The following is a 115,343-nucleotide window of genomic DNA, read 5'->3' on the forward strand; positions in this document are numbered from 1 at the left end:
TGCAGATAAGGCAAAAACCGAGCAGCAACTGAAAGATCAGGTTTCTGCTGAGAAAAAAGCAATACAGATCCAAAGGGATAGTGCGGCGCTTCAAACACCTCCGCCTGCAGCCACTTTCAAAATTCAAAGATAATTTGTAAATTTGCCATCTTAAAATAAAATAAATTTCTCAAAATGAGCGTAAAAGATACAAAAGCAGAAGTAAATACGATTACTTACGATAAAGATAAGATTGAAGAAAAAGTAGGTTCAATCTATGAAGCTATTGTTATCATGGGAAAAAGAGCAGAGCAAATCAATGCAGAAATTCGTACAGAATTGCACAACAAACTGGATGAATTTGCTGTTCACAACTCTACATTGGAAGAAGTTTTTGAAAACAGAGAGCAGATTGAAATCTCTAAACACTATGAAAAACTTCCAAAACCAACTTCTATTGCAATTGAAGAATGGTTAAATGATGATGTATACTTCAGAAAAACAGAAGATAGAAAATAATCCTCTGTCTTTTAAATATACAAAGGTCATAGAGAAATTCGTTTCTTTATGACCTTTGCTATTTTATATAATGGCCGTTATGGGAAAAATAAGTAAATTAGTGATTCAAAAAAATAAAACTCAATGAGTGTTTCCGGCAAAAAGATATTGATCGCCGTTTCTGGAGGAATTGCAGCTTACAAAATTCATTTCTTGATAAGAGATTTTGTGAAAAAAGGAGCGGAAGTTCAGGTCATCATGACTCCCGATGCAGAAAATTTCGTTACAAAACTGAGCCTGTCTACCTTATCAAAGAAACCTGTTTACACAGATTTTTATGGAGATAACGGAACCTGGAATAGCCATGTAGAATTGGCATTGTGGGCAGATGTAATAATTGTTGCTCCCTGTACCTCCAATACATTGTCGAAAATGGTTCACGGAACCTGCGATAATTTGCTGATTGCAACTTATATGTCGGCAAAATGTCCTGTATTTATTGCCCCTGCAATGGATTTGGATATGTATCAACATCCTTCTACCAGAAAAAATCTCGAATTGGCGGAAAGTTATGGTCATTATATTATTCCTGCTGAAAGCGGTGAATTAGCGAGTGGCTTGATCGGACAGGGAAGGATGGCAGAACCTGAAACCATCGTAAAAAATATTGAAGAATTTTTTCATTCAGATCAAAATAAATCCCTGGAAGGAAAAACGGTTCTTATCACTGCAGGGCCTACCTATGAAGCAATCGATCCCGTTCGCTTTATCGGAAACCATTCTTCAGGAAAGATGGGATTTTCTCTGGCGGAAGAAGCGGCAAAAAGAGGAGCAAAAGTGATTTTGATTTCCGGACCGAGCGCTGAAAAAACAACTATTCATAATATCGAAACCCATAGAGTAACATCCGCAAAAGAAATGTTTGAAAAAGTGTTTCAGTTCTATGAAAACGTAGATATTGCAATTGCAAGTGCGGCTGTAGCGGACTATGCACCGAAAGAAGTAGCAAAAGAAAAAATTAAGAAAAATGATGATAACTTAACCATAGAACTTATTAAGAATCCTGATATTCTTAAGACTATGGGAGAGAGAAAAAATCGTCAGTTTCTGGTTGGATTTGCCTTGGAAACCCAAAATGAAGAAGAAAATGCCAAAGGAAAATTAGAAAAGAAGAACCTGGATATGATTGTCCTGAATTCTTTGAGAGATGAAGGTGCCGGTTTTAAAAATGATACCAATAAAATAAAAATCTTTACGAAAACCGAGAAAACGGAGTTTGATCTGAAATCTAAAGATGAAGTGGCCAAAGATATTTTCGACTTTATTGAAAATCAGCTATTAAAATAATTTTTATAAATTTCCGTTCTCAATTTTTATATAAACAATGAAAAGAATTTTAAGCATATTTTTTATATTTTTCCTATTTAACTTTAGCTTTTCCCAGGAACTGCTTTCTACGGTTCAGATCAATGCTCAGCAGATGGGGGGGAGTAATCAGCAGGTGTATAAAACGCTGGAGAAAAGTCTTAGGGATTTTATCAACAACACGAGCTGGACAGGGAAAAAATTACAAAACTTTGAAAAAATTAAATCAAATTTTGCGATTATTATCAGCGAGAAAGACGGAAATAACTACAAAGGGAGTATCGTTGTGCAGGCTGTTCGCCCTGTATTCAACACCAACTACGAATCTCCATTGCTTAATATTCAGGATACGAAATTCGGATTCGAATATGTGGAAAATGAAAATCTGATTTTTAATGAGCGACAATTTTCAGGCAAAAACTTGATTGATGTGATCAGCTTTTATGTGTATTTGATTTTGGGATATGATGCGGATAGCTTTCAGGCAATGGGAGGAACGCAGTGGTTTACAAAAGCACAGCAGATTGCCCAGAACTCTCAGAACAGAAATTATGAAGGTTGGGCTCAATTGGGAACAGAAGGCCCAAGAACGAGAGGGAATCTGATCAGTACCTTGCTGAATTCAAATACTAATCAGCTGAGAAATACTTTCTATACTTACCACAGAATCGGGTTGGACGGGCTTTACAATCAGGATCAGACTCCTTCCAAAAAGGCTATTTTCGACGGCTTGATGCAGTTAAAAGTATATGAAAATAATTTTCAGCAGAACTATGCTTTCAATCTTTTTATTGAAGCAAAGAGTGATGAGATTTTCAATATTTTCAATTCCGGAAATAACGGAGGAATCATATTGGGAGATTTAAAACAGCTTATGATTATTTTTGCTCCGAAACATACTGACTCCAAGTGGAATAAATGGAAGTAGGAAAATCTATTCTTAAATCTTAATTGGAAATTTTATATTTGCAGGAACAATCGTTATCTGCTATTGATTTATGCTTTCGAGAATCTATATAAAAAACTTTGCACTTATTGATGCCCTTGATGTATCCTTGCATAAGGGGCTACAGGTAATTACCGGGGAAACCGGGGCTGGAAAATCAATTATTTTAGGTGCACTTCGTCTAATCTTAGGAGAAAGAGCAGATGTAAAGTCGATTTCCAATGCAGAAGAAAAAAGTATTGTGGAAACCGAGTTTTCATTGAATAACCGCTTCAAGAAATTTTTTATAGAAAATGATCTTGATTACGATCAGCACACGATTATAAGAAGAGAAATTCTTCCATCGGGAAAATCCAGAGCTTTTATCAATGACGTTCCGGTAACTTTGGATGTTCTGAAAGAGCTGTCTTCCCAGCTTATTGATATTCATTCCCAGTTTGAAACTTCCAATCTTTTTACGGCAGAATACCAGTTTAAGATTATTGACGGACTTTCCGAGAATAAGAAAATCGTGGAGGAATATCAGCTTGAGTTTTCGGATTTCCAAAGTTTAAAAATTCAACTTAAGAGGCTTCAGACACAGCTCGCTGAAACCAACAAAGAAAGTGATTATAAAGAATTTTTACTGAACGAACTTGAAGAGCTTAAGTTGGATGAGGTAGATTATGAAGAGCTGCAAAACCAGCTCTCTATTCAGGAAAATGCAGAGATGATTTCTGAGAATCTCGCACAGATTTTATCGAGATTTCATCAGGAGGAAGTAGGGATTCTTTCATTCTTTAATGAAGCCAAAAATAAGCTTTCCAAGATATCAGAGGTTTCCAATAGTTTTTCGGATCTGGATGAAAGACTTGAAACATCTTTTGTGGAAATCAAAGATATTATTTCCGAACTCGAGGATGAAGCCGAAAAAATTGAAATAAATCCTGAAAATTTGGTGTTGCTTTCTGAGCTTAACAATAAAATAAATTCATTATTTCTAAAGCATAGTGTTTCTGGAATTGATGAACTGAAAGAAATAAGAGATCAGCTATCGGGGGATCAGCAGGGAGCTTCTGAACTGGAAGCTAATATTGCGGCTATAGAGGAAAATATTATTAAAAAAGAAAAAACACTTCAAAACCTCGCAGAAAAGCTTTCCAAAAACAGAAAGAAAAGTATTCCTGTCTTCATTAAAAAAGCCGAAGATCTGCTTAAAAAATTAGGATTGGAAAAAGCGAAAGTGGATATCCAATTGCAGGATTCTCCGGATTTTAATCAATTCGGAAAAGAAAATATTCAGTTATTATTTCAGGCAAATTCAGGTTTTCCTTTAAAGCCTATTCAAACGGCTATTTCAGGAGGTGAAAGATCACGTGTAATGTTGGCTGTAAAGAAAATTATTGCGGAAAGCAATGAGCTACCAACGTTAATTTTAGACGAAATTGATACTGGAGTTTCAGGGAAAGTAGCCGAGGAAATTGGAAATCTGATGCGTGAAATGTCTTCGGACATGCAGCTTATTGTTATTTCCCACTTGGCGCAGGTTGCAGCAAAAGGAAACAACAACTATAAAGTGGTAAAACAGGATGTCTCTGGGAAAACACAGTCTACCATTGTGCCTTTAAATGATGAGGAGAAACTGAATGAAATTGCCCAGTTGCTTTCCGGAAGTAAAATTACGGAAGCTGCTATGGCACAGGCAAAAGAACTGATAGGGTAACTTAATTCAATTAAAAATGTAATAAGGCTTCTGGTAATTTGGAAGTCTTTTTTATTGGTATTAAAGTAAACACATAATTATAGTCTTTCCTGCTGAAGCAAAAACTAACGTAATAAAATAGCCTATATCCGTTAATCTTATTAAAAATCTGTAACATTTTTAGCCTTATATTTACTAATGTAAAAAAGATAACTATGTTTTTTAAATTTCTGAGATTAGAATTCAAAAGCTTTTTTCGAGGTTCTTCTTTGGGGATCAATTTGGCGATGAAAATTCTCCGCCTTATTGCAATTCTTTATTTTATGGTCTGTTTGCTTGCAGGAGCTTTCCTAGTATTTTTCTATATTCAGGAAGACTTGCATGGAAATCCTATAAAGATAGTTTCTAAATTTTTAATTGCAGTTTGGGCAGTTGATTTGATTGTGAAATATCTGTGGCAGGAAATGCCAACACAAAACATAAAGCCTTTCCTGACCTTAAATATTCCGAAGAAAACACTGGTCAACTATATGGTAAGTAAGACCTTTCTGTCTGCTTTCAGCTGGCTGAACTCCCTGTTTTTTATTACTTTTTCGGGTATCGCCATTTTTCACGGATATGATGTAATAGGTGTTTTGGCCTGGTTGGTTGGAGTTTCCCTGTTGTTTTATCTGAATAACTTTATCAACATCATTTTTAACGATAAAGAGACTGTAGCAATTATTGTAGGATGTATTTTTGCCGCAGTAGCCGGTCTTACCTATTATAATATTATTCCTGTACTGGAATATTCTGAGAAATTTTTCTTTAATTTTTATGAAAGGCCTTATTTCGTGGTTATTTCAATTGTATTATTTGCTGGTTTGTGGAAGATTTGCTTTAATTATATTCATAAAGTCTTCTATCTGGATCAGGGATTGGAAGTGAAAAAAACTGTCGGTAAGACAGAGAATATCGCTTTCCTGAATAAATACGGAGCTATAGGAACATTTATCAATAATGATATTAAAATGCTGAAGCGGAACAAGGTTACCAAAGGAATTTTACTGGGAAGTGTTCTGTTTCTGTTTTATGGAATGCTGATGTTTTCTTCACCTATCTATAAAACTCCGGCGATGACCATGTTTATGGGATTGTTTGTGACGGGAGGCTTTCAGTTTTTATTCGGGCAGAGAGTTCCTGCATTCGATAGCTCGTATTATCCGCTTATGATGACCCTGAATGTTCCTTACAAAGAATATTTAAAGGCAAAATGGTGGCTGATGAATATTGTAACGGCAGCTTCTATGGTGTTGGCGGTTTGCTATGCCTATTTCGGCTGGGAAATGTATGTGACGTTCTTTGCTGCCGGGATTTATAATATTGGGGTGAATTCTCAGTTTACTCTTTGGTCAGGCGCATTTAATAAAACTCAGATCGATCTGAATTCAAAAGAAAAAAGATTTGGTCAGAAAAATAGTTTTAATATCAAGGCTTTACTTTTATTAATTCCGAAAATGTTTTTACCAATGGTTGTATTTGGTATTGTGCAGCGTTTCTTTGGAATTACAGCAGGAGTTATCAGTGTGGCAATCATGGGATTGATCGGATTTGTTTTGAGGGAAAAAATCTTTGATATCATCGTGAAACATTATAAAGTAGAAAAATACAGTACATTAGAAGCATTCAAAAACAAAGATTAATATGATCACTATTAATAATTTATCAAAAACTTACGGTAAAGCAACCGTTTTAAATATAGAACATCTTGAAATTCCCAATGGTGAAACTTTTGGTTTAGTAGGAAATAACGGAGCAGGAAAAACAACACTCTTCAGCTTAATGCTGGATTTAATTCAGGCAACAACGGGTTTTGTAAGTATCGACGGAATAAAAGTAAATGAATCCGAAGCATGGAAAAATAAAGTTTCAGCCTTCGTAGACGACTCTTTTTTGATAGGCTATCTTACACCGGAAGAATATTTTTATTTCATCGGAGAATTGAGAGGGCAGAATAAAGCTTCTGTAGATGAATTCTTAAAACAGTTTCATGATCTTTTTAATGGTGAAATCCTAAACTCTGGAAAATACGTTCGTGATCTTTCAAAGGGAAACCAGAAAAAGGTAGGAATTGTTGGCGCAATTATCGGAAATCCTGAAATCATTATTCTGGATGAGCCTTTTGCCAATCTTGATCCTTCTACGCAAATTAAACTTAAAAATTTAATTAAAGAATTATCTAAGCAGGATGGGGTGACTTTTCTTATTTCCAGCCATGATCTTTCGCATACAACAGAAGTCTGTAACAGAATTGTGGTGGTGAATAAAGGACAACTGGTAAAAGACATTCAGACGAATCCTGAAACACTGAAAGATCTTGAGCAGTATTTTGCTGACCAGGTGTCTAAGCCGGTTGAAGAAATTATATAATTCAATTAAAATAGTAAAAATGGCAGGTGCTGAATCCCAAAATGTGACCGATTATCCAAACAGCAATACGATTTTTATGGTTTGGAAATTGGTTGATGATCCCAGACTGAAAGAAGTTTTTCAACAATTGTGTGCGTTGGTGCTCAATCTTAATAATTCTGTTTTCAACAGGTTTCCGGACAGCAGAGCAAGCTGTGTATTCGGAATTGGATATAATGCATGGAGTATGCTTAGGCTTCCGACTCCGCTACCTAAAGAACTTGTCAGCTTTGAAGAGATAAAAGGAGAAAAACATACTGCAGTCTCTACACCGGGAGATTTACATTTTCATCTGAGAGCAGATAATAAAAGTATTATTTTCGATATGGCAATTGAAATTTCAAAATTACTGTCATCTATTGCGGAAAGCATTTTGGAAATTCATGGATTTAAATATTGGGACGACCGTTCAATTCTTGGTTTTGTAGACGGAACCGAAAACCCACACAATGAAGATCGTGATTTTTTTGCTAAAATCGGAGATGAAGATCCACAGTATAAAGGTGGAAGTTATCTTTTCACTCAGAAATATCTTCATAATATGAATGCATGGAGAAGTCTTTCTACAGAAGAGCAGGAAAAAGTAATAGGAAGATCAAAAGAAAATGATATTGAAATGTCGGATGATGTGAAGCCTGCAAACTCTCACATTGCATTAGCTAATATTGAAGGTGAAAACGGAGAGGAACTGAAAATTGTTAGAGATAATATGCCATTCGGAAGCCCTTCAACAGGTGAGTTTGGGACCTATTTTATTTCTTACGCCAATACATTCTCAACAACCAAAAAAATGCTGACGAATATGTTTATTGGGAATCCTCCGGGAAATTACGACAGGATCTTAGATTTCAGTACAGCCGTGACTGGAACGCTTTTCTTTGTTCCGACCAGAGATATGCTGGATGAATTTTCGGGATAAAATAATGAGACAGATTTTTTCTGTCTTTTTTAATTAAATAGTATGGCTTGTCATTCTGAATGTAACGTCACGAAGAATCTGTTGATCTATAGAGATTCTTCCTTCGTCAGAATGACAGAAAAGTATAAATTTTTCAAAAAAAATATTTTTTTGTGTAACCTTTTCAAAACTTTGTTGTCTTTAAGATAGAAACAGATAATTCATGAAGCTTTTATTTGGAAATAAAAAAGAAGATTTGCTCGGCCGCCTCAAGAAGCAGGACCCGGCTGCACAAAAAGTTTTTTATGAGCAGAACGTCAAAAAGTTTCTGAGTGTGGCTAAAAGCTACGTCAGCGATTTGTACCAGGCGGAAGACTGTGTCATTAAAGCTTTTTGCAAAATTTTTAAGCATATTGAAAGCTTCCGTGGAGAAGGAAATCTGGAAGGATGGGCAAGGCGCATTGTGGTAAACGAGTGTCTTAATTTTATAAAAAGCCATAAAACCGTTTTTTATATTGATGATATCAACCCGTCATTTATGATTGAAGTTCCGGAAGAGGAAGTGATTTTTGACTTCAGTGCTCAGGACCTTTTAGACCAGCTTCCGGATGCTTACAGAATGGTTTTCAACCTGTATGTATTGGAAGGCTATTCGCATCAGGAAATTGCCGATACCTTGAAAATTTCCACTGCAGTGAGCAAGACCCAGCTGTTTCGGGCAAAAGAGAAGCTGAGAGTACTTTATCTTCAACAACAAAAAACAATGAAAAATGAACACATTCAGAGATAATTTGGAACACCAGATAAAAAAACAGATCGAGGAAAGAGAAATTGCTCCTTCAAGAGATCTCTGGTCTGAAATAGAATTGCAGAAAGAAAAACCTCATTCTAAATTCCCAATGAACTGGGTGTTGATGGCAGCATGTATTATACTTGTTTTCGGTTTGGGTTTTGTGCTTTTCTCAAATTCTTCAGAAAAAAATAATATCCAGAATAGTCAGATCACCAAAGTAAAAGAGGTTTTTCCACAGGAAAAAACAACTGAAAAGATAAATGAAAGTACAGTTGCTGAACCTGTATATGCAGAGGAAGTTATTCGGGAAAGTAAAGAGCCTTTAGCTAAAACGATCAATGAAGTTCAACAATCACCTAAAGTTTTAGTAGAACAAATACAAAAGGAGAATCCAAAAGATGAAGCTCAAGTGATCGTTCCTGAAGTTTCTAAGATTTCTGCTCCTGCAGATAAGACTGTGGCTCAAGCTGAAGATGCTAAGAAAACTCCGGTAAAAAGGAAAAAATACGTAGATCCGGCTACTTTGCTTTTCTCAGTAGAGCATAAGGATGTGATCGAAAAAACAAAAGAAAGCAATGTCGCAGCCGTTGATCTGAACGGTAGATAATACTAAATTTTAACAATTAAAAATTAATAATATGATTAAAAAAATGATCATGATGGGATTCGTATGTCTTGTTTCCACATCATTATATGCACAGAGAAAACCATTGCTCAATCTTCAGCCGAAAGAAGATACAGAAGTAAGTCCTATTGTAAAGGAAAAAGTGGATGAATATGCCAGAAAGATTGATGCGATTATTAAGGAAGAAAAGAAAATGATGGAAGCGGAATTACTCACTCTTCAGGCAAAAAATCTTGATAAAGTGGAATTTGATAAGCAAAAATCTGTATTAGCAGATCGTTTTTCAGAAAAAATAGACCAGAGAATCGAAGAGTTGGGATTTGATTTGGATGGAGTCATTCAGAAGCAGGTAAGATATTCATTGCTGAATTCGGATGTAACTTCCAATGAAGAATTAAAAGAAAAGCTGTTGAAGAAATTCAGGCCTACAAAAAACTTTACAGGATATATTTCCTATGGAATCATGAACCTTACCAACAGCGAAGCGGACAATGCTTTAGATAAAAATTTAGGATATGCCGGAAATTTTGAATTTGGATTGAAATTTAATTACCAGTTCAGCAGAACGAGTCCATGGGGATTGATTTCTGGTATCGGTTTCTCATGGAGAACATTGAGTCTTGATAATAATATGTTTGTTGCCAAAGATGCTAACTCCAATATTTATCTGGCCAATTATGAAAAAGGGCTGAGCAAGAGTAAACTGAGAACAGGATATATTATGGTTCCGCTGGGAATTCAGTATAATTTCTCTAAGTTAAAAAATGCAGGAATGGACATTCAGTACAGGGATTACCAGAAAGGATTTAAAGTGGGAGCCAATGTTTATGGAGGGGTGAGAATGTCAACCAATAACATTATGAAAGGAGAAGGAATCAGTGACAGAGACAGAAGCAATTATCAGGTAAGTCCTTTTATTTACGGAGGACAGTTTACTGTCTCTTATAATGATTTCAGTATTTTCGTTAAAAAAGATTTCGGAAACTTCTTTAAAAACGGAAACTTTGAAAATGATAAAGCGTTAGTTTTCGGAGCGGCACTTTGGTGGTAAAAGGTTCAAAAATGTCGTCACCACATATTGTAAATTAGTAATTGATAGCTCAAGTACAAAATAAATACAAATTATTAATCTTTGGTATGAGAATTGAATAATAAATAATAACATTCATATTAACAAACAAAGGCACTCTGCAATTTTCTGCGGAGTGCTTTTGTTTATGATGAGTTCTTACTTTAGGCTACCTACCATATCTTCTGGCTTTACCCATTCATCGAATTGTTCGGCAGTTAAAAGTCCTAAATTAATGGCCTCTTCTTTTAAGGTCGTACCGTTCTTATGAGCTGTCTTTGCAATTTTTGCAGCATTTTCATAGCCAATATGGGTGTTCAAAGCCGTAACTAGCATCAAAGATTTATCTACCAGTTCTTTGATTCTTTCGTGATTAGGCTCAATTCCCACTGCGCAATGATCATTAAATGAAATACATGCATCAGCAATTAGCTGTGCAGATTGTAAGAAATTGAAGGCCATTACCGGTTTGAAAACATTCAGTTCGTAATTTCCCTGAGTTCCTGCAAAAGAAATGGTTGTGTCATTTCCTAAAACTTGTGCACAAACCATTGTCATCGCTTCATTCTGGGTTGGATTTACTTTTCCAGGCATGATTGATGAGCCCGGTTCGTTTTCAGGGATGTGAATCTCTCCTATTCCCGAACGTGGTCCGGAAGCCAGTAATCTGATGTCCTGAGCAATTTTATATAAAGAAACCGCCAATTGTTTTAATGCGCCATGAGACTCTACAATGGCATCATGAGCAGCTAAAGCTTCAAATTTATTTTCAGCCGTTACAAAAGGAAGATTTGTGAACTTTGAAATATATTCGGCAACTTTTACATCATAACCTTGAGGTGTATTTAATCCTGTTCCCACTGCAGTTCCACCCAAAGCGAGCTCAGAAAGATGAGGTAAGGTGTTTTTTAATGCTTTGATTCCGAAATTTAACTGAGCAACATATCCTGAAAATTCCTGTCCTAGAGTTAAAGGGGTTGCATCCATCAAATGTGTTCTTCCGATTTTAACCACATCTTTAAAAGCTTCCGATTTTTGAGCTAAAGTATCTCTTAATTTTTCAACTGCCGGAATTGTTGTTTCAATTACTTTTTTATAAGCTGCGATATGCATGGCTGTCGGGTAAGTATCATTAGAAGACTGAGACTTATTAACATCATCATTGGGATGAATTTCCGATTTTTCTCCTAAGGTTCCCCCATTGTTTACATGAGCTCTGTTAGAGATCACTTCATTTACATTCATATTAGACTGTGTTCCTGATCCTGTTTGCCAGATCACCAGTGGGAACTGATCATTCAATGTTCCTTCCAGGATTTCTTCGCAAACTTTAGCAATCATATCTCTTTTTTCTGCAGGTAGAACTCCTAAATCGGTGTTGGCATATGCTGCTGCTTTTTTTAAATAGGCAAAAGCTTCAATAATTTCGTGGGGCATAGAGCCTTCGGGTCCTATTTTGAAATTATTTCTTGATCTTTCGGTTTGTGCACCCCAAAACTTATCTGCAGGAACCTGCACTTCACCCATGGTGTCTTTTTCTATTCTGTAATTCATTGTGATTGAAATTTTTATTTAGTTTGAAATTTTGTGATTTTTAGGCTAGAATAACATTGTATAAAGTTACTTAATAATGAAAAACCGTGCAATTTATAATCATTATAAATATCAATCTAAGTCGCTGATTTTACTCATGTTTTTTTGTGTATGCCGTATTTTTGTATCCATAAAAAATTGAAATGGAATTTAGATATCAGGATCCGTATCCGATTCAGAAAGATGATACGGTGTACAAGAAGCTTACTTCAGACTATGTAAAAGTTGAAAAATTAGGAGACAGAGAAATTTTGACGGTAGATCCAAAGGGTCTTGAACTATTGGCTGAGGAAGCTATGGCAGACGTTTCTTTCATGCTTCGTTCTTCACATTTAGAAAGTTTGAGAAGAATTATTGATGATCCTGAAGCTACAGATAACGACAGATTCGTTGCTTATAATTTATTACAAAATGCTGCGGTTGCGGTAGAAGGTGCTTTACCGTCTTGCCAGGATACAGGAACGGCAATTGTAATGGGTAAAAAAGGAGAAAATGTATATACGGGAGTTGATGACGGAGAATATTTAAGCAAAGGAATTTACAATACCTATCAAAAAAGAAACTTAAGATATTCTCAGGTTGTTCCTTTAACGATGTTTGATGAGAAAAATTCAGGTTCCAATCTTCCTGCGCAGATTGATATCTATGCTAAAAAAGGAGATTATTACGAGTTTTTATTCTTAACAAAAGGAGGTGGTTCTGCCAACAAAACGTTCCTTTATCAAAAGACAAAATCTTTATTGAACGAAAAGTCTCTTGAAGAATTTATCAAAGAAAAAATTTCAGATTTGGGAACAGCAGCTTGCCCGCCTTATCACTTGGCTTTGGTGATCGGTGGAACTTCTGCCGAAGCGAATTTGGCTGCAGTGAAAAAAGCATCTGCAAAATATTATGATAATCTTCCGACAGAAGGAAATGAAGCAGGTCAGGCTTTCAGAGACCTGGAGTGGGAAGCGAAAGTTCAGAAGATCTGCCAGGAAAGTGCTATTGGAGCACAGTTTGGGGGGAAATATCTTACTCACGATGTAAGAGTGATCAGACTTCCTCGTCACGCGGCTTCTTGCCCTGTAGGAATGGGGGTTTCTTGTTCAGCGGACAGAAATATTAAAGGAAAAATTACCAAAGAAGGAATTTTCTTGGAACAATTGGAACAAGATCCGAAAAGATTTTTGCCGGATACCCCACCACACCTGGAAGAAGCAGTGGAGATTAATTTAAATAAACCAATGCCTGAAATTTTAGCAGAGCTTTCAAAATATCCGATCAAGACAAGATTAAAATTAAACGGGACTTTAATTGTAGCGAGAGATATTGCTCATGCAAAAATCAAAGAGATTATTGACAGTGGTAAGCCGATGCCTGAATATTTCAAAAATCACCCGATTTATTACGCAGGACCGGCAAAAACTCCGGAAGGAATGGCTTCAGGAAGTTTCGGACCTACAACTGCAGGAAGAATGGATGTGTATGTGGATGAATTCCAAAGCCATGGCGGAAGTATGATCATGTTGGCAAAAGGAAACAGAAGCAAAGATGTAACCGATGCCTGTGGTAAATATGGAGGTTTCTATTTAGGATCGATCGGAGGTCCGGCTGCAATTTTGGCAAAAGACAATATTCTGTCTGTTGAGGTTGTAGATTTCCCTGAATTAGGAATGGAAGCGGTAAGAAAAATTGAAGTAAAAGACTTCCCAGCATTCATTATTACAGATGATAAAGGAAATGATTTCTTTGCGGCATTAGCCCATTAAAAATTATTTAAAAGATATTTATAAAACTAATGCTACTTTGTATTGCATAGTACTTTTATAAAGAGTATTTTTGCAATACAAAATAGCATTATGAAAAATATTTTACTTGCATTTCTTCTTAGCTTAACTGTCTTTGATTTGTCCTTTGCTCAAAATAACACAAAGATTGACAGCATAATACAAACAGAATTTAAAGATCAAAATGCTCCGGGCGGAGTTTTCCTTGTTTCCCGGAAGGGGAAAATTATTTACGAGAAAGCTTTTGGAAAAGCTAATTTGGAATTGAATGTTGACATGAGGCCAAATAATGTTTTCCAGATTGGCTCTATGACTAAACAGTTTACAGCAGTTTCTATCTTAATTCTTGAATCTCAGGGAAAATTAAGCGTAAATGACCCCGTTGCTAAATATATTCCTGATTATCCTTCGGGAAATTCTATTACTATTCATCATTTATTGACGCACACCTCAGGAATTAAGGATTTTACAAAAATGAAATCAATTTCCGATATTGCCCAAAAAGAAATGTCTCCCAAAATGATGGTGGACTTCTTTAAAAATGAACCTGTTGATTTTAAGCCGGGAGAAAAGTTCGATTATAATAATTCAGGATATGTTTTGCTTGGATATTTAATTGAATTGATTTCTGGTGAAAAATATGAAGATTTTATCAAAAAAAATATCTTTGATAAAGCTGGAATGAACAATTCGTTTTATGCTTCCGATAGAAAAATAATAAAAAACAGAGCTTTTGGGTATCACCAAAAAAGCGATGGTTATGTGAATAAAACAATAATTAATTTCAGCGTTCCTTTTGCTTCAGGATCTTTAATGTCTACAGTTCAGGATATGCTGAAATGGCAAGACGCAATCAATAGAAATCTTATTCTTGATGCTGAATACACTAAAAAAGCTTTTACAAAATATAAACTTAACAACGGGGATGAATTCAATTATGGGTATGGATGGCATTTGAAAGATATTGATGGAATTGCCACGCGAGAGCATGGTGGAAGTATTTTTGGCTTCAAATCTATGGGAGTTTATATTCCAAGTGAAGATATTTATGTTATAGGCTTCAGCAATTGTGATTGCCATTCGCCGACACAGATAACGAGAGATATTGCAAGATTTGTTTTAAATAGTTCAAAAGTAAACAGAGATATACTAAAGACTAGTTTAAAATTAAAATAAATAATAAAATAGGACACATATCTTTTGTGTGAAAAGGAAAAAAGTTCTATTTTTGCCTAAAATATTAAGTAAAATGATGTTATCAGCATTTTGGCCGTTTTATCAGTTCCTTTGGACAATCTACTTCGTTACAATGTTCCTTGTAGGATTCTGGTGTATTTTTATGTTTTTCGGATTGGTGATTCCAATGTGGTTGACTGAAGGTTTGAAAGAATACTTTGGTAAAGTAGCTCCTTTTGATCCGGAAGAAATTAGAAGCAAAATGGTTTACGAGCAAGAAGGAGTAGAAGTTATTTATAACTCTCCTAAAGGTCACGGTCCTTTTATTCACGATAGTCACGGACATCATTAATTTGTATGTCATTGCTTTTTCACCTGAATTCTGAAAAAGCAATATCAAAGCAAAACAACATATATTAAAACCACTAATTTATTAGTGGTTTTTCTGTTTTATCCATTTCTGAGTTTTTCTGGAGATATCCCAAACTTCTTTTTAAACGCTCTGGAGAAATTCTGTACATAATCATATCCGCAGTCTATTGCTATTTCTTTGATCATAATGTTTTTATCAATGATAAGCTTTTTTGCCTTCAGCATTCTAAGCTCGCAAACATAATCTATAATGGTTGAATGATAATGCTCTTTAAACTCTTTCCTGATTTTATTTTCATTAATTCCAAGTTCCTGGCTTAGTTTATTTATCTTCAGACTTTTATGGTAATTCTCATCAATATATTTTTTTATGCGGATGTGAAGCTTAGACGAATTTTCAGTATCATCTTTTTCAGTAAACTGCTCAAAAATTAAAATCAAAAGTTTAATAATTTTTGCCTCTATAAATAGTTTCTGTATCATTCCTTTTTTTGAATATTCAATGATCTCTTTAAGAATAATATGCATTTCTACCGTCATTAATGGAGGAGTCTGCTTATGTAGGAAAATGAAATTATTTTTTGTCATTTGTTCAAGTACATCTGAACTTTCTTTACTTTTTTGAGGGTTGAAAAGATTAAAAATATACTGATATGTGATTTGAATCTGCAAGTACTTTAAAAGTTCCTGGTTCTCTGTCCAAAGCTTTGCTTTACTCTCTTGTGAAGAATAGTGCAGAATGTATTGATTTTCTTTGAATGAAAATTGAGTTCCGCAGTCCTGAGCCTCTAAATTAATATTTGGACTCAGCATAAAAAGAAGATTAAAACTCGACTTTCCTTCCACAAAACTAGATTTAAGGCACTTTTCCTTATTTGAATTGGTATAAAGGAGAATAGAGATTTCCTCTGAATAATATATTTGCCCCTCCTTAATAGTATTCTTCATATGGCGGTTTTTCAATTTATTATTTGAAAATGACTCTTTTGTTTTTATACATTGTATGATTATCAATAGTTTGGAAATGATAACAATACTAAATCCGATACAAGTATTTTTGCGCAAATTTAATATAATTAATTTAGAATAAATAAAAATAAATATTCAAATGTTTAAAAATTTATACCTTGTAGTGACCAGGATTAGGTTGGGATTGGGAATGTTATCCATTGCAGCAGGAGTTTTATCTGCACAGCAATGGCAGGATGTAGGAACACCGGGAAATCTTTCTTCCGGTACATCAGGCTACAATAATTTGACAATTGATGCACAGGGGAATTATTATGTTTCCTATTATGACGTGGCGCTGGGAAAAGGCTCTGTTCAAAAATTTAATGGAACATCCTGGTCTTATGTTGGAGGTTCTGCGGGAATCACGGCAGGAAGTGCAACATTCAGTTCATTATCTGTAGATACTTCGGGAAGGTTATATTACACCAATCAATGGGCCTATCCGAATTCGGGAATGGAGGTTCGAAAATTTGACGGGACTTCATGGAGTCAGCTGCCTAATGCATTTGGTGCCACAACAAATTATCAGGCATCCGCAGTTGCCCCAAACGGGGATCTTTTTGTGTATGGTTCTGTAGATTCCGGAACGGTGAAACGATATGTAAACGGTACCTGGGAACAGGTGGGGCCAACAGGAATTGCAGGTGGAGTCCCTTATAATGCTGAAATGGTGATCGGAACTAACGGAAAAGTATATGTCTGCCAAAATTCATCAGGAGTAAAAGTATTTGAAAATTCTTTAACGGCTTCCTCAGCGGATGCTTGGACTTTAGTTGGAGGTACTTCAGTTGGAACTACCTTTACAGAAGGGGTGAATGCAACTTCGGATATTGCTATAGGAGCAGATAACAAACTCTATGTAGTCTATTCTTCCAATGCTGCAAATAACAGAAAGCTTAATGTGAAAAAATTCAATGGTACTGATTGGGAACAAGTAGGAGATGCGAATTTTGGAATTTCTAATGACCTTTATAATGTAGCAATTGCAGTAACACCTGCCGGAAAAATATATGTTGTAGCAAGTGGTTGGGCGATTAATGGTGGAAAAAATACCGTGTATGAATATAATGCTGCTACGAATACCTGGGCAACTTTTGGAGGTGATTTTATATCTGATGGTACCGCAACGTACAATGACTTGCAATATGATACGGTAAGTAATTCTTTAGTGGTTACTTATTCGCAAAGTGGTGTGAGAGTAAAGAGAATTTCTCTGACTCCGGCTTGTAACAATACAGATCCGGGAGCAAACCCGGGAGATACAGGTTGTGTAAGCTTCACCTACAAAGGACAACAGGTTTCTTATACCACGGTGAGAGGACAGGATGGAAAAGTCTGGCTTCAGCAGAATTTAGGAAGTACTCAGGTGGCTGCTTCAATGACGGATACAGATTCTTATGGAGATCTTTTCCAATGGGGGAGATGGGATGACGGTCACCAAGGGCGAAATTCTTCTACTGTTTCTATGCCTTCGGTTAATAATCCTTCTGGATTAACAGGGGTTACTTCATTTATTATCGGCTCAGGGACAAGTAATTATTGGTGGAGTGCCAATGCATTAACGGATAAATGGTCAGGCGAAAATATTGCTGCAATTACTTCAGAAATTGGAGCAGATCCATGTAAAGCAATTGGACAAGGCTGGAGATTACCAACTCAGGCAGATTGGACGGCAGCTTTGAATGCAGAAGGTATTTCAAATCCTGCTACTGCATTTAACAGCAAGCTTAAACTTCCTGCAGCTGGTAACAGAAGCCCTATTGATGGCTCTTTTACTTATGCAGGGCAAAGAGGATATTACTGGAGTTCTGATGTGTCAGGTTCAGGAGGGAAGTATCTTTATGTAGGTTCAACGATTGCAAATGCGGCTTCAGGAGGGCCCAGAGGACAAGGTCAGTCACTAAGATGTATTAAGGAAACTTCTGCGCTGGGAACATCAGATATCAGACATATAAATCTTGGGATTTATCCGAATCCTACAAAAGATATTCTGAATATTAAAGTTGATTCATTAATTGATGTTGTAAATGTTACCAATATGGTAGGACAAAGAATACATGTTCAGTTCTCCAATAATCAGATCAATCTGCAGGGCTTTCCAAACGGATTGTACATTGTAGAGGTAAAGCTGAAAAACGGACAGACAATTTCTAAAAAAGTGATTAAAAACTAATTCCGTTCATATTAGATTGATAGACAAAAGGCTTAAAAAAGCCTTTTGTTTTTTTATGACCCGTCTAAATCATCTCCCCACTAGTTTACAATTAAAAGAAACTCATCAATTCATAACTTTTAAATCGCATAAAGTCTAAAATTTTATATTAAAAAAACAATAATTCTGGAAAATGAATTACTTTAGTATTTATTAATATGAAAAAACTAAATCATATGAGAAAATTATATTCCGGAATCATGATGCTTTTTGTAGCTTTTGTTTTTGGACAAATAAGTTATACGATTAACCCAAGTCCATTTAATGAGACAGATGCGATCACTTTAACGGTTCCCGGCAACCAGATTGATGAAACCGCTTGGGGAGTTACTAACAATGCGATCTATATTTGGTCATGGTCTTTAGACACCAATTATCAAAATAGCCAGGATTGTCCTACCAACGGAAGTTGGAATAATTCGAACGATTTGAATAAATTAAATTATAATGCTGGAACAGATACTTACTCTTTAACCTTTACTCCGACAGCATTTTACAACAGAACAGGAATTGGAAGATTGGGGTTCTTATTAAAAGATAAAACCGGAGCGCATCAAACCTCTCCTGATATCCTGGTAAATGTTGGAGTTTTAAACTTAACGCTTACCAATCCTGCTGTGAATAGCTTAACATCCGTTCCGGTAGGAAATTCAATCAATATCACCGCCAATACAAATGTCAATGCAACCTTTCAGCTAAAAGCAAATGGAGTGGTTGTAAATTCCACTTCTACGCCATCAAGCTCATACTCTTACAACTATACGGTGACACAAGATGCAGATATGGAATTAATTGCTACTCAGGGTTCCGGTTCTAAAAATGCTACATTCATTTTACAGGTTCCGAGAAATGTAATCTCTCAACCCATTCCAAGCTGGATCAAACAGGGAATTAATTACGATCCGGCTGATCCTACCCGTGTAGGTTTTGCCTTGTATGCGCCCTACAAAAACTTTGTTCATCTGATCGGAAGCTTTAATAACTGGAGTGTTAATGATACCTATCTGATGAAAAGAGATACCACAAATCCGGATCTTTACTGGTACGAGTTGAATGGGCTTACTCCTCAGCAGTTATATACTTTTCAATACAGAACCAATGATTTGAAAAAAGTAGCAGATCCTTACTCTCCCCAGATTTTATCTTCTTATGATGATCCTTCGATCTCATCAACTACTTATCCCAATCTTCCGGCTTTTCCTGCAGGACAGGGTTTTGAAGTTTCTCTGTTTAAAACAGGACAAACTCATTACAATTGGCAGATCACCAACTTTACAAGACCAAGCAAAGAAAATTTAGTGGTCTATGAATTATTGCTAAGAGACTTTACCCAGGAAAAAAACTGGCAATCACTGATCAATAAGATCAATTATTTAAAAGATTTGAAGATCAACGCCATCGAACTTCTTCCGGTTATGGAATTTGAAGGAAATCTTTCCTGGGGTTACAATACCTCCTTCCACTATGCTTTAGATAAAGCTTACGGAACACCGGAAAAATTTAAGGAATTTGTAGATTTGTGTCACCAGAACGGAATTGCGGTGATTTTAGATATTGCTTTTAATCATGCAACAGGACGCTCTCCTTTAGTCAGACTCTGGAATGTAGATCCTGATGGAGACGGTTATGGAGATGTAGCCGCAAACAATCCCTACTTTAATACCGTTCCGAAACATTCATACAATGTATTTAATGATTTCAACCACTCAAGCTCTTGGACTAAATATTACGTTGAAAGATGTCTGCAACAGTGGTTAACGGAATATCATATCGATGGATTCCGTTGGGATCTTACCAAAGGGTTTACCCAAAACTGTACAGCAAATGATGAAGTCTGTACCAATGCTTACCAACAGGATAGAGTCGATATACTGAAATATTATGCTGATAAACAATGGAATATTGATCCGAATTCCTATATGATTTTTGAGCATTTGGGAACAGATGCAGAAGAGCAGCAATGGGCAAACTACAGGATTGCTGAAGGAAAAGGCGTAATGCTTTGGAATAAACAGACAGAGCCTTATAATCAAAATACGATGGGCTATGTATCAAACAGTAATTTTGACCGGATGGATCATGAACTTCATGGTTTTACCAATATGAGAGCGGTGGGATATGGCGAAAGTCATGATGAAGAAAGACTGATGTTTAAAAGCCTTGCTTATGGAGCTGCAAACGGAGCATATGATGTGAAAAACCTCAATACGGCATTGGACAGAATGAAGACTTTTGGTGCAACATTCTTTACGATTCCCGGACCTAAAATGATATGGCAGTTCGGAGAATTGGGATATGGTTTTAGTATCAACAGATGTACCGACGGAACGATCAATACCAATTGCCGTACCGATGAAAAACCGGTTGCTTTTACTTTGGGATATGATACTGATACCAACAGAAAAGCAGTGTATAATACCTGGGCACAGATTATTAACATCAGAAATGCCAATCCTGTTTTCAAATCAAAAACCTATACGGTAGAATCAAACAACCTGACAAACGATCCTGACGGACTGATTACAAGAATTTACGTGTATGATACAACATTGACGGGAACAGAGCTGAAAAATATTGTGGTTCTTGCCAACTACGGAATTACGGCAAAAAATGTAGTTCCCTATTTTCCATATACCGGACAATGGAAAAATCTTATGGATAATACTGTTCTGAATGTAACTTCAACAACGGCCCCGATTACATTACAACCTGGAGAATTCAAAATTCTTGGAAGTACGGATGGAACTCTATCAACTTCAGAAGTAAAATCCGAAAACAGGTTGTCTCTTCAGGTTGCTGATAATCCGGTGAAAAAAGGTGTTGCTAAATTCATTTATAGTAAAGCGAAAAATGGTGAGATCACGATCTATGACCTGTCCGGAAAAAAGGTGGATTCTTTTAAACTTAACAATGAAAGTGGAACTTATGAAGTCCCAACGGATTATTCGGCAGGAACATACCTTGTTCAGTTGAAATCGGAAACAGGAGTTGCCATTCAGAAAATGATTATCAAATAAAAATATATAAATCCAAAGCTCATGAAAATGGGCTTTTTTTGTTCGTTATCAATTCCGTATCTTTGCAAACTAAATTTTCACTATGTCTAAAAGTTTAATTCCGAAACTGGAAGCTATAAAACAAAGATACAATGAGGTTGCGGACCTTATTATTCAGCCTGATGTTATTTCAGACCAGAAAAGATATTCTTCTTTAAACAAAGAATATAGTGATTTGGGGAAAATTGTAAAAGTTTACGATCAATATAAAGCGGCTTTGGATACCATTGAAGAATCTGATGAAATCATTGCAGACGGATCAGACAGAGATTTGGTAGATCTGGCAAAAATGGAAAAGCTTGAGGCTCAGGAAAAAATTCCAGGCATTGAAGAAGAACTTAAAGTATTGCTGATTCCTAAAGATCCTGCAGATGATAAAAACGTAATTGTGGAACTTCGTGCCGGAACCGGAGGTGATGAAGCTGCTATTTTCGTAGAAGATGTTTACAGAATGTATACCATGTATTTTAAAACAAAAGGATGGAGACATGAAGTAACCGATTCTAATGAAGCAGCAAAAGGCTACAAAGAATTGATCATGAAAGTGGAAGGAGAAGGCGTATATGGAATTATGAAATTCGAATCCGGCGTTCATCGTGTACAGCGTGTTCCGGAAACAGAATCTCAGGGAAGAGTTCATACTTCGGCCATTACGGTAGCGGTTTTACCTGAAGCAGAAGAAGTAGACTTTGAACTGAATCCGGCTGATATTGAAATGCAGACTTCACGTTCGGGAGGAGCAGGAGGTCAGAACGTAAACAAGGTTGAAACTAAAGTTCAGTTGACGCATAAACCTTCAGGATTGGTGGTTGTTTGTCAGCAGGCTCGTTCTCAGTTGGCCAACCGTGAATTGGCAATGGAAATGCTTCGTACCAAATTATACGACATTGAATTGCAAAAAGTACAGGGAGATATTGCTGCACAGCGTAAATCAATGGTTTCTACAGGTGACCGTTCAGCAAAGATTAAAACGTATAACTATCCGCAGGGAAGAGTTACCGATCACAGAATCAACAAATCCATGTACAACCTTGATGCCTACATGAACGGGGATATTTCTGAAATGATTGATGCGGTAATCATGGCTGAAAATGCTGAAAAAATGAAAGGAGAAGAGGAAAATTATTAATCTTTCTTTTAAAAATATATCTAAAAGCTTCTGAGTTATCGGAGGCTTTTTTTATTTAAAACACATTCCGTATTTTTGAGAAAACCTTCACAATGAATTTTAAACCTATTTTACTAACGGCTGGAGTTTTATTCTCAGCAACTTTTTATTCTCAAAAAATGATTTATCCAAAAGCATTAAAAGGAAATCAAACAGATACATATTTCGGAACAGCAGTAGCAGACCCTTTCAGAGATTTGGAAAACGATTCTGAAGCGACAAAAAAATGGGTGGATGAAGAAGTAGTGCACAGTCAGGATTATCTTTCAAAAATTCCTTTCAGAAACGAAATTAAGAAACAGCTGAGAGATATCTGGAACTACGAAAAGGTTTCCGCACCTTTTATGGAGGGAGATTATATCTATTATTATAAGAACGATGGTCTACAGGCACAGTCTGTTTTATACAGGACTTCTAAAGTTAAGTCAAAGGTTGCGACGGTTTTTTTAGATCCTAATAAATTTTCTAAAAGTGGAACAACATCACTTTCTCAGGTATCATTTAATAAAAAAGGAAACTTGGCAGCTTATTCAATCTCAGAAGGAGGAAGTGACTGGAACAAAATCATTATCATCGATGCCATTACGAAAAAGCAGATTGATGAAACATTGGTGGATGTAAAATTCAGTGGAATTTCATGGCAGGGAGACGAAGGCTTTTACTATTCAAGCTACGACAAACCGAAAGAAGGGACTGTACTTTCAGGAATGACGGATAAGCACAAAGTGTATTTCCATAAATTAGGAACAAAACAATCGGAAGATCAATTAATTTTCGGAGGAGATAAAACACCAAGAAGATATTTAGGTGCAGGAGTTTCTGAGGATCAGAGATATTTGATTATTTCCGCTGCTAATGCGACGAATGGAAATGAATTGTACATCAAGGACCTGAAAAAAGGAGGTGATTTTGTGCAGATCAATAAAGGATTTGATTTCAATGTAAGCATTGTAGATACGGATGGTGATGATCTATATATTTTCACGGATAAAGACGCTCCAAATATGCGCCTGGTGAAAACAACCATTCAAAACCCTTCGCCGGAAACCTGGAAAGATGTTATCCCGCAAACAGAAAATGTATTAGGAATTTCTACAGGAGGAGGATATTTCTTTGCTACGTATATGATTGATGCGATTGATCAGGTAAAACAGTTTGATAAAACAGGAAAGCTGATCAGAGAAATTGCTTTGCCGGGTAAGGGAAATGTTGGAGGTTTCGGAGGCAAAAAAGAAGAAAAAGAACTGTATTTTTCATTTAGTAACTACATCACTCCGGGAACAACCTATAAATTTAACGCAGATACAGGAGTGTCTAAAATTTATTATAAACCAAAAGTAAAATTCAATCCGGATGATTATGTGTCCGAGCAGGTTTTCTATACCTCAAAAGACGGAACAAAAATTCCAATGATGATTAATTATAAAAAAGGGACAAAGCTTGACGGTAAAAATCCAACGATTCTTTATTCTTACGGAGGTTTCAATATCAGCTTACAGCCTGCTTTCTCTGTAGTGAATGCCATCTGGATGGAAAACGGAGGAATTTATGCCGTACCGAATATTCGTGGCGGTGGAGAATATGGTAAAAAATGGCATGATGCGGGAACGAAACAGCAAAAGAAAAATGTTTTTGAAGACTTCATTGCGGCGGGAGAATATTTACAGGCTAAAGGTTATACTTCAAAAGAATTTATGGCACTTTCCGGAAGATCAAACGGAGGTTTGTTAGTCGGAGCAACCATGACTATGCGTCCGGATCTGGCAAGAGTAGCTTTCCCCGGAGTTGGAGTTTTAGATATGTTGAGATACAATAAATTCACTGCAGGAGCAGGATGGTCTTACGATTACGGAACAGCGGAGGACAGTAAGGAAATGTTTGAATACCTAAAATCATACTCTCCTGTTCACAATGTAAAAGCAGGAACTTGCTATCCATCAACAATGATTATTACAAGTGATCATGACGATAGAGTAGTTCCGGCTCATTCTTTTAAATTCGGGGCAGAGTTACAGGAAAAGCAAGCGTGTAAAAATCCTATTTTATTAAGAATTGAAAAAAATGCAGGACATGGAGCAGGTCGTTCCACAGAACAGGTTATTGGTGAAAATGCTGATTTGATTTCTTTCGCGTTATATGAAATGGGAATTAAAACATTAAGGAAGTAATTTATAAGAATTACAAAAGTTAATAAGTATCAAAATAAAAAGCGATTTTGCAGTTTGCAATTTCGCTTTTTTGTATGAAATATTAAGTTTGCTAAAAATGATAGAACATATAAGATTTTGGACTAATTTTAACTCAAATAAAAACTGTTTTTTGAAGTATAGTAAGAAATGGCTTCATTTAATCATAATTTATACGATCAGTAGTGTCTATGAAATATTTTATTTGTTTAATTCTCACTTTTTTAGTGAATGCTAAATCCTTTTCTCAAAATAAGCATACTGTAGAAAATGATATAAAAGAAATCACTAACTATTTAAAAGAAGATAATTTAATTTCCTTTTTTAAAAAGCACCAAAGCTATAAGCAATTATTGGAAGATTATTTGAAAAATGGTGATACATTACGATATAAGAGAATGTCTGATAGCTCGGAATACAAATTCAATAACGCAATGTATAGTGATAATATCATTAGAAATTTTCTTAATTACAAAAAGATATTTACCGTTGAGGACAAAAAAATTAAAATTGACTGGAAGCATTCGTTGGTGAAAGAAATTTTAATAGAAGAGAGCAGAATTTCAATTGATAAAAGTAGTATAAACCAAGAAATGTTTGTTCCGGCAAAGGTTTTGGTTTCCAATAGCCAAGATAGCAGTTTGGTGATTGTTGATATTAGTTTGATTTACTCGAAATCAGGAAACTTAATGTCATTTAGAATCTTAGAAAATATTCATGTTGGATTTCCCTCTATAAAAGAGTATGTGAAATTTGAAAATGAAAAAATGGAGAAATTGCTGAAAAATGCTGTACTTAATGAAAGAAGAAATAGCCTAAAAAGAATAGATAATACTGAAGATCCCTCCAAGCAATATCAAAAAACATATGTTTCAGAAAATAATAATGCCGATAAACTTATATTAACTTTTGAGGCTAAAGAAAATACTACATCACTGAGACTTGTAAATAGGGTTATAAATGGCAATCTAAAACACAATAAATCATTTGGGGAATGGGAAAACTGGGAAGGAATTGTTGTCTTTAATCCATATGGTAGCGAAACCACTTGGTATATGTATGAAAATAATGGAAAAATAATATGCTTTTCCATTGATGCCTATATTAAGGATATAGACAAAATGAGAGTGGTTACTTTTAGTCAAATCAAGGATAATGGAAGATAGAGTTGCTATCTAAGTCCGCTTTAAAAACTATTTTTAGAATAAGGCTGTTCTTCAATGTTGTTGTAAAGCTTATTAGGTCAGAAATCTACACTCATATTTTTCTATATAACTATTCCCTCAAAAATCCGTAATTTTAGCCGGTAATAAATCTGAAAGTATGAGAAGAGAAGTTCAAAATAAAACTCCTCAATTTAATATAACCGAAAAAAAATCGGAAATCTATCCATTTGAAAAAGATGGATTGCAGTTAAAATCTTCCTATAAAGCAGAAGACGTTAAAAATAAAGAATTAACAGAAACTTCTCCGGGAATTGCCCCCTATTTAAGAGGTCCGTATTCCACCATGTATGTTCAGAAACCGTGGACGATTCGTCAATATGCAGGATTTTCAACTGCAGAAGAATCCAATGCTTTCTACAGAAGAAACTTAGCGGCAGGACAAAAAGGTCTTTCCGTAGCTTTCGATTTGGCAACTCACAGAGGGTATGACTCAGATCATGCGAGAGTAGTTGGTGACGTTGGAAAAGCTGGAGTGGCAATTGATTCTGTGGAGGATATGAAGATTTTGTTTAATGAAATTCCATTAGATCAGATTTCCGTTTCCATGACGATGAATGGTGCGGTTTTACCAATTTTATCATTCTATATCGTAGCTGCAGAAGAACAGGGAGTTTCTCAGGAATTGCTTTCAGGAACCATTCAGAATGATATTTTGAAGGAATTCATGGTAAGAAATACTTACATTTATCCCCCTGCGCCTTCTATGAAGATCATTGCAGATATTTTTGAATATACTTCTCAGAATATCCCGAAATTCAACTCAATCTCCATTTCAGGTTACCATATGCAGGAAGCTGGCGCAACACCGGTTTTGGAAATGGCTTACACGCTTGCAGACGGTTTGGAATATGTAAGAACAGGAATAAAAGCAGGAATGAATGTCGATGATTTCGCGCCAAGATTATCCTTTTTCTGGGCTATCGGAATGAACCACTTCATGGAAATTGCAAAAATGCGTGCGGCAAGATATATTTGGGCTGAATTATTAAAGCAATTCAACCCTAAGAATCCGAAATCTCTAGCTTTAAGAACTCATTCGCAAACTTCAGGCTGGTCGTTAACAGAGCAAGAACCTTTCAACAATATTACCAGAACTGCTATTGAAGCCTTGTCTTCGGCATTGGGAGGAACTCAGTCTCTTCACACCAATGCTTTGGATGAAGCGATCGCACTTCCGACAGATTATTCCGCAAAAATCGCAAGAAATACACAGATTATCCTGCAGCAGGAAAGTGGAATCTGCGATGTGGTAGATCCGATGGGAGGGAGCAATTTGGTGGAAAGCCTTACTCAGCAGATGATCGAAGAAGCCATGAAATACATCGATGAGGTGGAACAGGAAGGAGGAATGACAAAAGCGATCGAAGCAGGGATTCCAAAAATGAGAATTGAGGAAGCGGCGGCAAGAAAGCAGGCAAAAATCGATAGTGGAGAAGAATTTATCATTGGCGTAAATTCATTCAAATCAGATTTAAAGCAAGATGAAATCGAGATTCTGGATATCGACAATACGGAAGTTCGCAGAAAGCAGATCGAAAGATTAAATAAAATAAAGGCAGAAAGAAATTCCGAAGCTGTTGAACAGATTTTAAACGAAATCCGAGAATCTGCAAAAACAGGCAAAGGGAATCTTTTGGCATTGTGTATTGAAGCGGCGCGCAGAAGAGTAACCCTTGGTGAAATGAGCGATGCCATGGAAGAAAGTTTCGGAAGATATAAAGCAAATATCAGAACAATCTCAGGAGTTTATGCCATGAATGCAGGTAAGAACGAATATTTTGAAAAAGCTCTGAGCCTTACTCAGAAATTTGAAGAAGAAGAAGGCCGCCGTCCAAGATTAATGGTGGCTAAAATGGGGCAGGACGGTCACGACAGGGGAGCCAAAGTAGTAGCAACAGCATTTGCAGATATGGGATTTGACGTGGATGTGGCACCGTTATTCCAGACTCCCGAAGAAGTGGCAAAACAGGCCGTTGAAAATGATATCCATATTTTGGGAGTTTCATCATTGGCTGCTGGTCATAAAACGTTAGTTCCGCAAGTGGTGGAAGAGTTGAAAAAACTGGGCGCAGATGATATTACCATTGTTGTTGGAGGGGTTATTCCGCAACAGGATTATGAATTCCTCTATGCAAATGGAGCAGATTTTATCTTCGGGCCGGGAACCAATCTGCCAAAATGTGCGGTAGATATTTTGGAGAAATTTTTAAGTTAAATTAACTTTTTCTTAGAATAAATTGCACGACGTTTGTACTGTAAACCATAACCACAAAAACAAAATATTATGGCTTATACAGTAGTTTCAGTATTTCCTGTGACGGTAGATACGGAGAAAATTAAAAAAGATTTAAGAGAAAATGGTTTCGACGAAGCCAACATTATTGTTTCAAAATCAAATGTTGAAAGCGGATTAGATCATTATCAGGAGGATGAGCAGACAAAAGGTTTTTTCGATTATGTTTTCGCTCACGATGCAGAAATGTTAGAGGCATATCGTAAACATAGTATTGGAAGAAATAACGTAGTTGTTTACACCGATGATCTTGAGCAGGCGATCTCCGCAAAATCTATTTTAAATAGAAATGGAGCTTTGCAAGTTTATAGAAAAAAATCGGAGGGCCAGAAAGATATTCCGGATGGTATGACTGAAGAAGAATACAACGGAATTATTGCCAAAGCTAGACACAATATTTATTTTCTGGGATCGGAAAGGGTCTATCATTCCAACATTATCAAAGGAATGGATGATCCGATGGATGACCTGGGTTCAAAAGATTAACTTATAAAAGCATTAAGTCCGGATAGTTGTTATCCGGACTTTTTTTATGAATTCCACAAAAAATATTAAATAAAAATTTGATTATTCAAAAATTAGCATATCTTTGCATCTGAAAATCAAGTTTAACCAATAAAAAACAACGAAGCAATGTTCAAATTCAATCTGCATTCAACAGTAGGATTGCCTTTTGCAAAGGCAAGGCTTCGTGGTTTGGTACACTCATAGAATAACAGTATATTGAAATATCAAAACCCGAAGTCGTAAGATTTTCGGGTTTTTTATTGCGCAATATTTCAAACTCAAATTAGTTTCCCCGAAATCTTTTTTTATCAAGTTTAAGAATCTTTTCGAATAAAGTTTTTAGGAGCTTTATCCCGCTTTCCGCTGTATCTTTTTCATTACGGCCTCCGCTTCGCTGCGGCCGCAACAAAAAAGGATGCCGCTGCAATCGGGGCTAGGAAAGGTTACCGCTAAACTAAACCTCATAGGTTTTCAAAACCTATGAGGTTTGGACAATAACAACTAAAATTTTAGTTGGTGAAGATTTAATGTGAAATAGTAAAGTCTAACTTTTAATACTTCACCTCTAATATCTAAAATTAATGGAAAAAGATAACCTGATGTTTTTCAGATTGAGAAGTCTGAGAAGCAGAAAAAGAATAGTTAAAGAAGATGTAGTAAAACAGATCAGAAAAAAGTATAAACGTAGTGAAGAACTTTGGAAAATAAAAAGGGAAATCCCGTTAGTTCCCTTGGAAAAACCCTATCAGAAAGGATTTGTAAGATTCTTTGTCGTAAGAGACGACGTGAAACGGTCCAAGGATGGCAACTTTTTCGAAGGGATTCTGAATAAAATCAATACCAAGATGTATTCCGAGACCCGGAAATTCTTAAAAAAGAAAAGAAAATTCGGGCGAAGAATTTATGTTGAAAAAGAACAAAAATTGGCTCGGCTTTCAACATATCAGTGGAATGATCCAAAGTTGAGATTAACAGACCGAGAGAGGCAATATTTCCTAAGAAGAGAAGATTATTGTCCAATCAGAAAGAGACATAACATTTACTACGAATTTATCGAACCATGGAGATTTGTATTAAGAGTAAAACCGAATATGATTACTCATTACAAGCCTTTACATTCAGATTTAGAGCAAGAAATTGATGAACTCAATTCTTATTTAGGTCAGCATAAAGTTGCGGGTATTGTCCATAAAAAGATATATGGAAGGCCCAACCCATGGAAGAATAAATACAAACGTGATCCGTTGAACAGCAGAAAATGCGTTCGCTACAAGATGTCTGCAACAGAGATTGCAGAAAATGCAGAAGACGGAAATGTCTTCAAATTTTAAAATAAAAAACAATGGGAAATTTAAAACTTAAAGGAAAAGATATACTAAAAATAGGCTATCCAAACAATCAGAGTGTCAACATCGCTTTGGAAGTAATGAAAAGGAATTTTGCAACGAAAAATATCCATCATGTGAAATCTCTTTTAAAGGAAATCCTGCAAAATCCGCAACAGTTCGAAAATGATTTAACCTTCGGACAAATTGCAGAAGCCTTGCTTTCATCCAAGAAAACAGAAAAAAGAATGCTCAATACAAACAGAGCGACTTTCAATATTTTCGGAAACAATATTTCGGATGAAGCAAAAAACCAACTGTACACGGCTTTGAAATTACCAATTTCAACGCAAGGTGCTTTAATGCCCGATGCACACAGCGGTTACGGACTTCCAATCGGTGGAGTTCTTGCGGTAGAAAATGCAGTGATTCCTTACGGAGTCGGCATGGATATCGGTTGTAGAATGTCGCTTAGTATTTTAGATACGCCAATTTCATATCTTGACGGAGCGAGAGATAAATACGAAAAAGCTCTTGCAGAACATACCAAATTCGGAATGTACGAAACACATAAATCTCACGTCGATCATGAAATTTTCGACAGAGATACGTTTGATTTAATTCCGATTTTGAGAAGATTAAAAGGAAAAGCCATCAAGCAAATGGGAAGTTCCGGTGGCGGAAATCACTTTGTGGAATTCGGAGAAGTGGAAATCACGGAAGAAGACGAACAGATCGGGCTTCCAAAAGGGAAATACTTAGGAATTCTTTCACACAGTGGATCTCGTGGATTGGGAGCGGAAATCGCTCAATACTATTCGAGAGTGGCGACAGAACAATGTCCGTTACCAAAAGAAGCACAACAATTTGCGTGGCTTGATCTGAGCACGCATCTTGGCTTGGAATATTGGACAGCCATGAATTTGGCAGGGGATTATGCTTCAGCTTGTCACGACGATATTCACAGAAGATTGGTAAAAGCTGTCGGAGGAAGAGTGAAAGCCAGAATTGAAAACCATCACAATTTTGCCTGGAAAGAAATCCACAACGGAAAAGAAGTAATTGTTCACCGAAAAGGAGCAACGCCTGCCAACGAAAATGAATTGGGAATGATTCCCGGTTCCATGACGGCAAAAGGCTTTATCGTTCGTGGAAAAGGAAACCCGGATTCTTTGAACTCGGCTTCCCACGGAGCAGGAAGAGCGCATTCAAGAGGTGAATGCAGAAGTCTTTTCACTCAAAATGACATCAAAAAAGAATTAAAACTCAAGAATGTCACTTTAATGGGTGGTAATACTGAAGAAGCACCAATGGCGTACAAAGACATCAATGAAGTCATGAATGCACAAAGTGAGCTGGTCGATATTCTGGGAACTTTCCAGCCACGAATTGTGAGAATGGATAAGTAAAATGGTTGATAGGTTATAGTTGTTGGTTGATAGGTTTTAACTAGAGATAATTACTAGACTTATAAGGATAACTGTCATTCTGAATGGAATGAAGTGGAATGAAGAATCTAAAAACAGATTTGTCACTACGCTTTGTTTCATTCGAAATGACAAATTTAAATCAACAAAAAAATTAACAAAATGGGAGCACCACATAATAGAAAAAGATACGGTGAAGTCTGGCCGGAATTTAGAATTCAACACGGGCTCGAAATTTTAGAAAAATTAAAAGATAAAGTCATTATTTCAGGAGGCTGGGCGTGGCATTTTATGTCTGAAATAGGACATACAGAATACAAACATGCCCATGATCATAAGGATATTGATGTTTTTGTACATAAAGAAAATGTTGCTGAAGTAGTAATGATTCTTCAGCAGGAAGGTTTTCAGAAAGTCTGGACCAGATACGACCATCTTCCAAGCGAAGAAAACTTCCGCAGATATGAGAGAACAATAGAGCTGGAAAACGAAAAGTTTCATAGAATAACTATTGATTTTTTTGAAAGAAATGATCTAGAAACTGTAAAAACGAATGGATTTACAGTGGTAAAACCAGAGGTTCTGCTTTCTTTTTACAGAAACGTTCATTCCAGCGATAAATGTTGGGCGGTAATGGCCGCAAAAGATTTATTGAAAAAGGGAATTAATCCTCTCGGTCATCCGAAATTAAGTGAAATGCCCAAATAATAAAAGATGAAAAAAAGATATAAACAGGAATATTTTGGTTATCACGAAAGCATTCTTGTAGTCTGTCCGGATTGCGGAGAAGATGCGGTTGTGAAAAACGAATGTAATGATAAGAATGCAACCTTGGAATGCATGAAATGTAATTTGCGAAGGAGTGGAATTGATCTGGTAGTTTACAAAGCTTTTGTAAAACTAAATTGTCCGGTTTGTGCGCATCTGATTCGCCATGAGCAGGGAAATTTAAAGGAAAAGCCAAAGAATATAAACGTAAAGTGTGACGAATGTGAGTCTTCATTTCAAATTCAGCCCAAAACTGAAAAGCATTTGAATTCTTATGCAAAAGAAGAAGGCTTGATCCACGATCCGATTTTCGGTTGTCCCTATTATTTTCAGGAAGATTTTAAAGGAAAATTATTCTGGGCAAGAAATAGGGAACATTTGCTGGAAATGGAGAACTATGTTTCATCAGATTTAAGGACGAGATTGCCTTACAGAATGCGAATGGTAGAAAGATTACCAACATTTATTAAAGAAGCCAAAAACAGAGAGGCGATTTTAAAAATTTTACAAAAATGGAAAAACTCATACAAATAACCTCAGGAAGAGGGCCTTTAGAATGCCAATGGGTGGTTGCAAAAATTCTGAAGGTCTTTCTTGAGGAAGCAAAAAATAATAATATAGACTACGAAATCATCCACCGGGAAAATGGTGATGAAAATCTGACTTTGAAATCCGTAACCATCCTGTTAAAAGCAAAAATCTTAAATGTTTTTTTAAAGACATGGTTAGGAAGCATTTGCTGGACAGGCAAAAGTACGTTTCGGAAACTGCATAAAAGAAGCAACTGGTTCATCGGAGTCTTTGAGCTGGAAGGTTTGGAGGAAATTAATTTTAATGAAAAAGATATTCAGTTTCAGACAACAAGAAGTCAGGGAAGTGGCGGACAAAATGTAAATAAGGTGAACACTGCGGTTCGTGCGACTCACGTTCCGACGGGGCAAAGTGTTTTCGTGCAGGACTCCCGTTCGCAATTGGAGAACAAGAAACTTTCGATTGCAAGACTAAAGGAAAAGGTCCTGGAACAAAATATCATTCAGCTTCAGAAAAGAATGCAGGAAACGTGGAATAATCATTTGCAGGTGCAAAGAGGAAATCCTGTCAGAACATTTTCCGGAACAGATTTTAAAAAGAATTATCAGGAAAAGTCTTTTAAAAAACAGAGAAATCAACTGAAAAACGAATTAAAAAACTACAAAAATGACCTTAGTTAAAAATAAATATTACTTCGAAGCTTTGGATAATTATCCATACAGTCTTCCTGAATGCCTTGAAGCATTGAATTACGCATTGTCTTACGATCCTGAAGATGCGGACAGCCTTTGCCTGATGGGAAGAATTTACAGTGAAATGCTATCCGATTATGAAAAAGCTAAGCTGTATTTTGAAGAAGCCATGCAATGTGATGTGACGAACTTAAATGTTCCCCAATATTATATTAAATGTCTTTTAGATAATGAAGATTTTCAGGAAGCCGAAAAGCTGATCGAATATTCATTGAAAATCAAGGGAATTGATAAGGCAACTTTATGGTTTTACAGATCTTTGCTTTCTGAAAAAAGAGGAAGCTTCGTGAATGCCCTAAAGTTTTTAGATGAAACTGCAAAATATTGTTTTTCAGAGCATAGTCTGAATGTTGTAAAGAATCGTAAGAAATTTATCAAGTCAAAAATGCCTAAAAAAATAAAATTAAAAAGAAGAAGGAGACGGATTAAGTCTCCTTTTTTGTAAATTTAATAATGGAATTACGGTTTGAATTAAAACAACTTCAGCTAAAAGAAACATTTTCAATTGCTTACGGAAACTATAATAAACGGGAAGCATTACTGGTGGAATTATCTTATCAGAACTGTAAAGGATATGGAGAATGTGTTGCCATCGATTATTATCAAATCAATCTTCAACATTTTGTTTTAAAATTAAAAGAAATGCAAGTTCAGATAGAGGCTCAGAAGATTATTCATCCAAAAAACTTTTTTCAATTTTTATTGAATTTAAACATCCATCCATTCTTATTGTCTGCATTGGATTGTGCCTATTGGGATCTTTTCGGAAAATTGGAAAATAAAAGTTTCATCGAATTAAATCATCTTACGGCTGAAAATTTAGTTGAAAGCACAATCACTATTTCAGTTGGAGAAATCGGCCATCAGATTGAAAAAATAAACAGAAGTAAGTGGAATAAATTCAAAGTGAAATGTAAAGGTTTAAATAAAGATCATGTTGAAAAGCTATTGTCGCTAAGTCTGGATATAGCTCTGGATTCTAACGCAAGTTTTACTGATGAAAACTGTATCTGGCTTCAGGAAAATGCTGAGGTTAAGAAATTCTCTTACTTGGAACAGCCCAAACCCATTGATCAATACAGAATTTTAAAGAAAGAAGGTTTTGCGAACTGGATGGCGGATGAAGATTGCCAAAATATAGATGCTCTTGAAGAATTAATTCCTTACTATAAAAGCGTCAATATCAAATTAATGAAATGTGGCGGTTTAACTCCTGCTTTGGAAATGATCAGAAAAGCCCGTGAATTACATTATAAAATCATGATAGGCTGTATGACTGAATCCTCTGTCGGAATTTCTGCAGGTTGTGTACTAACAGGATTGGTGGATTATGCAGATCTGGATGGAGCCAACCTTATTTCCAACGATTATGCAAGTGGAAGCTTTGTGGAAAACGGGAAAATAATTTTATCTCCAAAACCAGGTTTAGGGATAGAATTAAAATAGACTTCAAAAGAAGCCTATTTTTTATTTACAGATATTAGATAATCATAAACCATTTGATGCTGATCGTCACTCAGCTTAGCTTTTGGAGCCATTCTGCTTAAGGTTCTTATCCATCCCTGATCATCGTGTTTTGCGGGGTCAGGTAATTTGTGACACCTGTTGCACGAATTTTCAAAGATAGTTTTTCCCTGCGCCAACTGTTCAGATGAAGTGTATTTTGGTCCCGTTACGGCTACACTTTTCGGTCCGCATGATATTATCATCGTTGCAGAGCAAAGAATCATACCTAAAATCAATTTTTTCATAATAATATCTGGTTTGATGTGAATTATTTTTTCACAGATACGATGTAGTCGTAAACCCACTGATGCTGTTCATCTGTAAGTTTCGCTTTAGGAGCCATCGAATTCATGATTCCAACCCATTGAACTGAATTGTGAGAGGTTGGATCCGGTAATTTGTGGCATCTTCCACATGAGTTTTCGAAGATGGTTTTCCCTTGTGCGATCTGTTCCGGAGTAGAGGCGGAAACCGCCGGAGCTGCAGTAGCTACAGGTGCTTTTGATGTACAGGAAACTAATAAAATAGCAGCAAATGAAGCTATAGCAATGATGTTTTTCATATTTATTATCTTTGAATACTAACAAATGTAATTAATTTCACTTTTGATTAATGAAATGCTTGTTAATTTAGAAGAAGTAAAAATTACGATCCGCTGGAATAATGGCTTGGTCAATGATCTTTATAATTACTCTGTCTGTCGAATTGAATGCAGACGTTATCAAATTTAAAAGGTAAAGAAAATTAACTATTGATCCATCACTGTTTAATCCTTATTTTTGAATCGATGAAATTTTCTACAGAAGAGCTGGTTGAAGGAATACGATTGGGAAATAAACGCCTGATTGCAAAAGCTATTACCTTGGTTGAAAGCAAAAAATCTGAACACAGGCTTCAGGCGGAAGAATTATTGAAAAAGATCATGCCTTTTACCGGAAATTCTATCCGGATAGGAATTACAGGTGTTCCCGGTGCCGGAAAATCAACGTTTATAGAAAATTTCGGAAGATTGGCTATTGCCAACGGCAAAAAAGTGGCGGTTCTTGCCATTGATCCCAGTTCGGCAATCCATAAAGGAAGTATTTTAGGGGATAAAACCAGGATGGAAGAACTGGCAAAAGAAGAGAACGCTTTTATTCGTCCTTCTCCAAGTTCAGGGTTTTTAGGAGGCGTTGCGAATACGACTTTTGAAACAATGATGATCTGCGAGGCTGCAGGTTATGATTATATTTTGATAGAAACAGTAGGAGTTGGACAGTCTGAAGTTCTGGTTGCAGATATTACCGATGTTTTTTTATTCCTGAAAATAATAGGAGGTGGAGATGAGCTTCAGGGTATCAAAAGAGGAATTATGGAAATGGTGGATGTGGTTTTCATCAATAAAGTGGATCAGGACAATCTTCAGAAGGCAAAAAACACCAAACTGGAATTAAAAAGAGCATTGGATTTTATTCCTCCTAAAGAAAAGAATTGGAAAATTCCGGTTTTGCTGGGTTCAGCTCTGAATAACGAAGGATTAATTGAGGTTTTTGAAAAGATCAATGAATTTATTAATCTTAAAAAGAAATCCGGCAGATTTGAAGAAGTAAGAATTCATCAGGCTGAAAAACGGTTTGAATATTGGGTCCAGGAATATATTCTGGCTATGATGAAGAGGGATAATTCTGTAGAAGATGCCTATCTGGAACATAAAAAAAATGCTTCAGCGATGGTTTCTAATCCAAGTACTGAAGCAAAATTATTTGTTGAGAAACTATTTAAAAATTAATTTTTAACTTTTATTATTTGTAATATAGCCTTCAAATACTCGTGTGTTATCAGGACTATTTTTATTCAGATAAATTGTAGTAGTTGCCTTTCCTATTTTATTGGTATTGATAATAATTTCTTTAATGACTCCACTTTGTGTTGTTGCTATGTCTAAAGGATTTATTTTAATGATCCAATCCCCACGTTTTGATTTCTTTTTTGAAATTTTAAAATCCTTTGAATTAAAATTAAAATTGTAGATAAATCCTTTGCTTTGGTCTATTTGATTTTGGTAATCAGGTAAATCAACGGATAAATCTTTGTTTTGTATGAAAAGATAAAATTCTTGATTAAGGCTTACTGATCTGGAAACTGAATTTAGAGAGTTGGCTAGTTTTATATCTTGCTTCTTTCCAGAAGCTATTGCTTTTTCTGCATAAAACGTAAATGAGTCTTTATTTATTAGCTCATCAATTTTATTGTTTATTTGGCAAAATAAGTTTTGCGCTAACAGAAAAAAGCTGAAAACTAAAATTTGTTTTTTCATGGTATATTATTTTATTGATTATTGTCCCTTTTAGAAATATATCCGTTATAAGAAATCGGTTGTCTGTCATTCCCTCGGATTGAGGTGAATGCCTTTCCGTTTTTATAGACTTCCATTACGATTTCATCTACATTGTTTACATCTTTTGGTTTAATTTTAATAATCCAGGTTCCTTTTTTATTCTGAGATTTGTTTACCGTAAAATCTTTTGATGTGAATCTATAGCTGTTTTTTTCATTATTTCCGTATGATGGATTAAAAACCCTTCCGAAATATGGTAAAACCGCTTCTAGCTTATCCCCTTTTAGATCAAGAGAATAGTTTCCTCCGGTAAGATCCAGGATTCTTGTTGAAGTAGAATTGGGCATTGAGTTCATCACATTGATGACATCATAATTGGTAGGGTTTGCCCGCTCAGCATGAAATGAAAAATCCTGAGAATTAACGAGTGCTGTTACGGTTTGGGGATCCATTGCTGTCTGAGAAGAGCAGCTTTGAAAAATAAACAGAAACCCTACAATATAAAGAATTGAAATATACTTTTTCATGATAATAAAATAATTATTAAATTTAAATAGCAAAATGTATGCAAATATATTCCTTATAAAACTTTTTGGAATAGAAATTGTAAAGGTTGAATTATTTAACACTCGAAACTATGAAAATTACACAATTATTAGGAATAGGAGCAATTGCTCTGTTGACTATAGCATGTACTACAAATCCGATTACTGGCAGGTCTTCATTGCAGATCGCAGATAATTCTGAAATTATGACGATGTCTGCGCAGGAATATAAAACCACATTGAGCAAATCTAAAGTGATTACCGGTACGGCAGATGCGAAAAGAGTGGTAAATGTAGGAACGAGAATTAAGGCTGCTGCAGAAAAATATTATGCTAGTATTGGAAGAAGTGCAGATCTGGCAAATTATAACTGGGAATTTAATCTTTTACAAAGTAATGAATTAAACGCTTGGTGTATGCCGGGTGGAAAAGTAGCTGTATATACAGGGATTTTACCGGTTACCAAAAATGATAATGGTCTTGCTGTAGTAATGGGACACGAAGTTTCTCACGCATTAGCGGGGCATGGAAATGAAAGAATTTCTCAGGCGATGGTGGCACAATATGGAGGACAGATTTTAGGAGGAACGATTTCTAATGCTCAATGGGCAAGTATTTTTGAAAAAGCTTATCCTATTGGTTCGCAGGTAGCGTTATTGAAATATGGAAGAAATCAGGAGTCTGAAGCAGATAAAATGGGATTGTATTTAATGGGAATGGCTGGATATGATCCAAGAGAGGCGATTCCTTTCTGGAACAGAATGGAGGCTGCTTCTACAGGGGCTAGACAACCGGAATTCCTTTCTACCCACCCGAATCCTGAGACAAGAATTTCGGATATCAATAAAGACTTACCAAAAGCTTTGGAATATTATAAAGCTGCAGGTGGAAAAATATAACTAATATGGAATTTTAATCTTGATAAAGTCTTATTGAATTTTATTAAATTTGATAAGACTTTTTTAATTGTTCAACCCATTATAAAATCACAAATACTATGAAAAGCTTATCTATTACCGGAATTATATTATTAGCGTTATCCGTATTTTTATTTTATCTAACATCACCTAACTTTACTGTAAATGATTTACAGATGTCTCATATTATGGGGATTTTGGGAGGAATTGGGATCGGTTTGATTATAGGTGGTACGGTCGGATATATAAGTAAAGGAAGCGCAATCAAAGCAGAGCAGAAAAGAAAAGAATTCAAGCAATTGCAAAAAGATAAAGAAGAATTGGAAAAGCAGGCAGCTGAACTGGCAAAAAGAGAAGCCGAACTCCGTTCTCAAAATCAAAATCCTCAGATCTAATGACCTGAGGATTTTTCTTATAGTTGTTATTTTCGATGAATTTAGAATTTATATCCAACTCCCACCATAAATAAATTGGGACGGTTGTCATATCTTATTTCTTCTCCAGATACATTGTTGATGAACTTTCTTTCATCTTTGCTGAAAGCTCCTTCATATCTGGCATTTAAAATCAATTTTTTAATTTCCAGCTGAGCTCCGAATTGGTAACCTACAGTGAAATTATCTCTTGCATTTTCTTTAAAATCGTTGAAAGTGTCTTCTTTGCTTAAATTATAGCTTGCAACAGGTCCTACGAAAACTCCCAACATATCTCCCAAAACTTTATGTCCTACAAGAACGGGTAGATCTATACGGCTGCTTTTGATATCAAAAGTGGTATTGGCTGTTGTAAATTCATTTTTAAAATTTGTGTAGTATAATTCCGGCATTAAGAAAAATGAGGCAGGAAGGCTGGCTTTCAATGAAAGACCAACGTTAAAACCTACATTATTTTTTCCTTCACCATCAATAGCTTCATTTACCGTTCCTTTTATATTTTTCCAAGAAGGAGAACCTGTTGGAAAAATCAAGTTAGCTTTACCCGCAAGAGAGATCTGTGCCGAAGCAAGCATAGAAAACCCTATTAATGTGATACTAAATATTCGTTTCATTATCGTCTATTTTTGTGATTGTATTATCAATAGTTTTATTATTCTCTAATAAGTATTCTCTTAATTCTTTAAACAGCTCTGATGAATAAACGAAATCAATCAGATTTTTATTGCCTGCAGTAATCAAGATATCCTTGTTTCCTTCCCATTCTTTTATTCCTAATCTCAGATATACAATTTTCTCGCCAATCGTCATCACCGAGTTCATATCGTGAGTATTGATAATCGTTGTAGTATTATATTCCTTTGTGATTTCCAGCAGAAGATCATCAATTACATTTGATGTATAAGGATCCAGTCCGGAGTTGGGCTCATCACAGAAAAGATATTTAGGATTGTTAACAATGGCTCTTGCAATAGCAACCCTTTTTTGCATTCCTCCTGAAATTTCGGAAGGGAATTTTTTGTTGGCTTTATCAAGATGAACTCTTCCGATTACTTCAAAAACTCTTTTCTTTTTTTCCCGAAATGTTAAATTGGTAAACATATCCAGCGGGAACATGATATTTTCTTCCACGGTTAAGGAGTCAAACAAAGCACTTCCCTGAAATACGGTTCCTATTTCGGAGCGAAGGTGCTGTTTCTCTTCACGGGTCATGACATTGATGTCTCTTTCATCAAAAAGAATTTCTCCGGAAGTGGGTTGATATACATTCAATAAGCTTTTAAGGAAAACGGTTTTTCCTGATCCGCTCTGCCCAATAATTAAGTTTACTTTTCCTTTATCAAAAGAGGTCGAAATTCCTTTAAGTACTTCAACATCATCAAAACTTTTCTTTAAATTTTTTACCTCAATCATCAGCTTAATATTAATTGGGTTAATAATAATTCGGAAAGAATAATGAATACCATTGTCCAAACTACAGCCTGTGTACTTGCTCTACCTACTTCCAATGAACCTCCTTTTACGTTGTATCCGAAATAAGACGGTACTGTTGCAATAATGAATGCGAAAACAATCGTTTTTATAAATGCATAGTAAACGAAAAGGTTGGGCATATACATCTGGATACCTACAATATAATCATTGGTTGTCCAGTTTCCTGTTAAAACTCCCGCGATGTAACCGCCTCCAATACCAAAAACGATACTGATGGCAATTAATAAGGGATTAAAAATAATACAGGCGATTATTTTAGGGAAAATAAGAAAGTTCGGAGAGTTTACCCCCATAATATCCAAAGCGTCTATCTGTTCGGAGACTCTCATGGTTCCAATACTTGACGCGATGTATGAACCTACTTTTCCTGCCAGAATAAGACTGATAATGGTAGGTGAAAATTCGAGAACCAAAACGGCTTTTGTTGCATATCCTACAAATGAAGGGGGAATTGGGAACGAAGAAGCATCAAAGTTGTTGAACATCTGAATGGCAACTACCGCTCCGACAAATATAGAGGTAAAGATTACCAACCCGAATGAGTTGACTCCCAAATCATTGATCTCTCTCATGAACAGCTTCCAGAAAACCTTCATTTTCTGAGGTTTCTGGATAGATTTACCTAGAAGGATAATGTATTCTCCTACTGCTGTAAAAAACTTTTTTAACATTCTGCTAAATTAGACTTTTTTTATTTAATTAGATGAAGATTATAGCTCAGGATTAGCCTTAGATTAATGTTAAAATTAAACCTAAATATACCTTATTTTGCATTTTTATCTCCGGCTATTATCAATATTATTGTTTTTAATATAATGACCAAATCCAAAACAAAGCTCCAGTTCCTAACGTAATACGCATCTGCCAAAGCTCTTTTTTTCATTTCCACTTCCCTGTCTCCGGAATCGCCTCTTAATCCGTTTACCTGTGCCAAACCTGTAATTCCAGGGTTAACCATGCTTCTTAAGCTGTACCTTCCGATTTTAGGTTTATAATAATCATCCACAGCCAACATGTGAGGACGGGGTCCCACAACTGACATTTCACCTTTCAGTACATTCAAAAACTGTGGCATCTCATCAAGACTGGTTTTCCTTAGAAACTTTCCGAATCTTGTAATCCGGGAATCATTTTCTGCAGTAATTTTTGTCGTGGAATCATCATTTACAACCATTGTCCGGAATTTAAGGCAGCCAAACACTTCTTCGTGAAATCCGTATCTTCTTTGTATAAAAAAAACAGGTCCTTTTGAAGTAGTTTTAATTAAAATGGCAATAATCGGGAAAAGCCAGGAGCAGATTCCTACCAAAATAATAACCGAAAAAAGGATATCAAATATTCTTTTTACTATAAAATTGAAATAATTATCCAGCGGATAAGAAGACTGATGCAAAACAGGCTGGTTTTCAATATAACCCAAGTCATATAAAAACCAGTCGTTTTGTGATATATTGGGAATAAGTGAAATATGTACCTTATTCGCTTCTGCCAGTTTAAAGATACTATCTTCTGTATTTTTATCAAAAGTTGTTTCTAAAGGTAAAAAGAGGGTGTGGATACCATTCTTTTTCCAAAAGAGCTGAAGTTCTTCAATATTGATGGCTTCATTTTGAAATTCAAAAATTTTATAACCGAAATCCTTTCTCTCTTTTAGAATATTTTTAAGAACTCTGGTAGAGCTGTTTTCGTTGAGAAACATTATGTTTCTGTTATTAATTCCTAAAGAACGTAAATATTTGATGACGAAATAAATAACAGATCTTGTCAGAAGTATAGAAAAGAAAAGATAAAGGGAAAGCCATGAAAGCTCCGAACCAAAAAACTGATTATTACTTACTTTTCTTATCAATACTAATCCAATAACGAACAAGAGGAAATGAGTAATGAGCCTTTCTAAAAAGGTTGTATAAGTAATATTTCTCCGGATATTATAGATTTGAGTTCTGCCGCTTAGTAAAACCCAGTAAGAAACAAGCAGAAGCAACGGAAATGACCAAACTTCGTTATCCTGCATCAAATCTGCATTTCTATCGGCAAAAAAGAGTATAAATACACTTGCAATAACCACAAGGTCAAGCAAAATAATTATTGTTTTTAAATATCTAGAGTATCTTATTCTCTGCATGGTTACAGAATAACTGAAGGCCTAAGATAATCAATTTTACGGGATATTCAGGTATTTATGGGTCTGAACTGAAGCTCTCCACTGAGGGTTTTCCAGAATGAAGTCTGTGATTTTCGGATACATTTCGTCACGCTTGCTCCATTCGCTCTGAAGATATAAAGTACAATTTTCTGTGACTTTTGCAGCTTGTTCCTGAGCAAACTTGAAATCATTATTATTGAAAACAATTACTTTAAGTTCATGAGCTTTCGCATAAATTTCCTCTTTCGGAAGTCCTGTTTTCTTTGGTGAAAGAGTAATCCAGTCGATATGTCCGCTCATTGGATATGCTCCTGAAGTTTCAATATGGATTGTGCATCCTAGTTCTTTTAATTTAGATGTTAAAATATCAAGATTCCACATTAAAGGTTCTCCACCGGTTAAAACAATTGTTTTACAGTGTTTTGCTGCAGTTTCTGCAATTTCTTTAGCATTCATTAGCGGATGTAAATTCGGATCCCAGCTTTCTTTTACATCACACCAGTGGCACCCGACGTCGCAACCACCTAATCTGATGAAATAGGCTGCTTTTCCGGTGTGCGCTCCTTCTCCCTGAAGAGTGTAAAAATGCTCCATTACAGGGAGCATTTTACCTTCTTTTAATAAAATATCTTCTTCTTTATTCATTTTAAAATTAGTCGTTATAGACCGAAGTTTTGTAAGCAATGATGGTGTTTTTCATCAACATCGCTCTTGTCATGGGTCCGACTCCTCCCGGAACAGGGGTAATCCAGCTTGCTTTTGCCGCACAGCTGTCAAAATCTACATCACCTGCCAGATAATATCCTTTTGGAGAATCGTCGTCTACTCTTGTAATTCCTACATCAACAATCACCGCACCGTCTTTGATCATATCTCCTTTTAAGAAATGGGGATCACCTAAAGCTGTAATTACGATGTCTGCTTTTTTAGTATATTCTTCGATATCTTTAGTGTAAGAGTGTGTAAGGGTAACGGTAGAGTTTCCTGGGAAATCTTTTCTTCCCATTAGAATACTCATTGGTCTTCCAACGATTTTACTTCTTCCGATGATGACACAGTCTTTACCTTTTGTTTCAATATTATATCTTTCCAGTAAAGTTAAAATTCCGAATGGAGTTGCTGGCAAGAAGGTATCCATTTCCAATGCCATTCTCCCGAAGTTTTCAGGGTGGAAACCATCCACATCTTTTCTCGGATCGATGGCATTGATGATTTTCTCCTGATCAATCTGATCCGGCAAAGGCAACTGAACGATAAACCCGTCAACGGCTTTAGATTTGTTCAACTCGTCAATTTTTTCCAATAATTCAGATTCAGAAACTGTACTTGGAAATTTCACTAAGCTTGACTGAAAGCCTACTTCTTCACAGTCTTTCACTTTAGCGTTAACATAGGCCTTACTTGCTCCGTTGTTTCCTACAAGAATAGCAACTAAATGTGGTGCTCTTCTTTTTCCGGCAACAATTTTTTCAACTTCAGCCTTGATTTCCTGTTTTATTTCTTTGGATACTTTTAATCCGTCAAGAATTTCTGCCATTTTTTACTTTTATTAGATATTTACTTTCTTTTACTTATTTCCTTTATAATAATTGATCAACCCGTTGGTCGAGCTGTCATGAGAGCTAATTGTCTCATTGTTTTCTAGTTCTGGAAGGATTTTATTGGCTAAAACTTTTCCTAGCTCCACCCCAAACTGGTCGAAGCTGAAAATATTCCAGATCACACCCTGAACGAAAATTTTGTGCTCATATAAAGCAATTAATTGTCCTAATGAAAAAGGAGTTAATTCTTTGAATAATATAGAGTTAGTCGGAGTGTTTCCGTGGAAGACCTTATAGTTTAATAAGGAATTAATTTCTTCATCTGATTTTCCTGAATTTTTAAGTTCTTCCTCAACTTCTTCTTCTGTTTTTCCGAAGGCAAGTGCCTCTGTCTGAGCAAAAAAGTTAGCTAACAATTTATCCTGGTGATCAGAAACTTTATTTGGGCTTTTTGCATAAGCGATAAAATCAGCAGGAATCAGTTCAGTTCCCTGGTGAATTAACTGATAGAAAGCATGCTGTCCGTTTGTTCCAGGCTCTCCCCAAATGATTGGTCCTGTTTCATATTCAACAAACTCACCGTTTCTGTCTACACATTTTCCGTTACTTTCCATATCTCCCTGTTGAAGATAAGCTGCAAATCTGTCTAAATATTGAGAATAAGGAAGAATAGCATAGCTTGTTGCTGCATAGAAATTACGGTACCAGATTCCTAAAAGTCCCATTAAAACAGGAACATTTTCAGAAAATTCTGCAGTCTGGAAATGCTGATCCGTATCAAAAGCTCCTTTTAATAATTGTTCGAAGTTTTCGTAACCCACTGCAAGCACAATACTTAATCCGATTGCACTCCAAAGAGAGTATCTGCCGCCAACCCAATCCCAGAATTCGAAGATATTTTCTTCTGCAATTCCGAAGTCTTTAACAGATTGAACGTTAGTCGATAAAGCCACAAAATGCTTGGCTACATCTTCCTGTTTTCCAGCCTGTAAGAACCAGTCCTTTGCTGAGTTGGCATTGGTCATTGTCTCCTGAGTTGTAAACGTTTTAGAAGCAATGATGAATAAAGTTGTTTCAGGATTCAAATTCTTTACAACTTCTGCGATATGATTTCCGTCTACATTAGAAACAAAGTGAACGTTTAATCTAGTTTTAAAATGTTTTAAAGCGGAAACTACCATAACAGGCCCCAAATCCGAGCCTCCAATTCCGATATTCACGACATCGGTAATTTCTTTTCCGCTGAAACCTTTGTGAGCTCCTGAAATAATACTTTCAGAAAAAGATTTCATATGATCTAATACTCTTTTAATCTGAGGTTTGATATTTTCTCCATCTACCAAAATATTTTTACCGGAAAAATCTCTTAACGCGGTATGAAGAACGGCTCTTCCTTCAGTTTGGTTGATTTTGTCACCAGAAAACATTTTAGAAATAGCATCCTTCAGCTGACATTCTTCGGCCAGATTCAGTAAAAGTTCTTTTGTTCTGGAATCGATCAGGTTTTTTGAATAATCAAAAAGAAAATTATCTCTTTGTAACGAAAATTCTTTGAAACGATCAGGGTTTTCCTGAAAAAGACTTCTTAAATCAAAGTCGTTGTCTCCGAAATGTTCGTCCAATGCTTTCCAGCTTTCAGTATGTAAAGGATTTATTTTTGATAGCATAATGTATTCAGAAATTAAAGTTTTAAGGCTTTGGATTTAGGATTGTTGAATGCCAAATCCTCATGCAAAATTATTGATTTGCAAATTTACGGAATTTTAGTTCAATGATGTTAATTGATGATTAAAAAATCAGTTGTTGAATTATTGATTCTTCGGAAGAATTGATAAAAAAAATGTGGATATTTATTGATTGCAGGTATAGTTTTTGGCTGATTTTTCATAGCCAACATTTTTAAAATTTTTAAAAGAAATTTTAAAGGTAAAAACCCCCAGATTAATTCCGGAGGTTTTTTTGTAAAATTTAAAAATTTATATAGATAACCGAAAGGTTAGGATAGCTCTATATTTCTGTTGTCGATTGTTTTTTTATAGATTTTCTTTTTCTATATAGAAATAAAATAGCAGCTCCAATCAATAATATAGGCCAGATCACAATTAGTCCTACAACAATTCTTTGAATTAAATAATATCCTTCCACAAAAGCGGATTTTGCACTGTAGATAAAATCAAATTTATATTTGTCATCGATGCTTTTAGTATTGGTAATGGCAATTTCTGCGATTCTGATTTTTGGTTCCTTAATGTAAATATCGACGGTACTGTATTTCAGGTTATCGGTTACATCCATATTCGCATATTGTTGCTGGTTGCTTTCAGACATGTTTTCATCATCCAGTTTTACTTTATCCTTGTTGGTCTTCAATTGTGATATATTTTCACTTGTCTTTTTGATTCTTTTTCCTTCCAGTTCAGCGTATTTTATGTTAGAAGTCACATCTTCTGCATTGATTGACCTTGAATTCAGAAATAGTTTTTTGTCATTAATCAGCGTTAAAAATTCTCCCAGCTTGACAGTCGGAACTCTTACCTGAATTCTGTTCTCCGATTGGTATTTTTTGATCAGCATAGCTTCTTCATTAGATGTATTGTAAGTGTCTTCTGAGATCACATTGCTTTTTAAATTACTGTGGGTTACAAATCCTCCCAGCTCCTGAACCGATTTTTCAATAGAAATCGTAGCATCATAAACGTCTTTTACTTCCATGTTTACATCTGCTGTTTTGATGAACTGTTTGTCTTGTACCTTCATGGTAGCCACCGAAGAAATACTGTCTGAAGTAGCAACTGCAGTTGAATCCATAATACCGGAAGCTTCTCCGTAGTTTTCTATTGTTTCCTGTTTTTTGCATGAATAAATTCCCAATAAAAGTGCTGTTGCAATTGATAATCTGATGTACGTCGTTTTCATAATGTAGATTTTTAATGTTTTGCTTAATCCAAAGTTCAGACGGAATCAGTTGTAAAGATTGAAAATCGAAAGTAAAAATTTTGTAAAGAAAAATAACGTTTTAAATAGCTGTAATTCAGTTTTTTGTAAAACGAATTTGAGTAAACATACTTGTTTTCGGAGTAATTTTTGCTTACCTTTTACAAATCAATACACAAACAATTACTATGTCAAATACTTTTTCCAAAATCAGAAACGCCATAGAATTATTCAGATCTATAGACTTTGATCAGCTAAGTGCAATTTCTCAAAAAGTGGATCTCCCTAAGCTGATGCAAAATTTCTCAAAACTCGACGATAAACAACTCGGAGGTTTAATGAAAATGCTTGATCCGAATAAAAAAAAGAAAGAACTTCCTCCAATAGATGGAGATTTCTATGATATCTACCATACGTTGAGCCCTGAACAGCGCGAAGTTCAGCTTAAAGTGAGAACTTTTATGGAAAAAGAAGTAAAACCCTTGGTGAATCACTACTGGCTTAGAGATGAATTTCCACATGAATTAATTCCAAAATTTCAAAAGCTGAATATTTGTGGAGTTACCTATGAAGGTTATGGCTGTCCGGGAATGCCCTTTCTAATGGAGGGCGTCATTGCGATGGAAATGGCAAGAATTGATGCTTCTATTGCAACTTTCTTTGGGGTGCAATCCGGTTTGGCAATGGGATCCATTTACATCTGTGGTTCGGAAGAACAAAAGCAGAAGTGGCTTCCTCAGATGCAGAAGTTTGAAAAAATCGGAGCGTTTGGTTTAACGGAGCCTGAAGTTGGTTCCGGAGCAGCAGGAGGCCTAACGGTAACCTGTAAGAAAACACCGGAAGGCTGGATTTTAAATGGCCAGAAAAAATGGATTGGAAATGCTACGTTTGCGGATGTTATTATCATTTGGGCAAGAGATTTGGATGACGGAGAAGTAAAAGGTTTTATTGTTGAAAAAGATAATCCTGGCTATTCAGTTGAAAAAATTAAAGGAAAAATGGCATTGAGAATCGTTCAGAACGGACTGATTACGTTGAAAGATTGTCTAATCACAGAAGAAAACCGTTTACAAAATGCCAACTCATTTAAAGATACCGGAAAAGTATTGAGAATGACGAGAGCAGGAGTTGCGTGGATGGCTACAGGTTGTGCAAGAGGAGCTTATGAAAGTGCTTTAGATTATACCCGAAAAAGAGAACAATTTGGTAAACCGATCGCTTCCTTCCAAATGATTCAGGGGCATCTGGTGGAAATGTTATCGAATTTGACAGCAATGCAGACCATGGTCTTTAGACTTTCCGAAATGCAGGACGAAGGAATTCTAAAAGACGAACATGCTTCTCTGGCAAAAGTTTTCTGCACATTAAGAACGCGGGATATTGTCTCAAGAGCACGTGAAGTAATGGGAGGTAATGGAATTCTGTTGGAATATGATGTTGCCAGATTTGTTGCCGATGCAGAAGCAATCTATTCCTATGAAGGAACAAAGGAAATCAATTCTCTGATTGTCGGAAGATCCATTACTGGGTTCAGTGCATTTATATGATGATATTGTGAATGGTGAATAGTGAATAGTGAATTTAAAAAATTGACAAGCTAAGCGAATTGACTATTCACCATTCACTTTTTAATCAACTTACCAAAGCTTTATATTTTTCTTTGTTGTCAATAATCATCCAGAGATTGATAAGGAAAAGAACTCCTGCAATTGACATTCCCATTGGGGATTTATCCATCGTGAACACGTGAACTACAATTCCTACCATTACAGGTAAAATAACAATTGCGCCTAAAGCTCTTGTTTTTGGGAAAATAAATAATAATCCACCAATAACTTCTACGAGTCCAACTAACGGCATCAGCCAATGAATTTCTCCAAACGCAGCAAAAAGTTTCATTTGCTCTGGTGTTGGCTTTTCCATGGGCATATAATTAAAGAATTTGTTTAATCCGGCATTAATGAACATTAATCCGAAAAGAAGGGCCAGGATAAATTTTATAATTTTCATGAGTTTTATTTTTATTAAAGTTAAATAAAAATGTAATCCGTTGATTAAAAATGGGGTATGTTTTATAAATACTCTCTTTTTAGGGAAATATTTAACGGTCTGTATCGTCCTATTTTATATATTTGTCTAGAACAAACTAAACAAATATTTTTATGAAAAATCTTAAAAAATTAAATCGTTCAGATTTAAAAGAAGTGCTTGGAGGCGGTGGCCCCGGACAATGTGATATCGGACCAATAGGATGTCCATGCAAAATTCCGCCGGGAGATCCTTGTTTGGGTGGTGATCCTGGAGGACCAGGAGGCCCGTCTTATGGATACTGTCCGGATAGTGGAACTTATATTCTTTGTACGGAAACATGTCCAAATGGATTACAGCCACTTTGTCCTTTATAGAAAATAAAACGCCTTCCAATTGAAGGCGTTTTATAGTATTTTAAAATTGCTTATTTGCTAATAATTAATCCATTTCCTTAAGAGTAATGTTCTTCGAGATTTTGTAGCTCTTTTTCTTTTTGTCGGGTTTTTCTTCTTCTCCAAGTAATTTTCCCCAAGGCTGTAAACCATTAACTCTTTCAAAGATAATCTTGATGATTGCAATGGCCGGAATACACAAAAACATTCCTGCAATTCCCCAAAGATGTTCACCGATAATGATTCCTAAAAATGAAAAAAGTGCATTGATCTTTACTTTTGAACCTACAACAAAAGGCAAAATAATATTTCCATCAATAATATGAACGGCTATGTAGCCAATGACAACATAAATACAGGTGGAAGGTGTTCCCGTTGCGAATGCAATGAAGCAGGAAACTACTAGTGAAATACAAATTCCCAGATAAGGAATTACATTCAGTAACCCGGTTAGAACAGCGAGAAGCACAGCATACTTTACACCCACAATCGTAAGAACAATTGAAGTAAGAACAGAAACGATAAATACCTGCAGACAAAGTCCGATAATGTATTTTTTGGTCATGATTCTTACCTGGCTTACCACTTCTTCTACACTGGCTTTATGTTTTTCATTAAAAACAGTCACGATGAAATTATTTAAGATTCTTCTGTAATTCAGGATAAAAATGAAAAATAACAGGAAAAATAGAATAAAAGCAAATCCCGTTGAAAATACGCCTAAGGTAAATCCTAAAATTAACCCTGAAGAAGAAAGAAGCTTGTTCAGCCCTTGATCAAGGTAATCAAGCTGGTCATTGATTTTTATATTGAACGTTCTTGAAACCCAATGCTGCAGATTATCAAATACATTAATGAACTGATCTCTGAGATGAGGAATGTCTTTGCTGAAAGTAGATAATTGTGAACCGAAAAAATAAATCATTCCACTTAAAAAAATAAGCATGATGAGTACTGATGTCATGGTGGAAAGTGATCTTGGAAATCTAAGTTTTCTTTCCAGAAAAGTGGCAAATGGCAAAAATAACATAGCCATTAAGAACGCTAAAAAGAACGGAGCTAATATGCTCTGCCCCAATGCTAAAATATAGCCAAGTCCAATGAGGGAAATGATTACAAGGGTAAATTTAACAAGAAATGGAAGTCTTAGAAAGTTCATAATTTCAAAATCTGCTGCATAAAGTTAAGAAAACCCTTTGAATAATAAGCGGTTTGTATGCAAATCAAAAACACGTTCCAGAAATCTGAAACGTGCTTTCTTTTATTGAGAATGTTAATATGTTACGGATTATTTTTCGATCGCAATATCGATCACCTCTTCCATTCGGTTGACATAGTGAACATTAAGATTTTTTAAATAGTCTTTTTTAATTTCTTCAACGTCTTTTCTGTTGGCTTCACAAAGAATTACATCTTTAATTCCCGCTCTAGTTGCAGCAAGGAGCTTTTCTTTAATTCCTCCTACAGGAAGCACTTTTCCTCTTAAAGTAATCTCTCCTGTCATGGCAAGATGAGGTTTCACTTTTTTATTTTTAAATGATGAAACCATAGAAGTCAGCATGGCAATACCGGCAGAAGGTCCGTCTTTAGGAGTTGCTCCTTCCGGAACGTGCACGTGAATATTGTGCTTTTCAATGTCTTCCTGAGAAATTCCTAATTCATCATGTTTTGCTTTGATGTATTCTAAAGCAATCGTAGCGGACTCTTTCATTACAGTACCTAGATTTCCTGTCATGGTCAAAGCTCCTTTTCCATTACTTAAAATACTTTCGATGAATAGAATATCTCCGCCAACACTTGTCCAGGCTAAACCTGTTACAACTCCCGGAACTCCGGTGATTTCAGATAAGCTTTTCGGTCTTGGAACACCCAGGATTTCATCTACTTTCTCAACAGAAATTTTACTGTCATATTTTTTCTCTAATGCCGTCTGCAAAGCTACCCAACGGGCAATAGAAGCAATTCTTTTTTCTAAGCTTCTTACACCGCTTTCGGAAGTGTGGGCTTCAATAATATGTTTTAATTCAGCATTCCCGAGTTTGAATGATTTTGCATCCAAACCATTCTCATCCTGCTGCTTTTTTATTAAATGTCTTTTAGCAATTTCGATTTTCTCCTCTAAAGTATAGCCTGCAATCTGAATAATCTCAGTTCTGTCCAGCAATGGAGTCTGAATGGTAGATAATGAATTTGCCGTTGCAATGAACATTACTTTAGACAGATCATATCCCATTTCTAAGAAGTTATCATAGAAAGACTTATTCTGTTCAGGATCAAGAACTTCTAAAAGTGCTGAGCTCGGATCACCATGTAAACCTTGCCCTATTTTATCCATCTCATCCAGCACAATTACAGGATTGGATGTTCCCGATTTCTTGATCGATTGAAGGATTCTTCCCGCCATGGCACCGATATACGTCTTTCTGTGCCCGCGGATTTCACTTTCATCATGAAGTCCACCCAAAGAAAGTCTTACATATTTTCTACCTAATGCATCCGCAATGGATTTTCCTAATGATGTTTTACCAACTCCAGGAGGACCAACCAATAAAAGAATAGGAGATTTCATGTTGTTTTTTAGTTTTAAAACAGCCATGTGTTCCAAAATTCTCTTTTTGATATCTTCTAATCCAAAATGAGCTTTATCTAAAATTTTCTCAGCTTTGGCAATATCAAAAACATCTTTCGTGTAAGTTTCCCACGGAAGATCTGTGAAGAAATCCAGATAATTTCTCTGAACATTATAGTCGGGCGAATTAGGATTCTGGCGTTGTAATCTGCTGATTTCCTTTTGGAAATGCTCCTCAACTTCCGGGCTCCATGTTTTCTTTTTTGCTTTGGCAATCAGGTCTTCAATATCACTTTCCGGACCGCCTCCAAGTTCTTCCTGAATGGTTCTGATCTGTTGATTCAGAAAATATTCTCTCTGCTGTTTGTCAAGATCCTTGGATGTTTTCTGATGAATCTGATTTCTCAATTCAAGTCTTCTGAAATCTTCATGCATCATTTCATAGCACTTATTGGCTCTTTCCATCAGGTTTTTCTCTTCAAGCAGCTTTTGCTTTTCAACTGAAGGGAAATTAGCATTCGTACAGATGAAATTTAATAAATCATCATTATTGTTGATGTTCTTGATCGCAAAATTAGCGGCATTCGGAATGTTCGGATCCAGCTCTATGATTTTTAAAGCCAGGTCTTTAACATTTTCTAGCAATGCTTCATATTCTTCTTTATTTTTAGGCTTTGAATCCTTTAATTTTGAAATCTCAGCTTTAAAATAAGGTTGTGCTTCAATCATCTTTTTGATCTTAAACCTGTGGAAGCCTTTAGTAATGGCTGTAATATTGCCCTCAGGAAGTTTAATGATTTTAATGATCTTCGCTAATGTACCTGTATGATAAAGGTCTTTTTCGGTCGGAGATTCAAGCTCTGAATTTTTCTGACTTACAATTCCGATAAAATCACCGTTTTTCTGCGCTTCTTCAAGAAGCTGTATAGACGCTTTTCTTCCTGCAGTGATAGGAATTACCACATTAGGAAACATCACCATGTTTCTTACCGGGAGTATCGGGAATATTTTCTGTTCTGAATTTTTTTCTGTTTCTGAAAGATCAGAAAGATTGATCTCTTCAGCTACAATATCAAACCCATCACTGATCATTTCTTCTAAACTCATATCTTCAAATTCTGTCATAATTATGCTGAATGACAAATTGTCATTTCCGTATTAAATCGTTAAAGTAATATTCTATAATATGTTGTGAATAGACATAATATAGGATGTTGCGTTACAATGCGCAATACTTATGCCATTTGTTTTTTATGAAAAAATGCGGTCAAAATTTCCTTTTTCATAAAATTTTCATTTTAAAAATTAAAAAAAGAACTTAGATTTCTGTAATTTCTTAAAAATGTGTATTTTCGCAAACTGATAAAAAACTATAATATATAAAATGGCAATTTTAGGACAGATTAGGAGTAGACCTTGGCTTTTGATGGGAGTAATTGCATTGGCGCTTTTAGCGTTTTTGGTAAACCCGGACAGTATAGATAAGGTGTTTGGTAAAAACCCTGATGTTTTAGGAAAAGTAAATGGTGAAAAAATTACCCGTGAAGAGTTTAACGACCAGCTTTTTGTATTACAACAGCAAGCAGAGCAGCAAGGTCAGCCGAAAAATGGTCTTGAAGAGCAGGCTTGGCAATTGTTGGTTCAGTCTAAACTGATTAAGCAACAATTTGAGAAACTGGGATTTGAGATGACAGAAGATTACTTCTGGAATCAGCTTCAGTATGATCAGATGTTTGCTCAGAATAAGCAATTCTTTGATGAGAAGGGGAATTTTAAGACTCAGGAGCTTAAAAAACAGATAGAGGACATGAAGAATATGAGTCCTGAAGGTTATAACCAATGGTTGAAAACGAGAAAGTCAATCGAGTATAGACTAATGGCCAGACAAGTATTCGCAAACGTTTCTGCAGGAATTACTACAGGTAAAAAAGAAGCTGAAGAATTGATGAAAGAAAGAGATCAGCTTGCAGATATTGATTTTGTAAAGGTTGACTATGCTTCTTATCTTCAAAAGACTAAAATTAATGTAACGACAGAAGATTTAGCTAATTATATCAAACAACACCCTGTAATGTTTAAAGCTGAGCCTAGCAGAAACTTAGGGGTAGTATTTTTCCCTTCACAACCAAGTGCAGCGGATGATGCAGCAACTCAGAAAGAAATTACAAAATTATTTGCAGGAGGTACAGATGCAAGCGGAGGAACTGAAAACTTCCAGAATACGAAGAACGATTCTATGTTCGTAATGGCTAATTCTGATGCTCCGTTTAATGATAAGTATGTAAGTCCGAATCAATTACCTCCGACCATTCAGGGGCAGATTGCTACTGCTGCAGTTGGACAGACTTTTGGCCCGTACAAGGAGCAGGGAGCTTATGTAGTGTCTAAACTTTTAGGTAAAAAGACTTCAGATTCTACATTATCAAGACATATTCTTATTGCTTTCAAAGGAAGTCCTGCAGGTCAGGATGTGAAAAGATCTAAAGAAGAAGCTAAGAAATTAGCAGACTCTATCGGAGCAATTGTAAAAGCAAATCCAGCTAAATTTACAGAGTTCCTTAAACTATCTAATGATCCAAGTTCAGCTGCTCAGGGAGGAAGCTTAGGTTGGACTACGCCGGAAACGCCTTTTGTTCCTGAATTCTTAAAATATTTAGCTGAAAATCCTAAAGGCGCAACAGGAGTTGTTGAAACTCAGTTTGGATATCATATCATCAATATTGAGGATAAAAAGGCTGGAGCAATGGGCTACAAAGTTGCCAACCTGGTAAAAGTGATTAAACCGTCTGATGCTACAGAAGCGGAAACAGATAAAAATGCGAGAAGATTTATTCAGCAGGTACAAGGAAAATCATTCAATGATTTTGTGAATATTGCTAAAAAAGGAAACTATCAATTCTCTAATCCTAAGCAGGCAAAAAGATTTGACGGTCAGCTTCAGGGATTGGGTACTGACAAGGATGCGGATATCTTAGCTTGGGCTTTTGATAAGAAAAGAGAAAAAGGAGATACAGAATTCTTTACAGTAGACGGAACAGGAGATAAAATTGTTGTTTACCTAAACGGGAAACAAGAGAAAGGTCTTGCTGATCCTGAATCAGTAAGAGATCAGATTGAAGTGGTTGTTAAAAATAAATTGGCTGCAAAACAAATCGCTGAGAAAATCGGTAAAGCAGGTAATTTAGATCAGATTGCTAAGCAATTCGGAACAACAAAACAATCTGCTCAGGTGAATCTTTTAAGCCCTTCAGTAGCTGGAACTATGGAACCTAAAGTGGCAGGAGCTGCATTTGGAGTTGCAAAAGGAAAGATTTCTAATCCGATTGAAGGAGGAACAGGAGTTTATGTTTTAATTAAAAAGAACGAAACCGTAAACAAACAACCTGGAGATCTTAAACAGTTTACAGAATCTGTAACCCAGAGAAATGCAGGAATGTTCGGACAGGGTTGGATGAAGAGCTTGCAGGACAATGCTGATATCGAAGATTACAGAATTGAAATCTGGAATAAAGTAGGGGCTCAACAATAAAAAGACTCCTCTATAAAAATATAAAGACGGCAATTATTGCCGTCTTTTTTGTATTTAAAGCAGAGTAATAAAAGAAAAGATTAATTTAAAATGTAGTATATTTGCTCATTAGAAAAAATTAGCAAGTGAAGTTCAGTAAAGAATTAAAAGCAGGTGTTATTGCGCTTTTAGCTATCGTAGGCTTTGTCGTATTGTTTCAATTCATGAAAGGCAGAAGCCTTTTTACTACCGATAATATATTTTACGCAAAATATGATAATGTAGAAGGTTTAGCTCAATCTTCTCCCGTGTCCATTAATGGTTTGAAAGTGGGACAGGTGGTTAAGATTATACCTCAAACATCAAAAACAGGTCAGATTAATTTTATTGTTAAAATTACGGTAGACAATAATTTTGAATTTTCAAAAAACTCTACTCTTGAAATCTTTGAACCGGGTTTAATGTCCGGAAAAGAAATGAGAGTGAATTTGGTATATGGTGGACCTACTGCTAAAGACGGAGATACGCTGAAAGGAACTTTTAAATTGGGAATGATGGGAAGCCTTTCTTCTCAGGTAGGACCGGTAAAAGATCAGCTGCAAACTGTTTTGTACAGAGTTGATTCTTTAATGTCAAATGCCAATAAAATTGTTGACGATCAAAACAGAGCTGAAATCAGAGTCTTATTGTCAAATCTTAATAAAACGGTAGGTGCATTACAGACTACGGCTGGAAGTGTTAATAATCTGGTAGGGCATAACGATCCTAAGCTTCAAAAAGTTTTAGATGAGGCAAGTCTGACGATGCAAAGTGGTAAAACGACTTTGGATAAATATGGAAATCTTGCGGAAAGTATCGATACTAAAAAGCTGAATGCTACCATTGCAAGTTTAGACGCAACAGTTGGACAACTGAATCAGGTAATCGGTGGAATTGACAGAGGGCAGGGAAGTTTAGGTAAACTGATGAAAGATGAAGAGTTGTACAACAATTTGAATTCGGCTTCTACCAATCTGAATTCTCTCATAGAAGATATGAAAGCAAATCCGAAAAGATACATCAATTTCTCAGTTTTCGGAAAGAATAATAAAAACTAAAACTTAGCCATGCAATATATCGATAATATTATTTTTCTGATTTTATTAGTTGCAGGTTTCGGGCTGTTTGCGAAAAGTCTGCAAAAGATATATAGAAACATCAGATTAGGAAGAGAAATCAACAGAAACGACAGAAAAGGTGAACGTTGGGAAACCATGGCTCGTGTGGCGATGGGTCAAAGTAAAATGGTAAAAAGACCTGTAGCGGGTATTTTACACCTTTTCGTTTATGTAGGTTTCATTATTATTAACATTGAACTTATTGAAATCATTGTAGACGGATTATTTGGAACCCATCGATTTCTTTCATCTGTATTCGGACATGGTTTTTACAATTTCTTCACAGCTACATTAGAAGTTTTAGCACTTTTAGTGGTAATTGGGGTGGTGATATTCTTTATCCGTAGAAATTTTTACGGGGTGAAAAGATTGACCATGAAAGAGCTTTTCGGATGGCCAAAGCATGATGCCAACTGGATCCTGATTATTGAGTTTGCCTTAATGATGGCTTTCTTTAAAATGAATACTGCGGATTGGGTTCTTCAGCAAAGAGGTTTACTTCCTGAACATGGAAGTTTCCCGATTAGTTCAACATTCTTAGCACCTATCTTCAGCAACTTTAGTGATGGATTCTTGTTCTTCACAGAAAAAGCGGCTTGGTGGTTCCACTTTGTAGGGATTTTATTCTTTATGAATTACCTTTATTACTCTAAACATCTGCATATTATTTTGGCTTTCCCAAGTACTTGGTATGCGAATTTGGAGAAGAAAGGAAAGTTCAACAACCTGGAATCTGTTACCAAAGAGATTAAACTCATGATGGATCCTAATGCAGATCCATACGCAGCTCCGGGTGAAGAAGAAGCAGAAGTTCCTTCAAAATTCGGGGCAGAAGATATCTTTGATTTGAACCAGGTTCAGCTATTAAATGCCTATTCTTGTACAGAATGTGGTCGTTGTACTTCGGTTTGCCCTGCCAATATTACGGGTAAAAAGCTTTCTCCAAGGCTAATTTTAATGAAAACAAGAGACCGTCTTGAAGAAGTCGGCAGAAATATCGATAAGAACGGAAGCTTTGTAGATGACGGGAAAAAGTTGCTGAACGATTATATTACAAAAGAAGAACTTTGGGCGTGTACAACGTGTAATGCATGTACTGAAGCCTGTCCGGTTCTATTGGATCCGCTTTCCATTATTTTTGAAATGAGAAGATTCCTGGTGATGGAACAGTCTGCCGCACCACAGGAGCTGAATCTGATGATGACGAATGTGGAAAACAATGCTGCTCCTTGGCAGTACAATCAGGCAGACCGTCTGAACTGGGCAAATGATTAATTAATTGAACAATGTAAAATGTAACGGTGTGACATCATTCGTAAACTGTTGCACTGTTATAGATTGATAAATTTGAAACTACTATGGATTTCACAATAAAAACAATGGCTGAATACGCAATGGAAGGCAAATCTCCGGAAGTTCTTTTCTGGGTAGGATGTGCCGGAAGTTTTGATGACAGAGCCAAAAAAATAACAAAAGCATTCTGTAAGATCCTTAATAAAATAGGAGTGGAATTTGCTGTTTTAGGACAGGAGGAAAGCTGCACAGGTGATCCTGCAAAACGTGCCGGAAATGAGTTCGTTTTTCAGATGATGGCATTAACGAACATTGAGGTGCTGAATGCTTACGAGGTAAAAAAAATCGTAACGGCTTGTCCGCATTGTTTCAATACGTTAAAAAATGAATATCCAAGCTTAGGAGGAAATTATGAAGTGGTACATCACACCCAATTCCTTAAAACATTAATGGAAGAAGGTCGCCTGAAGATTGAAGGAGGAGCTTTCAAAGGAAAGAAAATCACGTTCCATGATCCTTGCTATTTAGGAAGAGCCAATGGTGAATATGAAGCGCCAAGAATGCTTTTAGAAAAGCTGGATGCCGAGCTTGTAGAAATGAAGCGTTGCAAAACCAATGGATTATGTTGTGGAGCAGGGGGAGCGCAGATGTTTAAAGAGCCTGAAAAGGGGAATAAAGATATTAATATCGAAAGAACTGAAGAAGCTTTATCATTCGAGCCTAAAGTAATCGCTACAGGCTGTCCGTTCTGTAATACAATGATGACAGACGGTGTAAAGCATTTCAATAAAAATACAGAAGTTGCTGTAAAAGATATTGTGGAACTTCTGGCAGAAGCAGAAGATCTTTAATCAATACTATTTAAGTGAAGTTCTTAGGAAAGGAAGGGTTTGATTTAAAATGGAAAATTTCTTTCCTAATTACTTTAATTTTGGTTTTTCTCTTAAGTTACTGGAGCTACAAAAACCGAGTTTATGATTGGGATATGCCTGGTTACATTGGATGCCTTTTTCAGAGAGAATATCCTGCATCCCCGGAGAAAGTCCATCAATATACTTATACTTCTATACGAAAAGAGGCCTCTCCTTATCAATTCAAAGATATTTCCGGACTTGTTCAGCCCAATAAAGCCGTACAGTTTTTCAAACAAGATGCGAATGCTTTTTCAGAGCAATTACCCTACTATCAAATAAAAATAGGATATAACATCGCCGTTCTGTTTTTATACAAGTTAGGGTTTTCACCGCCTCATTCCGTTTTGCTGGTAAGTATTATCTCTTACTTTTTATCGGGTTTAATTCTTTTTTTTCTGTTCAGCATACTTTTTCCCGGAAAAAATATTCTATCCGTTTTACTCACTGTAGGAATACTGATATTGCCTCCTATGCGAGCTTTATCTAACACTCCTGTTCCGGATATGTTTTCCCTGCTTTTCCTGCTCATATTTATGATGGGATTATTAAGAAAATGGGAAAGCTGGAAGATATTTTTAGTGCTCTTATGTCTTATACTTATCCGTCCGGACTATATTGTTTTTGCTCTTACTTATTTGGTAACATCTTTTGGATTCACCTATTTTTCAGAAAACAGGAAAATAGATCTTAATTATATCTTGCAGGGCATCTTCTTTTTGGCTTTATATCTCTTTATTATCAAATATTATCATTTCCCGGGATGGAAAGATGTCTTTTATGATACATTTATAGATCGGAGACCTTTGATTTCAGCTCAGCCTGCTAATTTCACATTTAGTTATTACTTGCATTTTCTTTTTTTTAAACTAATAAATTTCAAGAAAATATCTTTAGCTGTATTTTTTATTATGGGGTTGATTTATTATATTTCAAAAGATCTTTGGATAAGGATATTTTCAGTATTCATTTTTGCCAATATTTATTTGAAATTCATGTTTTTTCCGGCTTCGGCGGAAAGCAGGTTTTTCTTTGGCTATCTTCTGATGCTTTTTTTGATGTTGTGTTATGCTGTAAGTAAAAAATACAATGGTTTTCAACTCAGGAAAATTGCGTAATTTTACTCTTTAAATTTATTGGAAATGAAAATTGAAGAATCTAATATTGTAGAAACCAGCGACTACAGAGTTATTATATATCCGGCATCAAGACCATTTACAACCAAAGAAGCTAAAACAATTACAGAAAAGCTCTACGACTTTTTAGCAACTTGGGCAGCACACGGGAAACCGCTTTCTTCCTCTTTTAAAATTGAGAAAAACCAGTTTATCATTATTTGTGTGGATGAAGAAAAAGAAATGGCTTCCGGATGCAGTATTGATGCATTAGGAAAGATCATGAGAGAAATTGATGAGGAGTATCAGTTGGGCTTGTTCGACAGAATGAAAGCAAGCTTTGTTGAAAACGGAGAAGTGAAAACTTTGAAATTGATGGATTTTAAATCCAAACTGAAAAACGGCGAAATTTCCAAAGATATTCAGGTGTTCGATTTTTCTAAAAATACCTATCTTGATTTCTTAAGCCATTTTTTATTGCCGCTAGAGAAAAGTTGGGCTGCTTCTATAAAATAAATTTTTAAAATATTTGGATTTCCTCCGAGGTTTCTTTTTGTTTGAAACTTCTGAGGAAATTTTCTTAGTAACATGCTCTCTGAATGCAAAAAGTACTTTTTTTAACGACTGCACATCATTTTGATGATGACAGAATTTTTTTTCATCAGGTAAAAACGCTTGCTGAAGAAGGGTTTGAAGTTAAAATAAGCAGCCTTAGTTCAGATTTTCAGGGAAATGTAGATGGAGTTCAGATAGAATCATATCCCATCCTGGAAAATACAGTGCAGGAGAAAATTGAAACTTTTAAAAAGATTTGCACCTCGTTTCAGCCGGATTGTATTATCTGTTCAGAACCTGTTGCCGTTTTTGCTGCAAAACAATACCGGAAAAAGAAAAAAACAAGTATCATTTATGATATAACCGAATGGTACCCTTCTATGTCAATGCTTGAAAATTATTCATATCCTGCAAAGATATTTCATGCTGTAAAATTTTTTCTGGTTCAGTTATATGCAGGTTTTTTAAGCACCTATTTTATTTTTGGTGAAGAGACAAAGAAGTTTCCTCTGGCTTACTTTTTTCCATTTAAGAAAAGCATGATTCTTCCTTATTATCCGGATAAAAAATATGTTGTATCCAATCCGAAAAAGCTTACTTCAGATAAAATAACGCTTTGCTATACCGGAGCACTATCAGAAGACAAAGGAATCGGTAATTTTTTTAAAGCTGTAGATGTTTTAAGTAAAAAGATGCCGGAAACCATCATAAAATTATTCATTGTGGGAGCTGCGAGAAAGGAAAGTGATGAGAATTATTTTAAAAACTTGCTATCTGAATATAATTTTGAACATATTGAGATCCGAAAACCGACATCATTTGAGCATTTTACAGAAGCTTTTGTGGATGCAGACATCTGTTTTGATCTTCGTGAACTCAATTTTGAAAACAATCACTCTTTACCGATAAAATTATTTTACTACATAGGAGCCGGAAAACCTGTAATATATTCAGATCTTAAAGGAATCCGGGAGCATATGGATGTGTCAGAATTCGGGAAGCTTGTGGATCCGAGAAATGCTGAAATTATTTCGGATTTAATTGTAAATTACATCCGAAACCCAGAATATTATTATTCACATGCAATTCAGGCTCGGAAAGCGTTTGAACAACAATATAACTGGGGTGTAATTCGGAATTCCTTCGTTGATTTTGTAAAAAAGTCTATTAAATAATTGCCATGCAACTCAAAGTTGTCAAAACTTTTATTTCACGTTTTCTTATTCTGATCCTCAGTTTTGGATTGGTGATTTTCTCTACCAATATGTGGGGAAGTGAGGGAAAAGGAACGATTTCTATTGTGATTGCCAATGCGGCTATCGTAAGTTTTTTCAGCAGTATTTTTGCAGGAAGCAGCACTTCTTATTTTGCTTCAAAATTTAAAACCGAACAAATTTTAATATACTCATATATCTGGTCGGTTATTATGGGTATTTTAATTCCTGTCATATTTAGTTTTGCAGATATTCAGGCTAAATATTTGATGGATTTAATTGGGATTTCAGTTTTTTCAGCACTTTTATCCGTAAATGTTAATCTGTTTATTGGAAAACAGAATATTAGATTATTTAATGTCTATACAGTTCTACAGCAGCTTGTTCATATTCTTTTTATTAGTGTTTTTATTTATATCTTACAGCAGAAAGACGTTTCCGTTTATTTTGGAGCACAGATTTGCTGTCTTGCACTTTTATTTTTGACGAGCTTTTTTCAGGTTATTAGAGAATGTAAAATTTCAGATATTTCCTTATCTAAAAATGTATTCAAAAGCATGTTCGAGTATGGTTGGAAAACCCAGCTCAGTGCTTTTATTCAGTTTTTGAATTACAGGCTTTCTTTTTACTTTCTTGAATATTTTGAGGGGATTGGAAGCGTTGGTGTTTTTTCAATAGGAATCACTTTTTCAGAGGCGATCTGGACGATTACAAGAAGTATTGCAGTGATTCTGTACTCAGATGTCGTCAACAGCAAAAGCAGGGAAGAATCTATTCTTAAAACAAAATCTTCACTGAAACTTTCTTTTTTACTGATGCTGATCTTTTTATTAGGGATTATTATCATTCCCGGTTCACTTTATGAAATGATTTTCGGAAGAGCTTTCAGGGGTACAAAAGAAATCATGCTGCTTCTATCTCCGGGAATCCTGGCGATTGCCCTCAGTGATATGATAGGTTATTATTTTTCAGGAATAAAAGAACTGAAAATTCTGAATATAAAATCAATTGTTGGTTTGGCGATTACCCTTGTTTTTTCTTTCCTGTTGATACCTAAATACGGAATTTTGGGCGCTTGTATAGTGACGACTTTATCCTATTCAGTTTCGGCTTTATTGCTGTTTCTAAAATTTTACCGTTCTACTGATTTTCGTATTCAGGATTATCTGATTACCAAAGAAGATCTCCGTTTGGCCAAAGAAAAATTGATGAAAAAGTAAATCTCTTTTACTTTAGAAAATCAGGCGTTTTGCTTATTTTTACCCAACAAAATCAGAAGTATGTGCGGAATTTGCGGTTATTATTCATTTCATAAAAATATTTCCTCTAAAAATATTACAGAGATGAATCAGTCGATCAGACATCGCGGTCCCGATGATGAAGGATTTTGGCTTTCCGACGGTGTTGATGGCAGAAATTTTTCCGGACATGACTCTACGGAAAAGATCAAAGAAGGATTTCCGATTTTGAAGGAAGAAAACTCAGCAATAGCTTTAGGTTTCAGAAGACTATCGATCCTTGATCTCTCTGAAAAAGGGCATCAACCTATGCTTTCTGAGGATGAAAAAATAGTCATCACCTTCAACGGAGAAATTTATAATTTTAAAAAACTCAGAAAAGAGCTTGAAGTTTTAGGATATCATTTTCAAAGCCAATCTGATACGGAGGTTATCCTCAAATCATATATAGAATGGGGAGTCTCAATGTTTGTAAAGCTTGACGGAATGTTTGCGATCTGCATTGTGGATCTGGAGCAGCAAAAAATTATTCTTGGCAGAGATAGAATAGGTCTAAAGCCTTTATTTTATTCTAAGAATGAAAACGGATTAATTTGGGCTTCCGAGATTAAAGCAATTCTGAAAAACGAATTTATAAAACCTGAAATCAATTGGAACGGAGTCTACACCAACTTTCTTTTCCAGACGACATTAGCTCCTGAAACCTGTTTTAAAGATATTTTTTCATTGGAGCCGGGGTCTTTTATGAGCATTGATCTTAAGAATCAAGGAATTATTAATGAAAAATTCTGGGAACTTTCCCTACAATCAAATTCAACGATTTCAGAAAAGAAGGCTGTGGAAAAAATAGATCTTTTACTTGCTGAAAGTGTTTCTGAACAGCTTCATGCCGATGTTCCCGTTGCCAGTATGATGAGCGGAGGAATTGACTCTACTTTGATTACTTCAAAATCAAAACCTTTTAAAAAGGATATTAATGCCTTTACCATTTCTTACAAATTTTCGGAAGAAGAAGTGAAAAATGCGTGTTTAGTTGCTCATACTCTTGAAATTCCACATCATATTAAAAGTATTAGTGACGAAGAAGTTTTGTCTGAGCTGAAGGAAAATATTCAGCATTTTGAGGAACCCTATAGTAGTTTAGAGGTGTTAACAAATGCTGCTGAATATGCTAAAAAATTAGGCTTCAAAGTTGTGTTAAGCGGAAATGGAGCAGATGAACTTTTTGCAGGATATTCTCACTCTTTAAAGCTGAATAAATGGCTTTTTCTAAGAAATTTCAATTTTGTAAGGCATTTTCTTGTTACTCAGGATCAGTTTTCAAAAAAAGTAAAAAATTACTTTTCTCAGGATACAATGTTTGATTTCTTTAGACAAAGTCAGGTAGGGATGAAACCTTCTGAGGCAAAATCGGTTTTTAATCCTGCTGTTTTCAAAAATATTAATTCAGACCTTAAGCAATATCATCTACAAGAAACCAAAGATTATAAAGGATATTTTGAATATGATATGAAGTATTCACTTTCTTCACATCACGTTTTCAGAGATGATCTAAGTGCCATGAAATACGGAGTGGAGTTCCGTTATCCGTATTTAAGTAATGACTTGATTGATTTTGTTGCTTCGGTTCCTGAAAATCTGAGATATAACGGGATTCAGAATAAACCATTGTTGAGAAAAATTGCGGAAAAATATCTTCCTGAAGAGGTTTTGAAAATGCCTAAAAGAGGTTTTTCATTTCCGTTATATGATTTTATTAAAAATGAAAGCTGGGTAAGAGATTTTATTAGTAAACATTTGGAAAGTCTTAAAAAAAGAAACTTTTTCAATGCTGAAATTATTGATGAATGGCGGCAAAATCAGAATGACATTTATGATTGTGTAAAGATCTGGCAGCTTGTAACCTTTGAGTTATGGTATCAGAAATATTTTGAAAATCTGTAAGGAGACTAAAAATTAATATTTTACCTTTGCAGTATGAAGAAATCTTTTTGGGGGATAACAGTTATTTTATTGGCGCTTCTAAGCTGTAGGAGTGATGAAGAATCTTTACAGAAAATTGACCAGGTTTTTAATCTGTATATAAAGGATTCCTCGGGTAAAGATCTGTTAAATCCTACAAAAGTGGGTTCTTTTACAGGAGTTTCCTGGAATGATGAATTGGCAGATACTGATATAGCCAGTGTAAATTTCAGTCGTAAAATGCTTGCCGACTCTACTTACTATGCAGAATATACAGACGGAGCAACAAGGCAGCTTTATGATGGAACTGATCCTGACAACAAAATTTACCGGTCGGAAATTCAGGTTTCTCTGATCAAAAAAATATCCGATACTCAAAATGCACCTGTAGATATTGATACACTGGAAATTTACTACAGAATGAGCCCTTCTGTTTTTGAGGTTTCGAAAGTTTATTACAACAAAGTTTTAAAGTTCTCGAAAACGTCTGATGAACCGAATGTGGTGACAATTATAAAATAATCTTAAATTTGCACGAACAGTTCAAAGTTCGGGGTTCAAAGTTTTAAGTAACTCAACCTTAAACCTAAAACTTTTAAACATTAAACTTTTATGTTACAAGTCAATTTTTTGCGCGACAACAAAGAACGCGTTTTAGAAGGTCTTAAGAAAAGACAATTCAAGAATCTTGAGTTGGTAGACGAGGCTATTGCTACTGACGAAGAAAGAAAAAAAATTCAGTTTGAACTAGATTCCCAGCTTTCCGAAATTAACAAAATCTCCAAAGAAATCGGAATGTTAATGAAAGAAGGGAAAAAAGAAGAAGCTGAATCTGCAAAATCTAAAACAGCACAATATAAAGAGTCGACGTCGGAATTGAAATCTCAATTGGATGTAAAAGAAAAAGCTTTACTGGATATTTTATATCAAATTCCTAACATCCCGAATGAATTGGTGAAAAATGGTGCTTCTGCAGATGATAATGAAATAATCTATCAGTCTCATGATGTGGAAGGATTAGGTGAAGGAGCAATTCCTCACTGGGAACTGGCAAAAAAATACAATCTTATCGATTTTGAATTGGGAGTAAAAATTGCCGGAGCAGGATTTCCTGTGTATTTAGGGAAAGGAGCGAGATTACAAAGAGCTTTGGTTCAGTATTTTTTAGATAAGAATATTGAGAAAGGATATATGGAAGTAAATCCGCCTCACGTTGTGAATGAAGCTTCCGGATACGGAACAGGGCAGTTGCCGGATAAAGAAGGCCAGATGTACCACGTTGGAGCAGACGATTTGTATTTGATTCCTACAGCGGAAGTTCCGGTGACTAATTTGTACCGTGATGTATTGTTGGACGAAAAAGATCTTCCGATCAAAAACACGGCCTTCTCTCAGTGTTACAGAAGAGAAGCGGGAAGTTACGGAGCACATGTAAGAGGACTGAACCGCCTTCACCAGTTTGAAAAGGTGGAAATCGTAAGAATTGAAAAGCCTGAGAATTCTTATGCTGTTCTGGAAGAAATGGTAGAACATATCAAAGAAATTTTAACGGATCTTGAGCTTCCTTACAGAGTATTAAGACTTTGCGGTGGAGATACTGGCTTTGCTTCTGCAATGACGTATGATTTTGAAGTGTGGAGTGCTGCTCAGGAAATGTGGTTGGAGGTAAGTTCTGTTTCTAACTTTGAAACTTTCCAGGCCAACAGGTTGAAATGCCGTTACAAAGCGGATGGGAAATCTCAACTGGTTCATACATTAAACGGCTCTGCAATGGCGTTGCCAAGAATAATGGCTGCTGTGCTTGAGAATAATCAAACTGCAGAAGGAATTAAACTTCCTAAGAAAATTGCTGAGTACGCAAGATTCGATTTGATTAACTAATCAGACTATATTTTATATAAAAACCCACCGGATTTTTCTGGTGGGTTTATTTTTTATTCAGTAACGATAACGATTTTCTTATCTGAATTTTTAAGTGGTTTTTGGGAGTCTCCGAACATTTCATTCAGATTGTAATCCACTCTTATCGTATGATCATCTACTTTGGTGATCCAGTCGTGCTTTCCTGAGATAGACTTTATCTTGTTTTCAAATTTTATGGTCGTACTCATTTTCTTCAGCATCATTTTCATCATAGATGAGGCGGATTCAGCTGTAGTATCATCTTCTCCCGGAAGCCCTTTTCCTGAAAGAATATCTTTAAAGCCGTTGATATTTAAATTTTCAGTATCTATGGTAAGGGTTTTTCCATCCCACATATTTAAAGCCATCTGATCGATAGGAAGTTTTTCGTTTTTAGACATATTGCCTATCGTATTGTAATCTGCTTTTGTAAAGTGATCCATCTTCATAGAAAAACCTGCAAGTTCATCTTTATCAAAATTAGATTTCATGAATACCTTTTTCATGATTCTGATGGAATCTGGATTGGTTGTTTTTAACTTTCCCTCCTTTTTTTCCATTTCATAAAGGCTTGTCCATGTTCTTGGAAGCTTTTCCAGTTCTGCAAGTTCTTTTTTATCATTTTTTACAGAATCCGGCATCATAGATTTGAACATGGCCATGGCATCTTTCATATCAATATCCATCAATGCTGTAGAGGCTGCATCCTTATGAAATACAATTTCCGAGTTTACCGTACACGATTGAAGGGCAAAAAGGCTGATTACAAGTAAAAATAAAATCTTTTTCATATGTGTTGGTTTAATAGATTAATGACAATTTGTATTGTTATGATTATGGGTGCTGTGATCACCGGGTAAATGGCAGTCTCCTTGATTATCCTTGGAAACGGTCATAGCTGCTGCAGGCGGTGAGATATAAGGAATTCCGAGCTCAAGACCCCGAAGAATAAATAATCCTCCTAAAACGATCATTACCACAGGAATTACTTTTAAAACTTTCACTCTGAAAGCCTGATTCATGAGATTTCCTACTAAAACTACCGCAAACATAAACGGAAGTGTCCCCAATCCGAATAGAGACATATATAAAGCGCCCTGCCAGATTCCTCCACTTGCCAGGCTTGCTGTCAATGCCATATAAACCATTCCGCAAGGTAAAAAACCATTGAGAATACCTGTAGTAAATCTGGAACGGTAATCTGCCTTCTGAAGAAGCTTTCCTAAATTCGATTTTACAGAAAACAGAAATTTAGAAAAGAGAGGAATCTTGGAGGCAAAATCTTTCCCTCCGAAAGAAAATAAAGCCATGATAATCAATAAAACTCCCACTAAAATGGTTAAGTATTTTTGAAAACCGGCCATTTCAAATCCCTCGCCAATAATTCCCAAGATAGCACCCAAAAGAGAATAAGTGAATATTCTTCCGAATTGGTACGTCAGATTTTGAAGGTAATAATTGGTGGCCTGCTTTTTAGTTAATCCCATCGACAAAGCAATAGGGCCGCACATTCCGATACAATGAAAGCCGGATGCGAAGCCTAAGCCGATTGCCGATACAATAAGTGCTATTTCCATATCACATCATAGTCCATTCTGTAGTCTGTCTTGTCTTTGGTCCAGGTCAATCTCAACGTATAATTTCCAAGTCTTAAAACCTGACTAGGAATGGTAAAAGATTTATTGGCATCAAGTTGTACAGCTTTATGTATATCTAAATTCTGATCGTCAGTTCTGTTTAAAACAAATTTTACCGTAGTATTGGAATTGTCGTAATCTTTAGGAAAAGATATAGTAATTCCCGATTTATCTTGCTTATATACAGGTTTTTCCTGCAAATCATCGGCTCTTTTTTTAGCATCAATTACATCCTGGTATTTCAGCTCTTCTTCATAATAATTATCCGTTACCATTTCAGAATTCTTCTGCCCGTTTGTAAAAAGAAACATCATCGATAAAATAAAAATAATGAATGCAGCCAATGCAATTACAATACCGTGTCCCCAACTAAAGTTTTTCATACTAAAAATTAAAATTGTAATTTAAAAGGTCCTTCAAAATACGTCTGATAAGAATCAACAAGCTTACCTTTCATATCATAAACGCCTATCGTAATATTTTGTTTAGATAATTTCATTTCATTCTCCGGAAAACTGATATTGATTGTCCCTTTTGAGATCTTATCTCTTTCTACTGTAATCTTGCTTGAAGCACTGTAAATAATTTCTCCATGTTTTGGTTCAATTACTTTTATCGTTACCACCTTTTTATCATTCGTTTTATTTAAGAATGTATAATTGTAAGTATTGGTAATTTTTCCGTCTCTTACAAAGAATGTGCTTCCCGCCGGTTTGATGAATTTGGCTTCCATTTCTCCACGGCTTGACAATAAATAACCTAAAAATCCTACCAATACTAAAAGAAGGATGGCAAAACCTTTCATTCTTCCGGTAAACTTGAACGGAGTCTGTTTTTCAATTTCGTTTTCGGAGGCATATCTGATCAATCCTTTTGGCAGGCCTACTTTTTCCATTACTTCATCACAAGCATCAATGCAAGCGGTACAGTTTACACATTCCAGCTGTTGTCCGTCTCTGATGTCAATCCCAGTAGGACAAACCACGACACATTGGTGACAATCTATACAATCTCCTTTTCCTGCCGCTTTTCTGTCTTCACCTTTTCTCCATTTAGATCTGTTTTCTCCACGTTTGAAATCATAGAATACATTGATGGTATCTTTATCAATCAATACTCCCTGAAGTCTTCCGTAAGGGCAAACCAAAGTACAAACCTGCTCTCTGAACCAAGCAAATACAAAATAAAATGCTGCGGTAAACAGAATCATTACCATGAAGTTGGTAGGGTGGGCAAACGGACCTTGTGATACAATATTAAATACTTCTTTATACCCTACGATATACATGAACATAAAGTGAGTAATAATTAAAGAGATAATAATAAACACCGTCCATTTCAAACTTCTTTTCCAGATTTTTTCGGAATTCCATTCCTGGCGGTCCAGTTTCATCTGCTTATTTCTGTCCCCTTCAATCAGATAATCTATTTTACGAAATATAGATTCCATAAAAATTGTCTGAGGACATATCCACCCGCAGAAAATTCTTCCGAATGCAATCGTAAATACAATAATGAAAATAAGGGACGCAATAGCTCCTAATGTAAGAATGAAAAAGTCCTGAGGGTAGAAAGGCTGTCCAAAAATGAAAAACTCCCTGTCAATAACGTTAAATAGGATTAAAGGGTTACCGTTAATCTTAATAAATGGGACTGTAAAATAAATAATAAGCAAAATATAGCTTACAATATTTCTGTAGTTGGTATATTTTCCTTTTGGTTTTCTCGGGAAGACCCATTTTCTTTTTCCCGATTGTTCCATGGTGCCAATAGAGTCTCTATAAGTTTCGGGATCGAGTACCTGTCCTTGTCCTCCTCTTGCTTCTATTTCTTCTATTTCTGACATTGCGTAATATATTTAAAAAAGAAAAACATAATTCGTTACTATTTTATTCTAATAACCAATTATGTTTTTCATATGACTTAATTTTTTTTAAAATTATTCTTTTTCCCAGTGAGCTTCTGTTCCCTGAGGAGCAGCTCCACCCTGAGCAGGTGTTACTGGAGGCATTTCCTGATTGATGTGATATACATACGCTGCAATCTTTTCAATTTCAGCACCAGAAACTTCTCCGTTTTTACCGAATGGTCTCATCGTAGGGTTGTTAGGAGAACCGTTCCAGTCCATATGGAAAACGTTTTTGAATAATGTTTTCTCCGGCTGGTTTATCCAGAAGTTATCTGTCAGGTTCGGCCCGATACCACCACTACCATCTTCTTTGTGACAAGATGCACAGTTGGTTTTGAATAACTCTTTACCTTCTGCAATATTATCAGCTGAATATTTTGCTGTCTCAATCGTTACTGGAGGCTGGCTTGCATTATAAATTTCAATAGCTGCCATTTGCTCTTTATATTCTTTTTCATATTCGCTTAACGGGTGAGCGAAATCGGTAAAAGAGAATGCTGCAACATATACAATACAAAAAGCAGTCCCAAAATAGAATAAACCTACCCACCATTTTGGTAATTGATTATCCAACTCCATGATTCCGTCGAAACCGTGGTCGATAAGGATATCTTTTTCTTCTGTATCAGATTGCTTTTTGAAAGCCGCATCATACATTCTTCTCAAGAAAGGAATTTTCTTTTCTGCTAAGTATGCTGCTTTTTCTTCTGCAGATAGTTTTTTGAATTTATTATTTTCAATTAAATCTCCAATTGCACTGTGAATGTAAGCCAAAATTGCACTTATGACTACAGTTCCCCAGAAATAAGGAGACGTTAAAAACGAGTAGCTTTGTACAAACAAATAATAAAAAACTATTAGAAGTCCAATTATTATTAAAATGTTTACAACAACCGGTGTTCTTTGTTTCATAATAAATAGTTTAATTTTTTAAATTAAAATCATCTTCATCATCCTGCAGAGGAGCCTCTTCTTCTTCTTTGTAATACTTTTTAGGTCTGCTAAAAACATATATGATCAAAGCTACGAAGAACAGTATAAAGAAAATCAGAGCCAGTGTCTGGTAAAAACCAGCATTTTCTGTATTGGATAATATATCTTTAAAGTTCTGAGGAATCATAGACTTTTTAACGTTTTAGTTATTACTTGCTGTTTTAATTTCAGTTGTCTTAATATCTGTACCTAATCTTTGTAAATAAGAGATAAGAGCTACAACTTCTTTTTTCTCTAGTTTTACATCAGGTCTCTTTGCATATTCCTGTTTCAGGTCATTGGCTTCAGAGAAGATATCTTTTACAATTTTCTTAGCCTGGTTATCTGCCCAAGAGTTTGCAGAATCAATCTCAGCTTTTGTATAAGGTACATCAAATGTTCCTTTCATAAGCTGCATTTTAGCTACCATTTTAGATCTGTCTAAATCTGTAGCAATTAACCAAGGGTAACGAGGCATGATAGAACCTGCAGACGTAGATCTTGGATTATACATATGCTTATAGTGCCAAGAACTTGGGTTTTTACCTCCTTCTCTATGTAAATCCGGTCCTGTTCTTTTCGATCCCCAAAGGAATGGTCTGTCATATACAAACTCTCCGGCTTTTGAGTATTGTCCGTTTTTACCGTTGAATCTTACGATCTCATCTCTGAATGGTCTTACCATCTGTGAGTGACAGGCGTTACATCCTTCTCGGATATAAATATCTCTACCTTCTAATTCTAGCGGAGAATAAGGTTTCACGGCAGAAATGGTAGGTACACTTTTCTTAAGAGATAGAGTAGGAATAATTTCCACTGAACTACCAATTGAGATCGTGATGAAAGATAGAATACCCAATAATACTGGTGTTCTTTCTAACCAAAGGTGAGTTCCTTCTCCTTCTTTTCTGTTTTTGCTGATGTTTGCCAAAGCTGGTGCCTCTGCAGGAACTTCTTTCTGGAATGATCCTTTTCTTACAGTAGCAACAACGTTTATAATCATTAGGATAGCTCCTGAAATATAGAATGCTCCTCCTAAGAATCTCATTTTAAAGTAAGGAATAATTGCAGTTACGGTATCCAGCCAGTTTTTCCACAATAATGTTCCGTCCGGGTTGAATTGTTTCCACATTAACCCTTGAGTAAATCCTGAAATATACATTGGTACTGCATAGAAAATAATTCCTAAAGTTCCTAACCAGAAATGCCAGTTAGCTAATTTTACAGACCAAATTTTTGTTCTCCACATGATTGGAACCAGGTAGTAGATAACCCCGAATGCCATGAAACCATTCCATCCAAGAGCTCCCAAGTGTACGTGACCAATAACCCAGTCTGTGAAGTGACCAATTTTATTAATATTTTTAGTTGCCAAAAGCGGACCTTCGAACGTTGCCATACCATAACACGTAACAGCTACAACGAAGAATTTTAGAATAGGATTTTCTCTTACTTTATCCCAAGCTCCTCTTAAGGTAAGAAGACCATTTAACATACCTCCCCAAGATGGTGCAATTAGCATAATCGAGAAACCTGTTCCCACTGCCTGAGCCCAAGCCGGAAGTGCAGTATATTGAAGGTGGTGAGGACCAGCCCAAATGTATACGAAAATTAATGACCAGAAGTGAATAATAGACAATTTATAAGAAAAAACAGGTCTATCTGCAGCTTTTGGTAAGAAATAATACATCAAACCTAAAACCGGAGTCGTTAATACGAATGCTACTGCATTATGACCATACCACCATTGTACGATAGCATCTTTTACCCCTGCATATGCTGAATATGATTTCCATCCTGTGAAAGATAAAGGAACTTCTAGGTTATTGAAGATGTGAAGCATGGCTACTGCAATCCAAGTACCGATGTAGAACCAAATCGCTACATACAGGTGTCTTACTCTTCTTTTTGCAATAGTTAAGAACATATTGGCTCCGAAAATAATCCAAGAGAATGCAATTAAGATATCGATTGGCCATTCGTGTTCTGCATACTCTTTAGAGGTGTTGATCCCCATAAAGAAAGTAACGAACGTAGCAACAATCATAAACTGCCAAGTCCAGAAATGTAACCAAGATAATGTATCACTGTACATTCTTGTTTTTAATAATCTCTGTAATGAGTAATAAATACCTGTGTAAACGATATTACATACGAATGCAAAGATTACTGTGTTTGTGTGCAACATTCTGATTCTACCAAATCCGAACGCACCATGAGTGTTTATTAACCCTTGAATGTTCCCCGATGCCAAACTTTTAATTGTTGTATCATCTGTTCCGAATAAAAATTCGGGAAGTTCAGGGTAGAAAAGCATTAATGCTGCCGTAAGCCCGAACGTGAATCCAATAAGACCAAATACTATGGTCGCGTAGAGGAATGCACGGACAATGCTATTGTCATAACTAAACTTTTGTGTCTCCATATCAACTATTCACTTTTTTCTTCAATTTTATTATTTTCCTATTTCTTTTTTGTCTGTTTCTTTGTTGCCAATTTCTTCCTCTTTGACTTCATCATCAAAAAGAATTCTGACAGCAGGAGATTCATCATCTTCAAACTGCCCTTTTTTGGCATACACTATAAATACGACCAAGAAAATCGCAGCTAAAGAAACACTGCATAGGATCATTAAATATAGAATATCCATTTGACAACAAAATTAACCTATTTTCGGGGTTCAAATTTAGTGAAAAATAATGACATTCATCACGAAATACGGGTTTTGGTTAATTTAAAATCAGTCTAAATAAGCCTCTTTTACGCCTGTTTTTTGAAATATTTTCTTCCTAAAATCCAGGTCGAAAGTGTGGTAAACGAAACCACGGTGATAGAACTTGCAGGCATAATCAATGCAGCAAAAAGCGGATGCATATGTCCTGTAACTGCGTAACTTAAACCGATAACATTATAAAGAAAACTGATTATAAATGTCATTTTCACAATGGTGATCGAGCCTTTGCATACATTTAGGTATTTGTCTAAAGTAACCACTTTTTCACCATTCATGATCACATCGGAAGATGGAGTAAAGCTGTTGGTGTCGTCAGCAATGGCAATTCCTACATTACTTTGTTTTAATGCTCCTGCATCATTCAGTCCGTCTCCTAACATCGCTACTTTTAGGTTTTTATCCTGTAAGGTTTTGATATAATTCAGTTTGTCTTCAGGGTTTTGGTTAAATGCCATTCCCTGATAATTAGGAATCAGTTGTTTAAGCTGACTCTCTTCAAAAGAATTGTCACCACTTAAGATAAAGATTTTATAGCCTGTAAGCTTTTTGAATAGATTAGCAAGTCCCGGTCGGTATTCGTTTTTGAAGATAAACTTCCCTAAGAATTCATCATTTTTACTGATATAAACGGCAGTCTCTAAATTTTTAGATTCCTGATTGTTATAGCTTGCTGAACCGATTTTATAGATATTTCCTCTTACGTTCGCTTCATATCCTTTCCCGGAAATTTCCATGAAATTTTCAACAGGGAAATAGTCATCATTAATTTCAATAAACTCATATAAAGACTTTGAAAGCGGATGGTTAGAGTTTTTTAATAGAGTTTTAATGTTTTGTAAATCAAAATCTTGAATCTCAGAACCTTCATATTTGATATTCGATTTTTTTCTGTGGGTAATGGTTCCTGTTTTATCAAAAACAATCGTGTCCAGTTTTGCGATTTTTTCTATGGTTAAGGTATCTTTTACATAGAATTTATTTCGACCTAAAATCCTCATAATGTGTCCGAAAGTGAACGGGGCGGATAGGGCAAGTGCACATGGGCATGCGATAATCAGAATGGCAGAAATTACCTGGAACATTTTTTCCAAATCAACAGTTGCCCAGTAAATTCCTGAGAGTAATGCGATTCCTAAAATGATGAATGTAAAATATTTACTGATGTTGTTGGTTAATGTATCAAGACCTGTCTCGTGCTTTTTAAAAGCTTCTTTATTCCACAATTGGGTCAGGTAGCTTTGATCGACATTTTTTATGACTTCCAGTTCCAGAGAGGATCCAATCTGTTTTCCTCCGGCAAAAATTTTATCTCCGGGCTGTTTACTGATTGTGGCGCTTTCTCCTGTGATAAAGCTGTTGTCAATATTTCCTTCGCCGTTAATCAGAATAGCATCAACAGGAATGATTTCCTGATTTCTAACCAAAATTCTGTCACCGATTTTTATTTCGGAAAGAAGAATATTATCCTGTTTTCCATCAAAATCAACCTTAGTTACAGCAATGGGATAAAAAGATTTGTAATCTCTATCATAGGAAAGCGCATTGTAAGTTCTTTTCTGAAAGATTTTACCTAAAAGCATGAAGAATAAAAGCCCGCACAATGTATCGAAATATCCTGGTCCATAATCCGTTACGATCTCGTAAAGACTTCGCCCGAAAAGAACAATAATTCCCAAAACGATAGGAACATCAATGTTGACAATTTTATTTTTTAATCCATACCAAGCCGATTTATAATAGTCAGACGCTGAATAGAATACAACAGGAACGGCCAAAAGGCACATCAGGGTTCTGAAAAGACCTTTGTAATGGTCCATCCAATAATCTTCTCCGCCTACATATTCCGGGAAGGCTAAAAACATTCCGTTACCGAAGGCAAAAGCTGCAATCGCAAATTTTACCAATAGAGATTTGTCGAGATGATCAACGTTTTTGTCTGCAGTTTCAAGGCTAATGACAGGTTTGTATCCTAAATTGGTTAAAAAGTTAGCTAATTCGCTTAATTTTAATTCGTTATGGTTGAAAGAGATCTGTAAGGTCTTTCTGGTGAAATTAACCTGAGAATACTTAATGTTTTTATTTAAAGTATGAAGGCTTTCCAATAGCCAAATGCAAGATGAACAGTGGATTACCGGGATTTTGAATGTGACCAGACTTGTTCCTCCTTCCGAAAAATCGGTGATCTTATCAAAAATTTCAGGAGTATCTAAATAATCAAACTGAGTGGAGTTTTCATCACTTGGACGAATTCCGGCTCTCTTATTCAGTTCGTAGAAATTACTTAAATTATTGGTATTCAGAATTTCGTAGACAGATTTGCAGCCGTTGCAACAAAAGACTTTTTCGTCAAACAGAATTTGTTCCTTTTCTATCCCTTGACCACAATGAAAACAGTTCTCGCTCACCTTCATAAATTATTGAAGCACAAAATTATAACAATTTTTTTTGTTTATCGAGTTAAAAAGTTCTATTTTTGTGATAAATGTCATATTAAAATGCCGCAGGAACAACAGCTCGCTATTGAAGAAAGATTTGCCAGAGTTTTTAATGATAAATCATTCAAAGAAAGACTTTCTAATGCAGATTTTGAGAAATACATTAGCGCAAAGAAAAAAATGAGTTTTCAAAAGCATGACATCATTTTCGAAGACGGAGAAATCCCAAAAGGAGTATATGTTTTGGAAAAAGGTGCTGCTAAACTATCTAAATCAGGAGCTTTTGGAAAAGACCAGATTTTAAGATTTATAAAAGAAGGCGATATCATCGGGTATCGTGCTCTGCTTTGTGGCGAGAATTTTCAGGCAAAAGCTGAAGCTATGACAGATGTTGAGTGTACTTTCCTTCCTTCAGATGTTTTCATGCACCTCTTGGAGGTTGATTCTCAGCTTTCATTTGTGATGCTTCAGAAAATTTCTTATGAATTGGGGGAGTCTTCCAACACCATCACTTTCCTGGCTCAGAAAACAGTGAGAGAAAGATTAGCAGAAATATTATTGCTTCTTGAGCAAAAATTAGGAGTAGATCCGGAAGGATTTATCAAGATTTCTTTAACAAGAGAAGAAATTGCAAACATTATCGGGACGGCAACAGAAAGCGCCATCCGTTTGATTTCCGAGTTTAAACAAGATAGTCTTATCGAAGTAGACGGGAGAAATATCAAAATTCTTAACCACGACAAATTAATGAAACTAGGTCACGTAGTTTTATAAAAATCATACGAAACTTTAAGTCGGCTTAGGGCCGACTTTTTAACTTTAAAAAATAGATACATTATGTCTGTTCATTCTGAGATTAAGAAAGTTACCACTGAAACCTTGCGTAAAATGAAATTCGACAAGGAAAAAATAACAATGCTGACGGCGTACGATTTCACGACTGCAAAAATGGTAGATGCAGGAGGAATAGATGCGGTTTTGATAGGGGATTCTGCAGCCAATGTAATGGCAGGCTTTGAAACAACACTGCCTATTACTTTAGATCAGATGATTTATCATTCTCAAAGTGTCGTGAGAGGGACCGACAGAGCTTTGGTTGTTGCGGATTTGCCTTTCGGAACTTATCAGAGTAATCCCGAAAAAGCATTGGAATCTGCGGTTAGGATGATGAAAGAAGGTGGTGCACATGCTGTGAAAATTGAAGGAGGTAAGGAAATCTCAAAATCTATTAAAAAAATTATCAATGCCGGAATTCCGGTGATGGGACATCTTGGATTGACACCACAGTCTATTTATAAATTCGGAACCTATAAAGTAAGAGCTAAAGAAGAAGCTGAAGCTGAAAAACTGATTGCTGATGCCCTGCTTTTGGAAGAATTGGGATGTTTTTCTGTTGTGCTGGAGAAAATTCCGGCAGAGCTTGCTAAGAAAGTAACAGAATCAATTTCTATCCCGACAATCGGAATAGGAGCCGGCCCTCACTGTGACGGACAGGTTTTAGTATACCACGATATGGTTGGAATGAACAAAGGTTTCAGTCCGAAATTTTTAAGAAGATATCTTGATTTATATACAGAAATTACAGGAGCAGTTGCTCAATTTGTAAAAGATGTGAAGAGTCAGGATTTCCCTAATGAAAATGAAAGTTACTAATTCATGAGAAACCAACAGTCTACCCAAGGAATTTTATCAATTGTTGCTCTGGTTTGTCTTGCAGCGGGATGGTTTAATTTCTTTTCTCCGGAAATCAATAGCTTACTTTCACGAAAAGTTTTTTATGTTTTAATAGGAATCAGCTTTTTTCTTCAGGCACCTTTGCTGAGCAATAAGAACTTTGTTTATGCAATGTATGCTGCAGCGGCCATTTGTGTACTGGGAGGTTTATTTATTCCATTAGGAACAAAATTAGAATCGATTAAAACAATCGGTCTTTTAGGAGGCATTATTCTTTCCATCGTAAATAGGCCTACTTATCGTCAGTAAATCTATGAAGGAACAGATTGTTTATGAAGACAACCATATTTTGGTGGTTAATAAAAAAGTCGGCCAGCTTGTACAGGGAGACAAAACCGGTGATGAATCATTATTAGAATTAATCAAAGACTTTATAAAAAAAAGAGATAATAAACCGGGGAATGTTTTCCTCGGTTTAGTTCATCGTATCGACAGGCCGACTTCAGGTTTGGTGATTTATGCTAAAACTTCCAAAGCTTTATCTCGTCTGACTCAGATGGTTAAAAATAGAGAGGTCAAGAAAACGTATTGGGCAGTTGTGGCAAAAGAAATGATTCCGCAATCTCAGAGGCTGGTGCATTATCTAAAGAAAAATGAAAAGAATAATAAAGCTATTGTTTTTCCAAAAGCCACTGATGGAGCAAAAGAAGCAATTCTTATGTATAATGTAATTAAAAAACTAGACAATTATCTTTTACTGGAAATCGATCTGGAAACAGGGAGACATCATCAGATCCGTGCTCAACTGTCAAAAATCGGAACTCCAATTAAAGGGGATTTAAAATACGGTTCACCTCGTTCAAATCCAGATGGAGGAATTAACCTTCATGCCAGAAAACTGGAATTTATTCATCCTGTTACTAAGGAAAAGATAGAAATTATTGCTCCCGTTCCACAAAATGATGCGGTCTGGAAGGCTTGTGAAATAGAGTAAAGGTTCTTAAGCTAAATATTAAAAAACGAAAATAATCTTTCAAGACTAAAAATATTTTAAATAAAGAGCGGTGTTTATTCATCGCTCTTTTTTATTTTCAAAAGACAAAATTTTGCTCATTTCAAAAAAATGTCTACCTTCGTTTCAGCTTTAGGGGTGTCTGTTGATAAAACAGGCTGAGATTTTACCCTTTGAACCTGATTTCTAGATCATACTAGCGTAGGGAAAAGTGAAATGACTTTGCTGTACATTCTATTGTACAATGGCGGGCATTCCTAAAGTGTATTTAAAAATTTAGGAATGGAGCTCACAATCAATCACACACTCAGAACTTTTGATGTACTTCCTGAAACACTGGAAGCATTACTTGCTATTGAAATACCCCAAAAACGAAAAGGTATTGCCGTAGCACTTAACAATCGCATTATTCCGCAGCCATTCTGGGCGGAAACATTTCTCAGCAACAAAGATTCAATTTTAATTATCACTGCTACTCAAGGCGGTTAATCTATATAAAAAACAATTATTATATGGCTCATAACATCACACGTTCGCCGTTTCCGAACTCAAAAAAAATCTATGTTGAAGGGAAAATTCACCCGATCAATGTGGCAATGCGCGAAATAGAATTAAGTCCGACAAAATTATCCAACGGAACTCTAGAATATAATCCTCCTGTTACCGTTTACGATACATCAGGCCCTTATACGGATGAAAACTCTGAAATCAATATCGAAAAAGGACTTCCAAGAATCAGAGAACAATGGATTTTAGACAGAAATGATGTTGAAATTCTTGATGGAATTACTTCTGAATACGGAAAAACCCGTCTTGCTGATTCAAAACTAGATACATTACGTTTTTCTTACAACCATAAACCGAAAGTTGCAAAGGAAGGACACGAAGTTACCCAGTTATACTATGCAAAACAGGGAATTATCACTCCTGAAATGGAATACATTGCCATTAGAGAGAACCAAAGAATTGAACAGCTGGATTCTGTTTCAAAAGAAATGGCTTTTCAGCATGAGGGAAATAGCTTTGGCGCAAGAACTCCGAAAAATAAAATCACTCCTGAATTTGTAAGAGATGAAATTGCAGCCGGAAGAGCAATTATCCCTAATAATATCAATCATCCGGAAAGCGAACCGATGATCATCGGAAGAAATTTTTTGGTTAAAATTAATGCCAACATCGGGAATAGTGCCGTTTCATCAAGCATTGAAGAGGAAGTTGAAAAAGCAGTCTGGGCTTGCCGATGGGGAGCAGATACGATCATGGATTTATCAACAGGAAAAAATATTCATGAAACCAGAGAATGGATCATCAGAAACAGTCCGGTTCCGATTGGGACGGTTCCGATTTATCAGGCATTGGAAAAAGTAAAGGGAGTTGCAGAAGATCTGACCTGGGAGATTTTTAAAGATACCTTGATTGAACAGGCAGAACAAGGGGTTTCTTATTTCACGATCCATGCCGGAGTTTTACTGAGATATATTCATTTAACCGCAAAACGTGTGACGGGAATTGTTTCCAGAGGAGGCTCAATTATGGCAAAATGGTGCCTTTTTCATCATAAAGAAAACTTTTTGTACACGCATTTTGAGGAAATCTGCGAAATCATGAAAAAATATGACGTTGCTTTCTCTTTGGGAGACGGTCTTCGTCCGGGTTCAATTGCCGATGCCAATGATGAAGCGCAGTTTGCAGAGCTGGAAACTTTAGGCGAGCTTACAAAAATTGCCTGGAAACATAATGTTCAGGTGATGATCGAAGGTCCAGGCCACGTTCCGATGCATATGATCAAAGAAAATATGGACAAACAACTGGAAGAATGTCATGAAGCGCCATTTTACACTTTAGGTCCATTGACTACGGATATTGCACCAGGTTATGATCACATCACTTCGGGAATCGGAGCTGCAATGATTGGATGGTTCGGTTGTGCGATGCTGTGCTATGTAACTCCGAAAGAACATCTAGGGCTTCCGAACAAAGATGACGTAAAAGTTGGAGTGATTACTTATAAATTAGCCGCTCATGCTGCTGATTTGGCGAAAGGACATCCCGGAGCTCAGTACAGAGACAATGCACTAAGTAAAGCAAGATTTGAGTTCAGATGGGAAGATCAGTTTAATCTTTCACTAGATCCGGATACGGCAAGATCTTACCACGATGAAACGCTTCCTGCCGACGGAGCAAAAATTGCACATTTCTGTTCGATGTGCGGACCTAAATTCTGTTCCATGAAGATTACACAGGAAATCCGTGAATCTGCAGAAAAAGGAATGTTAGATAAATCACAGGAATTCATCGAAAAAGGGAAGGAAATTTATATATGATCATCGTAATCACTCCCGAAGAATTGGTTCAAAACGAAACTGAAATAAGTAATGAATTGTTTCAGAAAGGTTTGGATTTGCTGCATATCAGAAAGGCCTTTATCAGCTCAGAAGAAATGGCGGATTTTATCCAAAAGATAGATCCTGGGTTTCGTTCTCAACTGGTTTTGCACAGTCATTATGACTTAGCGAAAGATTTTAAGATTTCAAGACTTCATTTCAGGGAAATTGACAGGCAGAATGGTTTGCATCAATCTTTTAAGGATAAAATCATTTCAACGTCTGTGCATGATATTGAAGCCTTTAATGAATTGGGTAACGAATGGGAATACGCATTTGTCAGTCCTGTTTTTCCGAGTATTTCTAAAAAGGGTTACGGAGAAAATTCAACTATTTTAAATGATATTATAAGACGGGAGAACTCAAAAGTGAAGCTAATTGCTTTGGGAGGAATTAATGAAAACAATATTCGTGAAATCTTCAGTCATGGAGTGGACGGAGTAGCCTTGTTAGGGTCGATTTGGGAAAGTGATGAACCAGTACAAATTTTCAGGAAATGCAGACAGAACGTCCTTTCGTAATGAGTATTGCAGGTTTCGATCCAAGTGGCGGAGCTGGCTTGTTAGCAGATATAAAAACGATGGAGCAATTAAAAGTTCAGGGATTTGGAATTTGCACGGCAATGACCCTACAGACGGAATCACAGTTTTTTAATCTTCAATGGAGGCCGATAAAAGAAATTGTATTGGAAATTGATGTTTTAATGAAAAACTACCCTATTGAAGCCGTGAAAATCGGGGTGGTAAAAGATGCGGGGGATTTAAATGAAATTATTACTAGGATTAAATTAAATAATTCCGAAACCAAAATTGTTTGGGATCCTGTGTTAAAAAGCACTTCTGAGTTTTCTTTTTTTGATCTCAATACAGTTTCACAGGTAAGAAATCCTTTGAAACAGATTGATTTAATTACTCCAAATTATAATGAATACAAGGTTTTAAAAGAAAACCATCTTTTTGAAAATCTTGAAAAACAGTGTTCGCTTTTAATTAAAGGAGGTCACAGAAAAGACAAGTTAGGGACAGATATTTTAATTCAAAACGGGAAAGAAATATCTATTGAACCCCATGATACGTCTTCTGATTATTATCCAAAACATGGCTCGGGTTGCGTGCTTTCTTCTGCAATTGTAAGTCATTTAGCAAAAGGTGAAAATTTAGAAACAGCCTGTAGAAAAGGAAAACAATACATTGAACAATTTTTAACAAGCAATTCTTCTTTATTGGGATTTCACTCTTAAAATTATGATGTAAATGTTTATTCTTTGCTAAGTTAAATCGAAGATTCGACGTAGTCAAACGCCTTAGCGAGCTTAAAAACAATTAGTATTAAAAAAATCTTTGCGCTCTTTGCGTTTAAAAAATAAAAATGGAAAAATTACAATATATCTCTCAGGGATTTACCATAGAAAATCAGGAGCTGAATATCCGAAAAGCTCTTGACAATGGAATACAATGGATTCAGGTTCGCTGGAAGAATGCTCCGGAGCAGGAATTCATAAGACTTTGTGAGATTTCGAAAAAATTATGTTCAGATTATCATTCGGTTTGCATAATAAATGATCATGTTCAGATTGCAAAAGATATTGATGCCGATGGTATTCATTTAGGACTAAAAGATACCTCAATTGAAGTTGCTCGGAATATTTTAGGAGAAAATAAAATCATTGGAGGAACGGCAAATACGATTTCAGATGTTCTCCAAAGAATGAATGAACCTTGTGATTACATCGGCTTAGGTCCTTTAAGATTTACCTCAACTAAAGAGCAACTGAGCCCTATTTTAGGTTTTGAGAGGTATCAGAATATCGTGGAGAGCTTAAAAGAAAGATCTTTAGAAATTCCTAAAATATTTGCCATCGGAGGAGTGGTTTTGGAAGATACAGAAGTGTTACAGAATATTGGAATTTACGGAGTTTCGGTTTCAGGACAAATTACAAATCAACCCTCGGTAATCAGGGAATTTAAAGCAGTCCTTCAGTCATGATTATAAATGAACTTAGAAAAATAAAAAACAGATGAAAAATCAGCCACTAATAATAGCAGACAGAACTTTCGAATCAAGATTGTTTTTAGGAACAGGAAAATTTGGGAATCTTTTGGAAATGACCGATTCCATCATTGCTTCGGGCAGTGAAATGGTAACAATGGCTTTAAAACGTATTGATTCGCAATCTTCAGAAGATGATTTACTGAATGCGTTAAAACCAACAAAAACACACCTTTTACCTAATACATCAGGGGCCAGAACAGCTAAAGAAGCGGTTTTAGCGGCACAATTAGCCAGAGAAGCATTAGAAACGAACTGGGTAAAGCTGGAAATTCATCCCGATCCAAAATATTTATTACCCGACCCCATTGAAACATTGTATGCGACGGAAGAACTGGCGAAATTAGGATTCGTGGTAATGCCTTACATTCATGCTGATCCGGTCCTGTGCAAGCGTCTTGAAGATGTGGGAACGGCGGTGGTAATGCCTTTGGGGGCGCCAATCGGAACCAATAAAGGATTGAAAACATTAGACTTTTTGGAAATTATTATCAGTCAAAGTAATGTCCCGGTTGTGGTAGATGCGGGAATCGGAGCTCCTTCTGATGCAGCAAAAGCGATGGAAATGGGCGCTGATGCCGTTTTAGTAAATACGGCAATTGCAGTTGCAGGAAATCCTGTTAGTATGGCTTTGGCTTTTAAAGAAGGAGTCATTGCCGGAAGAAGAGCTTTTGAAGCAGGTTTGGGATCAATTGCTCAACATGCGGAAGCATCAAGTCCGTTGACTTCTTTTTTGTTTGATTAAAAATTAATTTTTATGAAAAGTTTTAAAGATTTTTTTGAAAGCTATCAATGGGATGAAATTAGAGCAAGATTTGAAAAAGTAACTTTAGCCGATGTTGAAAGAAGCCTTCAAAAAAGTAGTAAAACCATCGATGATTTTCTGAATCTTATTTCTCCTGTTGCTGTTCAGAAGCTGGAATTAATGGCAAAAATGACACAACAGCTTACTCAAAAACGTTTCGGAAAAACGATTCAGCTGTACGCTCCGTTGTATCTGAGTAATGAATGCCAGAATATATGTACCTATTGCGGTTTTAGCTTAGATAATTCCATTAAGAGAAAAACGCTGACTGATACAGAATTGATGATTGAAGCGACGGTTTTAAAATCGATGGGGGTGAATCATGTGCTGTTGGTCAGCGGAGAAGCAAACAAAACCGTCGGAATTGATTATTTTCTGAATGCTGTTCATTTGTTAAAGCCTCATTTTGCCAACATTTCCATTGAAGTTCAGCCTTTGTCGGAGCAAGAATATAAACAGTTACATGATGTGGGTGTGAATGCCGTTTTAGTTTATCAGGAAACCTACCATCAGGAAGTGTATAAAGAATATCATCCGAAAGGAAAAAAATCCAACTTCAATTTTCGTCTGGAGACACCTGACAGAATAGGAAAAGCAGGGATTCATAAAATAGGATTAGGAGTTTTGCTTGGTCTGGAAGACTGGAGGGTTGACAGTTTTTTCAATGCCCTCCATATTGATTATCTTCAGAAGCAATACTGGAAGAGCAGATATTCGGTTTCTTTTCCGAGGCTTCGGCCCGCGGAAGGAATTATTGAACCTAATTTTATCATGTCAGACAGAGATTTGTTGCAATTGATCTGCGCTTACAGAATCTGGAATGAAGAGTTGGAAATTTCTATTTCTACAAGAGAAAATGAAAAGTTCAGGGATCATATCATATCACTGGGAGCAACGGCAATGAGCGCGGCTTCAAAAACCAATCCAGGCGGTTATGCAGTTGATAAAGAATCTTTGGAGCAATTTGAGACCAGTGATGAAAGAAGTATGGAAGAAATTAAAACGATTATTAAAAAAGCCGGCTATGATCCAATTATGAAAGATTGGGATGCTGTTTATAGTGGAGTTTAAAACATTTTTAACCATTAAGATTTTATTTAAGGGTTAAGTCTAATTAAGAAAATATTGGAAAATATTTTTTAGTATTCAGCTTATTTTATTCACTTGTGAATACTTAATTCTTCTCAACTTCTAAAAAAATCTTAATGGTTCAAATAAATCAGAAAAGAAAATGAAAAACGAAGATGTTTTTGCACGATATAGTCGACAAATTTTTATAGAGGAAATAGGATTGGAAGGTCAGCGAAAAATTATGAATGCTAAAGTATTGGTGATTGGAGCAGGAGGTCTGGGAGGTTCTGTAATCCAATATTTAGCTGCAGCAGGAGTCGGTAAGTTAGGAGTAGCAGATTTTGATGAGGTTGAACTCCATAATTTGAACCGACAAACCATTCATAATGAAAACTCTATTGGGATTTCTAAAGTGAAAAGTGCTGAAGAATTTGTGAAAAAGCTAAATCATCAGGTTAAATTTATTGGAATAGAGCAAAAGATTAATGAGGCTAATGCAGAAGAAATTATTTCCGGGTTTGATATTATTATCGACGGGTCGGATAATTTTAAAACGAGATATTTAGTTAATGATGTTTGTGTGAAACTGAAAAAGCCTTTAGTGTACGGAAGTATTCTTGGTTTTTCAGGACAGGTTGCGATTTTCAATTGTAACGGAAGCAAAAATTTGCGGGATATTTTCCCAGAACCGCCTTTCGATGAAAATCTTCCTGATTGCGACAGCCTGGGAGTTCTGGGCGCATTACCAGGAATTGTAGGAAGTATGATGGCCAATCTGACCTTAAAAATAATAACGGATTTACCTTTACATTTAAATCAATTGACACTGATTGATACGTTGGAATGGAGATTCCATACAATTGATTTTTAAATTATATTGTTAAAGAAAGCGAGTCAGCAAAATATTGCTGACTCGTTTTCGATTGTATATATTACTGTCCCTGATTCAGTACTCCGCCATTGTCATCTTTTGGAGTTTCGGTGTTGAGAATATTTTGATCTACTTTAGCCAGTTTATTCCTCGTAGGAATTTTATAATTTACAGAAATTCCGAAAGTTCGGCTGTCCCATCGGTTATTCAGATAGATAGGAGTAGGAGTATTTACCGTTTTGAAATTCATTCTGCTGCTGTTGAAGATATCGTTGGCAAAAAGGCTTACTGTCAATCGGTCACTGTCAAATTTCTTGCTCAGATTCAGGTCAACACGATTCATGATCGGTTGGGTAGATTGGAAGAAATAATAATTCCCTTTGGTTGAATAAGACAAAGTTGGAGAAAACTTAATTCCCTTCGGAAGAATAAATTGTCCTGATACATTAAAGAACCACATCCCTTTCTTATCCGTAATTTCTTTAATATTCTGAAATTGGTATCCTGCATAGAAATAAAGAAAATTAATCTTGTCAGGATTGAAGTCGAATTTCATGATTTCGCTCAATGGTTTGCTGAATATCATCAACGGAACTGGCAAACCAATATTGAAACTGTGTTGCGTTAAAGAGCTGATATTAACATTAGTTTGGGAAATGTTATACCCGTCTTTCTCCACGTACATCATTACCTGGTCGCTTACCTTGCTTACGTTATAGCTAATAAAGGCATAATCAAAAGCGCTTAGTTTGGCTTCGAAATTATCGAAAATGGTAGGCTGAACATTCGGATTTCCTGAAATGTTTACATTAGGATTTTGGAAGGTCGTATTGTTAGGGTTTAACTGTCCTGTACTCGGCAAAGTAATCTTTCGGTTATAATTCAGATTGAAATAGAATGATTTGGCAATATCATATTGGATACTTGCATTGGGGAACAACTGGAATTTTTTAAATGCTCTTAAATCATCCCACTTTCCATTGTCTAAGTTTAAGGATTTTCCGGAAATGTCATAGTCTTCCGCTCTCAAACCTGCTATGAAGCTGAATTTTTTAAGTTTAGTATTCAATTCTGCGTACATAGAAGCAGTCTGCCTTTGGTAATCGAGATTTTCAATGCCCATAAAATCTGTCTCAAAATCCAATTTATCATACATACCTCCTACGCTGATTTTTCCTTCTTCCAAAAGCTTGATCGGCTGAGAATAATCCACTCTCATATTGTAGGCATTTTGAGTAGAAGCATTTTCTGCAGGAGATGGCTGCATCACAGGGTTCGTATTAGGAATATAAATTGTATTGATCGCATTTTGGTCAAAATTGTTTCGGAAATTAGCATAATTGAATTTGAAATCTAATTTTTGGCTTTTATCATTAAATCTTTTCTGATAAGTTGCTGTAAACTCGTTTCTATAGTTTTGGTTTTTACTTTTCCCATCATTAATATAATCAGCTGTTACAAAATTTTGAGATTTTTGAGGATATTCAAAATTCGCTGTTCCTTCAGAAGTATTATAAGAATCATTATTGGAAGTAAAGAAGTCGTAATTCAATAATAACCTGTCCATCCCTAGTTCAAAAGTAGTAGCCGCTTTTGCGAAATATGAGCGGGCATATTTATCATTAAATCCTTTCGATACGTCATCCATTTCATTACTGCTGAATGACTCATTATAAGTCTGTCCTGCACTGAATTGCCACCCGAACCACTTGTTTTTGGAGTTTAGAACAATACTGTTGTTAAACTTATTTCTGAATTTATCATAATCCGAAAAACGGTATCCTCCGGAATAGGTGGCTGTAAGATAGCTTTTGGCAGATTTAGAAGTAATAATATTTAAAATTGCACCTCCTGAAGTTGCCGGAAATTCTGCGCCTGGCTGTGTTACTACTTCCATTCTTTCAATAGAAGAAGCAGGCATTCCTTCTAAAAAGGCAGTTAAGTCGTTGGTGGAAATATTCAATGGTCTTCCGTCCATATATACCTGTAAAGGTTTTCCCTGGTACATCATTCCTGCGATGTCGGTCACTACCATACCCGGAAGTTTTTTAATACCTTCTAGGGATGAACCGGAATTTAGAGCAGGCTGTTCAGAAAAATCAAAAATCGTACGGTCAGCTTTTTGTTCAACGGCTTTTTTAGTTTTAGTAATGGTTACCCCTTCAATTTGCTTTTCTTTAACTGGGCTATTGGTTTTTTCCTGAGCATATGTGAATATAGTTCCCAAAAAAGATAAAGCAATAATCGTTTTTTTCATAATGTTTTTTTCTACTATAGGGTTAGACGCAGAAAAATATTTTTTGTTACAAATTACAGTAGCTATTTTAAGTAATTAAATATGTTGTCAGGTTTATAAGGTGTTGTAATTTTTACTTTAATGAATCAAATTCGATGTAATCAAATTCTGGTGATGAGGTAAATAACTGTCTTAAAACAGAAGCATGGCCGTTTCCAACCACTACTAAGATCCGATCTTCAGAATTATGAGGAATATTCTGAATATTTCTGAACATTCTAAGGTTTCTGTTGTACCAGTACAAAGCCAGCATATCCGCGCCATCGTGTTCTCTCAGTTTAAAGTCTCCATTCAGATAAGCACCATATTCATATTGATGATATTCTTTACTGTTCATGAATTTGAACATTTCAAGAAGAGATTTGAAGTTTTTAGGTTCTGTACTTTTAAAAAAGCTATTATACTGTTTTGAAATGACATCATCACTTAAGAAATCATAATCCGCACTTAGATTTTTAAAATATAATGAATCTGTCTTTCCGAATCTTTCCTGCAAATCGTCCAAAACAGATTCGGCATCTATGCTATACAATTCATTTAGGTTACATTCTTTCGCTGTACGCATCGCAATTTGGTATCTTTCATCTCTTTTATTTGTGTGTTTACCTTCTTTATATTCGTTTAATTTCTGATTGGCATTCCAGCTCGGAAATGCTTCAATCGCAATCTTTGTGGGCTTAAATTTTTTGATATAATTGACAAGCTCAGTCACTTCCTGTGAAGTCTTGGGAGATAAAACATCGACCTGATCGTTTTTTTCCGTTTTGTGAGCATCCAGATTAGGATAGTCAAAATGGAATGAACCCACCACTAGAACTTTCGTTTTAGGATTTGGGAAATATTCTGATGGTTTTTTCTGTGCAGAAATGAATGTTGATAAACAAACTAAAACCGTGTATAACAATGTTTTCATGAGATTGATTTTTTTGACAAATTTATAAGCCCTATGATTGATGTGAAATATTGTTTCGACCAACGCAGAATGAAGTAGGATAAAACAATTTTCATCGGATAAAATGAACCATTTGTCGAAAAATAAGGTTTGGACTTATTATAAAATCTATTTTTGTTGTATGAAAATAAGCAAGCTTTTTTATCTACATCTTTTCTTCTGGGTAATTTATGTAACGGGTGCTGTTCTCGTTCCTTATTTTGTTTTTCATTCAAAGAATACGATCTTTAACATTACCTTTTTTATTACGAGTATTACTTGTTTTTACGTCAATTATTTTATTGTAGTTCCGAAGTTCTTTGATGCAGATAAACTGTATAAATCCTTTTTCGCCTTTTTCCTTGGTGTAGCGGCATTTGTGATGGTAAGATATTTTGCAGAAGAGATGTTTTTACCTCAGTTTTTCGGTATCAGAAATTATGCAAAAGGAATAAGTTTCGGATTTTATTTTTTTGATAATATTTTTTACAGCAGTACAACAATTTTCATCAGTACAACTTTTTGGTTTTTTAAATATTCCATGAAAGCTGAACAGGAAAAATCCGAACTCATTGAAGCTAGAAAAACAGCGGAATTACAGGCTTTAAAAACACAAATCAATCCGCATTTTATTTTTAATTCTTTAAATAATATTTATTCTTTGGTTTACCAAAAGTCGGATAAGGCATTGCCTGCGCTCGAAGAATTGAGTCAGCTATTGAGGTATAGTACAAAAGATTTGGGTGAAGATGCTATCACTTTAGATAAAGAAATCGGATATATTGATAGTTTGACTGCTCTTGAAAAATTAAGAATCAAAGATCCTGAATTATTAGTATTTGAAAAAAATATCAGTCATCCTAAATTGAATATCTCACCAATGATCTTAGTTCCTTTTGTGGAGAATGCGTTCAAACACGGAGATTTCCGTGATAAAGGTTTTCTAATGAAAATTTCGGATAACAATCAAATCTTGCATTTTTATCTTTTAAATTATAAAAAAGAAAGAATGAAGGATTCCGTTTCGGGAATCGGAATTGAGAATGTAAAAAAGAGACTGGAAATCCTCTATCCTAAAAAATATGAATTGAATATAAAGGATTCGCAAACAGAATTTGTCGTAGATTTAAAAATTGATTTACGAAATGAATAAGATTAGATGTATTGTAGTAGATGATGAACCATTGGCAATTTCTCTTTTGGAAAATTATGTTCAGAAAGTTCCTTTTCTTGAACTGATTTTCTCTACCGAAAATCCTATCGAAGCATTAGAGTTTATTCAGAATAATGAATCTGATCTGGTTTTTCTTGATATTCAAATGCCTGAACTTACAGGGATCAATTTCATGAAAATTTTAGGAAATAAACTGAAATATATTTTAACAACGGCTTACTCCGAATATGCTCTCGAAGGATATGAGCACAACATTGTTGATTATCTTCTAAAACCGATTTCCTTTGAACGGTTTTATAAAAGTGCTTTAAAGGCACAGGAACGTTTTGTTATCAATGAAAATAAGGAAGATGCCCATTTCTTTGTAAAATCATCCGGACAGCAGCACAGAATCAATTTTGAAGATATTTTGTATGTGGAAAGCATCAAAGATTATGTTAATATCAGAACGTCGGAACAGGAATATATTGTTTTGGATACTTTAAAATCGATGGAGTTACAGCTTCCTGAAAATTCTTTTGTAAGGATTCATAAATCTTTTATTCTTAATTTAAATCAGATTAAAAATTTAGGGAGCAAAAAAGTGACACTGCTTTCTGAACAGGAAATTCCGATAGGAGAGAGCTACAGAATGAATCTTCTGGCTAAAATAAAGTGAAAAAGCAACTTCAGATGAAGTTGCTTTTTCTATGATTAATTAAATCTAACAATTAATTTTTCTCTTGTTGTTTAATCAGATTTAAAGCTGATCCCGCTTTAAACCAGTCAATTTGCTGATCATTATAAGTATGATTAGCCATAATGATATCCTTAGTTCCGTCTTTGTGAATGAATTCTAATGTCAATTGCCTTCCTGGAGCAAACTGATCAAGATCTAAGAAGTTTACGGTATCATCCTCCAGGATTTTATCATAATCAGTTTCATTGGCGAAAGTAATTCCCAACATTCCTTGTTTTTTAAGGTTCGTTTCGTGGATTCTCGCAAATGATTTTACCAGAACTGCTTTTACACCAAGATGTCTTGGTTCCATTGCAGCGTGCTCTCTTGAAGAGCCTTCCCCATAGTTTTGATCTCCAACAACGATCGTAGGAACTCCGGCAGCTTTGTAAGCTCTCTGTACAGCAGGAACTTCGCCATATTCACCGGTTAGCTCATTTTTAACTTTGTTGGTTTCCATATTGTAAGCATTGACAGCCCCGATCAACATATTGTTTGAAATGTTATCAAGGTGACCTCTGTATTTCAACCAAGGTCCAGCCATAGAAATGTGGTCAGTTGTACATTTTCCGAAAGCTTTGATTAAGACTTTTGCTCCGGTAATGTTTTTACCATCCCAAGCCGGGAATTCTTCCAGTAACTGTAGTCTGTCTGAAGTAGGACTTACATTTACCACAACGTTTGAACCGTCTTCAGATGGAGCCTGATATCCATTGTCATCTACAGCGAATCCTTTTTCCGGTAGTTCAAACCCTTTAGGCTCGTCTAATTTGATCTGTTCACCTGCTTCATTAGTTAATGTATCTGTAATCGGGTTGAAGTCTAATCTTCCTGAAATTGCAACAGCAGCTACCATTTCCGGTGAAGCTACGAATGCATGAGTATTTGGATTACCGTCTGCTCTTTTCGCAAAGTTTCTGTTGAAAGAGTGGATAATGGAGTTTTTCTCTCCTTTTTCAGCACCTTCTCTATCCCATTGTCCGATACAAGGTCCGCAAGCATTGGTAAAGATTCTTGCATTTTCAAATTTTCTGAAAGAATTTAAGAATCCGTCTCTTTCTGCTGTGAATTTTACCTGCTCAGAACCAGGGTTAATCCCTAGAATAGCTTTTGGCTTCACCCCTTTAGCTACGGCATCTTCAACGATAGAAGCTGCTCTTGATAAATCTTCATAAGAAGAGTTAGTACAAGAACCGATTAATGCCCATTCTACTTCCAGAGGCCATCCGTTTGCTTCCGCTTTAGCTCTGAATTCAGAAACAGGCGTTGCCAAATCCGGAGTGAAAGGCCCGTTTAAGTGAGGCGCCAATTCAGAAAGGTTGATTTCGATTAATTGATCAAAATATTGTTCAGGATTTGCGTATACTTCAGGATCACCCGTTAAGTGTTCAGCAATTTTATCAGCAGCATCTACTACATCCTGTCTTCCTGTAGCTGCCAAATATCTTCTCATAGAGTCATCATATCCAAAAGTAGAAGTTGTAGCCCCGATTTCAGCACCCATGTTGCAGATGGTACCTTTACCTGTTGCTGAAAGAGATTTTGCTCCTTCTCCGAAATATTCTACGATGCATCCTGTTCCTCCTTTTACGGTAAGAATTCCTGCTACTTTTAGGATAACGTCTTTTGCAGAAGTCCATCCGTTCATTTTACCGGTTAATTTTACCCCGATCAATTTTGGCATTTTAAGCTCCCAAGCCATTCCTGCCATCACATCTACTGCATCAGCTCCACCTACACCAATTGCTACCATTCCAAGTCCACCTGCATTTACCGTATGAGAGTCTGTACCGATCATCATCCCTCCCGGAAAAGCATAATTCTCTAGTACTACCTGGTGAATAATCCCGGCTCCCGGTTTCCAGAAACCGATTCCGTATTTATCACATACAGAACTCAAAAAGTTGAAAACCTCCGAGTTTTTATTGATTCCTTCCTGCAGATCTTTATCAGCTCCTACCTTCGCCTGAATCAGGTGGTCGGCATGAGCAGTTGAAGGAACAGCAACCTTAGCTTTTCCGGCCTGCATGAATTGTAAAAGAGCCATTTGCGCAGTGGCATCCTGCATGGCAACTCTGTCCGGTGCAAAGTCTACATAAGAGTTTCCTCTTTCATATTCTTGTGTTGCATTTCCCTCCCAAAGGTGAGTGTAAAGGATTTTTTCTGAAAGAGTAAGGGGTTTTCCCACGATCTGTCTTGCAGCAGCAATTCTCTCAGGATAACGCTCGTACACTTTTTTGATCATATCAATATCAAAAGTCATATCTAATTTTTTTATTCTTTTTTATAGGTTTTCCGTGGTTTAGGCGGAATTTTTACTTAATGCTATATATCAAAATCTATTCCTACGCTTTATATAAAGGATAAATAGGATAAATGATTAAAATATTTTATGACTATGAATTTAAGGAAAAAATGATTTTTTAACATTGATGTAGGATAAAATAATTGTTATTTATCTTAAATAGAACGGTTCTAAACAAAAATGGGAGACTTCAAAAAGAAATCTCCCATTTAATTATTATAAAAAATAGTCTTTCGACTATTATGTGCTCATATTAATGACCAACTGCTACCAATTCTTTGATAGGAGGAACAAAAGTTGTCAAATCGATTCCTTCAACAGCTGTTTTGTACTCGTCGATGCTTGGAATTCTTCCCATTACAGCTGATAAAACAACTACCGGAGTCGAAGCCAATAAAGATTCTCCTTTTTTACGTTCAGAGTCTTCAACCACTCTTCCCTGGAATAGGCGGGTAGAAGTCGCTAAAACGGTATCTCCTTTTTCAGCTTTTTCCTGGTTACCCATACAAAGGTTACATCCCGGGCGCTCAAGGTACATCATGTTTTCATACTGAGTACGGGCTTCTACTTTTGGAGCAGCATCGTTGAACTCAAAACCTGAATATTTTTCCAGTAATTCCCAGTCGCCTTCAGCCTTTAATTCATCAATAATGTTATAAGTAGGAGCAGCTACCACCAATGGAGCCTGGAATTCTACTTTACCATTTTGTTTTTCAAGATTTCTCAACATCTGAGAAACGATTTTTAAATCCCCTTTGTGAACCATGCAAGAGCCTACGAAACCAAGGTCAACTTTTTTCTCACCCCCGTAGTAGGTAAGATCTCTGATAGTGTCGTGCGTATATCTTTTAGAAACATCTTCGTTGTTTACATCCGGGTCAGCGATCATCGGTTCTACGATGGCATCAAGATCAACAACTACTTCTGCATAATATTTAGCATTGGCATCAGGAGTTAAAGCTGGTTTTTCACCACTTCTGATTTCAGCAATTCTTTTATCTGCTTTTTCAATTAATCCTTTAAGAACCTGATTGTGATTATCCATACCTTTGTCAATCATGATCTGGATTCTGCTTTTCGCAATCTCTAAAGATTCAATCAAGGTATTATCCTGAGAGATACAGATAGAAGCTTTAGCTTTCATTTCTGCAGTCCAGTCTGTGAATGTAAACGCCTGGTCAGCCGGAAGTGTTCCGATATGAACTTCGATAATTCTTCCCTGGAACACATTTTCTCCGTCAAATTGCTTCAGCATCTGAGCCTGAGTTGCATGAACCACATCACGGAAATCCATATGTTCCTTCATTTCTCCTTTGAAAGTCACTTTCACAGATTCAGGAATCGGCATTGAAGCTTCACCTGTTGCCAAAGCTAGAGCTACCGTTCCGGAGTCAGCTCCGAAAGCAACACCCTTAGACATTCTCGTGTGAGAGTCACCTCCGATAATGATTGCCCATTCGTCAACCGTAATATCGTTAAGAACTTTGTGAATAACGTCTGTCATGGCGTGGTATTCACCTTTCGGGTCACGAGCTGTGATTACCCCGAAATCGTTCATGAATTTCATTAATTTAGGAATATTCGTCTGTGCTTTTTTATCCCAAACTGAAGCGGTGTGGCATCCTGACTGATAAGCTCCGTCTACGATTGGAGAAATCACCGTTGCAGCCATAGATTCCAATTCCTGAGCGGTCATTAAACCCGTTGTGTCCTGGGATCCAACAATATTTACTTCAACGCGAACGTCAGAACCTGCGTGTAAAACTTTTCCTGGTGTAACTCCTACTGCATTTCTGTTGAAGATTTTTTCAACGGCAGTAAGACCTTGTCCTTCAATAGAGATTTCTTTAGAAGGAGCAAAAACCGTTGGAGGGATAATTCCTAAAGTTTTTGCAGCAAACGTTTGGATTTTTTTACCAAAAACGATGGCATAAGAACCTCCTGCTTTGATAAATTCTAATTTTTGAGGAGTAAATGATTTTGAAATATCTTTCAGCTCTTTATCTCCGTTGTATAATTTTTTAGTTTTTGTATTAATGGTAAGAACGGTTCCTGTCGCTACAGAATAAGCTTCTTCCAAAACAGGTTCTCCTTTTTCATTTCTCACTAATTCTCCGTTCTCGTCATATTTTTTAACCCAGTTCTGAAGGTCGATTCCTATACCTCCGGTTACATCAACTGTTGTTAAGAAAATAGGAGAGATTCCGTTTGTTCCTCCAACGATCGGAGCTATGTTTACGAATGGTACGTAAGGACTTGCCTGTTTCCCCGTCCAAAGAGCAACATTGTTTACTCCGGACATACGGGAAGAACCAACACCCATTGTTCCTTTTTCTGCGATCAGCATTACACTTGCATCAGGATGCTGGGCCTGTAAAGCTTTGATTTCTTCCTGAGCTTGAGGAGTAATCATACATTTTCCGTGCAGTTCACGGTCGGATCTTGAGTGTGCCTGATTACCAGGAGAAAGCAGGTCGGTAGAAATATCACCTTCACCAGCGATGAAAGTTACCACTTTGATTTCTTCAGCAACTTCAGGAAGTTTAGTGAAGAATTCCGCTTTTGCATAGCTTTCAAGGATTTCTTTTGCAATTTCATTACCGCTTTCATAAGCTTCCTTCAATCGGTTGGTATCCGCATCATAAAGGAAAACCTGAGTTTTAAGAACTTTTGCAGCTTCCTGAGCGATAGCAGTATCATTGCCTAAAGCTAAATCCAACAATACTTCGATGGATTTCCCTCCTTTCATGTGGGATAATAATTCGAAAGCAAAAGCGGGAGAAATTTCTTCTACTACAGATTCGCCAAGAATGATTTCTTTTAAAAACTGAGCTTTTACACCTGCAGCACTTGTTGTTCCTGGTAAAGTGTTGTAAATGAAAAAATTAAGAGAGTCAGCCCTGTATTCATTAGCTGTATCTTTAATTTGTGCGATGATTTCGCTTAATAATTCTGCACTGTCAATTGGCTTTGGATGTAGCCCCTGGTTTTTTCTTTCTGCAATTTCTTGGATGTAATCCTGATACATATTCATAATAATAGAAGTCTTTTCAATCTTTAGGTAGATTATAACAGAGTTTCATATCTTAGTTCTGAGCGACTTTAGAAGATCACTGAATATAATCTGTGTTATTTTTTAAGAGTTTGGGTATAATATTTGATGAAAAACATACTCTAAGAATATTGTTTTTGTAAACTTATGTCAGAAATTATTTCTTTATAATGTTTTTATATTATCAAACGCTAAAAAATGTTCCCAAAATTACGAATTTTTAAAATTTTATGAGAATTAATTTATTTAGATTCTTTATAAATATGATTTTTAAATAATCTATTATATTTTGATCTTCAAAGTATTTGAGTATTACAATCTTTTTCAAAATGTTAAAAATATGCGTATTTTAGTATCACAAAAACATACCATGAAAAATATTTATCGACTCTTTGCAGTATTTCTGTTTAGTGTACTTCTTTCGCAGTCCAGCCGGGTAGCTTCAAAAAGTGAAACACAATTTCCCGGAACCACACAGTTTGCCAGAGTAAATCCTAATCGCCCTGATTTGATATCGCTATACGGAGATGTTCCCTTGCTTATCCCCAAAAGGGAAAATGGTAAGGTAGGTTATGTCAATCAAAAAGGGCAAATGATCATTCCTGCGGAATTTTATATTGCCATGTTTTTTGCGGAAGATTGTAATCTGCTTAATTCTCCGAATGAAAGTGTAAGGAAATATGGAAGCAATGAATATGCAACGGTAGAGAAAGATCAGATTTCTTACAGGATTGATGTTTATGGGAAAAAAGTTTATCGTTATAAAGATTCGGATTTAGGAAAATGTAAAAATACCTATATAAAACAAAAATACGGCGTTTATAAGGATAAATATCTTTTCGGGCTTGGAGATAATCATCTTTATAAAAATTCTAAAGTCACCTTTAAATTCCAGATTCCCCCTCAATATGAGATGTTGTACGTTTTGGAAGGCAATGATTTAGAAAATCCTATGATCGTGGCTGTGGCCAACAATAAATTCGGTGTGATCAATAAAGATAATAAAACCATTATTCCTTTTGAATATGAAGATATTAAATTGAATTATAGCTGGAAACTTGGAGGAATGTTTGAGGTTTCAAAAGATGGTAAAAACTATTATTATGTAGACGTCAGAAACAAAAAATATTAAAATTGTCTAGCTGTAAGCAGAAAAAATCCTAATTTTGCAGTCGAAATAAAGGGGTGCTGTAACAGGCTGAGATTATACCCAACGAACCTAGAACGGGTAATGCTGTTTAGGGAATTCGGCTTCAGAGCTGAAACTGTATAATATCTTATCAATCCCCTTTTATTCATTAAATTTTAAAAATTTATAGAATGAAAGGATTATTTTTTTTAGGGCTTAGTGTAGGCTCTTTCGCTTTTTTGCAGGCGCAAAATACCGATTCCTTGAAAATAAAGGAAATTGAAGCTGTTAATTTTACCAAAAGACTTCCGGTTGCGAAGGAAATTATTAATGTTCAGAAAGATTTGGACAGTAAAAATCTTGGACAGGATTTACCTATTTTACTTAAAAATCAAACCTCTATCATTTCTACCTCAGATGCAGGAAATGGAGTGGGTTACACAGGTTTTAGAATTCGTGGAGTTTCGGGAACGGCAATCAACGTGATGATGAATGGTGTTCCGTATAATGATTCTGAAAGTCAGGGGACTTTTTTTGTGAATGTTCCGGATCTGACGAGTTCCGCATCTCAGATTTTAATTCAGAGAGGGGTAGGAACATCGAATAATGGATCTGCGGCGTTTGGCGCAAGTATTAATGTGATTTCAAGAGATCCCGAAGAAAAGTTTTACTTTAAAACAGACGATAGTTACGGTTCATTCAATACCTATAAGTATTCTGCAGAAATCGGCTCCGGGAAATTCTGGGGAAACCGTCTTTCGGTAATGGGACGTTATACGCATATCAATTCTGATGGCTATATTGACAGGGCTTTTTCGAAGCTGGATTCTTACAATTTGACGGCATTATATGAAGAAGGAAAAACAAGAATCCGTTTAATGGCTTTCGGAGGGAAAGAAAAAACGTATCAGGCCTGGAACGGAATTGACAGAGAAACCTGGGAGACGAATCCGAAATTTAATCCATCGGGAGCCATTTATGATTCTGGATGGGAAAACATTATTGGGTTTTATGATAATGAAACCGATAATTACAGGCAAAACCACTACCAATTGCTTTGGGAACAAAAGTTTAATGATAAGTGGAATTTAGAAACAACTTTGCATTATACGAAAGGAAAGGGGTATTATGAAAATTACAAACAGGGCGATCCTTTTGCAAGATATAATTTGCCAGATGTAAATGGTGAAGAATACTCTGATTTCATCAGAAAAAAATGGCTGAATAATGATTTTTACGGTATCGTTTCCACACTATACGGAAAACTGGGAAGTATTGATGTAAACTTCGGAGCAGTGGCAAATCAGTATTATGGAAGGCATTATGGAAATGTGACCGGGGTTTTTCTTCCTCAGATTGATGAGCACGAATATTACAGAGGTCGTTCTGTGAAAAATGAAGTTTCAGGTTTTGCAAAAGCTTTGGTAAGAGTTAACGATTTTGAATTCTTCGGAGACCTTCAGCTTAGAAATGTAGATTATGATACTAAAATAATCACGGCGGGAGATGATGAAGGAGCTAATCTGGATAAAAACTGGCTATTTTTTAATCCAAAAGTGGGGGCTAATTATAAAATAGAAAATGGGAAGATTTTTGTTTCCTATGCCCATGCACACCGCGAACCGAATAGGGATGATTTGTTAGCTAACAATGATGTGAAGGCGGAGAAGCTTCATGATTTCGAGGCTGGTTTTGAAAGACAGTTCGGAATTGTATCGTTTACAGCCAACCTGTATTATATGTATTATGTGAATCAACTGGTATTGAATGGGGAGCTGAATAATGTAGGGGCTTTTATCAGAACCAATTCAGGGAGAAGCTACAGAAGCGGAATTGAATTGGGCGCATTGGCGAAGCTTTCAAAACAATGGGAGCTGACAGGAAATGTGAGTTTCAGTAACAACAGAAATTTAGATTTCAAAACAGAAAACGAAACGGAGGTGAAAAATCTTGGAAATACACAGATTTCCTTTTCTCCGGACATTATTGCCAATTTAGGTTTGAAATTCAGTCCTACAAAAAATTTCCAGTTTGCGTTGATGAACCAATATGTAGGAAAACAATATCTTGATAATTCTGAAGATAAGAACTTGCAACTGAAAGATTATCTTTTAACGGATTTTAATGCCCAATATCAATTTACGATCGCTCATCATGAAGTTGCCTTAAAGCTTTTGGTAAACAATATTTTCAATAAGAAATACGTAAATAACGGCGCAGTTTGGGACGGAAATCCTTATTATTTTTCACAGGCGGGAACCAATTTCATGTTGGGGGTAAGCTGGAAAACACATTAATCAATCAGCTATATTTAAAATATTATATAGTAAAAAGTAAAAGTTAGATTTTGAGACTGCTTCGGCAGTCTTTTTTTGTTTTTAATCAATTTTATGGCTAAAAATTATGAAAAACATAAAACTGAAAATTCAAAAGGATGCTGTTTTTGATGCGTTTAAAATGTTTTTTATCTATTAAAATCTAAATATAATAAGCATAATGGTGAGAATTGATTAATAAATTCAGAAAAATAAGCTTTTTGAGAATCTTTTTTTATAATGAAAAATGCTTCAAGAAGTCAGGGAAAAGTTATAAATTTGCCACCAAATGAATATTTCAGCATACATTTTAGAATATTTGAAACAGTTTGGAAGCGTCGTGGTTCCGGGCTTTGGTGTGTTTTCTTTAGAAAATTCAAAAGCAATTATCAATTCAGATAATGGAAGTATCCTGCCTCCTGCAAGTCAGATTGCTTTTTCTCCGGATTACGAAATCCAGTCTGATGAATTAGCTGCTTTTATTGCTGCTCAAAAACAAATGTCACTAGGAGCTTCTAAGAGTGATTTGAAGATTCAGACCGATTTTTGGAAGAAAAAACTTCAGGCAGATCAGGTGTTGGAAATCCAGAATTTAGGAAAGCTTTTTATACACGATGATCAGATTAGTTTCAGTGGAAACCGTCTTGAAAATGATCGCCCTGATTTTTACGGATTGGAAGAAATCAGAATTTCTGATATTAAAAATTCTGAAAAGAAAGAGAAATCTGTAGAGTCTAAAAAAGATTATACATTCAATAAATCTATTCTTTGGACATTCCTTGTGGTAGTTCCTGTATTAGGGATTGCTTATCTGGGGTATTCTCAACAAGAGCTTATTTTCGGGAAAAAGTCTTTTGACAGTGTTTCTGTGCAGACTAAAACAAAGAGAATAGAAAAAATAGTTCCTGTAAAAGTAGATTCTGCAACCATGAAAGTTTCAGATACTTTGAAAAAAGATTCTTTAAGAAAAGATTCTATTATAAAACCAGCTGTTGCGAAACCGGTTAGATCCACAGCTCCAAAATTTAAATCGAAATGGCAAAAATAAAAAAAGCGTCAGAATCTTTGACGGTGATGACGAATATTGTACTTCCCAATGATACCAATCAGCTGAGAAATCTTTTTGGTGGAGAATTGCTGGCAAGAATGGACCGATGTGCATCAATTTCCGCAACCCGACATTGTGAAAGAAGAGTGGTGACGGCATCTGTAAATCACGTATCGTTTGATTATCCTATTCCTGAAGGAGGGATTGTTGTGATGGAATCTAAAGTTTCAAGAGCTTTTTCCACATCAATGGAAATTTATGTGGATGTTTGGCTGGATGATCCGATCAATCAGAAAAAAATACATACCAACTCTGGGATCTATACCTTCGTGGCAGTAGATGAATTTAACAGACCGATTCCGATTCCGGAAATGGAGCCTGAAACAGAACTTGAAAAAGACCGTTTTGCAGCAGCATTAAGAAGAAAAGAATTATCACTGATTCTTTCCGGAAGAATGAAACCTTCGGAATCTATAGAATTAAAGAAACTTTTTCAGGAAGCTTAAATAATCTCTTTTAAAGAGAGGCCACAAAAAATTAATGTAATTATTACAGATAGCACCGACAAAAATATTTGTCGGTTTTTTATTGCTTTTTCTCTGGAGGTTTCCAGAAAATCGCTTTCCTTTCCAAATGCCTTTTGCGGATATGCGATAATTAATCCTATAAAAAATAATAGAATTGCATTAATACCGACTTCCAGCCACAAAAACATTTTACTTCCGAAACCATCTGCTCCTCCGGAAGAATAGTGAACGGGAATAATTTCCTTAATAGAGGGAAACTTAACAGCTAAAAAAACACTGTAGCCTGCCAATAACAATATGGAAAGTCCGAAAATAAACTTATGTAACTTCATAAGATGAAAAAATTGAAAAATTCTATCTCACAAAAGAGGTTTCTCGATCTCTGAAACTTACCTTTGCAACAACAAATATAAAGAATTATGCCTTCTATGAGAATTTTACTCCTTGATAAAAATCACCCGCTTATTACTGAACAGCTTTTGGCTAAAAATTGTATCCTGGAAGAAGATTTTACGTCTTCTTATGATGAGGTTTGCAGTAAAATTGAAAACTATGACGGGGTGATTATAAGAAGCAGGATTCCTTTGGATAAGAACTTTCTAGAAAAGGCAAAAAATCTGAAATTCATTGCAAGAGTAGGAGCAGGAATGGAAAATATTGATATTCCCGTAGCTGAAAAATTGGGCATACAGCTGATTAATTCTCCTGAAGGAAACAGAGATTCTGTGGCAGAACATGTTGTCGGAATGCTTCTGATTTTAATGAATCGTCTTTTTATTGCTTCTCAGGAAGTGAAAAACGGGATCTGGCTTCGTGAAGAAAACAGGGGAGATGAGCTTCTTGGTAAAACGGTGGGCTTAATCGGTTATGGAAATATGGGAAAGGCAACAGCAAAACGACTTTCCGGTTTCGGATGTAAAGTGATTTTTTATGATATCCTTCCTGATCTTTCTGATGAATATGCAACCCAGGTTTCTTTGGAAGAATTAAAAGAAAAAGCCGAAGTTTTAAGTCTCCATATTCCTCTGACTGCTGAAACACATTATCTTGTTGACTCGGCATTCATCGCTGAAATGAAGAATAATTTTTATTTTGTGAATACAGCAAGGGGGAAAAATGTAGAAACTAAAAGTTTAGTTGATGCGATTGAGTCAGGAAAGGTGAAAGGAGCCTGTCTTGATGTATTGGAGTATGAGAAATCTTCTTTTGAGAATATAGAATCTGAAAATGAAACATTACAATATTTATTGCATTCGGAAAAAGCAATTGTGACCCCTCATATTGCCGGATGGACGCATCAAAGTAAAGAAAAACTGGCACAGGTAATCGTGGATAAAATTGTAGCTTCGTTTTTATAATTATGCCTTGATAATGTTAAATAAGTCTTAATATATGACTCATATTTAATATTTTCTTAGGGTTTTATTAAATTGCCGCTCATTTTAGAAATTCATGAAGAAGCTTAGTTTTGTACTTATTTCCGCCTTATTTTTTGGTGTTATCTCCTGTAAAAAGAAAGAAGAAAAACAGTCTGAACCTGTTTACACTTCCAGTTTACCAAACTATGGAAAAGTAGATTTAAATACTGTTTTTACCGATGACGACAGAATACTTTCTGACAAAAATACAATCACGCAATATATTGATGAATATTATCAAAAGGTTTGGGAAAAAGGAAATTTAAGTGGAGGAATTTTGGTGGCGAAAGGAGATGAGATACTCTACGAAAACTACAGAGGCTTCGGAAGGGAAGGAAATCAGATGCCTATTGGCAAAAATACGCCTTTGCATGTTGCTTCGGTTTCAAAAACCATGACGGCAATGGCGATGATGAAGCTTATAGAAGCAGGAAAAATAAAATTATCGGATCACCTGTCACAGTTTTTTCCGGGATTTCCTTACCCGAATGTTACTGTTCAAACGTTATTAGATCAAAGAAGCGGCCTCCCGAAATATGAATATTTTATCACAAAGATAAAACCGGAACCGGCAGAATTATCCAAGACATTTATAACGAATCAGGATGTATTGAATATGATTATTAAATACAAACCTGAGCTGGCAAGAGATACCGATACCGGATTTATGTACTGTAATACCAATTTTGCTTTATTAGCCTTATTGATTGAAAAAGTTACAAAGACGCCTTTTCCGAAGGCTATGGAAGAAATGGTCTTTGCTCCGCTGAAAATGAAGAATACTTATATTTTCCAGGAAAAGGATATTCCGACAGCTTCTCAGTCGTTTTATTTTGGAGGGAATAAATTATATCCTTTAGATCGGTTAGATCTTATCTATGGAGATAAAAATGTATATACTACGCCGAGAGATCTTTTCAATTTTTCAAAAGCAATGTTTTCAAAGGATTTTTTAAAACCTGAATTGATGAAGATGGTTTTTGAACCTTACAGCAATGAAAAGTTCGGAATGAATAATTATGGTTTGGGCTTTAGAATGAAGATTTTTGATAACGGAGAAAAACTGACTTATCACAACGGATGGTGGCATGGTTCCAATTCGGTTTTTGCTCATTTACTGAAATCTAAAGTCACGATTGTCGCTATTGGTAATAAGTATTCGGGAAGAGTCTATACAGCATTGGCTTTATCCGGCTTATTTGAAGATTTTCCACAGCAAAAAGCGAAATTACATACGGTGATGAACGATAATAAAGATTCTTTGAACGGAGGAAATGAAGTTTTTGGAGAATAATGTTTACTTTTGTTCAAACGTATTCATGAAAAGATTTTTTTTATTATTCGTTGCTGCTTTTCTTTTGCATTCATGTGCAAGATTGGGTTCTCCTATTGGTGGACCAAAAGATTCTTTGGCACCGAAGTTTCTTAGCTCCAATATTGATACCACAAGAATTAACGTTCCCAGAGATATTAAGGAGCTCAGAATCGATTTTGACGAATATATTACTTTAAAGGACATTAATAAAAACCTGAGTATTTCCCCACCTATCAAAAATATTAAAAAAATTATTCCTTCCAGTATTGCGAATAAATTTCTTTTGATTCAATGGACGGACACTTTACAGGCGAATACCACGTATAATTTTAATTTCGGAAATGCAATAGCAGATAATAATGAGGGTAATATTTTAAAATATTTCAATTTTGCTTTTTCTACCGGAGATAAAATAGATGATTTATACATCAGCGGGGAGATAAAAGATGCTCTTTCAACTAAAAAAAGCACTGGGGAAAACAAAATGGTTGTCGGCCTTTTTCAGGTAAAAGATACCATGAATTACAGACAAAAGCCTTATTATATTAGTAAAGTGGATGATGACGGATATTATGAACTTAATTATCTGTCACCGGGTAAATATAAAATTGTAGCTTTTGAAGATGAGAACGGGAACTCAGTATATGACCCGGGTAAAGAGAAAATAGGTTTTCAGAAGGATCCGATCAATTTTGAAAAATCGATATCAGGCCTGAATCTTAAGATCTATCCTTCTAAAAAGCCACTGAAGTATGTTGAAATGAAAGAGATGCCGGGAGGAATCACCATGACTTTTGAAGGACATCCTGAAAATGTAAAAGTAAATCCTCTGAGTGATAAACTTAAGGATATAAAAATTACTCATACTCCAAAATCAGATTCTGTAAAAATATGGTTTGATGCCGTGAAAAGCGATGTTGGACAGACAGTAACTGAGAATTTAAAGTTCAAGTATGATGCGGGAATAAAAGACAGTGCTTTAACAACTTCATTGTTCTATAAGTATAATCCGAAGAATAAAATGACCATTTCTAACGGAAATGCTCTTTTACCACCTAAATCCGACCTTACCATTGTTTCAAATTATATGATCAATTCAATAGAACCTGAGAAGTGGATATTGAAAAAGGATAGTACGGTAACCCAGGAATTTACAGCCAGAATATCTGAAACTAATCCTTATCAGGTATTGGTAACCTCCAATTTCGAAGCTGGAAAAAAATATCAGCTTACGATTCCAAGTAAAACCATTTCTTCATTCTATGATAAAATAGGAGATCCTTACCGTCTCGATTTTGAAGCAGATAAGGTTGAAAACTACGGAAGCTTGGCATTCATGCTTACCAATGCTCCGACCGCCAATTATTGGATCCAATTGCTTGATTCCTCTGATAAAGTATTGTATCAAAAATATACAAAAGGAGATTATGTGAAGTTTGATATCTTAAAGCCGGGAGAGTATATTGTAAGGATTCTCGTTGATAATAACGGAAATAAGTTTTGGGACGAGGCAGATTTGGAAAAGGATATTTTTGCTGAAGATGCTTATATATATTATAAACAGGCTATAGTACGACCATTATGGGATTCCAATGAAGATTGGGATTTAAAAGATACAAGAACGTTGGATAGCCCTAAAACTCCTACGGCTCCTACAAATAAAAATGTATCGCCAACAGTGGAGACTAAAACTCAGGACCTTAACAGAACTAATAGTACAACAGTGCCAACTACTACTAAACCTATTAAATCTGATAGGGGCGTTTTAACACCAGTTAAATAAAAGTTAAGAGAGTATGGCGACTGTAAAGAAAATATTATTTTGGGTGCTTGTCGGGCTTATTATTATTCAGTTTATCCCGGTTGATAAAACGAATGTTGCCGTTAAAAGTTCAGTTAATTTTGTGGATGTCAAAAAAACACCGCCTAAAATCAGGACCCTTATTAAGTCGGCATGTTATGACTGTCATTCCAATGAAACGATCTATCCTAAATACGCTTATTTTGCACCTATTTCCTGGTCAATTAAAAGCCATGTTAACGAAGGGAGGGAACATCTTAATTTTTCTGTGTGGGGAACTTATAATACCGATCTGAAAAAAAGTATGCTTGATAAATCTATCCAAACAATTCAAACTAAAGCCATGCCTTTGCCGGGATATATGGTTTATCACAAAGAGGCTAACTTATCGGATGCAGAAAGAGCATTGCTGGTGAAATATTTTGAGGAAATGATTAAAACTAATTCTTATTAATAAACAAAAAAAATCGCAGATCATTCTGCGATTTTTTTTTATTTAGATTGTAAATATTTTTCAAAGAAGATCTTCTGAGAATCGAAGGCGATTTCTTGGAGATCAAGCTCTTTCAGAGGAATCCAAACTGCTTCCGAGATTTCGGATAATTCCAGATTCACTTCAAACTTTTCTGAAACACGATATTCATAAAAAAGATCAATCGTATTGTAATCAATCTCTTTATACTGATATACATTAGGAAGGCTTGTAAGATATTTTAAATTTGAAATATCAACCTTTAATTTCAGTTCCTCAAAAAGCTCTCTTTTGCACGTTTCTTCGGCGCTTTCTTTAGGGTCTACAAATCCTCCCGCTAAATCTAACTTTCCTTTTTTAGGATCTCTGTTTCGTCTTGTAAGATAAATTTCATCACCACATCTTATCACAACTGCTACTGCTCCGGCTACGTTATTGTATAATGTAAAACCGCATTCGGGGCAGCTCCATTTCTTTTCATTATTCCATTGTAAGGATTCTTTGCCGCAGCTGGGGCAGTATTTCAATAATTTCATTGTGTAATATTGATGTTTCTAGGATGATAATTTAGTATAACATCGCGAAGTTCTTCCGTTTTTAAGTGAGTATAAATTTCTGTGGTGGTAATGCTTGAATGACCAAGCATTTCCTGAATGTAACGCAAATCTGCTCCATTTTGCAAAAGATGGGTGGCGAAAGAGTGGCGGAAGGTGTGAGGAGAAATCTTTTTGTTAACCCCTGCTTTATCCGTTAATTCTTTTATAATCAGAAACACGATAACTCTTGACATGGAAGTTCCTCTGCTGTTTAAGAAAAGGCAATCTTCATGCTTTTTATTGATCTTGTTTTTAGAACGTACATCCTGAATGTAATTCTTTAATAATTCAGCTGTATAGTCTGCCAAAGGAACAAGCCTGGTTTTGTCTCCTTTTCCTGTTACTTTAATGAATTTCTCGTTAAAGTTGATATTGGAAATCTTCAGTTCGATTAGTTCGGAAACCCTTAATCCACAACCATACAGAACCTCAATGATACACTGGTTTCTTTTTCCCAGATCGGTTGAAACTTCTATGGCATTAATGATTTTGTTGATATCGGGAAGGCTTAATGTATCCGGAAGATATAGCCCCAATTTAGGGCCTTCGAGCAATGTTGCCGGATTGTCCTCTCTTATTTCGTCTTCTACTAAATATTTGAAAAAAGCCTTTATGGAAGATATCCATCTCGCTTGAGACCTTTCACTGAATTTTTGTTTTGAAAGTAAAAAAATATATTGCTGAATGTGTTCGTAACTGATAACATCCGGACCAATATTGTCAAGACTTTCCTCACTATATTCTTTTAATTTTTTGATGTCCCGTATATAGGCGTCGAGAGTATTTTCTGAAAAATTTCTTTCGAACCGAAGAAAAATTTCAAAATCTTTAATTTTTTCCTGCCAAGTCATTTGTGTTTTATTTTTTTAATTCAACATCTGATATCTGTTCTATCTCTATATTATGATTTTTTAAAAATGATATTCCGTCATCGTCAGAATATTCATTAATATATACTAATCTCGTAATCCCCGCCTGTAAAATCAGTTTACTGCATTCTTTACAGGGTGAAAGAGTTAAATATAATGTTGCTCCCTTTGCTGATTGTGTAGAGGCCGCAAGCTTCAGTATGGCATTCGCTTCAGCATGCAGTACATACCAATGCGTTTTTCCTTCCTCATTTTCACAGCAGTTCTCAAACCCGGAAGGAGTGCCGTTGTATCCGTCAGAAATAATCATTCTGTCTTTTACAATCAGAGCTCCTACCTGTTTTCTCTTACAGTAAGAAAGCTTTGCCCATTCCTGAGCCATTTTTAGATAAGCTTTATCAAACTTATTCATACAACAGCATTATATATTTTTCGAAATAATTTTAAATATTATTAAAAGCTGGGTTTCCTTTTTTCAAGAAAAGCAGCAACTCCTTCTTTTTTATCTTCCATTTCAAAAAGCTCTCCAAATGATTTGATCTCAGTTTCAAAGCCTTTGTCTGTGTAAGATAAATTCACAGCCTGTATTGCTTTTGAAATCGCCATTGGTGAATTATTAGCAATCGTTTTTGCCAGTTCTTTAGTTTTTGTTAAAAGCTCTTCAATAGGGAAAACTTCATTCACAAGTCCTATTTCTTTAGCTTTTTGTGCGGGAATCATTTTAGCAGAGAAAATAATTTCATTCGCCAATCCTTTTCCTACCAATTTTGGAAGTCTCTGGGTTCCTCCGTATCCGGGAATTAGACCTAAAGTAACTTCCGGAAGACCTAATTTTGCATTTTCGGAAGCATATCTTATATGACAAGCCATTGCCAGTTCTAAACCGCCACCTAAAGCAAAACCATTAACAGCTGCGATTACCGGTTTAGATAGGTTTTCAATTTTATTGAACAGTGAATTTTGTCCGTTTCTTGCCAGTTCTTCTGCTTTTTCCTGTCCGAAATCGCTAAATTCTTTAATATCAGCACCTGCAACAAACGATTTTTCTCCACTTCCGGTAATAATAATTGCTCTGCAGGTCGCTTCAGAATTTAATTCATCCAACGCTGTGCTGATTTCCTGAATGGTCTTTACATTTAATGCATTTAAACTTTCAGGCCTGTTTATGGTAATGATTGATATTCTTTCTTCTGTTTGTAATAATATGTTTTCGTAGTTCATTTTAGCCTTGTAATATTATCTTCCGCAAATTATAATTTTTTTCCACATAAAAAGAAAAAATATTCACTTTTTTTCCTTTTATGTTGATTTATTTTTAATGTAAAGTTCTTATTTGTTGTTTATTTGGAATGATTCATCATATTTGCATCAATGTTTACACTCAATTGAGAAGCAACTTTCATACCCAGTTCAATATTGGCTCTGAAAAAATGACATAATTGTCGGTTGATGATCTCGTCTTTCTTAGGTCCGTTTATTTCCTTCATACTCGCTACTATGTTGTTCACCAGATTTTCTCTGTCTTGTGCGGACATTGCCTTTGAATATAATAATCCTGGTTGGGTGTAATGGTCATCATCATTTTCGTTTCTGTTGTAACTTGCAACATGAGCACTGTCAAGTTCATATTCGAAACTTTTATAAGACGGATCTGGTTTAATGTCATCAAAACTGTTCGGGAAATAATTAGGTTTGTCCTGATAATGACTGGAATCTGCCATGAAGCCGTCACGTTGATAATTATTAACAGCAAAAGGACATCGGTTTACTTCCAGTTGGTGAGCATTTACACCCACTCTGTATCTGTGAGCATCCGGATAAGAGAAAAGTCTGCCCTGAAGCATTTTATCCGGAGAAAAACTGATTCCGTTAATCAAATTGCCGGGAGAAAAAGTAGACTGTTCCACGTGAGCGAAGTAATTGGCAGGAATTTCATTCAGTTCCATTTCTCCAACTTCAATTAAAGGGAAATCTTTTTGAAACCATACTTTAGTGATATCAAAAGGATTCCATCTGAAATCTCTTGCCTCTTCTTCTGTCATCACCTGTATATACATTGTCCATTTTGGAAACTCACCGTTTTCAATAGCATTACAAAGATCTTCCTGAGCAAAATCAGGATTTTTCCCTGCCATACTTACAGCTTCATCATTGGAGAAATTTTTAATTCCCTGTTTGGTTTTTAAATGAAATTTTACCCATACGCGTTCATTTTTATCATTAATCATTGAATAGGTATGAGAACCGAAGCCATGCATATGTCTGTATCCGTAAGGCGTTCCTCTGTCAGACATTAAAATAAGAACCTGATGAAGAGATTCAGGATTCAGACTCCAAAAATCCCACATCATGGTGGCGCTTTTTAAATTGGTTTTCGGAACTCTTTTTTGAGTATGGATGAAGTCCGGGAATTTTTTAGCATCTTTAATAAAGAAAACTGGAGTGTTGTTGCCTACTAAATCCCAATTTCCGTCTTCTGTATAAAACTTTAAGGCAAAACCTCTTGGGTCTCTTGCGGTATCTGCGCTGCCCTTTTCACCTCCTACCGTAGAAAACCGGGCAAACATTTTGCATGAATTCCCAACTGCAGAAAACAATTTTGCTTTGGTATATTGGCTAATATCATGGGTGACGGTAAATTTTCCATAGGCACCGCTTCCTTTGGCGTGAACAATTCTTTCGGGAATTCTCTCTCTTACAAAGTGAGCAAGGTTTTCCTGAAGAATGAAATCTTGCAGTAATACGGGGCCTCTGGGACCTACTGTTTGTGAATCCTGATGTTCAAAATATGGGGAACCGTTGCTTAATGTTATCTTTTTAGAATCCATAAATCTATCTTTAGAGTGAGAAATTTCTTATTGTATTTTAAAGATGTAAAGGTAGTAAATATCAAAATTACTTCAATTTTTATTGCTAATAGCAAAAACATCATATCTTTGTAATAGATAATATTAATCACAATGAACATTCAGCAATTGGAGTATCTTATCGCTGTAGATAAGTATAAACATTTTGGTAAAGCAGCTCAAGCATGCTTCATTACACAACCTACCTTAAGTGCAATGATACAAAAATTTGAGGATGAACTGGATGTTAAGGTGTTTGACAGGACTACTCATCCTATTCGTACTACAGATGTGGGACTTCAGATCATCGATCAGGCAAAGGTAATTATAGAGTCTGTCAATGAATTAAAGAATAAAGCGAATCTTTTAAATAATATTTTAGGAGGAACTATTAATTTAGGAATCATTCCTACCGTTTCTTCCTTTATTTTACCTACGGAGATTTTCACGTTTCTGGAAGAGAATCCGAAAATCCAGATGAATGTGAAGGAAATGACCACAGATAATATTATTAAAGCTTTGAAGGCCGGAGAGTTGGATGCGGGAATTATCTCAACTCCATATGATTCTGCAGACGAATTTTATCAGGATTTCCTGTTCAATGAAGAACTCATGATTTATAGCTCCAATACGGAAGCTAATAAAAAGAATTCCTATGTAGTTCCTGAAGAGTTGAATGTTGAGAAGGTTTGGCTACTTGAAGAAGGTAACTGCCTTAGAAATCAATTTGAGAACATTTGCCATCTTAAGGAAAACACGCTAAAACCGAAGAATTTAGATTTCTTGGCTTCCAATATTCAGACGTTGGTACATATGGTAGATAAAGTTGGCGGAATCAGTATTTTGCCGGAATTGGCCTTAAGTCAACTGTCAGAAGAGCAGAAAAATAATGTTTTCAGATTCAAAAAGCCATTTCCTTACAGAGAGATAAGCATTATTTATTATAAGCCGACATTCAAGCAGAAAATTATTGATGAATTATCACATTCCATCAAAACATCTTTGGATAAAAAGCTTAATTATAACGAAAGTCCTAAAGAATTTGTAAGCATAAAACCTCAATAGTTTCTTTTTGCAAAACTGAGATAAATCATTAATTTCAAGAAAATTATAATTAGTAAACAAAAGGTTTGAGTATTAAAAAAATAGTGCTTAAATTTGCCAACGTTTATACACGAGGAGAAATTTGACCTGATTGCAACCTCTATAAAAAAATGCTAAAACAGTATTCTTTTTTAGGCTTTCCGGGCAATATATTTTTCTTCGATTTTTTAATCTAAATACATTATAGAAGAATATGTCTTATTTATTTACATCTGAATCCGTTTCAGAAGGACATCCGGATAAAATTGCCGATCAGATTTCCGATGCATTAATCGATCATTTCTTAGCATACGATAAAAATTCGAAAGTAGCTTGCGAAACTCTTGTTACAACAGGACAGGTTGTACTTGCAGGTGAAGTGAAGTCAGATGCTTATCTTGATGTTCAGACGATTGCCAGGGAAGTTATCAACGGAATTGGATATACAAAAGGAGAATATATGTTCAATGGTGATTCTTGTGGAGTTATTTCTGCAATTCACGAACAATCTCCGGATATCAATCAAGGGGTTGACAGAGCTGTGGTAGAAGAGTCTTTTGAAGCTAGAGCAAATGCGCAAGGAGCAGGAGATCAGGGAATGATGTTTGGATATGCTACGAACGAAACGGCAAACTATATGCCTTTAGCGTTAGATTTGGCACATACTATTCTTAAAGAACTTTCTGCAATCAGAAGAGAAGATGCTGAAATCAGGTATCTTCGTCCGGATGCAAAAAGCCAGGTAACTATTGAATATTCTGATGATCACAAACCTATCAGAATTGATTCTATCGTAGTTTCTACCCAACATGATGATTTTGGTTCAGAAGAAGAAATGTTGAACAAGATTCGTGAAGACATCAAAAATATTTTAATTCCAAGAGTGATTGCTCAGCAACCGGAAGAAATTAAAGTATTATTCAATGATCAGATCAAATACCATATTAACCCGACCGGTAAATTTGTAATCGGTGGTCCTCACGGAGATACAGGTCTTACAGGACGAAAAATCATCGTTGATACATACGGAGGGAAAGGAGCTCACGGTGGTGGTGCTTTTTCAGGAAAAGACCCTTCAAAAGTGGACAGAAGTGCGGCTTATGCAACAAGACACATTGCTAAAAATTTAGTAGCTGCAGGTGTTGCAGATGAAGTTTTAGTACAGGTTTCTTATGCAATCGGTGTTGCTGAACCTTGTGGTTTATACATCAATACCTATGGAACTGCAAAAGTAGATCTTCACGATGGGGATATTGCTAAAAAAGTGTCTACTATCTTTGATTTGAGACCTTATGCCATTGAGCAGAATTTAAAATTAAGAAATCCTATTTATCAGGATACTGCCTCTTACGGACATATGGGAAGAGAGAGCTATGTAGCTGATAAAACGTTCAACAAAGGACAGAAAAATGAATTGACTCTTAAAGATTTAGAATTCTTTACCTGGGAGAAATTAGACAAAGTAGACGAAATTAGAGCTTCTTTTGGGATTTAATTTTGTTTTTAAATAATAATACAGGCTGCTTTATCTTCGGGTAAGGCAGTTTTTTTTAATTTTACACAATAAAAGATTTAAAGATGATGAATGTGAGAACTGCGATTACCGTTCTTTCGGTATTTTTCCTAAGCCTATTTGCAAAAGCACAATATACTATACACAAAATGATTAATGTAGGATATGTCTACCAAAATCAAAGTTTTGGAGAAATAGGAGGAAGATTGTTGTTTTTGAAAAATGATGATGTTATCTATCGTTTGGGTGGTTCTGCTTTAATGGGGTCTGCCAATTCCCAGTTTGCAATAATGCCAAAGTTGCAGGCAGATGTTTTGTTAAATTTTGAAAAAAATGTGGACTTCTATCACTCCTATTATTTCCTTGCAGGTGTAGAAGGAACCAATAAATATGTGGCTCCGAAAATCGGGGTTTCTCTTTTCGGGATTTTAGATCTTACAGGCGGATATGCATTTGCTATGGGAAATGCTGGATTAAACGGCAAAAAAATGGAGGGGTTAAATATTAATTTTACACTAAATATCCCAACTGTCTTTATTCATGATATGTTTAAGTGATTATTTTTAAATTTTTTTGATAAAAAATTAATAATAGGTTAACAGTTATTAAAAAATTATTATATTTACAACATATAAAATTGTACCGCCTATTGATTGGACTTTACTCTAAAAAACTGTTTTGTATTTATAGTTAAAGCCAGATTAATTATCTGGATATATGCTTGTCTACAAATTTTTTATTATTGAGAAGAGTTATGAAATCAAAATCGGATAGTTTACTAATTTCCCTTTACCAGGAAGGAGACGAAGGAGCATTATCTACGCTCATTCATCGTCATCAGAGAGAACTTTTTACATTCATTTTTTACAAAATTAATGATGAAGACTTAGCAAATGATGTATTTCAGGATACTTTTATGAAAATCATTGTTATGCTGAAAGAAGGGCGCTATAACGAAGAAGGAAAATTTATTCTTTGGGCAAAAAGAATCGCTCATAACCTTATTATTGATCATTTCAGAGCAAAA

The 115,343-nt window shown here is 35.7% G+C and carries 106 protein-coding genes and 1 riboswitch (2 of these 107 only partly in view); of the genes, 70 read left to right on the top strand and 36 right to left on the bottom strand.

The window, feature by feature from the left end; genetic code table 11:
- From CLV73_RS15115 to CLV73_RS15165, 11 genes are all read left to right on the top strand, one after another.
- Nucleotides 1-133, top strand: the final stretch of a protein-coding gene (locus CLV73_RS15115; protein ID WP_100377690.1) for an outer membrane protein assembly factor BamD. Its footprint begins 863 nt before the window's first position; 133 of the gene's 996 nt are visible here — the last part of the coding sequence; its start codon lies off the left edge, out of view; its stop codon occupies nucleotides 131-133.
- A 41-nt stretch (nucleotides 134-174) separates the two neighbouring features.
- Nucleotides 175-498, top strand: a complete 324-nt coding sequence (locus tag CLV73_RS15120; RefSeq protein WP_100377691.1) for a DNA-directed RNA polymerase subunit omega — start codon at nucleotides 175-177, stop codon at nucleotides 496-498.
- A gap of 123 nt (nucleotides 499-621) precedes the next feature.
- Entirely contained in the window at nucleotides 622-1,824 is a 1,203-nt protein-coding gene (gene coaBC, locus CLV73_RS15125; RefSeq protein WP_100377692.1) for a bifunctional phosphopantothenoylcysteine decarboxylase/phosphopantothenate--cysteine ligase CoaBC, read from the top strand.
- Between the two features lie 37 nt (nucleotides 1,825-1,861).
- Entirely contained in the window at nucleotides 1,862-2,770 is a 909-nt protein-coding gene (gene porD / locus CLV73_RS15130) for a type IX secretion system protein PorD (RefSeq protein ID WP_100377693.1), read from the top strand.
- Between the two features lie 70 nt (nucleotides 2,771-2,840).
- Nucleotides 2,841-4,490 (top strand): DNA repair protein RecN, encoded by a 1,650-nt coding sequence (locus CLV73_RS15135; RefSeq protein ID WP_100377694.1) that lies wholly within the window; start codon nucleotides 2,841-2,843, stop codon nucleotides 4,488-4,490.
- Nucleotides 4,491-4,684: 194 nt separating this feature from the next.
- Complete coding sequence (locus CLV73_RS15140; RefSeq protein WP_100377695.1) at nucleotides 4,685-6,151, top strand: DUF5687 family protein; 1,467 nt, start codon at nucleotides 4,685-4,687, stop codon at nucleotides 6,149-6,151.
- 1 nt (nucleotide 6,152) lies between these two features.
- On the top strand, nucleotides 6,153-6,878 hold the full coding sequence (locus tag CLV73_RS15145; RefSeq protein ID WP_100377696.1) for an ABC transporter ATP-binding protein: 726 nt from the start codon (nucleotides 6,153-6,155) through the stop codon (nucleotides 6,876-6,878).
- A 19-nt stretch (nucleotides 6,879-6,897) separates the two neighbouring features.
- The gene (locus CLV73_RS15150) at nucleotides 6,898-7,836 is read left to right on the top strand and encodes a Dyp-type peroxidase (RefSeq protein ID WP_100377889.1); all 939 of its coding nucleotides are present in this window, start codon (nucleotides 6,898-6,900) and stop codon (nucleotides 7,834-7,836) included.
- Between the two features lie 202 nt (nucleotides 7,837-8,038).
- Nucleotides 8,039-8,605, top strand: coding sequence for an RNA polymerase sigma factor (locus CLV73_RS15155; RefSeq protein WP_100377697.1), 567 nt, complete (start codon nucleotides 8,039-8,041; stop codon nucleotides 8,603-8,605).
- Nucleotides 8,586-9,215 (top strand): hypothetical protein, encoded by a 630-nt coding sequence (locus tag CLV73_RS15160; protein WP_100377698.1) that lies wholly within the window; start codon nucleotides 8,586-8,588, stop codon nucleotides 9,213-9,215. Before CLV73_RS15155 ends, CLV73_RS15160 begins: the two co-directional genes overlap by 20 nt.
- 31 nt (nucleotides 9,216-9,246) lie before the next feature.
- Complete coding sequence (locus CLV73_RS15165; protein WP_100377699.1) at nucleotides 9,247-10,284, top strand: outer membrane beta-barrel protein; 1,038 nt, start codon at nucleotides 9,247-9,249, stop codon at nucleotides 10,282-10,284.
- A gap of 177 nt (nucleotides 10,285-10,461) precedes the next feature.
- Here CLV73_RS15165 and fumC read toward each other — a convergent pair whose 3' ends face one another.
- Nucleotides 10,462-11,856, bottom strand: a complete 1,395-nt coding sequence (fumC, locus tag CLV73_RS15170) for a class II fumarate hydratase (protein WP_100377700.1) — start codon at nucleotides 11,854-11,856, stop codon at nucleotides 10,462-10,464.
- A 182-nt stretch (nucleotides 11,857-12,038) separates the two neighbouring features.
- On the opposite strand from fumC, the gene CLV73_RS15175 reads away from it, so the two are divergent.
- The 3 genes from CLV73_RS15175 to CLV73_RS15185 all read left to right on the top strand — a co-directional run bounded on the left by CLV73_RS15175 (nucleotide 12,039) and on the right by CLV73_RS15185 (nucleotide 15,192).
- The gene (locus CLV73_RS15175; protein ID WP_100377701.1) at nucleotides 12,039-13,646 is read left to right on the top strand and encodes a fumarate hydratase; all 1,608 of its coding nucleotides are present in this window, start codon (nucleotides 12,039-12,041) and stop codon (nucleotides 13,644-13,646) included.
- A gap of 90 nt (nucleotides 13,647-13,736) precedes the next feature.
- On the top strand, nucleotides 13,737-14,840 hold the full coding sequence (locus tag CLV73_RS15180; RefSeq protein WP_169925771.1) for a serine hydrolase domain-containing protein: 1,104 nt from the start codon (nucleotides 13,737-13,739) through the stop codon (nucleotides 14,838-14,840).
- A gap of 73 nt (nucleotides 14,841-14,913) precedes the next feature.
- Nucleotides 14,914-15,192 carry a hypothetical protein gene (locus tag CLV73_RS15185; protein WP_039370192.1) on the top strand — a complete coding sequence of 93 codons (279 nt, stop codon included), beginning with the start codon at nucleotides 14,914-14,916 and terminating at the stop codon, nucleotides 15,190-15,192.
- A gap of 98 nt (nucleotides 15,193-15,290) precedes the next feature.
- On the opposite strand, the gene CLV73_RS15190 is transcribed toward CLV73_RS15185, so the two are convergent.
- A complete protein-coding gene (locus tag CLV73_RS15190; RefSeq protein WP_100377702.1) occupies nucleotides 15,291-16,160 on the bottom strand; it encodes a helix-turn-helix domain-containing protein in 870 nt (289 codons plus the stop codon).
- A gap of 160 nt (nucleotides 16,161-16,320) precedes the next feature.
- Between CLV73_RS15190 and CLV73_RS15195 the strand changes: the two genes are divergently transcribed.
- From CLV73_RS15195 to CLV73_RS15260, 14 genes are all read left to right on the top strand, one after another.
- On the top strand, nucleotides 16,321-18,396 hold the full coding sequence (locus CLV73_RS15195) for a T9SS type A sorting domain-containing protein (RefSeq protein ID WP_100377703.1): 2,076 nt from the start codon (nucleotides 16,321-16,323) through the stop codon (nucleotides 18,394-18,396).
- A 215-nt stretch (nucleotides 18,397-18,611) separates the two neighbouring features.
- Nucleotides 18,612-21,452, top strand: coding sequence for an alpha-amylase family glycosyl hydrolase (locus CLV73_RS15200; RefSeq protein WP_100377891.1), 2,841 nt, complete (start codon nucleotides 18,612-18,614; stop codon nucleotides 21,450-21,452).
- Nucleotides 21,453-21,534: 82 nt separating this feature from the next.
- Nucleotides 21,535-22,620 carry a peptide chain release factor 1 gene (gene prfA, locus CLV73_RS15205; protein WP_100377704.1) on the top strand — a complete coding sequence of 362 codons (1,086 nt, stop codon included), beginning with the start codon at nucleotides 21,535-21,537 and terminating at the stop codon, nucleotides 22,618-22,620.
- 158 nt (nucleotides 22,621-22,778) lie between these two features.
- Nucleotides 22,779-24,827, top strand: coding sequence for a prolyl oligopeptidase family serine peptidase (locus CLV73_RS15210; protein ID WP_228424395.1), 2,049 nt, complete (start codon nucleotides 22,779-22,781; stop codon nucleotides 24,825-24,827).
- Nucleotides 24,828-25,036: 209 nt separating this feature from the next.
- Nucleotides 25,037-26,011 carry a hypothetical protein gene (locus CLV73_RS15215; protein WP_100377706.1) on the top strand — a complete coding sequence of 325 codons (975 nt, stop codon included), beginning with the start codon at nucleotides 25,037-25,039 and terminating at the stop codon, nucleotides 26,009-26,011.
- 157 nt (nucleotides 26,012-26,168) lie between these two features.
- Nucleotides 26,169-28,286: a methylmalonyl-CoA mutase gene (gene scpA / locus CLV73_RS15220; RefSeq protein WP_100377707.1), complete on the top strand. Its 2,118-nt coding sequence runs from the start codon at nucleotides 26,169-26,171 to the stop codon at nucleotides 28,284-28,286.
- A 69-nt stretch (nucleotides 28,287-28,355) separates the two neighbouring features.
- Entirely contained in the window at nucleotides 28,356-28,850 is a 495-nt protein-coding gene (locus CLV73_RS15225; RefSeq protein WP_100377708.1) for a hypothetical protein, read from the top strand.
- A gap of 602 nt (nucleotides 28,851-29,452) precedes the next feature.
- The gene (locus CLV73_RS15230) at nucleotides 29,453-30,202 is read left to right on the top strand and encodes a hypothetical protein (RefSeq protein ID WP_100377709.1); all 750 of its coding nucleotides are present in this window, start codon (nucleotides 29,453-29,455) and stop codon (nucleotides 30,200-30,202) included.
- Between the two features lie 11 nt (nucleotides 30,203-30,213).
- A complete protein-coding gene (locus tag CLV73_RS15235) occupies nucleotides 30,214-31,605 on the top strand; it encodes an RtcB family protein (protein ID WP_100377710.1) in 1,392 nt (463 codons plus the stop codon).
- A gap of 180 nt (nucleotides 31,606-31,785) precedes the next feature.
- Nucleotides 31,786-32,331 carry a nucleotidyltransferase family protein gene (locus CLV73_RS15240; protein WP_100377711.1) on the top strand — a complete coding sequence of 182 codons (546 nt, stop codon included), beginning with the start codon at nucleotides 31,786-31,788 and terminating at the stop codon, nucleotides 32,329-32,331.
- A gap of 6 nt (nucleotides 32,332-32,337) precedes the next feature.
- Nucleotides 32,338-32,925 (top strand): hypothetical protein, encoded by a 588-nt coding sequence (locus CLV73_RS15245; protein WP_100377712.1) that lies wholly within the window; start codon nucleotides 32,338-32,340, stop codon nucleotides 32,923-32,925.
- The gene (gene prfH, locus CLV73_RS15250) at nucleotides 32,904-33,602 is read left to right on the top strand and encodes a peptide chain release factor H (protein ID WP_100377713.1); all 699 of its coding nucleotides are present in this window, start codon (nucleotides 32,904-32,906) and stop codon (nucleotides 33,600-33,602) included. Before CLV73_RS15245 ends, prfH begins: the two co-directional genes overlap by 22 nt.
- Nucleotides 33,589-34,119, top strand: a complete 531-nt coding sequence (locus CLV73_RS15255; protein WP_100377714.1) for a tetratricopeptide repeat protein — start codon at nucleotides 33,589-33,591, stop codon at nucleotides 34,117-34,119. The genes prfH and CLV73_RS15255 overlap by 14 nt, the downstream gene beginning before the upstream one ends.
- A gap of 8 nt (nucleotides 34,120-34,127) precedes the next feature.
- Entirely contained in the window at nucleotides 34,128-35,120 is a 993-nt protein-coding gene (locus CLV73_RS15260) for an enolase C-terminal domain-like protein (protein WP_100377715.1), read from the top strand.
- Nucleotides 35,121-35,134: 14 nt separating this feature from the next.
- On the opposite strand, the gene CLV73_RS15265 is transcribed toward CLV73_RS15260, so the two are convergent.
- Together CLV73_RS15265 and CLV73_RS15270 are read right to left on the bottom strand one after the other, a co-directional pair.
- The gene (locus CLV73_RS15265) at nucleotides 35,135-35,425 is read right to left on the bottom strand and encodes a cytochrome C (protein ID WP_100377716.1); all 291 of its coding nucleotides are present in this window, start codon (nucleotides 35,423-35,425) and stop codon (nucleotides 35,135-35,137) included.
- Nucleotides 35,426-35,448: 23 nt separating this feature from the next.
- Nucleotides 35,449-35,742 carry a c-type cytochrome gene (locus CLV73_RS15270; RefSeq protein WP_100377717.1) on the bottom strand — a complete coding sequence of 98 codons (294 nt, stop codon included), beginning with the start codon at nucleotides 35,740-35,742 and terminating at the stop codon, nucleotides 35,449-35,451.
- Nucleotides 35,743-35,967: 225 nt separating this feature from the next.
- Here CLV73_RS15270 and meaB point away from each other — a divergent pair, with 225 nt between their 5' ends.
- Nucleotides 35,968-36,948, top strand: coding sequence for a methylmalonyl Co-A mutase-associated GTPase MeaB (gene meaB / locus CLV73_RS15275; protein ID WP_100377718.1), 981 nt, complete (start codon nucleotides 35,968-35,970; stop codon nucleotides 36,946-36,948).
- A gap of 3 nt (nucleotides 36,949-36,951) precedes the next feature.
- Here meaB and CLV73_RS15280 read toward each other — a convergent pair whose 3' ends face one another.
- Nucleotides 36,952-37,476, bottom strand: coding sequence for a DUF4251 domain-containing protein (locus tag CLV73_RS15280; protein WP_100377719.1), 525 nt, complete (start codon nucleotides 37,474-37,476; stop codon nucleotides 36,952-36,954).
- 11 nt (nucleotides 37,477-37,487) lie between these two features.
- Nucleotides 37,488-38,024 (bottom strand): DUF4251 domain-containing protein, encoded by a 537-nt coding sequence (locus CLV73_RS15285; protein ID WP_100377720.1) that lies wholly within the window; start codon nucleotides 38,022-38,024, stop codon nucleotides 37,488-37,490.
- 110 nt (nucleotides 38,025-38,134) lie between these two features.
- On the opposite strand from CLV73_RS15285, the gene CLV73_RS15290 reads away from it, so the two are divergent.
- Nucleotides 38,135-38,941, top strand: coding sequence for a M48 family metallopeptidase (locus CLV73_RS15290; RefSeq protein WP_100377721.1), 807 nt, complete (start codon nucleotides 38,135-38,137; stop codon nucleotides 38,939-38,941).
- Nucleotides 38,942-39,039: 98 nt separating this feature from the next.
- Complete coding sequence (locus CLV73_RS15295; RefSeq protein WP_100377722.1) at nucleotides 39,040-39,354, top strand: DUF1049 domain-containing protein; 315 nt, start codon at nucleotides 39,040-39,042, stop codon at nucleotides 39,352-39,354.
- 41 nt (nucleotides 39,355-39,395) lie between these two features.
- On the opposite strand, the gene CLV73_RS15300 is transcribed toward CLV73_RS15295, so the two are convergent.
- The 8 genes from CLV73_RS15300 to CLV73_RS15335 all read right to left on the bottom strand — a co-directional run bounded on the left by CLV73_RS15300 (nucleotide 39,396) and on the right by CLV73_RS15335 (nucleotide 47,490).
- On the bottom strand, nucleotides 39,396-40,007 hold the full coding sequence (locus CLV73_RS15300; protein WP_100377723.1) for an outer membrane beta-barrel protein: 612 nt from the start codon (nucleotides 40,005-40,007) through the stop codon (nucleotides 39,396-39,398).
- Nucleotides 39,991-40,806, bottom strand: coding sequence for an ABC transporter ATP-binding protein (locus tag CLV73_RS15305; RefSeq protein ID WP_100377724.1), 816 nt, complete (start codon nucleotides 40,804-40,806; stop codon nucleotides 39,991-39,993). The genes CLV73_RS15300 and CLV73_RS15305 overlap by 17 nt, the downstream gene beginning before the upstream one ends.
- Nucleotides 40,806-41,558, bottom strand: coding sequence for an MlaE family ABC transporter permease (locus CLV73_RS15310; RefSeq protein ID WP_100377725.1), 753 nt, complete (start codon nucleotides 41,556-41,558; stop codon nucleotides 40,806-40,808). The genes CLV73_RS15305 and CLV73_RS15310 overlap by 1 nt, the downstream gene beginning before the upstream one ends.
- 92 nt (nucleotides 41,559-41,650) lie before the next feature.
- On the bottom strand, nucleotides 41,651-43,012 hold the full coding sequence (locus tag CLV73_RS15315) for an exopolysaccharide biosynthesis polyprenyl glycosylphosphotransferase (protein WP_100377726.1): 1,362 nt from the start codon (nucleotides 43,010-43,012) through the stop codon (nucleotides 41,651-41,653).
- A gap of 36 nt (nucleotides 43,013-43,048) precedes the next feature.
- Nucleotides 43,049-43,678 (bottom strand): 7-carboxy-7-deazaguanine synthase QueE, encoded by a 630-nt coding sequence (locus CLV73_RS15320; protein ID WP_100377727.1) that lies wholly within the window; start codon nucleotides 43,676-43,678, stop codon nucleotides 43,049-43,051.
- Between the two features lie 7 nt (nucleotides 43,679-43,685).
- Nucleotides 43,686-44,570, bottom strand: a complete 885-nt coding sequence (locus CLV73_RS15325; RefSeq protein ID WP_100377728.1) for a bifunctional 5,10-methylenetetrahydrofolate dehydrogenase/5,10-methenyltetrahydrofolate cyclohydrolase — start codon at nucleotides 44,568-44,570, stop codon at nucleotides 43,686-43,688.
- A gap of 30 nt (nucleotides 44,571-44,600) precedes the next feature.
- Nucleotides 44,601-46,241 (bottom strand): glucose-6-phosphate isomerase, encoded by a 1,641-nt coding sequence (pgi, locus tag CLV73_RS15330; protein WP_100377729.1) that lies wholly within the window; start codon nucleotides 46,239-46,241, stop codon nucleotides 44,601-44,603.
- 340 nt (nucleotides 46,242-46,581) lie between these two features.
- Complete coding sequence (locus CLV73_RS15335; protein WP_100377730.1) at nucleotides 46,582-47,490, bottom strand: DUF4349 domain-containing protein; 909 nt, start codon at nucleotides 47,488-47,490, stop codon at nucleotides 46,582-46,584.
- Between the two features lie 206 nt (nucleotides 47,491-47,696).
- Here CLV73_RS15335 and CLV73_RS15340 point away from each other — a divergent pair, with 206 nt between their 5' ends.
- The gene (locus CLV73_RS15340) at nucleotides 47,697-49,055 is read left to right on the top strand and encodes an acyl-CoA dehydrogenase family protein (RefSeq protein ID WP_100377731.1); all 1,359 of its coding nucleotides are present in this window, start codon (nucleotides 47,697-47,699) and stop codon (nucleotides 49,053-49,055) included.
- Between the two features lie 85 nt (nucleotides 49,056-49,140).
- On the opposite strand, the gene CLV73_RS15345 is transcribed toward CLV73_RS15340, so the two are convergent.
- On the bottom strand, nucleotides 49,141-49,518 hold the full coding sequence (locus CLV73_RS15345) for a DoxX family protein (RefSeq protein ID WP_100377732.1): 378 nt from the start codon (nucleotides 49,516-49,518) through the stop codon (nucleotides 49,141-49,143).
- A gap of 152 nt (nucleotides 49,519-49,670) precedes the next feature.
- Between CLV73_RS15345 and CLV73_RS15350 the strand changes: the two genes are divergently transcribed.
- Nucleotides 49,671-49,913 carry a bacteriocin-like protein gene (locus CLV73_RS15350; RefSeq protein ID WP_100377733.1) on the top strand — a complete coding sequence of 81 codons (243 nt, stop codon included), beginning with the start codon at nucleotides 49,671-49,673 and terminating at the stop codon, nucleotides 49,911-49,913.
- Nucleotides 49,914-49,977: 64 nt separating this feature from the next.
- On the opposite strand, the gene CLV73_RS15355 is transcribed toward CLV73_RS15350, so the two are convergent.
- On the bottom strand, nucleotides 49,978-51,090 hold the full coding sequence (locus tag CLV73_RS15355) for an AI-2E family transporter (RefSeq protein ID WP_100377734.1): 1,113 nt from the start codon (nucleotides 51,088-51,090) through the stop codon (nucleotides 49,978-49,980).
- A 129-nt stretch (nucleotides 51,091-51,219) separates the two neighbouring features.
- Nucleotides 51,220-53,625 carry an endopeptidase La gene (lon, locus tag CLV73_RS15360; RefSeq protein WP_100377735.1) on the bottom strand — a complete coding sequence of 802 codons (2,406 nt, stop codon included), beginning with the start codon at nucleotides 53,623-53,625 and terminating at the stop codon, nucleotides 51,220-51,222.
- 259 nt (nucleotides 53,626-53,884) lie between these two features.
- On the opposite strand from lon, the gene CLV73_RS15365 reads away from it, so the two are divergent.
- The 11 genes from CLV73_RS15365 to serS all read left to right on the top strand — a co-directional run bounded on the left by CLV73_RS15365 (nucleotide 53,885) and on the right by serS (nucleotide 67,334).
- Entirely contained in the window at nucleotides 53,885-56,029 is a 2,145-nt protein-coding gene (locus CLV73_RS15365; RefSeq protein ID WP_100377736.1) for a peptidylprolyl isomerase, read from the top strand.
- A 125-nt stretch (nucleotides 56,030-56,154) separates the two neighbouring features.
- Entirely contained in the window at nucleotides 56,155-57,105 is a 951-nt protein-coding gene (locus CLV73_RS15370; protein ID WP_100377737.1) for an MlaD family protein, read from the top strand.
- Between the two features lie 9 nt (nucleotides 57,106-57,114).
- Nucleotides 57,115-58,440 (top strand): (Fe-S)-binding protein, encoded by a 1,326-nt coding sequence (locus CLV73_RS15375; protein ID WP_100377738.1) that lies wholly within the window; start codon nucleotides 57,115-57,117, stop codon nucleotides 58,438-58,440.
- Nucleotides 58,441-58,523: 83 nt separating this feature from the next.
- Nucleotides 58,524-59,309: a (Fe-S)-binding protein gene (locus CLV73_RS15380; RefSeq protein WP_100377739.1), complete on the top strand. Its 786-nt coding sequence runs from the start codon at nucleotides 58,524-58,526 to the stop codon at nucleotides 59,307-59,309.
- Nucleotides 59,310-59,323: 14 nt separating this feature from the next.
- Nucleotides 59,324-60,487 (top strand): hypothetical protein, encoded by a 1,164-nt coding sequence (locus CLV73_RS15385; protein WP_100377740.1) that lies wholly within the window; start codon nucleotides 59,324-59,326, stop codon nucleotides 60,485-60,487.
- Between the two features lie 24 nt (nucleotides 60,488-60,511).
- Nucleotides 60,512-61,000, top strand: a complete 489-nt coding sequence (locus CLV73_RS15390) for a hypothetical protein (protein ID WP_100377741.1) — start codon at nucleotides 60,512-60,514, stop codon at nucleotides 60,998-61,000.
- A gap of 83 nt (nucleotides 61,001-61,083) precedes the next feature.
- Complete coding sequence (locus CLV73_RS15395; RefSeq protein WP_100377742.1) at nucleotides 61,084-62,214, top strand: glycosyltransferase; 1,131 nt, start codon at nucleotides 61,084-61,086, stop codon at nucleotides 62,212-62,214.
- Between the two features lie 5 nt (nucleotides 62,215-62,219).
- Entirely contained in the window at nucleotides 62,220-63,473 is a 1,254-nt protein-coding gene (locus tag CLV73_RS15400; RefSeq protein WP_100377743.1) for an MATE family efflux transporter, read from the top strand.
- Nucleotides 63,474-63,533: 60 nt separating this feature from the next.
- On the top strand, nucleotides 63,534-65,435 hold the full coding sequence (gene asnB / locus CLV73_RS15405) for an asparagine synthase (glutamine-hydrolyzing) (protein ID WP_100377744.1): 1,902 nt from the start codon (nucleotides 63,534-63,536) through the stop codon (nucleotides 65,433-65,435).
- A gap of 33 nt (nucleotides 65,436-65,468) precedes the next feature.
- Entirely contained in the window at nucleotides 65,469-65,975 is a 507-nt protein-coding gene (locus CLV73_RS15410) for a hypothetical protein (RefSeq protein ID WP_100377745.1), read from the top strand.
- 90 nt (nucleotides 65,976-66,065) lie between these two features.
- Nucleotides 66,066-67,334: a serine--tRNA ligase gene (gene serS / locus CLV73_RS15415; RefSeq protein ID WP_100377746.1), complete on the top strand. Its 1,269-nt coding sequence runs from the start codon at nucleotides 66,066-66,068 to the stop codon at nucleotides 67,332-67,334.
- Nucleotides 67,335-67,387: 53 nt separating this feature from the next.
- Here the strand turns inward: serS and CLV73_RS15420 are convergent, their stop codons facing one another.
- The 9 genes from CLV73_RS15420 to CLV73_RS15460 all read right to left on the bottom strand — a co-directional run bounded on the left by CLV73_RS15420 (nucleotide 67,388) and on the right by CLV73_RS15460 (nucleotide 77,012).
- On the bottom strand, nucleotides 67,388-68,146 hold the full coding sequence (locus CLV73_RS15420; protein WP_100377747.1) for a hypothetical protein: 759 nt from the start codon (nucleotides 68,144-68,146) through the stop codon (nucleotides 67,388-67,390).
- Nucleotides 68,147-68,164: 18 nt separating this feature from the next.
- Nucleotides 68,165-68,932 carry a sulfite exporter TauE/SafE family protein gene (locus tag CLV73_RS15425; RefSeq protein ID WP_100377748.1) on the bottom strand — a complete coding sequence of 256 codons (768 nt, stop codon included), beginning with the start codon at nucleotides 68,930-68,932 and terminating at the stop codon, nucleotides 68,165-68,167.
- Nucleotides 68,923-69,375 carry a FixH family protein gene (locus CLV73_RS15430; RefSeq protein WP_100377749.1) on the bottom strand — a complete coding sequence of 151 codons (453 nt, stop codon included), beginning with the start codon at nucleotides 69,373-69,375 and terminating at the stop codon, nucleotides 68,923-68,925. The genes CLV73_RS15425 and CLV73_RS15430 overlap by 10 nt, the downstream gene beginning before the upstream one ends.
- 8 nt (nucleotides 69,376-69,383) lie before the next feature.
- A complete protein-coding gene (gene ccoG, locus CLV73_RS15435) occupies nucleotides 69,384-70,838 on the bottom strand; it encodes a cytochrome c oxidase accessory protein CcoG (protein WP_100377750.1) in 1,455 nt (484 codons plus the stop codon).
- Nucleotides 70,839-70,931: 93 nt separating this feature from the next.
- A complete protein-coding gene (locus CLV73_RS15440; RefSeq protein ID WP_100377751.1) occupies nucleotides 70,932-71,813 on the bottom strand; it encodes a cbb3-type cytochrome c oxidase N-terminal domain-containing protein in 882 nt (293 codons plus the stop codon).
- Between the two features lie 10 nt (nucleotides 71,814-71,823).
- Nucleotides 71,824-72,021, bottom strand: coding sequence for a cbb3-type cytochrome oxidase subunit 3 (locus CLV73_RS15445; protein WP_039370054.1), 198 nt, complete (start codon nucleotides 72,019-72,021; stop codon nucleotides 71,824-71,826).
- A 15-nt stretch (nucleotides 72,022-72,036) separates the two neighbouring features.
- Nucleotides 72,037-74,298 carry a cytochrome-c oxidase, cbb3-type subunit I gene (gene ccoN / locus CLV73_RS15450; protein WP_100377752.1) on the bottom strand — a complete coding sequence of 754 codons (2,262 nt, stop codon included), beginning with the start codon at nucleotides 74,296-74,298 and terminating at the stop codon, nucleotides 72,037-72,039.
- Between the two features lie 30 nt (nucleotides 74,299-74,328).
- Entirely contained in the window at nucleotides 74,329-74,523 is a 195-nt protein-coding gene (ccoS, locus tag CLV73_RS15455) for a cbb3-type cytochrome oxidase assembly protein CcoS (RefSeq protein ID WP_100377753.1), read from the bottom strand.
- Nucleotides 74,524-74,633: 110 nt separating this feature from the next.
- Nucleotides 74,634-77,012, bottom strand: a complete 2,379-nt coding sequence (locus CLV73_RS15460; protein WP_185116784.1) for a heavy metal translocating P-type ATPase — start codon at nucleotides 77,010-77,012, stop codon at nucleotides 74,634-74,636.
- A gap of 90 nt (nucleotides 77,013-77,102) precedes the next feature.
- Between CLV73_RS15460 and CLV73_RS15465 the strand changes: the two genes are divergently transcribed.
- The 12 genes from CLV73_RS15465 to CLV73_RS15520 all read left to right on the top strand — a co-directional run bounded on the left by CLV73_RS15465 (nucleotide 77,103) and on the right by CLV73_RS15520 (nucleotide 86,908).
- On the top strand, nucleotides 77,103-77,816 hold the full coding sequence (locus CLV73_RS15465; RefSeq protein WP_100377755.1) for a Crp/Fnr family transcriptional regulator: 714 nt from the start codon (nucleotides 77,103-77,105) through the stop codon (nucleotides 77,814-77,816).
- A gap of 63 nt (nucleotides 77,817-77,879) precedes the next feature.
- The gene (panB, locus tag CLV73_RS15470; protein ID WP_100377756.1) at nucleotides 77,880-78,695 is read left to right on the top strand and encodes a 3-methyl-2-oxobutanoate hydroxymethyltransferase; all 816 of its coding nucleotides are present in this window, start codon (nucleotides 77,880-77,882) and stop codon (nucleotides 78,693-78,695) included.
- A gap of 3 nt (nucleotides 78,696-78,698) precedes the next feature.
- Nucleotides 78,699-79,025 (top strand): hypothetical protein, encoded by a 327-nt coding sequence (locus tag CLV73_RS15475; protein ID WP_100377757.1) that lies wholly within the window; start codon nucleotides 78,699-78,701, stop codon nucleotides 79,023-79,025.
- A gap of 4 nt (nucleotides 79,026-79,029) precedes the next feature.
- On the top strand, nucleotides 79,030-79,710 hold the full coding sequence (locus tag CLV73_RS15480; RefSeq protein ID WP_100377758.1) for an RluA family pseudouridine synthase: 681 nt from the start codon (nucleotides 79,030-79,032) through the stop codon (nucleotides 79,708-79,710).
- A 142-nt stretch (nucleotides 79,711-79,852) separates the two neighbouring features.
- Nucleotides 79,853-79,953: riboswitch (TPP riboswitch) on the top strand.
- Nucleotides 79,954-80,010: 57 nt separating this feature from the next.
- Entirely contained in the window at nucleotides 80,011-80,217 is a 207-nt protein-coding gene (gene thiS / locus CLV73_RS15485) for a sulfur carrier protein ThiS (protein ID WP_100377759.1), read from the top strand.
- Nucleotides 80,218-80,240: 23 nt separating this feature from the next.
- Nucleotides 80,241-82,052 (top strand): phosphomethylpyrimidine synthase ThiC, encoded by a 1,812-nt coding sequence (gene thiC / locus CLV73_RS15490; protein ID WP_100377760.1) that lies wholly within the window; start codon nucleotides 80,241-80,243, stop codon nucleotides 82,050-82,052.
- Nucleotides 82,049-82,633 carry a thiamine phosphate synthase gene (locus tag CLV73_RS15495; RefSeq protein WP_100377761.1) on the top strand — a complete coding sequence of 195 codons (585 nt, stop codon included), beginning with the start codon at nucleotides 82,049-82,051 and terminating at the stop codon, nucleotides 82,631-82,633. The genes thiC and CLV73_RS15495 overlap by 4 nt, the downstream gene beginning before the upstream one ends.
- Nucleotides 82,609-83,352, top strand: coding sequence for a hydroxymethylpyrimidine/phosphomethylpyrimidine kinase (locus tag CLV73_RS15500; RefSeq protein ID WP_100377762.1), 744 nt, complete (start codon nucleotides 82,609-82,611; stop codon nucleotides 83,350-83,352). Before CLV73_RS15495 ends, CLV73_RS15500 begins: the two co-directional genes overlap by 25 nt.
- Nucleotides 83,353-83,480: 128 nt before the next feature.
- On the top strand, nucleotides 83,481-84,098 hold the full coding sequence (locus tag CLV73_RS15505) for a thiamine phosphate synthase (RefSeq protein ID WP_100377763.1): 618 nt from the start codon (nucleotides 83,481-83,483) through the stop codon (nucleotides 84,096-84,098).
- Nucleotides 84,099-84,129: 31 nt separating this feature from the next.
- On the top strand, nucleotides 84,130-84,906 hold the full coding sequence (locus tag CLV73_RS15510) for a thiazole synthase (RefSeq protein WP_100377764.1): 777 nt from the start codon (nucleotides 84,130-84,132) through the stop codon (nucleotides 84,904-84,906).
- A 12-nt stretch (nucleotides 84,907-84,918) separates the two neighbouring features.
- Nucleotides 84,919-86,037: a 2-iminoacetate synthase ThiH gene (thiH, locus tag CLV73_RS15515; protein ID WP_100377765.1), complete on the top strand. Its 1,119-nt coding sequence runs from the start codon at nucleotides 84,919-84,921 to the stop codon at nucleotides 86,035-86,037.
- Between the two features lie 160 nt (nucleotides 86,038-86,197).
- Nucleotides 86,198-86,908 carry a HesA/MoeB/ThiF family protein gene (locus CLV73_RS15520; protein ID WP_100377766.1) on the top strand — a complete coding sequence of 237 codons (711 nt, stop codon included), beginning with the start codon at nucleotides 86,198-86,200 and terminating at the stop codon, nucleotides 86,906-86,908.
- A 61-nt stretch (nucleotides 86,909-86,969) separates the two neighbouring features.
- Here CLV73_RS15520 and CLV73_RS15525 read toward each other — a convergent pair whose 3' ends face one another.
- Nucleotides 86,970-89,165 carry a TonB-dependent receptor domain-containing protein gene (locus tag CLV73_RS15525; RefSeq protein WP_100377767.1) on the bottom strand — a complete coding sequence of 732 codons (2,196 nt, stop codon included), beginning with the start codon at nucleotides 89,163-89,165 and terminating at the stop codon, nucleotides 86,970-86,972.
- Nucleotides 89,166-89,277: 112 nt separating this feature from the next.
- Complete coding sequence (locus CLV73_RS15530) at nucleotides 89,278-90,117, bottom strand: DUF5694 domain-containing protein (protein ID WP_100377768.1); 840 nt, start codon at nucleotides 90,115-90,117, stop codon at nucleotides 89,278-89,280.
- Between the two features lie 160 nt (nucleotides 90,118-90,277).
- Here CLV73_RS15530 and CLV73_RS15535 point away from each other — a divergent pair, with 160 nt between their 5' ends.
- Together CLV73_RS15535 and CLV73_RS15540 are read left to right on the top strand one after the other, a co-directional pair.
- The gene (locus CLV73_RS15535; RefSeq protein ID WP_100377769.1) at nucleotides 90,278-91,288 is read left to right on the top strand and encodes a sensor histidine kinase; all 1,011 of its coding nucleotides are present in this window, start codon (nucleotides 90,278-90,280) and stop codon (nucleotides 91,286-91,288) included.
- Nucleotides 91,281-91,967, top strand: coding sequence for a LytR/AlgR family response regulator transcription factor (locus CLV73_RS15540; RefSeq protein WP_100377770.1), 687 nt, complete (start codon nucleotides 91,281-91,283; stop codon nucleotides 91,965-91,967). The genes CLV73_RS15535 and CLV73_RS15540 overlap by 8 nt, the downstream gene beginning before the upstream one ends.
- 52 nt (nucleotides 91,968-92,019) lie before the next feature.
- On the opposite strand, the gene CLV73_RS15545 is transcribed toward CLV73_RS15540, so the two are convergent.
- On the bottom strand, nucleotides 92,020-94,290 hold the full coding sequence (locus tag CLV73_RS15545) for an aconitate hydratase (RefSeq protein ID WP_100377771.1): 2,271 nt from the start codon (nucleotides 94,288-94,290) through the stop codon (nucleotides 92,020-92,022).
- Between the two features lie 295 nt (nucleotides 94,291-94,585).
- Entirely contained in the window at nucleotides 94,586-97,366 is a 2,781-nt protein-coding gene (locus tag CLV73_RS15550) for a bifunctional aconitate hydratase 2/2-methylisocitrate dehydratase (RefSeq protein WP_100377772.1), read from the bottom strand.
- Nucleotides 97,367-97,724: 358 nt separating this feature from the next.
- Here CLV73_RS15550 and CLV73_RS15555 point away from each other — a divergent pair, with 358 nt between their 5' ends.
- The 4 genes from CLV73_RS15555 (at nucleotide 97,725) to CLV73_RS15570 (ending at nucleotide 102,382) form a co-directional block, all read left to right on the top strand.
- Nucleotides 97,725-98,516, top strand: a complete 792-nt coding sequence (locus CLV73_RS15555) for a WG repeat-containing protein (protein WP_100377773.1) — start codon at nucleotides 97,725-97,727, stop codon at nucleotides 98,514-98,516.
- A gap of 188 nt (nucleotides 98,517-98,704) precedes the next feature.
- A complete protein-coding gene (locus CLV73_RS15560) occupies nucleotides 98,705-100,810 on the top strand; it encodes a TonB-dependent receptor (RefSeq protein ID WP_100377774.1) in 2,106 nt (701 codons plus the stop codon).
- 307 nt (nucleotides 100,811-101,117) lie between these two features.
- Nucleotides 101,118-101,876: an HU domain-containing protein gene (locus tag CLV73_RS15565; RefSeq protein WP_100377775.1), complete on the top strand. Its 759-nt coding sequence runs from the start codon at nucleotides 101,118-101,120 to the stop codon at nucleotides 101,874-101,876.
- Nucleotides 101,864-102,382, top strand: coding sequence for an acyl-CoA thioesterase (locus CLV73_RS15570; protein WP_100377776.1), 519 nt, complete (start codon nucleotides 101,864-101,866; stop codon nucleotides 102,380-102,382). The genes CLV73_RS15565 and CLV73_RS15570 overlap by 13 nt, the downstream gene beginning before the upstream one ends.
- On the opposite strand, the gene CLV73_RS15575 is transcribed toward CLV73_RS15570, so the two are convergent.
- A complete protein-coding gene (locus tag CLV73_RS15575; RefSeq protein WP_100377777.1) occupies nucleotides 102,379-102,735 on the bottom strand; it encodes an SdpI family protein in 357 nt (118 codons plus the stop codon). The genes CLV73_RS15570 and CLV73_RS15575 overlap by 4 nt on opposite strands.
- A gap of 96 nt (nucleotides 102,736-102,831) precedes the next feature.
- Here CLV73_RS15575 and CLV73_RS15580 point away from each other — a divergent pair, with 96 nt between their 5' ends.
- From CLV73_RS15580 to CLV73_RS15595, 4 genes are all read left to right on the top strand, one after another.
- Nucleotides 102,832-103,761 carry a 2-hydroxyacid dehydrogenase gene (locus tag CLV73_RS15580; RefSeq protein WP_100377892.1) on the top strand — a complete coding sequence of 310 codons (930 nt, stop codon included), beginning with the start codon at nucleotides 102,832-102,834 and terminating at the stop codon, nucleotides 103,759-103,761.
- Between the two features lie 94 nt (nucleotides 103,762-103,855).
- A complete protein-coding gene (locus CLV73_RS15585) occupies nucleotides 103,856-105,115 on the top strand; it encodes a serine hydrolase domain-containing protein (RefSeq protein ID WP_100377778.1) in 1,260 nt (419 codons plus the stop codon).
- A 25-nt stretch (nucleotides 105,116-105,140) separates the two neighbouring features.
- A complete protein-coding gene (locus CLV73_RS15590; protein WP_100377893.1) occupies nucleotides 105,141-106,919 on the top strand; it encodes an Ig-like domain-containing protein in 1,779 nt (592 codons plus the stop codon).
- Nucleotides 106,920-106,932: 13 nt separating this feature from the next.
- Entirely contained in the window at nucleotides 106,933-107,391 is a 459-nt protein-coding gene (locus CLV73_RS15595; protein ID WP_100377779.1) for a heme-binding domain-containing protein, read from the top strand.
- A gap of 38 nt (nucleotides 107,392-107,429) precedes the next feature.
- On the opposite strand, the gene CLV73_RS15600 is transcribed toward CLV73_RS15595, so the two are convergent.
- The 5 genes from CLV73_RS15600 to CLV73_RS15620 all read right to left on the bottom strand — a co-directional run bounded on the left by CLV73_RS15600 (nucleotide 107,430) and on the right by CLV73_RS15620 (nucleotide 111,702).
- The gene (locus CLV73_RS15600; protein ID WP_100377780.1) at nucleotides 107,430-107,945 is read right to left on the bottom strand and encodes an NUDIX hydrolase; all 516 of its coding nucleotides are present in this window, start codon (nucleotides 107,943-107,945) and stop codon (nucleotides 107,430-107,432) included.
- Complete coding sequence (gene xerD / locus CLV73_RS15605; protein WP_100377781.1) at nucleotides 107,942-108,856, bottom strand: site-specific tyrosine recombinase XerD; 915 nt, start codon at nucleotides 108,854-108,856, stop codon at nucleotides 107,942-107,944. Before xerD ends, CLV73_RS15600 begins: the two co-directional genes overlap by 4 nt.
- Nucleotides 108,857-108,863: 7 nt before the next feature.
- Entirely contained in the window at nucleotides 108,864-109,286 is a 423-nt protein-coding gene (locus tag CLV73_RS15610) for a deoxycytidylate deaminase (RefSeq protein WP_100377782.1), read from the bottom strand.
- A gap of 41 nt (nucleotides 109,287-109,327) precedes the next feature.
- Nucleotides 109,328-110,095 carry an enoyl-CoA hydratase/isomerase family protein gene (locus CLV73_RS15615; protein WP_100377783.1) on the bottom strand — a complete coding sequence of 256 codons (768 nt, stop codon included), beginning with the start codon at nucleotides 110,093-110,095 and terminating at the stop codon, nucleotides 109,328-109,330.
- 119 nt (nucleotides 110,096-110,214) lie between these two features.
- Nucleotides 110,215-111,702: a catalase gene (locus CLV73_RS15620; RefSeq protein WP_100377784.1), complete on the bottom strand. Its 1,488-nt coding sequence runs from the start codon at nucleotides 111,700-111,702 to the stop codon at nucleotides 110,215-110,217.
- Nucleotides 111,703-111,834: 132 nt separating this feature from the next.
- Between CLV73_RS15620 and CLV73_RS15625 the strand changes: the two genes are divergently transcribed.
- From CLV73_RS15625 to CLV73_RS15640, 4 genes are all read left to right on the top strand, one after another.
- Nucleotides 111,835-112,785, top strand: coding sequence for a LysR substrate-binding domain-containing protein (locus CLV73_RS15625; protein WP_100377785.1), 951 nt, complete (start codon nucleotides 111,835-111,837; stop codon nucleotides 112,783-112,785).
- Nucleotides 112,786-113,017: 232 nt separating this feature from the next.
- Nucleotides 113,018-114,298, top strand: a complete 1,281-nt coding sequence (gene metK, locus CLV73_RS15630) for a methionine adenosyltransferase (RefSeq protein WP_100377786.1) — start codon at nucleotides 113,018-113,020, stop codon at nucleotides 114,296-114,298.
- A gap of 83 nt (nucleotides 114,299-114,381) precedes the next feature.
- Complete coding sequence (locus CLV73_RS15635; RefSeq protein ID WP_100377787.1) at nucleotides 114,382-114,873, top strand: hypothetical protein; 492 nt, start codon at nucleotides 114,382-114,384, stop codon at nucleotides 114,871-114,873.
- A gap of 197 nt (nucleotides 114,874-115,070) precedes the next feature.
- A protein-coding gene (locus CLV73_RS15640) for an RNA polymerase sigma factor (RefSeq protein ID WP_100377788.1) crosses the window boundary here: on the top strand, nucleotides 115,071-115,343 show its 5' portion. It continues 318 nt past the right edge of the window; the window shows 273 of its 591 coding nt (coding positions 1-273); its start codon is at nucleotides 115,071-115,073; its stop codon lies beyond the right edge, outside the window.

This window comes from Chryseobacterium geocarposphaerae (assembly GCF_002797535.1).
GTDB classification, from domain to species: domain Bacteria; phylum Bacteroidota; class Bacteroidia; order Flavobacteriales; family Weeksellaceae; genus Chryseobacterium; species Chryseobacterium geocarposphaerae.

Excerpts from the sequence above, each read along its gene's own strand:
- CLV73_RS15500 (WP_100377762.1), top strand. The coding sequence starts at position 82,609 with ATGCAGACAGAACGTCCTTTCGTAATGAGTATTGCAGGTTTCGATCCA.
- CLV73_RS15135 (WP_100377694.1), top strand. The coding sequence starts at position 2,841 with ATGCTTTCGAGAATCTATATAAAAAACTTTGCACTTATTGATGCCCTT.
- CLV73_RS15175 (WP_100377701.1), top strand. The coding sequence starts at position 12,039 with ATGGAATTTAGATATCAGGATCCGTATCCGATTCAGAAAGATGATACG.
- serS (WP_100377746.1), top strand. The coding sequence starts at position 66,066 with ATGTTACAAGTCAATTTTTTGCGCGACAACAAAGAACGCGTTTTAGAA.
- CLV73_RS15440 (WP_100377751.1), bottom strand. The coding sequence starts at position 71,813 with ATGAAACAAAGAACACCGGTTGTTGTAAACATTTTAATAATAATTGGA.
- CLV73_RS15375 (WP_100377738.1), top strand. The coding sequence starts at position 57,115 with ATGCAATATATCGATAATATTATTTTTCTGATTTTATTAGTTGCAGGT.
- coaBC (WP_100377692.1), top strand. The coding sequence starts at position 622 with ATGAGTGTTTCCGGCAAAAAGATATTGATCGCCGTTTCTGGAGGAATT.
- CLV73_RS15305 (WP_100377724.1), bottom strand. The coding sequence starts at position 40,806 with ATGATTGAGGTAAAAAATTTAAAGAAAAGTTTTGATGATGTTGAAGTA.
- CLV73_RS15570 (WP_100377776.1), top strand. The coding sequence starts at position 101,864 with ATGGCAAAAATAAAAAAAGCGTCAGAATCTTTGACGGTGATGACGAAT.
- CLV73_RS15300 (WP_100377723.1), bottom strand. The coding sequence starts at position 40,007 with ATGAAACGAATATTTAGTATCACATTAATAGGGTTTTCTATGCTTGCT.
- CLV73_RS15480 (WP_100377758.1), top strand. The coding sequence starts at position 79,030 with ATGAAGGAACAGATTGTTTATGAAGACAACCATATTTTGGTGGTTAAT.
- CLV73_RS15390 (WP_100377741.1), top strand. The coding sequence starts at position 60,512 with ATGAAAATTGAAGAATCTAATATTGTAGAAACCAGCGACTACAGAGTT.
- CLV73_RS15265 (WP_100377716.1), bottom strand. The coding sequence starts at position 35,425 with ATGAAAAAATTGATTTTAGGTATGATTCTTTGCTCTGCAACGATGATA.
- CLV73_RS15350 (WP_100377733.1), top strand. The coding sequence starts at position 49,671 with ATGAAAAATCTTAAAAAATTAAATCGTTCAGATTTAAAAGAAGTGCTT.
- porD (WP_100377693.1), top strand. The coding sequence starts at position 1,862 with ATGAAAAGAATTTTAAGCATATTTTTTATATTTTTCCTATTTAACTTT.
- CLV73_RS15365 (WP_100377736.1), top strand. The coding sequence starts at position 53,885 with ATGGCAATTTTAGGACAGATTAGGAGTAGACCTTGGCTTTTGATGGGA.
- panB (WP_100377756.1), top strand. The coding sequence starts at position 77,880 with ATGTCTGTTCATTCTGAGATTAAGAAAGTTACCACTGAAACCTTGCGT.
- CLV73_RS15185 (WP_039370192.1), top strand. The coding sequence starts at position 14,914 with ATGATGTTATCAGCATTTTGGCCGTTTTATCAGTTCCTTTGGACAATC.
- prfH (WP_100377713.1), top strand. The coding sequence starts at position 32,904 with ATGGAAAAACTCATACAAATAACCTCAGGAAGAGGGCCTTTAGAATGC.
- CLV73_RS15160 (WP_100377698.1), top strand. The coding sequence starts at position 8,586 with ATGAACACATTCAGAGATAATTTGGAACACCAGATAAAAAAACAGATC.
- CLV73_RS15230 (WP_100377709.1), top strand. The coding sequence starts at position 29,453 with ATGGAAAAAGATAACCTGATGTTTTTCAGATTGAGAAGTCTGAGAAGC.
- CLV73_RS15120 (WP_100377691.1), top strand. The coding sequence starts at position 175 with ATGAGCGTAAAAGATACAAAAGCAGAAGTAAATACGATTACTTACGAT.
- CLV73_RS15590 (WP_100377893.1), top strand. The coding sequence starts at position 105,141 with ATGAAAAGATTTTTTTTATTATTCGTTGCTGCTTTTCTTTTGCATTCA.
- CLV73_RS15325 (WP_100377728.1), bottom strand. The coding sequence starts at position 44,570 with ATGGCAGAAATTCTTGACGGATTAAAAGTATCCAAAGAAATAAAACAG.
- CLV73_RS15395 (WP_100377742.1), top strand. The coding sequence starts at position 61,084 with ATGCAAAAAGTACTTTTTTTAACGACTGCACATCATTTTGATGATGAC.
- asnB (WP_100377744.1), top strand. The coding sequence starts at position 63,534 with ATGTGCGGAATTTGCGGTTATTATTCATTTCATAAAAATATTTCCTCT.
- ccoN (WP_100377752.1), bottom strand. The coding sequence starts at position 74,298 with ATGGAGACACAAAAGTTTAGTTATGACAATAGCATTGTCCGTGCATTC.
- ccoG (WP_100377750.1), bottom strand. The coding sequence starts at position 70,838 with ATGTCAGAAATAGAAGAAATAGAAGCAAGAGGAGGACAAGGACAGGTA.
- CLV73_RS15215 (WP_100377706.1), top strand. The coding sequence starts at position 25,037 with ATGAAATATTTTATTTGTTTAATTCTCACTTTTTTAGTGAATGCTAAA.
- CLV73_RS15210 (WP_228424395.1), top strand. The coding sequence starts at position 22,779 with ATGATTTATCCAAAAGCATTAAAAGGAAATCAAACAGATACATATTTC.
- CLV73_RS15425 (WP_100377748.1), bottom strand. The coding sequence starts at position 68,932 with ATGGAAATAGCACTTATTGTATCGGCAATCGGCTTAGGCTTCGCATCC.
- CLV73_RS15625 (WP_100377785.1), top strand. The coding sequence starts at position 111,835 with ATGAACATTCAGCAATTGGAGTATCTTATCGCTGTAGATAAGTATAAA.
- meaB (WP_100377718.1), top strand. The coding sequence starts at position 35,968 with ATGAAATTTTCTACAGAAGAGCTGGTTGAAGGAATACGATTGGGAAAT.
- CLV73_RS15240 (WP_100377711.1), top strand. The coding sequence starts at position 31,786 with ATGGGAGCACCACATAATAGAAAAAGATACGGTGAAGTCTGGCCGGAA.
- CLV73_RS15335 (WP_100377730.1), bottom strand. The coding sequence starts at position 47,490 with ATGAAAACGACGTACATCAGATTATCAATTGCAACAGCACTTTTATTG.
- CLV73_RS15615 (WP_100377783.1), bottom strand. The coding sequence starts at position 110,095 with ATGAACTACGAAAACATATTATTACAAACAGAAGAAAGAATATCAATC.
- CLV73_RS15155 (WP_100377697.1), top strand. The coding sequence starts at position 8,039 with ATGAAGCTTTTATTTGGAAATAAAAAAGAAGATTTGCTCGGCCGCCTC.
- CLV73_RS15575 (WP_100377777.1), bottom strand. The coding sequence starts at position 102,735 with ATGAAGTTACATAAGTTTATTTTCGGACTTTCCATATTGTTATTGGCA.
- CLV73_RS15520 (WP_100377766.1), top strand. The coding sequence starts at position 86,198 with ATGAAAAACGAAGATGTTTTTGCACGATATAGTCGACAAATTTTTATA.
- CLV73_RS15180 (WP_169925771.1), top strand. The coding sequence starts at position 13,737 with ATGAAAAATATTTTACTTGCATTTCTTCTTAGCTTAACTGTCTTTGAT.
- CLV73_RS15560 (WP_100377774.1), top strand. The coding sequence starts at position 98,705 with ATGAAAGGATTATTTTTTTTAGGGCTTAGTGTAGGCTCTTTCGCTTTT.
- CLV73_RS15635 (WP_100377787.1), top strand. The coding sequence starts at position 114,382 with ATGATGAATGTGAGAACTGCGATTACCGTTCTTTCGGTATTTTTCCTA.
- CLV73_RS15320 (WP_100377727.1), bottom strand. The coding sequence starts at position 43,678 with ATGAATAAAGAAGAAGATATTTTATTAAAAGAAGGTAAAATGCTCCCT.
- CLV73_RS15475 (WP_100377757.1), top strand. The coding sequence starts at position 78,699 with ATGAGAAACCAACAGTCTACCCAAGGAATTTTATCAATTGTTGCTCTG.
- CLV73_RS15580 (WP_100377892.1), top strand. The coding sequence starts at position 102,832 with ATGAGAATTTTACTCCTTGATAAAAATCACCCGCTTATTACTGAACAG.
- CLV73_RS15545 (WP_100377771.1), bottom strand. The coding sequence starts at position 94,290 with ATGACTTTTGATATTGATATGATCAAAAAAGTGTACGAGCGTTATCCT.
- CLV73_RS15555 (WP_100377773.1), top strand. The coding sequence starts at position 97,725 with ATGCGTATTTTAGTATCACAAAAACATACCATGAAAAATATTTATCGA.
- CLV73_RS15225 (WP_100377708.1), top strand. The coding sequence starts at position 28,356 with ATGGCTTATACAGTAGTTTCAGTATTTCCTGTGACGGTAGATACGGAG.
- CLV73_RS15600 (WP_100377780.1), bottom strand. The coding sequence starts at position 107,945 with ATGAAATTATTGAAATACTGCCCCAGCTGCGGCAAAGAATCCTTACAA.
- fumC (WP_100377700.1), bottom strand. The coding sequence starts at position 11,856 with ATGAATTACAGAATAGAAAAAGACACCATGGGTGAAGTGCAGGTTCCT.
- CLV73_RS15465 (WP_100377755.1), top strand. The coding sequence starts at position 77,103 with ATGCCGCAGGAACAACAGCTCGCTATTGAAGAAAGATTTGCCAGAGTT.
- CLV73_RS15445 (WP_039370054.1), bottom strand. The coding sequence starts at position 72,021 with ATGATTCCTCAGAACTTTAAAGATATATTATCCAATACAGAAAATGCT.
- ccoS (WP_100377753.1), bottom strand. The coding sequence starts at position 74,523 with ATGGATATTCTATATTTAATGATCCTATGCAGTGTTTCTTTAGCTGCG.
- CLV73_RS15285 (WP_100377720.1), bottom strand. The coding sequence starts at position 38,024 with ATGAAAAAGTATATTTCAATTCTTTATATTGTAGGGTTTCTGTTTATT.
- scpA (WP_100377707.1), top strand. The coding sequence starts at position 26,169 with ATGAGAAGAGAAGTTCAAAATAAAACTCCTCAATTTAATATAACCGAA.
- CLV73_RS15565 (WP_100377775.1), top strand. The coding sequence starts at position 101,118 with ATGAATATTTCAGCATACATTTTAGAATATTTGAAACAGTTTGGAAGC.
- lon (WP_100377735.1), bottom strand. The coding sequence starts at position 53,625 with ATGACAGAATTTGAAGATATGAGTTTAGAAGAAATGATCAGTGATGGG.
- CLV73_RS15585 (WP_100377778.1), top strand. The coding sequence starts at position 103,856 with ATGAAGAAGCTTAGTTTTGTACTTATTTCCGCCTTATTTTTTGGTGTT.
- CLV73_RS15505 (WP_100377763.1), top strand. The coding sequence starts at position 83,481 with ATGGAAAAATTACAATATATCTCTCAGGGATTTACCATAGAAAATCAG.
- CLV73_RS15290 (WP_100377721.1), top strand. The coding sequence starts at position 38,135 with ATGAAAATTACACAATTATTAGGAATAGGAGCAATTGCTCTGTTGACT.
- pgi (WP_100377729.1), bottom strand. The coding sequence starts at position 46,241 with ATGCTATCAAAAATAAATCCTTTACATACTGAAAGCTGGAAAGCATTG.
- CLV73_RS15245 (WP_100377712.1), top strand. The coding sequence starts at position 32,338 with ATGAAAAAAAGATATAAACAGGAATATTTTGGTTATCACGAAAGCATT.
- CLV73_RS15295 (WP_100377722.1), top strand. The coding sequence starts at position 39,040 with ATGAAAAGCTTATCTATTACCGGAATTATATTATTAGCGTTATCCGTA.
- thiC (WP_100377760.1), top strand. The coding sequence starts at position 80,241 with ATGGCTCATAACATCACACGTTCGCCGTTTCCGAACTCAAAAAAAATC.
- CLV73_RS15400 (WP_100377743.1), top strand. The coding sequence starts at position 62,220 with ATGCAACTCAAAGTTGTCAAAACTTTTATTTCACGTTTTCTTATTCTG.
- CLV73_RS15525 (WP_100377767.1), bottom strand. The coding sequence starts at position 89,165 with ATGAAAAAAACGATTATTGCTTTATCTTTTTTGGGAACTATATTCACA.
- CLV73_RS15535 (WP_100377769.1), top strand. The coding sequence starts at position 90,278 with ATGAAAATAAGCAAGCTTTTTTATCTACATCTTTTCTTCTGGGTAATT.
- CLV73_RS15270 (WP_100377717.1), bottom strand. The coding sequence starts at position 35,742 with ATGAAAAACATCATTGCTATAGCTTCATTTGCTGCTATTTTATTAGTT.
- CLV73_RS15380 (WP_100377739.1), top strand. The coding sequence starts at position 58,524 with ATGGATTTCACAATAAAAACAATGGCTGAATACGCAATGGAAGGCAAA.
- CLV73_RS15530 (WP_100377768.1), bottom strand. The coding sequence starts at position 90,117 with ATGAAAACATTGTTATACACGGTTTTAGTTTGTTTATCAACATTCATT.
- thiH (WP_100377765.1), top strand. The coding sequence starts at position 84,919 with ATGAAAAGTTTTAAAGATTTTTTTGAAAGCTATCAATGGGATGAAATT.
- CLV73_RS15140 (WP_100377695.1), top strand. The coding sequence starts at position 4,685 with ATGTTTTTTAAATTTCTGAGATTAGAATTCAAAAGCTTTTTTCGAGGT.
- CLV73_RS15165 (WP_100377699.1), top strand. The coding sequence starts at position 9,247 with ATGATTAAAAAAATGATCATGATGGGATTCGTATGTCTTGTTTCCACA.
- CLV73_RS15620 (WP_100377784.1), bottom strand. The coding sequence starts at position 111,702 with ATGGATTCTAAAAAGATAACATTAAGCAACGGTTCCCCATATTTTGAA.
- CLV73_RS15510 (WP_100377764.1), top strand. The coding sequence starts at position 84,130 with ATGAAAAATCAGCCACTAATAATAGCAGACAGAACTTTCGAATCAAGA.
- CLV73_RS15260 (WP_100377715.1), top strand. The coding sequence starts at position 34,128 with ATGGAATTACGGTTTGAATTAAAACAACTTCAGCTAAAAGAAACATTT.
- CLV73_RS15355 (WP_100377734.1), bottom strand. The coding sequence starts at position 51,090 with ATGAACTTTCTAAGACTTCCATTTCTTGTTAAATTTACCCTTGTAATC.
- metK (WP_100377786.1), top strand. The coding sequence starts at position 113,018 with ATGTCTTATTTATTTACATCTGAATCCGTTTCAGAAGGACATCCGGAT.
- CLV73_RS15610 (WP_100377782.1), bottom strand. The coding sequence starts at position 109,286 with ATGAATAAGTTTGATAAAGCTTATCTAAAAATGGCTCAGGAATGGGCA.
- CLV73_RS15430 (WP_100377749.1), bottom strand. The coding sequence starts at position 69,375 with ATGAAAAACTTTAGTTGGGGACACGGTATTGTAATTGCATTGGCTGCA.
- CLV73_RS15255 (WP_100377714.1), top strand. The coding sequence starts at position 33,589 with ATGACCTTAGTTAAAAATAAATATTACTTCGAAGCTTTGGATAATTAT.
- CLV73_RS15540 (WP_100377770.1), top strand. The coding sequence starts at position 91,281 with ATGAATAAGATTAGATGTATTGTAGTAGATGATGAACCATTGGCAATT.
- CLV73_RS15595 (WP_100377779.1), top strand. The coding sequence starts at position 106,933 with ATGGCGACTGTAAAGAAAATATTATTTTGGGTGCTTGTCGGGCTTATT.
- CLV73_RS15410 (WP_100377745.1), top strand. The coding sequence starts at position 65,469 with ATGAAGAAATCTTTTTGGGGGATAACAGTTATTTTATTGGCGCTTCTA.
- CLV73_RS15420 (WP_100377747.1), bottom strand. The coding sequence starts at position 68,146 with ATGAAAAAGATTTTATTTTTACTTGTAATCAGCCTTTTTGCCCTTCAA.
- CLV73_RS15345 (WP_100377732.1), bottom strand. The coding sequence starts at position 49,518 with ATGAAAATTATAAAATTTATCCTGGCCCTTCTTTTCGGATTAATGTTC.
- CLV73_RS15550 (WP_100377772.1), bottom strand. The coding sequence starts at position 97,366 with ATGAATATGTATCAGGATTACATCCAAGAAATTGCAGAAAGAAAAAAC.
- CLV73_RS15195 (WP_100377703.1), top strand. The coding sequence starts at position 16,321 with ATGTTTAAAAATTTATACCTTGTAGTGACCAGGATTAGGTTGGGATTG.
- thiS (WP_100377759.1), top strand. The coding sequence starts at position 80,011 with ATGGAGCTCACAATCAATCACACACTCAGAACTTTTGATGTACTTCCT.
- CLV73_RS15340 (WP_100377731.1), top strand. The coding sequence starts at position 47,697 with ATGTCAAATACTTTTTCCAAAATCAGAAACGCCATAGAATTATTCAGA.
- prfA (WP_100377704.1), top strand. The coding sequence starts at position 21,535 with ATGTCTAAAAGTTTAATTCCGAAACTGGAAGCTATAAAACAAAGATAC.
- CLV73_RS15310 (WP_100377725.1), bottom strand. The coding sequence starts at position 41,558 with ATGTTAAAAAAGTTTTTTACAGCAGTAGGAGAATACATTATCCTTCTA.
- xerD (WP_100377781.1), bottom strand. The coding sequence starts at position 108,856 with ATGACTTGGCAGGAAAAAATTAAAGATTTTGAAATTTTTCTTCGGTTC.
- CLV73_RS15145 (WP_100377696.1), top strand. The coding sequence starts at position 6,153 with ATGATCACTATTAATAATTTATCAAAAACTTACGGTAAAGCAACCGTT.
- CLV73_RS15190 (WP_100377702.1), bottom strand. The coding sequence starts at position 16,160 with ATGAAGAATACTATTAAGGAGGGGCAAATATATTATTCAGAGGAAATC.
- CLV73_RS15150 (WP_100377889.1), top strand. The coding sequence starts at position 6,898 with ATGGCAGGTGCTGAATCCCAAAATGTGACCGATTATCCAAACAGCAAT.
- CLV73_RS15200 (WP_100377891.1), top strand. The coding sequence starts at position 18,612 with ATGAGAAAATTATATTCCGGAATCATGATGCTTTTTGTAGCTTTTGTT.
- CLV73_RS15235 (WP_100377710.1), top strand. The coding sequence starts at position 30,214 with ATGGGAAATTTAAAACTTAAAGGAAAAGATATACTAAAAATAGGCTAT.
- CLV73_RS15280 (WP_100377719.1), bottom strand. The coding sequence starts at position 37,476 with ATGAAAAAACAAATTTTAGTTTTCAGCTTTTTTCTGTTAGCGCAAAAC.
- CLV73_RS15315 (WP_100377726.1), bottom strand. The coding sequence starts at position 43,012 with ATGCAGAGAATAAGATACTCTAGATATTTAAAAACAATAATTATTTTG.
- CLV73_RS15495 (WP_100377761.1), top strand. The coding sequence starts at position 82,049 with ATGATCATCGTAATCACTCCCGAAGAATTGGTTCAAAACGAAACTGAA.